Genomic DNA, 113,944 nt, shown 5'->3' with positions numbered 1-113,944 from the left:
CAGGACGATGCACGCCCCGGCGCCGCGAAGAAAGACGGCGAGCGCGAGTCATCGGAGAAGAACGACCAGGCCGGGAAGGACGATAAAGGCAAGAACGGCGAGAAGAAGAACGGCAATGGCAAGGAAGAGCGCAAGAAGCCCGGCAAGAAGCCGTTGATCATTCTCGGCATCGTCGTGGTGGTGCTCACGATAGGCGCGATCGTCTGGTGGTTCATGACGCGCAATCAGGAAAGTACTGACGACGCGTATACCGATGGCGACGCCGTTACCATCGCGCCGAAGGTATCGGGCTATGTCGTCACGATGAACATCGACGACAACCGCTTCGTGCACAAGGGCGATCTGCTGATCCGGATCGATCCGCGCGACTATCGGGCGCAACTCGATCAGGCGAACGCGCAACTCGGCCTCGCGCAGGCCCAGCTTCATGCCGCCGAAGTGCAGTTGCAGGTCGCGCGCGTTCAATATCCCGCGCAACTCGCGCAGGCGCAGGCGCAGGAAGCCAGCGCGCGCGCCAATCTCGCGCAGGCAAGCGCGGCCTACCAACGCCAGCAGTCCGTCGACGTTCGCGCGACGTCGCAACAGAACATCGACGCCGCGACCGCGCAGCAGAAGAGCGCGCAAGCGAACGTCGCGGAGGCGCGCGCGCAGGTCCGCACGGCGAGCCTCGTGCCGCAGCAGATCGCGCAGGTCGTCGCGTCCGTCGAAGAGCGGCGCCAGCAAGTGCGGCAGGCACAGGCGCAAGTGGAGACCGCGCAGTTGAATCTCTCGTACACCGAACTGCGCGCGCCCTCCGACGGCTGGGTCACCAAACGCAACGTGCAGTTCGGCACGTTCCTGCAGGCGGGCACGTCCATTCTCACGCTCGTCACGACGCGCATGTGGGTGACGGCGAACTTCAAGGAGTCGCAGCTTTCGCGCATGCATCCGGGCGACAAGGTGGATATCGACGTCGACGCGTATCCCGGCCTCTCGCTGCACGGCCATGTGGACAGCATCCAATTAGGCAGCGGCTCGCGCTTCTCCGCGTTCCCCGCCGAAAACGCGACCGGCAACTTCGTGAAGATCGTGCAGCGCGTGCCGGTGAAGATCGTCATCGATAGCGGCATGAAGCCGGACACTTCCCTGCCGCTCGGGCTTTCCGTGGTGCCGACCGTCATGCTGCGCCACTGAACCATGAGCGAACCCACAGAACAGGATCACAGCGGCTGGAAGCCGAGCGCGAATCCGTGGCTCATCGCCGTGGTCGTCACGCTCGCGGCGTTCATGGAAGTGCTCGACACGACTATCGTGAACGTGGCGCTGCCGCACATATCCGGCACCATGTCCGCGAGCTACGACGAGGCGACGTGGACGCTCACGTCCTATCTCGTCGCGAACGGCATCGTGCTGCCGCTTTCCGCGTATTTCTCGAAGATTCTCGGGCGGAAGCGCTACTTCCTGATCTGCATCGCGGCGTTCACGGTGTGCTCGTTTCTCTGCGGCATCGCGACGAATCTCGGACAACTCATCGTCTTTCGCATTCTGCAAGGCTTCTTCGGCGGCGGTTTGCAGCCGAGCCAGCAGTCGATCATTCTCGACACGTTTCCGCCGGAGCAGCGCGGCCGCGCGTTTTCGATCTCGGCGGTGGCGATCGTCGTGGCGCCCGTGCTCGGGCCGACGCTCGGCGGCTGGATCACCGACAACTTCACGTGGCGCTGGGTGTTTCTGCTGAACGTGCCGGTCGGCGTGCTGACGACCATCGCGGTGATGCAGTTCGTCGAAGATCCGCCGTGGGAGAAGCGGCAGAGTCATAAGGACGTAGGCATCGACGTGGTAGGCATCGGGCTGATCGCGCTCGGGCTCGGTTGCCTGCAAGTGTTCCTGGATCGCGGCGAGGACGACGACTGGTTCGCGTCCAACTTCATCGTGACCTTCGCGGTACTCGCGGCGATCGGCATCGTCGGCGCGACGTTCTGGCTCGTGTACGCGAAAAAGCCCGTGGTCGATCTGCGCGTGATGAAGGACCGCAACTTCGCGCTCGGCTCGCTCTCGATTGTCGGCTTCGCTTCCGTGCTCTACGGCAGCGCGGTGCTCATTCCGCAGCTTGCGCAGCAGCAACTTGGCTATACCGCGACGCTCGCGGGCCTCGTGCTGTCGCCCGGCGCGTTGCTCATCGTGTTTCTCATTCCGGTGGTCAGCAAGCTGATGCTATGGGTGCAGACGCGCTATCTCGTCGCGTTCGGCTTCTTTCTGATGGGCTGCGCATTGATCTATTCGCATCACCTCGTGCCGAACGTCGACTATCGAACGCTCACGATGATGCGCAGCGCGCAGTCCGCGGCCATCGGTTTTCTGTTCGTGCCGGTGACGACGCTCGCGTATCTCTCGCTGCCCAAGTCGATGAACAACGACGCCTCCGCGCTGTTCACCATGTTCCGAAACGTGGCGGGGTCCGTCGGCATTTCGCTCGCCACCGCGATGATCCGCGAGCGCACGCAGGCGAACATGGCGCATATGGTCGAGCATCTGACGCCGCTGAACCAGCCGTACAACGACACGGTGCAGCGCATCGCGCGAACGCTGATGGACACGGGCCACACCATGTCGCAGGCGATGAGCGCGGCGACCGGCCAGATGTACACGACGCTCGTCTCGCAGGCGACGATTCTCGCGTACCTCGATGTGTTCGCCGCGTGCGCGATCTTCTCGTTCCTTTTCATTCCGATCACGTTCTTCTTCTCGCCGGTGAAGGCGTCCGGTCAGGCGGGAGGACATTGACATGACGCAGCGACTTTCCGCTCGACTTTGCATTCCGATGCTCGCGCTCGCGATGAGCGCCTGCACGGTCGGCCCCGACTTCAAGCCGCCCGCCGCCGATGCGCCCGGCAACTGGAACGACATGCAGCGCGCGCAGAACGCAACGCCGGATGCGCGCGCGCCGCACGCCGACGCGCCCTCGGTGGCGAGCACATCGGCCGATCCCGACCCGCGCTGGTGGAAGCAGTTCGACGATCCGACGCTTGATTCGCTGATCGACCGCGCAGTCGCCGGCAATCTCGATCTGCAAAGCGCGGTGCTGCGCATTGCGCAGGCGCGCGAGCAGAGCGTGTCGGCGGCGGCGCAAGGCTTGCCGCAGATCAGCGCGAACGCGAGCGTCATGCGCGAGCAACTGGGGCTGAAGGGCTTGCTCGAATCGCAAGGACTGTACAGCCGCATCGACTCGCTGGGCGCGAACGGCGCGCCGATCCGGCAAGGCCTCGACTCCGCGACTGGGCCCGTCACGCTGTTTCAGGACGGCTTCGATGCGTCGTGGGAACTGGACCTCTTCGGGCGCGTGCGGCGCTCGGTCGAATCGGCGGATGCCGAGACGCAGGCGGAAATCGAAAGCCGCAACGATGCGCTCGTTTCGCTGGAAGCCGAAGTCGCGCGTACGTATGCGCAGTTACGCGGCGCGCAGTCCATCCGCCAGATCACGCTCGACGAGATCGACGCCGAACAGCAGATTCTCGACCTCACGCGCGAGCAGGCGCGCGTCGGCCTGACGAGCCAGCAGGACGTGCAGAGCGCGAGCGCGCAAGTCGGCGCGCTGCAGGCGCAGGTGCCGTCGCTGGAGGCGCAGATCGCGCAGGCGATGAACGGGCTCGCCGTGCTCACGGGCAGCACGCCCGGCACGCTCGACGCCGAACTGTCCGATGCCCGCGCGGTGCCGCCCGTGCCGCCGACGGTGCCGGTCGGCGTGCCGTCGACGCTCGCGCGCCGCCGTCCCGACATCCGCCGCGCCGAAGCGCAACTGCATGCGGCCACCGCCGAAGTGGGCGTGGCCGTCGCGCAACTGTATCCGGACATCTCGCTGACGGGCCAGGTCGGCACGCGAGCGACCAAAGCGAAGTACCTCGCGCGCTGGTCGAGTCTCTTCTGGTCGGTCGGGCCGAGCATTTCGCTGCCGATCTTCGAAGGCGGCGCGCTGCGCTCCAACGTTCGCGTGGCGAAGGCGCAGGCCGCGCAGGCCGCGCTGCAATATCGGCAGACGGTGCTCACGGCGCTTCAGGATGTGGACAACGCGCTCGTCGCGTATCGCACGGAGCAGGACCGGCGCGCGGCGCTGGTGCGCACCGTGGAGGCGAATCGCGTGAGCCTGCAACTCGCGACGGACAGCTATCGCAAGGGACTGACGGCGTTCGTCACGGTGCTCGATGCCGAGCGCCAGCTTGCGCAAACGCGCGAGCAGCTCGCGCAATCGACGGTGAACGTGACGACGGATCTCATCGCCGTGTACAAGTCGCTCGGCGGCGGATGGCAGGACGATGCGCAAGACGGTGGCAGCAAGAACGCCGATGCAGGCAACGGCTAGCGGCGGCGCTTCTTCCAGTCGTAGTCGGCGGGCGGATCGGCGACGCCTGGTTTGCCGACCGATTGGGGATTCTCGCTGCACAGCGTGACGAAGCCGACCGGTTCGCCTTGCGCCTGGCGCTTGCGCAATGCTTCGGCGAAGCGAAGCGCCTCGGCGAGCGCGGCGGCGTCGAACTGCCGGTGACGCGCGTGGCTTTCGGCCTCCGCGTCGCCTTCGAGCCAGTAGACGACGAACATCATGTGCCTCCGTAGGGAGCGAGCGTGTCGCTCGCTGGTGAACTGGGTTCTTCGTGGTGCAAGCGTCCGGCCCGCGCGGCGTCCGGGTAATCCCGAGGTCCAACGTTGGCGCGCGCCGCATTGTCGGGGCAAACCCCTGCATGCTGCGTCGCGGAACGCGCGTTGCTGAAACAGTCGGTCAATCCGAGGCCAAAAAATGCAATCAACGCAACGACAAGCACGCGTACCGGAAGAGGCGGTGTGGCAGATTCCCGTTCGCGCCGCGCATCACGACGAACCGCGCGTGCTCATCGCCGACGACGACCTCAACGCCACGCGCGCCATCTGTCTCGCGTTCGAGGACGCCGACTTCAACGTGCGCGCGGTGCACACGGGGCTCGACGCCGTGGCGCTCACGCGCAAGTGGCGACCCGGCGTCGTGCTGCTCGATCTGATGATGCCGCTCGGCGACGGCTGGGAAGCGGCGGAGGCGATTCGCGCGCTCGATACGTCGATGATGCTGCTCGCGCACACCAGCCGCACGTGCCCCGACGATTGCGCGCGGGCGCGCCGCACCGGGTTCAACGGCTATTTCGTGAAGCCGAGTCCGCTGGAACGCATGATCGACGTGATGCGCGCCTATTATTCGACGCACGAACCGCGGCGCGAGCGCGAGTGCTGAAGGCGCGCCGCAGCGGATGACTAGACTTGCTTGAGACGGCGCAGCGCGTCGTTGCGCGAAGTGCCGGCGGCGGCTGGCGGTCTCAGCAGCGCGCTGTCGTTCCGGTCGACCGGCCGCGCGGGCAGCGTGCGTTGCAATCCGGCGCTGAAGCCCTTCCTGAACGCGCGGCGGTAGGTTCGGCGGTACGCTTCTTCCGTCGACACTTCGCCGGTGTAGTCGGACAGCGCCTCGGTCAGCGCGCGTTGCTCGTGCGCGAGGGTGCGCAGCAAGTCGATCAACACAGGCTGACCGACGCCCGCGCCGTCCCCGCTCGCGAGCGCATCCGACAGCGCGGCGACCGCGCGCGCGACATCGTTGCTGCGCTTTTCGATCGCCACCGGATGCGCGATGACAGGATGCCCTTCAGGGTTGGTCGTGATCTTGACTTGGTCCATCTGCTCTTCCTCGTTGCTCGGTACACGGCGCAACGCGCCACCTCCTTCGCGAGAAAGCATTTCTGTGCATCCGGACGAACGGCTGCGCGCGGCCGCGCGAAGTGTGCCCGAGTCGATCGCCGGCGGCAACTGCCGCGGCTCGGAGATGCAGCGTTTCAGGCGTTGACGCGCCGTGCCGGAACTTCGTCCACCGCCACCGCGGGCGCGTCCATCTCACGATCGACATGCTGCTTCAACACGTCTTCCCAATATTGGCAGTAGCCGGCCCAGAACGGGACTTGCGTTCGCGCGCAGGCATCGGCCGGCAGCGGATGCGGCAGCATGCGAGCGAGCCGCGCGATCTCCCTGCGCTTCCACTGCAGCAGCGTGCGGCGCGGGCCGCGCACGGCCGGGCACAGTTCGTTCATGCGCGTGATGGCCAGCCACAGACCTTCGGCCGGATGCGAAGCCATGGTCGTGAGAATCGCGGTGTTCGGGCGCGGCCCGCGCTCGTGACAGACGATCGCGCCGATCTGCCCGAGGATATACATGCTTCGTTCGATACTCTCACCGGCCGGCTGCTGCATGGCGCGTCCTTTTTCTGATGGTTGTTTCATGGCGCTCTCGATTGCCTCACGTGCAGCAGGAAGCCGTCGCCACACGGATTCCGGCATCGCGATATTGATACGTTATAGCGTGAGCGTATTACGATACCGTAACGAAAATAATCGGGATCGCATATCGACAAAAATCTACATTGACGAAGGGCGCTTTTTGCTGCCGCCGGTCACGAATCACCGCTGCGTGTAATCCATCGGCTCGGGCGGCGCGTTGGCCGCCAGTTCCTGGCGCCGCTGCTCGGTGGCAGCGTGGACGCCCTTGTCGTAGAAGGCTTGGGCGGTGTGTTGTTCGAGCGCGGCGAGCAGCGGAACGCTTTCTTCGGCGAGAGAATGCATGAGATGCAGGATGTCGCGCTTCATTGGCTCGGGAAACGCGCAGAAGTGCTCGAATGCGCCGGGCGCGGCGATCATGCCGACCAGCGACGAAAGCAGTCGCGCGCGGCTTTTGCAATGCTCGCCGATGGGCTCGGCATGCGAAACGACGACGCGCCCCTGCGCATCCACCGTAATGTCGAAGGACTTCATGCGATACCTCGCTTGCCTCGAAAGTCCGCCATGACGACGGACGCAAAGCGAGATTACCTGCACGCGAGGCTTTGATCTGCGCTCAGTTCGGAAACGAAGCCGCGAGCAATCCGAAACAACGCCGGCGAGGATCAGCGCGCATCGAGGCCGAGCACGTGTTCTTCGAAGAGCGCGCGGACGTCTTTGTTAGCGGCCGTGTTGTCGCATGTCGCGGCTGCGACGATCCGCGCCTCCCGCGCAACGAAGATAAACTGTTCGCCGAAGCCCGCCGCGAACGCATAGCGCGGCGCGATCCACCACAGGTAGCCGTACTGCGCGTCCTGCATCGGCGGGCCGCCCTCGCTGTGCACGGACATGGCGTCGTCGATGAAAGACGCATCCACGAGTTGCGTGCCTTGCCATGTGCCGCGATCCATCATCAGCGTGCCGAGCTTGGTCATGTCTCGGGCGCGCAGCATGAGTCCGCGCCCTGCGAATGTATGGCCGGCTTCGTCGGCGATCCATTCGCTGGTTTGGATGCCGAGCGGCGCGAAGAGCTTGTCGCGCACATAGGCTTCGACGGTCGCGCCCGTCACCGCTTCGATGGCGAGCGAGAGTAACTGCACCGCATGGGAGTCATAGCGAAAACGCGTGCCGGGCGCGTCGGCCATCGGACGCGAAAGCACGAAATTGAGGCGGTCGTCCTCGCCGGCGAGCCGCTCGCACGCGCCGAGCAGACACTTGTCCACTGCGCCCGGTTCGCAGTCGAAGCCCGAAGTCATCGTGAGCAGATGGCGCAGCGTGATGCGTCGCACGCGCTCATCCAGCGCGGGATCGCGCGCCTTTTCGATGATGTCGCCGATTGGCGTGTCGAGATCCGCGAGCAGCCGCTCGGTCAGCGCGATGCCCACGGCCAGCCCCACGACGCTCTTCGTGACCGAATTGACGTTTTCGAGCGTATCGGGCGCGGCGTCGCTGCGGTAATGTTCGAATTCGATGCGGCCGTCCCGCACGACGACGAAGGTTCGCACGCCGCTGTCCTCGCTTTGCAGCGCATCGCGCAAGGCGCTCGGGCCTTGTTCGTCGACGGAACCGCGCGCCGAAGCGCCTTCCGTATTCATGTGCATGATGGTTCGAGGCAGAGCGCAGAAAAAAGCGCGGGTTCGAATCGTGCTGCGAAGTGCTGCAAGATGCTGCACTCGAGCAAGCCGAATGCCACGGCACACTCAAGCCAAAAGGACCTCATTTGCCCGTCCGACGACTCGCAACGCTCTGGCGTCTTGGCCGGGCGTTCGTCCGCGAAAGCCATTCAGATAGGGACGGCGCGTCGATGCAACGCATCGCGCGCTTCTTCGCCATGCATGGCGCGCGCGCCGCGCCGCTCGCGGGCGGCGTGCCGGCGTTGAGCCACTTGCCGCGCGTGTTTTCGCTGGCATCCGACGCGCTCACGCGGCATCCCGCGCTCGCGGAAGCCGCGGTGCGCGTGGCGCTGTCCGAGATGGAAGGTCTTTTCACGCCATACGATGCCGCGCGCTTTCGCAGCGCGTGCGCGCTCGCGCTCGCAGCCGCGCCGCGCGCCGAAATCACCGAGATCAGCGCCGCGCCGCTGCGCTCGGGCATCGCGGAGCAGACGCATACGGCATGCATCGACGGCCTGCCCGTCCGCATCACGCTGCTTCGCGCGGACGCGCGCCAGGAACTCGCCGACGATCTCGATCTGGCGCTCGCCGCTGCGCGCTTCGCCGAGCGGCGTTCGGCGACGGCCCGCGAGCTGCAGGCGGTGCAGTGGTTGAGCCGCGTGCGCGAGAGCGTGCATTCGATGATCGACCTGCGCCAGCGCGCCGCCGATCAGAGCTATCTGCGCTACCGCCTGCGCGACGACGACCGGCTCGCAGTGCCCGAAGTGCTCTGGGACTTTTGCAACGACGCCGTGTTGACGACGCGGGCGATCGACACCGTGCCGCTATCGGACGGCCACGCGCTCGCATCGCACGGTCTCAAACAGGCAGACCTCATCGCGACGCTCATCGAAGCGTTCTTCGAAATGGCGCTCGGGCAGGGCGTTTATCACGCGGGGCTGGACGCGGCGGGCGCGCGCGTCAGCATCGATCCGGGCACGCGCGGCAAGATCGTGCTGGAAGCCGACAACGCGATTTCGTTCTTCGCTGCGCATGAGCGCGATTTCATCGTCGGTGTATCAAATTCGCTGCTCGAAGGCGACCACAAGGCGGCGGCACGCACGCACCTTGAACACGGGCGGCCGGAGGAACACGCGGCGCATCACGAAGTGCGCGTCGAGTCGACGTATCGCAGGGAAGCGGAGCGGTTTTCGTCGCCGGATGCGCGGCGGGGCGCGCACGTCTCGCATTTGTTCGATGCGATCGGCAAGGCGCCCGCCGAGCACATGTTCAGCGCGGCGCACGGGCGCATCGCGTCGCGGGCGGTGCTGCTGTCGCGTTCGATGGAAACAATCGAGCGCATGGCGCACACGGTCGCGCCGGATGTCGATGTGTGGAAGATCGCGCGGCGCGTGATCGCGCGGCTCGCGGCGGACCAGTTCGGCTGCCACGGTCTGCTCGCGCATCTGGCGCAGGAAGCGACGCACTGGCCGCAATTATTGCCGCGCCTGCCGACGCTCATCGCGAAGCGCGCGGGCGCCTCGCAAGGCAACGCGTTCTGACGCTCAGCGCGTGCCGGGGCTCATGCGCTCGGCGATCGCGCGGCACGCGGCTTTCAGCGGCGCGACATAGGTTTCCATCGGCGTTCCGCTTTTTCGGAAGAGCGGAATGCTCACGCTGACGCAACCGAGCGGCGCGCCGTTCGCGCCGACGATCGCGCTGCCGTAGCAGAAAATCTGCGCTTCGTTCTCCTCGCGGTCTTCGGCGTAGCCGCGCGTCCGGCACGCGTCCAGTTCGGCATCGAGCGCGCTTCGGTCGACGATGGTGTTCTGCGTGAATCGCTGAAACAGGATGCCTTGGAGAAGCGTGTCGCGTTCGTCGCGCGAAAGCGTCGACAGATACGCCTTGCCGACCGAGCTCGAATACAACGTGACGCGCGTGCCGATGCGCGACGCCATGCGCACCGCGTGCGGGCTTTCGAGCTTCTCGACGTACACCATTTCCGCGCCGCTTCTCACCGCCAGATGCACGGTTTCCTGCGTGGCATCGCGCAACGCCTGCAACGCGTCGGCGGCGGCGATGCGCAAGTCGGACCGCTCCCAGCTTCGGCTCGCGAGCGACATCAGGCGCGGGCCGAGCGTATAACAGCCGCCGCGCGCGCTTTCGACGACGAGCCGTTCGGCCATCAACGCGCCGACGATGCGGTACACCGTCGGGCGCGGATAGCCGCTTTGCGTCGTCAGACGCGCGATGGTCGGCGGCTCGGCGGCGTCGGCGATCAGTTGCAGCACCGCCATGAACTTGGAGAACGCGGCGGTGCCGGTTGCCTTTGCGGCGTCGAGAGAGGCGGGATCAGCGGACATAGCGATGGATAGCGGCTAGAAAGCGCGGCGCGGCGATTATATCGACGCCCGCTCACGCCACGAGATAGCCGCCGTCCACCGGCACGATCGCGCCGGTCATGAACGCCGCCGCTGGCGACGCCAGAAACGCGACGACGCGCGCCACGTCCTCCGGCAAGCCCCAGCGTTTCATCGGCGTGCGGTCGAGAATGGCTTGCGAGCGGCCGCCGTCGTCCTGAAGCGCCTGCGTGAGCGGCGTGGCGATCCAGCCGGGCGCAACCGCGTTCACGCGAATGCCGTCTGCCGCATACGCGATGGCGAGCGACTTGGTCAACTGCGCGACGCCGCCCTTGCTCGCGCTGTACGCGGGCACGAGGCCGCCGCCGAAAAACGTCAGCATCGACGCCGTGTTGACGATGCTGCCGCCGCTTTTCGCGAGCAGCGGCCGCGCGGCAGCGCACAGGCGCATGGTGCCGTTCAGGTTCACGGCGATCACGCGCTCGAACGTTTCGATGTCGTGCTCGTCGCCGCGCTTGATCATGCCTGCGCAGTTCACGAGCACGTCGAGCGCGTCGATGCGGCTCATGAGATCGGCCGTGCTCGCGGCGTCCGCTACATCGAGCGCCGCGACTTCGATGCCGCCGCCCAGCGCGTCGCGTTGTGCGTCCGTCGGCGCGATGCCCGCGGCAATCACGCGCGCGCCGAGCGCGGCGAACTGCTGCGCGATGCCCGCGCCGATGCCTTGCGTGCCGCCCGTGACGACGACGGTCTTGCCCTTGAAGAGATCAGTCTGGAAAGTCATATAGGTCACGCTTAAACGACAGGGACGGCGGAGGCCGGCTGCTCGGAATCCTGAATCGGCACGCGGACGACGAACATATAGACGAGCGCCGCGGCAAACGCGACGCCCGCGCTGATCAGAAATGCGTTGACGAACGAATGCGTCTTGTCGACCACGAGCCCCGTGATGAAGGGCGCAAACGACCCGCCGAAATAGCCGCCGAAGTTCTGAATGCTGCCGAGCGACGCCACCATGTGACGGGGTGCCGCCACCGAGACGAGCGCCCACGCGGCGCCGCTCGCCATGTTGACGAAGAACATTGCCGCCGAGAGATACGTGATCGCGAGCGCGAGGTTCGGCGTGAACGCGGCGGGCACCGTGAAGAGCGCCGCGCCGATCAGACCCGTGCAGATCGGCCACTTGCGGCTGCGGATCGGCGCGACGCCGCGCGCCATGAGTCCATCGGCGATGAAGCCCGACGACAGCATGCCGAGCGTGCCCGCGAGATACGGGATCGACACGATCCAGCCGGTCTTAGCAATGGTCAGATGCCGCTCGTGTTCGAGATACGCGGGCAGCCACGTCAGATACAGCCACACCATGTAGATGACGCCCATGAAGCCGAAAATCATGCCCCACGTCGTCGCCTTGCCGAACAGCCCGCGCCATTCCGCGAAGCTCATGCTGCGTTCCTTGCGCTGCGCGGGCTCGCCTTCGGTCAGATGCGCGATTTCCTGCGGCTCCAGCGCAATGTCCTTCCGGTTGCGATACACGATGTACCAGCCGATCGCCACCGCAATGCCCAGCACGCCCATGATGACGAACATGTTGCGCCAGCCGAAGCTCAACAGCAGCACGGTCAAAATCGGCGGCGCAAGCGCGGGGCCGATCGTCGAGGACGTGACGAAGATGCCGGTCGGCTTGCCGCGTTCGTGCTGCGCGAACCATTCCGAGACGACCTTCGCGCCGGCCGGAAACTGCGGCGCCTCGCCGATGCCGAGTGCGATGCGCGCGGCGAGGAACTGATGCAGATTCGTGACGAGACCGCCGAACAACTGCGCGACCGACCAGACGAACATGCCGAGACCGAGCATGATGCGCGCGCCGAAGCGGTCGAGCATCACGCCGATGGGCAATTGCGAGAACGCATACGCGAACGAGAACGCGGAGAGCAGCAGGCCCATCTGCGATGCGGAGAGCCCGAGTTCCTGCGTGACCGAATGATTGGCGATGGACAGCGTGCTGCGGTCCAGATAATTCACGATTCCGGCGAGCGTGAGGAACGTGAGCGCGACCCATTGAATGCGCTTGATGCGTGGCGATTTGCTCTGCATGGTGTCTCCCCGAATGCGTTTCGTTGACGCTTCGGCTGCTTATGATGGTTTGGCTATCGGATGGAAGAACTAGCGAATGAACTGATCGACGAAATCCGCGCCCAGCCCGACGGATTCATAGTGCTTGCGGCACATGTCGACCTTGGTGAACACATCTTCGTAGCCGGTGTAATTGCCGTACGGATCGCAATAGAACATCACGCCGTTCACCTGAAAGTAGGTGATCATCTCTTCGACGTCTTCCGGCACGTAGAGCGTATGCGTTTCGCCGGGCGGCTCGAAAACATAGCTGCCTTCGGTGGCGACCCAGTCGTGCTCCAGATACCGCCAGCGGCCCTTCAGCACCATGCCGTGAACGGCCTGCGGATGACGATGCCGCGAAAGCACGCCGGACTTGCGCACGCGCAGCAGGTTCATCCAATAGCCGGTGGACACGTTCAGACAGAGCGGGCGGAACCAGACGTTCTCGGCTTGCGGAACCCATTCGCGCTCGTCGGTCGGAATCGCATGACCGATCACGATTTCTTTCTGCGCTTCCTTGGGATTGGGAAATTGGTACGGCGTCATTGCGTCCGCCGACGGTTTTGGCGCGGGCATCGTGTCTCCTGTGTCCATAATGTGGATCGTGAAATCAAATTATGGACAAATGGTCGCGCCGCTTCGGCGAATTGTCAAGATTTGTCAGCGACCGCAGAAATCGGCGGACGAAAAAAAACGGGCCCGGAAACCGGACCCGCTTCTCTCGCCGATGCGTTCAGCGTTAGCGCGCCATCATCAGCATGTGGACGTTATGCATGACCCACACCGTGCCGACGATGATCACGAGCGACATCAGGATCGTGTAGGCAAACGACAGGGCATGCCAGCGTTGTCCTTTCGACGTGTTCACGTGCAGGAAGAACACCACATGGACGACCATCTGGACGGCGGCCAGCACGGCGAGCCACACGATGCCTTGTTCGCCCGACACCTTGCCCGCGGTCACGAGCCAGAACGAAGCCACCGTGAGTACCACGGCCAGCACGAAGCCGGCGAGATATCCGCCCACGGTGACGTGCGGAATATCGCTATGCGTTGTATGCGTATGAGCCATTAGACGACGCTCGCAAGGTAGACGAAGGAAAACACGCAAATCCAGACGATGTCGAGGAAGTGCCAGAAAAGGCTGAGGCAGGCGAGCCGGCGGATCTGGCGTTCGTTCAGTTCCGGCTTCTGCATGATTTGCAGCGCCAGCACGACGAGCCACACGAGGCCGAGCGTGACGTGCAGACCGTGCGTGCCGACGAGCGTGAAGAACGACGACCAGAACGCGCTGCGCTGCGGACCCGCGCCCTCAGCGATGAGATGGGCGAACTCGTGCACTTCGAGCCACAGGAAGCCCGCGCCCAGCACGAACGTGACGAAGAGCCATGCGAGCACGCCGCCCGTCTGCTTGCGAAGCGCCGAGATCATCGCGAAGCCGAACGTCAGGCTGCTCGTGAGCAGCAGGCCGGTTTCAATCGCGACATCGCGCAGGTTGAAGAGATCCTTGGCCGTGGGGCCGCCCGCGAACTGGTTCGCCATCATCGCGAAGGTCGCGAAGAGCGACGCGAACAGCACGCAGTCGGTCATCAGGTAGGACCAGAAGCCGAACACCGAATGAGACGGCTGGTGTTCGTGCTCGTGCGCGTCATGCGCGGAAAGCGTCGATTGCGACATTTACAGCACCTCCAGTTCCAGTTCGCGCCCCGCGCCGGTCTTGGCAGGCGACTTCGGCGGACGGTTCCGCTCTTCGGTCGCCTTCACGGTGGCGGCGGGGATGATGTAGCCGGCGTTCTCGCCGAAGCTGTAGCCGATCACGACCGCAGCGACGCCGATCAGGCCGACGATAGCCAGCCACCAGATATGCCAGATCGCCGCGAAGCCGAACGCTAGCGCGAACACGCCAACGAAGAATCCGGCGCTCGTGTTCGACGGCATGTGAATGTCGCGGAACGGACGCGTTTCGACGCGGTTCGTTTCCTTCGCGTGGGCGAAGTCGTCGAGTTCGCGGACAGCCGGCACATGCGCGAAGTTGTAGACCGGCGGCGGCGAGCTGATCGACCATTCGAGCGTGCGGCCGCCCCACGGGTCGCCCGTGACATCGCGATAAGCCGGCTGATTGCGGCGAATCACGCTCACGACGATCTGCGCGACCTGGAACGCGACACCCAGCGCGATGATGCCGACGCCGCACGCCGCGACCACCAGATACGGCTGCCATGCCGGGTTGTCGTAATGATTCAGGCGGCGCGTCATGCCCATGAAGCCGAGAATGTAGATCGGCACGAACGCGACGAAGAAGCCGACGAACCAGCAGACGAACGCGTTGCGGCCGAGCTTTTCGTCGAGCTTGAAGCCGAACACCTTCGGCCACCAGAACTGCACGCCCGCGAAGTAGCCGAACACCACGCCGCCGATGATGGCGTTGTGGAAGTGCGCGATCAGGAACAGGCTGTTATGCAACACGAAGTCCGCGCCCGGGATCGCCAGCATCACGCCCGTCATGCCGCCGAGCGTGAACGTGATGATGAAGCCGATGGTCCACAGAACCGGCGTGGTGAATTGCACGCGGCCGCGGTACATCGTGAAGAGCCAGTTGAAGATCTTCACGCCCGTCGGGATCGAGATGATCATCGTCATAATGCCGAAGAAGGCATTGACGTTCGCGCCCGAGCCCATCGTGAAGAAGTGGTGCAGCCACACGAGGAACGACAGCACCATGATGCAGCACGTCGCCCAAACCATCGTCTTGTAGCCGAAAAGCGGCTTCTTCGAGAACGTGGAAACGACTTCCGAGTAGATGCCGAACGCGGGCAGAACCAGGATGTAGACCTCGGGGTGACCCCAGGCCCAGATCAGGTTCAGATACACCATTGGGTTGCCGCCGGCATCGTTCGTGAAGAAGTGCATGCCGAGATAGCGGTCGAGGCCGAGCAGCGCGAGCGCGACGGTCAGGATCGGGAACGTCGCCATGATGAGCACGTTCGAGCAGAAGGCCGTCCACGTGAACACCGGCAGCTTCATCCACGTCATGCCGGGCGCGCGCATCTTCACGATGGTCACGAAGAAGTTCACGCCGGTGAGCAGCGTGCCGACACCGGACAACTGCAGCGCCCAGATGTAATAGTCGACGCCGACGCCCGGGCTGAACTGCGTTTCCGACAGCGGCGGATACGCGAGCCAGCCGGTCGCCGAGAACTCGCCGATGAAGAGCGACAGGTTGATCAGCACCGCGGCCATCGCCGTCATCCAGAACGACAGCGAGTTGATGAACGGAAACGCCACGTCGCGCGCGCCGATCTGCAGCGGCACCACGAGGTTGAAGAACGCTACGAGCAGGGCCATCGCCATGAAAAAGATCATGATGGTGCCGTGCGCCGAGAAGATCTGGTCGTAGTGATGCGGCGGCAGAAAGCCCGGCGAATCGAGCGCGATGGCCTGCTGCGCGCGCATCATGACCGCATCGACAAAGCCGCGTACGAGCATCAGGCCGGCGACGACCAGATACATGATGCCGATGCGCTTGTGGTCGGTCGAAGTCAGGTACTCGCGCCATAGCCAGCCCCATTTTCCGAACTTGGTGAGAAGGGCGGCCGTACCGAGCGCCAGGACCGCCATGAGGACGGTCGCCCCCATGATGATCGGCTCGTGGTACGGGATCGCCTCAAGCGTTAATTTGCCGAACATGGCTTACCCCTTGGTTACGCAATTCGTGCCAACGGTGACATTCCCGTTGTTGTACTTGCCGACGATGTTATTGAAGAGCTTCGGATCGACGGTCGAGAAATAGCGGACGGCGACCTTTTGGCTCGGACGCGCGACGCCCGCATAGACATCCATGTTTAGCGCCTCGGGCGCGGTCTTGACCTTCTTGACCCACGAATCGAAGTCGGCCTGCGACAGCGCGAGCGCGCGGAATTTCATGTCGGAGAAGCCCGCGCCGCTGTAGTTCGCCGAAATGCCCGCGTAGTCGCCCGCGTGGTCGGCTTGCAGGTTCAGACGCGTCTGCATGCCCGCCATCGCGTAGATCTGGCTGCCGAGCTGCGGGATGAAGAACGAGTTCATCACGGAGTCCGACGTAATGCGGAAGTTGACCGGCGTGCCGACCGGGAACGCGACCTGATTGACGGACGCGATGCCGAGATCCGGATAGACGAAGAGCCATTTCCAGTCGAGCGCGACGACTTCCACGTCGATCGGCTTGACATTCGACTGTATGGGCTTGTACGGGTCGAGTTCGTGAGTGCTCTTCCACGTCAGCGTGCCGAGAAACAGGATGATGGCCGCAGGAATCGCCCATACGACAACCTCTATGGCCGTGGAGTGCGTCCATTTCGGCGCGTACGTGGCGTTCGTATTGGATGCGCGATAGCGCCAGGCGAAGATCAGGGTGAGCAGAATCACCGGAACGACGACGAGGAGCATTGCGAAAGTCGCGGTGGCGATGAGCGAGCTTTCCGCCGCGCCGATGACGCCTTTCGAATCGAGCACCTCGAGATTGCATCCCGATAAACAGACACTGGCCAACAAACCCGATAACAATGGCGCTGCTAAACGGTGAGTATTTTCATTCATTGCATTCGCTGGTTTTCTGGATCGAAGCGTCCTGGGAAGAACGCCGTTTCACGGCGTTGCGCCGCGACGCGATCATGCCACGCGAGATTTATCGCGATGTTGCGAATTTATGGAATTTGGTCGTAAAACGCAGCGTTGCGACGCTGTGTCGCGCGAGTTGCGCGCTTCGAAAAAAGCGACGCTCAGAGCGTCTCTTAGCAGAGCTTGGGGAGAGCGGAACTCGCCATTGTGCCCGCACCGCGCAACACATGCGAGCGTTGTCAGCTTGCTATGTCGAATGCATCAAAATTTTGCATGGCGAAGGACTTTTCTTGTCAAATGGTGTTGCGCATGGCGTGAGCGGAAACGCAAGCCGTCAAAATGCGAGGCTCGAATCGCAGGCGGACCTACGCCCATGAGCCGATACCACAACATGAACAAGAAACTTATCCTCCTTGCCGCCAGTCTGCTCGCGCCGATGCTCGCACACGCCGGTTGCGAGGACATGATGCAGACGTGGGCGAATACGCTGCACCCCGAGAAGACGCTCGATAGCGCGTTAAGCGTATGCGCAACGTGGCCCGCGAGCCCGGCGTTGACGCTGGCGGCGCTTGCGTTCTCTGGCGACGACACGCAAGCGAAGGAGAACGCTGACAACCTCGAAGTGCTCATCGCCGATACCGCGACCGGCGCAATCGTCGCGCACGTGTATCAGCCGGGGGCGATAAGACGAGACGCAGGCGCGTTGGCCGATATCGCGCTCGACACCGCGCCGTACCAATTGGCGCCGACGCAGCGCGCGTTCGGCGTGCGCACGAGTCTCGACGGAGCGTCGGGGCCTAAGCCACGTGGCGAGACATCGCTGAGTCTCTATGCATTCGACGGCCAGGCGCTGCGCCCCGTGCTCGATCGACTCATGACTGCGCAGGCGCGCGGCGAATGGGACACGCATTGCGACGGCTGGTACGACTCGACCACGCGGACGCTTTCGATGGGCGCGCCTGGCGTGGAAGGCTATGCGTCGTTGCATATCGCCGAGAAGACGGTGCATAGCACGTCGCGCATTGCCAAGGGCGTGTGCGTGAACAGAAACGGCGCGCAGAAGCAAAAGAGCTTGACGCTCGCCTATCGCGACGGGCGCTACGTTGTGCCGAAGGAATCGCAACGAAACGGCTGATGCAAGAGTGCAGCGCCTCATCGTTTTGCATGCGGTGTGTGCTGAGGTCAATTCTTGATCTACGCGCGACGCAATGCCTCGGTGCCGTGCTGACGCCTGAGGCTCATGCAATTTCTTTTCAGGGCGATCGCGGACGAGGACCGCATATAAGGAACTGAGTTTCCTGTGACGATCGTCAATGAAAGCAAATTCGGGCGGCTTGTCGACGCTAATGGTCAGGGCTACGATCTTGATGACATGAGCAGATTCGTGGTGCGCCGCTGTCGTCGTGCTTACGGTATCGGATGACGTCGACGAGTTGACGGTCGCGCTGCGCGAAGGCGCGTGCGGCTATCTGCTGAAGAACATCGAAGCGAAAGCACTCTGCTTGGTCATTGGCGCCGGCGTCCGATCCGCTCACGTCGCGCGGGCAGGGCATCATTCGCAACTTTCGCGCGGGGCGAGCAACAAGAGATCGCGCGCACGCTCTCGCTGGCCCAGAGCACCGTGAAGATTCACGTGCGAAACATCTTGCGCAAGCTCGACTTCACGAGTCGCGTCCAAGTCGCGCTGTATGCTGCGGAACCTGACGCCGACCGTTCGGAGGCGGCCACTGCGCCGATCTCCTACGAAACATCATGAACGCCGCGAGAACCTAGCGGCGTATCGACGGCTCTTGCCGATCACATCAGGCAGTCAGATCATGAATCGAAATCAAGCTGGAATCGATACTTCTCCGAGCGCGGGAAAGCACGCATTCGCGCCGCTCGTCATTCGCGGGCGCAGCATGCTGCCGATCGTGCAGGGCGGCATGGGCGTCGGCATTTCGGCGCACCGGCTCGCTGGCAGCGTGGCGCGAGAAGGCGCCGTGGGCACCATCGCGAGTATCGATCTGCGCCATCATCACGCCGATCTGCTCGACATGTGCCGCGCCGATCCGTCGCGCGAGACGCTGGAGCGAGCGAATCTCACCGCACTTCGACGCGAGATTCGCGGCGCGCGTGAACTGTCGGAAGGTCGCGGCATGGTCGCCGTGAATGTGATGAAAGCGGTCAGCGCCCACGCCGACTACGTGCGCGTGGCCTGCGAAGAGCGCGCCGATGCAATCGTGATGGGCGCAGGCTTGCCGCTCGACTTGCCCGATCTCACGCAAGGCTGCGATATCGCGCTGATCCCGATTCTCTCCGACAGCCGCGGCGTGGCGCTCGTGCTGAAGAAGTGGATGAAGAAGGGACGCCTGCCGGATGCCATCGTGATCGAACATCCGGCGCATGCCGGCGGACACCTCGGCGTGAACGACGTCTCCGACATGGACAACGAGCGTTTTGAGTTTGCGCGCGTGCTCGCAGATCTGGAGGCAGTATTCGCGTCGCTCGGACTGGCGCGTGCGGACGTGCCTTTGATCGTCGCGGGCGGCATCAACAGCCACGAAGCCGTGCGCACGTGGCTCGCGGCCGGCGCGAACGGCGTCCAGGTCGGCACGCCGTTCGCGGTGACGGAGGAGGGCGACGCGCATCCCGAATTCAAGCGCGTGCTCGCGCAGGCGACGCCGGAGGATATCGTCGAGTTCGTCAGCGTGACTGGCTTGCCCGCGAGAGCCGTGAAGACGCCGTGGCTCATGCGCTACTTGCGCAACGAAGAGCGCATTCGCACGAAGATCGGCGCGCGCAAGCAGACCTGCCCGACGGCGCTCGAATGCCTGAGCGCGTGCGGACTGCGCGACGGCATCGAAAAGTTTGGGCACTTCTGCATCGACACGCGGCTTGCGGCGGCGCTGCGCGGCGACGTGGGCAACGGCTTGTTCTTCCGTGGACGCGAGAAGTTGCCTTTTGGCGCCGCCATTCGCAGCGTGCGGGAGCTGATCGAACTGCTGCTCACCGGCAACACACAAGCGGCGGTCGCGGCCTGTTGACTAACGAACGGCAGGGCTTCGTGAGGAAGTTGACTAAGCCGCCGTCCGCGAACGTTCGAACTCGTCCTATTGGCCGGCTGTCGAGCGCGTCGTAGCCTCTTTCGAAGCTACGAGCCGCATCGGACCGAGGAGCAAGAAGACATGGCAAAGCGATTTCCCCTTCATCCCAAGCACCCGGAACGCAATTGCTGGGGCTGCGACCATTACTGCGGAGCGGAGGCGCTGCGTTGCGGAAACGGATCGAGCCGCACGCAGCATCCGGCAGAACTGTTGGGCGGGACTGGTACACGTTCGGTGATTGGGGGCTCGACATTGTGGAGGATGCGACGTCCATCAAACCTGCCGTGGCGAATTCGCGCTGACGCCTGCATCGACGCGGAAACGGAAACGCAGCGATCGCCAACTCGCGCGTCGAATTCGGCCTTCTCCTAAGTGCCGGGCGTCGCCGCGTGCCTAGAATTTGGGCAACTCACATCACGCGTTGCCACCATCATGCGCACGAAGCTCGAATTCGAAACCCCGGAAGGCCGTCTGTCACTGTCGATCGACGATGTTCAGTTCATGGCCTACGACGCCGGCGAAGCCACATTGCGCTCGATGCGTGATTTCATCGAGCGCATGCGGTCGATGGGGCTCGGCGAACTCGCCGAAGCGCACGCGCGGTTGATCGCGCAGAACAAGCTTCATGTGATCGAGCTTCGCGAAGCACGTCATGACGCCGAGGCGCTCCTCGCGTGCGGCGCAATCGGCGAGGCTATCGAAGACAGAATCACGCCTCGAATCGAGATGCTTCGCGAGGACATTGCCCGGACGCATGCGCAACTGCGCGCGAGCGTCGAACGGCTGGCCGCGCTCTCGGCGGCTTGTCATGAGGCGTTGCGGCAGATTCCGGGCTACCGGCCGCCCAGCCGCCTGAGCGACTGATCGGCGACGCCACGCCGAGCGCAAACGGAACGCACAACGAGCGCACATCTACCCGCCCGAATACTTGCGCAACAGCGCGCTCACATCGATGCGCTGCCCTTGCAGCAACAGCAGCCGCGCGTGCAAAACGAGGTTCTCGATTACGAGCAGCGCCGTGGTGAGCATGTAGGTGAGGTTCACATCGCCGGGATTGAGCCCGCTCGCCTGCAGGCTGCGATGCCTCTCCAGAAGCGAAGTCAACACAAGACCGCGCAGTTCCGGCTCGCCGAACGGCAGGTCGCCGTAATCGACGGGATCTTCACGTTCCAGTTCCTCGAGCAGCCCTGTCAATTCGCTGATGGTCACTTCCATGGCGTCTCCGGCGAGCGGTTGCGTGGATGGCGGACAGCGACTTCATGATGCCACGTCGCAACGGAGCGTGTGTTGCGGTGGCGGGCGCGCCGGTTCCCGCGCAAAAGCTGATCAAAGCGGACAACGCGAGTTGCATCGGGCGCCGCCTCAACGTGCGGCCGTCTCCATCCACCATTTCGCATGCAGGCCCAGTCGGCGCCAGCCCTTCAATGCGCCACCGCCATCGCCTTCTCCAACGCCGCCATGCCGAACCGCTGCATGATGAAGCTTTGCAGCACCAGGTACAGATCCGACTCGCGCGGTCGCGTGCCCCATCGGCTATTGCCCGCCACCGATGCAACCGTAAACCACGAGTGCGGCGGAAAGAGCTCGACGCGCAACACGTCGCGCTCCAGAATCCGCAGCCGTCCCGTGTCCGGGTGAAACTCGGCGCTGACCGCGCCGGTCGGCAAATCGATGCTCACCGTCATTGCATTCGCTTTCATCGTCGTGGCCCCCCTCGTGTTGCTTGCGTTGCGCGTGTTGCGCCGGCCGCGTGCATGGCGTCCGGCTCTCTCTCGATCGTAGGACGCAGAGGACGAGCGCCACTGTCTTGCGCCGCTCGCAACGCGCCGTATCGGCTTCCGCACGACGACGAAACGCGACGCCTCCGCGCCGCGAAACGCCCCGACTACCGCGGATTTCACCGTCTCAGCAAAGATATTCCGATAGGCATACAGTAACGAGGCTGCGCGCCGCCGCCGAAGTATCGGCGGGATCGGCAAGAACGGAGCAGCAGCTCGGGAGCGCGGTGGCGAGCGTTCGCTGCCGCACATAAAAATGCCCGCGCGACCCGAGCGCACACGTCTTTTCAGCCGCGCCTTCCCACCGCGTGAAGGCGCCGGCACCCTGTCCACGCATCAAGATCAAGAGGAAGCGACCATGTTCAAAGCCTATTCCTATGCAGCGTCCGCAGCCGACAAGCCGCTCGGCCCGCTCGAAATTCAACGCCGCGATGTCGGCCCGAACGACGTGCGTATCGACATTCTCTTTTGCGGGGTTTGCCACTCCGATCTGCACATGGCGCGCAACGAATGGGGCGGCACCAACTATCCGGTCGTGCCGGGGCACGAGATCGTCGGGCGCGTGACGGAAGTCGGCTCGGACGTGACGAAGTTCAAGGCGGGCGACCTGGCGGGCGTCGGCTGCATGGTGGACTCGTGTCGCGTCTGCGAGGCGTGCAAGGAAGGACTGGAGCAGTATTGCGAAAGCCCGGAGAGTTTCGTCCAGACCTACAACTCGCCGGACAAGAAGTCGGGCGGCGTGACGTACGGCGGCTATTCGACGTCCATCGTCGTCGATGAGGCCTTCACGCTGCGCGTTCCCGAGAATCTCGAACTGGCCGCGGTCGCGCCGCTGCTGTGCGCGGGCATCACCACGTACTCGCCGCTGCGTCACTGGGGCGTGAAGCAGGGCGACAAGGTCGGCATCGTCGGTCTGGGCGGCCTCGGCCACATGGGCGTGAAGCTGGCTGCCGCGATGGGCGCGCATGTCGTGCTCTTCACGACGTCGCCGAGCAAGATCGAGGATGCCAAGCGTCTGGGCGCGCATGATGTCGTCGTGTCGAAGGACCCGGACCAGATGGCCGCGCACGCGAACAGCTTCGATTTCATCTTGAACACGGTGGCCGCTTCGCACGATCTCGACCAGTTCATCACGCTGCTCAAGCGCGACGGCACCATGACGCTCGTGGGCGTGCCGGAGCACCCGCATCCGTCGCCGTCGGTGGTCAACATGATCTTCAAGCGCCGGTCGCTGGCGGGCTCGCTCATCGGCGGCATCGCGGAGACGCAGGAAATGCTCGACTTCTGCGGCAAGCACGGCATCACGTCCGATATCGAGATGATCCGGATGGACGAGATCAACACCGCTTACGAGCGCATGTTGAAGAGCGACGTGAAGTACCGCTTCGTGATCGACATGTCGACGATCGAGCGGTAACGCAGCGCAGGCGAAGATCCATGAACCCCCGTCCCACGTCCGACATCCGCATCTGGCGCGCGCCCGATCTCGGCGCGGAACTGCTGCGCGGGCGCTTCGCGGACTTCGCCTACGACGTCCACGCGCACGAGACCGCCTGCTTCGCGCTGCTCACGGGCGGCGCGATTCGCATCCGCATGCGCGGCACCGAGTTCGTCGCGCGGCGCGGCGATCTGTACGCCATCGATGCCGACGAGCCGCACGCCGGCTGGCCCGTCGACGGCGCCGGCTGGACGCAGCGCACGCTGTATGTGGACGTCGCGCATCTGCTGGAGTTGACCGGCGAAAAGCGCGCGGGCGGGCTCATCGGTCCGATCATCCGCGATCCGGTGTTGAGCATGGCGCTTCAGGACGTGCATCGGTCGTCGGAAGTGCGCGGGTCGTCGCTGTATCGCGACGAGCGGTATCTGTCGTTCGCGGCGCGGCTCGCTGAACGTCACATGAAGCAGAGCACGGCGCCGCGCGAGACGAGCGAGCCGCGCGCCATTGTCACGGCGCGGCGCTTTCTCGAAGATCGTCTCGCCGAGCCACTGCGTCTGCATGAAATCGCGGCGGCGGCCGACTTGCCGCCGTATCGCCTGTTTCGCGCGTTCAGTCGTGAAACCGGCATGACGCCGCACGAATACCAGCGGCAGGCGCGCGTGCGTCGCGCGATGGCGCTCATCCGGCGCGGCAATGCGCTCTCCGATATCGCCGCCGAAACCGGCTTCGCGGATCAGGCGCATCTCACGCGCACGTTCCGCCGCATGCTCGGCGTGACGCCCGGCGCGTACAAGGCGGCGACGCGCGGCTGACGCGCATCACTTCAAGAGGCCGAGATTCGCGACGGCCTTGCTCACCGGCTTTCTGTCGCCGATCAGCGCGACGCCCACATAACGCAGCGCATCGGTGGCGACCGTCGCGACGGCGTCGCGGAAGGCGGCGTAGTCCGTCGTCTGCTGGCCTTGCTCGGGGAACGCGACGACATCGCAAGCGGCCGCGAGCGCCTTGCCGCGAATGGTCGCGAGTTCGTCCTGACTGGCCGCGAGCACGGCGATGCCGACCGGAATCAGCCCAGGATGCGCCACGCCGGACGCATCGACGAGCGGTTCGCCGACGAGCGCCGGGTGCCGCTGCCCGATAGTCAACGCGAGCACCGCCGCCGCGTTCGCGGCTTTGCCCGCGGGCAGCGCGCGATCCACCACGATCACGCAGCGTTGCGCTCGCGCGCTGGTTTCTGTCGTCTCGTTTGTCATAGATTCCCCGTTCGGTTGGCAGAAAGCGCAATTGTCGAGGCGCGCCCGCGCGGCGTCTTGAATCCTGTTGCACGCGCGGACGATACGAGTCGGCGCCACGTCACGCAGCATGAAACAAAGTGTCCAGCCGCTTGCCCACGCCCCGAATGCGAACGCAGAATCGGTGATTGCCTGCATCTCTCATCGAGCATTCCATGACGACCCGAGTCATCAGTTTCTTCGCGAGCCGGGACGCGCACGCGTCGTTCGAGAACCATCGGCGCTATTGCGCGCATCGCGGTTACGCCCATGAGTTTGTCGATGCGAGCGGCATCGGCTGGACGCATCTGCGCATGCTGCTGAAGTTTCAGACGCTGTTGCGCGCGCTGCGCGCCGCTGCCGACGGCGACTTCGTGCTGCTGCTCACGCAGGACTGCCTGATTTTGAGCGATATCGCCTGCGAATCGCTGATGGCGGATGCTGAACGCGACGCGTTGATCGTCTCGATGGGCGACGCCGAAAGCGATACGGTGATCGGCGCGTTCCAGCTCTGGCGCAATACGCCTGCGTCGCGTGCGATGGCGGAACGCCTGTGCGCGGGCGCGCGCTTCGGCGGCGCGCTCGCGAGCGAGTCGGCCCTTCTGCGCATGACGGCGCCGCTCGGTTACATGACGCAGATCGACGGCGTGCATGCCGTCGTGCCCGCGGCGTGGCATATCGATCCGCTGTGGGCGCGGCTGCGCGTTTTCGCCATCGCGCTCGCCGACATTCCCGACGGGCCGCCGAACGAACCGGTTCACGCCGACCTGCGCGATCTGATCGCGTCGCACGTCAACGCGTGTCAGGCGAAGGGCGAGGCGTATCTGACGCTGCCTGCTTCAGATATCGCGGAGGACGCGTACGAGGCGCTGCGCCCGGATGCGCGCATCGCCATTGCCATGCTCTACACGCCGAACATTCGCGCATACGGCGCCATCGCGGAGCGCAATCTGCGGCGCTACTGCGCGCGCCACGGCTATGCGCTGCATCTTTATCGCGATATCCCGCGGGAATCGCCGCACGGCGCGAGCGGCAACTGGCTGAAGCCGTGGGTGCTGCGTCGCCATTTGCCTCAGCACGAATGGGTGTTCTGGATCGACGCGGACGTGCTCGTGATCGACCAGTGGGTGCCGCTCGAACGGCTGCTCGACAATCGCGACCGCCTGATCGCGATGGACATGAGCTGGCAGTTCAACTCCGGCATCATGGGCTTTCGGCGCACGCAGGCGAACTTCGACGTGCTGGGCGAAGTGGAGCATGCAATCGGCGGCGTGGCGGACAAGTCGTCGACGTACGCGAGCGGCGGCGATCAGGACACGTTCATCAGGGTGCTCGCGCGTCACGGCATGGCAGGCGCTGCGGAACTCGTCGACTGCATCACGCTGAACACGCCTTATCAGCTTCAGCGCGCGGACAGTTTCATGGTTCACCACATGCATATGTGGCCGTCGCTGCGCGCGCTCGCCATGCATCATGGCGATCTGGCGAGTCAAATGCTCACCGAGCGCCGCGCATAGCAGGAAATCGGCATTTGCCGCGACGCAATAGGCTGAAATGCCACGAGAACCTAGTCGTTACCGGCGTCGTCGGCCGCGAGACGCCGGGCGTGCGGCCGCATCCCGTGAAGTAAAATGCCAGCCTCCTTTCTTTATACGGCGACGCATGTTGCGCAAGGCCTGGCGCGGAGAAGAACGTTTCTGGAAAGTCTGGTGGCTGCTCGGCCTGCCAATGCATCTCGCATGGTGGGCGGTCTACCTGTACCTCTGGGGCAGCGGCGTTGCTCCCGAAGCGTTTCTGCTGATTACCATCTGGTTCTGGCCCGGCACGCTGGGCCTGTTCGCCGCGTGCGGCGCGCTCTATCTCGCGTGGTGCACGGCGGCGTGGCGCTGCTCGGGCAACGTCGACCGGCGCATGTGGACGTACGTAGCGCGCGTGCTGATCGGCGTGGGGCTCGGCTCGTTTCTGACGGAGTGCGCGCTGATTCTGACTGCGCCGCTCGTGTCGGGCTGAGGACTAGTCACCGAATCGACATCCCAAACCTATCGAGCATGTTCAACGAATTCGTCAAGACCGTGCTCGTGATCGTCGCCGGGCTGTTTCCCATCATCAATCCGCCCGCGGTCGCGCTCGTCGTGCTGAGCATGCTGCCGCACATCAGCGATGCCGAGCGGCAGGAGCTCGCCCGGCGCATCTCGTTGAACAGCTTCGTCATTCTTCTCGTGTCGCTGTCGGTGGGCGCGTACGTGCTCAACTTCTTCGGTATTTCGATTCCGGTGCTGCGCGTGGCGGGCGGCATCGTGGTTTCGATGGCGGGCTGGAGCCTCCTTCAGGCACCCGACGAAGACGCTTCCACCGAGCCCGCGCCCACGCCCACGCCGCGTAGCGGCGCAACGCTGCGCGCGAAGGCGTTCTACCCGCTGACGCTGCCGATCACCGTCGGACCGGGCTCGATTGCGGTGGCCATCGCGCTCGGGACCGGCTCGCCGCGCCACGGCTTGCAGCCGGTTCATATCGTCGGCGTGACGGTCGGCCTCGTGCTGCTGTGCGCGAGCATCTACGTCTGCGTGCGCTTCGCCGGGTATCTCGAACGGTTGCTCGGCACCGTCGGCACGCAGGTCGCCATGCGGCTGTTCGCGTTCGTCATATTCTGCATCGGCGTGCAGATTCTCTGGCTCGGACTCTCGGAGCTGCTCGGCTCCGTCCATTCCATCGTCAAATAGCGTCTGCTGCTCGTAGAAACCCCAAGCGACGCTCGCCGATGATAACGCTACCATCGCGTGCATCGACATGGTAACGCTACCATCAAGGAGACATCGCTTGGCCTACGACCCCACGAAACGCAAGACGCCCGAAGAACTGCGCAGCCATCGCTGGTATGGCGTGAACGATCTGCGCTCGTTCGGGCACCGCTCGCGCACCGCGCAGATGGGCTATCACTCGTCCGATTACATGGGCAAGCCGGTCATCGCCGTGGTGAACACGTGGAGCGAGATCAATTCGTGCCACACGCACTTCAAGCAGCGCGTCGAGGAAGTGAAGCGCGGCATCTGGCAGGCGGGCGGCTTCCCGGTAGAAATGCCCGTGATGACGCTCGCCGAGCCGTTTCAGAAGCCGACGACCATGCTTTATCGCAACTTTCTCGCGATGGAAGTGGAAGAACTGCTGCGCTCATATCCGTTCGACGGCTGCGTGCTGATGGGCGGCTGCGACAAGACCACGCCCGGCCTCTTGATGGGCGCGATCAGCATGGACCTGCCCGCCATTTATCTGCCCGCCGGCCCCATGCTTCGCGGCAACTGGAACGGCCGCACGCTCGGCAGCGGGTCCGACACGTGGAAGTACTGGGCGGAACTGCGCGCGGGCAAGATCACCGAGGACGAGTGGAAGGGCGTCGAAAGCGGCATCGCGCGCTCGCCGGGCCATTGCATGACGATGGGCACGGCATCCACGATGACGAGCGCCACCGAAGCGCTCGGCCTCACGTTGCCCGGCTTCGCGTCGATTCCGGCGGTGGACTCGCGGCATGCCCAGTATGCGTCGCTCACGGGACAGCGCATCGTCGAGATGGTGTGGACCGATCTGAAGCCGTCCGACATTCTCACGCCGAAGTCATTCGACAACGCCGTCACCACGGTGCTCGCGATGTCGGGCTCGACCAACGCTATCGTGCATCTGGTGGCGGTCGCGCGGCGCGCGGGCGTGCCGCTCACGACCGCTCGCTTCGACGAACTGTCGCGCGTGACGCCGGTCATCGCCAACTTGCGGCCGGCCGGCCAGTATCTGATGGAAGACTTCTTCTACGCCGGAGGCCTGCGCGCGCTCCTCGCCGAACTCGGCGACCTGATCGATGGTTCGCAACTAACGGTCAATGGCGCGACGCTCGGCGAGAACATCGCGGGCGCCGAAATTTTCAATGACGACGTGATTCGCCGGTTCGGCAATCCGCTCGTGCCGAACGATGGCCTCGCCGTGCTCACCGGCAATCTCGCGCCTGACGGCGCCGTCATCAAGCCGGCGGCGATGGAAGCGCATCTGCTGAAGCATCGCGGGCCGGCGGTCGTGTTCAAGGACTACGCCGACATGGCGGCGCGCATCGACGACGAAACCCTCGATATCACCGCCGATTCCGTGATCGTCCTTCAGCACGCGGGACCGGTCGGCGCCCCGGGCATGCCGGAGTGGGGCCAGTTGCCGATTCCGCAGAAGCTCCTGAAAGAGGGCGTGCGCGACATGGTGCGCATCTCGGACGCGCGCATGAGCGGCACGAGCTACGGCGCGTGCGTGCTGCACGTCGCGCCGGAATCGTTCGTCGGCGGGCCGCTCGCGCTGGTGAGAGACGGCGACATCGTAGAACTTGACGTGCCCGCGCGCCGCCTGCATCTCGAAGTCAGCGACGAAGAACTCGCCGCGCGCAAAGCCGCCTGGACGCCGCCGAAGCGCCCGTTCGAACGCGGCTTCGGCGTGATGCATCAACTGCATGTGACGCAAGCGAACAAGGGCTGCGACTTCGATTTCCTCGAAGAAAAGTCGGCCGCGCACGGCGGCGAGCCGGAAATCCACTGAACACGATAACGACACCATGACGACACAAGACATCGCCATTTCCGACGAAACGCTCGACCTGCTGCGCCACGTCAGCACCGCGACGCTCACGACGCAACTCTTCAAGCGCGGCTTGCGCAACGTGTTCCTGCAAGGCGTCGCGCCGCTCGTAAAGCCCGCGAAGGGCGCGCCGAATCTCGTCGGTCCGGCCTTCACGCTGCGCAACATTCCGGCGCGCGAAGATATCGATCACGTGGGCGTGTTTCAGGACCCGGACCATCCGCAGCGCAAGGCGGTCGAGAGCGCGCCGCCGGGCAGCGTGCTCGTGCAGGATTGCCGCGGCGATCGCACGGTGGCATCGACCGGATCCATTCTCACCACGCGCCTGAAAGTGCGCGGCGTCGCGGGCATGGTCTCGGACGGCTGCGTGCGCGACAGCGGCACCATCGGCGAGATCGGGCTGCCGCTTTTCTGCGCGGGCGCGAGCGCGCCGCTCAATCTGGCGAAGCATCACGCGGTGGACATGAACGTGCCGATCGCGTGCGGCGGCGTGGCCGTGTATCCGGGCGATATTGTCGTCGGCGATGTCGATGGCGTCGTGATCGTGCCGCGTCACATGGCCGAGCAGGTCGCGAAGGATGCCGCCGAGCAGGAACTGCTCGAAGAGTTCGTGACGACGCGCGTGGAAGCGGGCGCGCTCTTGCGCGGCACGTATCCGCCGAATGAGGAAACGCTCGCGGCGTATGCCGAATGGCGCAAGCAGCGCGGTTGAGTTCTTAGGCGGGCCAGCAGGAAACGCATACGACAAGGCGCGCTGCCGACCGCAGCCGACCGCCTCGCACTGGAGACACCGTGAACACCCGATCGCCGCTTTCCCGCAACGCGCCGCTGACCGTCGACGAGCCGCGTCTCATCAACCGCCTCGCATGGCGGTTGATGCCGCTCGTCGGCCTGCTGTATCTCGTCGCGTATATCGACCGCTCGAACATCGGCTTCGCCAAGCTGCAGATGCTCGGCAGCCTCGGCATTTCCGAAGTGGCGTACGGGCTCGGTGCGTCGCTGTTTTTCATCGGCTATCTGATCTTCGAGATTCCGAGCAACGTGCTGCTGCACAAGTACGGCGCGCCGCGCTGGATCGCGCGGATCATGCTGACGTGGGGCGTCGTCACGATCCTGCTCGCGTTCACCACGAACGCGACCATGTTCTACATCTTGCGGTTCCTGCTCGGTGCGTCGGAGGCGGGGTTGTATCCCGGCGTCATCTATTACCTCACGCTGTGGTTTCCGCAGCGGCATCGTGTGCGGATGCTCGGGTACTTCACGCTCGGCAGCAGCATCGGCAACATGGTCGGCGCGCCGATCTGCGGCTATCTGCTCGACAAGGCGTGGTTCGGCCTGCAAGGCTGGCAGCTGGTGTTCATCGTGACGGGCGTGCCGTCGGTGCTGCTCACGGTGGTCGTGCTCCTGTGGCTGCCGGCATCGCCGAAAAAAGCGCGTTTTCTTTCCGACGGTGAAAAGAGCTGGCTCGACGCCACGCTCGAAACCGAACGCCAGCAGGCGAAAAAAGCCGAGACGAGCCACGCGAACGTCATGCGCGTGCTGACCGAGCCGCGCGTGATCGGCATGGCGCTCTACTACATGATGCTGTCGATGTCCGTCTATGGCGTCAGCTACTGGCTGCCGACGCTGGTGAAGGGCTTCGGCGTGTCGAACACGACCAACGGCCTGCTCAACATCGTGCCGTGGCTCGCGGCGACCGTCGTGCTGGCGTGGCTGCCCGCGAAGCTGCGCGCGGCGAACGGCTCCGACCGCCGGACGACCGTGGCGATGTTGACTGCCGCGCTGCTCGGCGTCGTCTTCTTCCTGGCGAGCGTTTTCCTGCCGACCAACACGCTGCGCTTCATCGCGCTCTGCCTCGGCGCGCCATGCATGTATCTGCTGCTGCCATGCTTCTGGACGATTCCGCCGAAGTTCCTGACCGGCGCGCGCGCGGCGGCGGGCATTGCGGCGATCAATTCGCTCGGCAATGTCGGCGGGTTTATCGCGCAGAATCTGGTGCCGTGGGTGCGGCAGACGAGCGGCAGCGTGAAGGCGCCGATGCTGATTCCGGCTGCGTGCCTGCTGATTTTCGCCGTCGTGACGATGCTGCTGATGCGGCGCGGGAACACGCGCGGCGACGCCGCCGTCGATGCCCCCGTGAAGGCCTAAAATGGCGCGCTTTCTCCGATCCGGCTCTGACGCGCCAATCCATGCATGACCAAGCTCGCCGACATCTCTGACGACGCCGCAAAGGCGAGCCCCGCGCCGCGCCGCACGCGCGGCACATCGAAGGGCGTGCGCATCACGGACGTGGCGGCGTCTGCGGGCGTCTCTCCGATTACCGTCTCACGCGTGTTCAACGCGCCGGATACGGTCGCGCCCGAGACGCTCGCCCGCGTGCGCCGCGCGGTGAGCGAGCTCGGCTACGTGCCCAACCGGCTGGCGGGCGGCTTGTCGTCGGCGAAATCGCGGCTGATTGCCGCCATCGTGCCGACCGTCGCGCATTCGCTCTTCTCGGAAACGGTGCAGGTGTTCAGCGATACCATGTCGCGCGCCGGCTATCAGGTGCTGCTCGGCCTGTCGGGGTATAGCGACGAAAACGAAGATCAGCTGCTCGACGCCGTGCTGAGCCGCCGTCCGGAAGGCGTGTTGCTGACGGGCGTGGCGCATACGCCGACGCTGCGCGAACGGCTGCGCAAGATCGGCATTCCGATTGTCGAGACGTGGGACATGACCGACGACCCGATCGACATGCTCGTCGGGTTTTCGCACTATCGGATCGGCGCGGCGGTGGCGGAGCGCTTCGTCGCGCGTGGCGCGGCGCATCCGGCGCTCGTCTGCGCGACGGATCAGCGCGCGCTCGCGCGGCGGCGCGGTTTCATCGACACGCTCGCTTTGCGCGGCCTGCGCGACGTCGCCGATGTGCTGATGCCGCCGCCTTCGTCGGTGGCGCTCGGGAAAGACGCGCTGCGGCGCATTCAGGAGTCGACGCCTGAGGTCGACGCGATATTTTGCAGTTCGGATCTGCTCGCGCTCGGCGTGGTCTCGGAGGCGCGGCGGCTCGGTCTCGACGTACCGGCGCGGCTCGCCGTGTGCGGCTTCGGCGACCTCGACTTCGCCGCCGACACGACGCCCGCGCTCACTACGGTGCGCGTCGATGGCAAGCGCATCGGCGCCACCGCGGCGCGCTGCCTGATCGACCGGCTCGGCGGCGCCGCGCCGGTTGCGCCGGTCGATGTCGGCTTCGAGATCATCGAGCGCGAGACGCTCTGAGGCTTTAGTCGCCTTCGACGAACGCCTTCAGCAAGTGATGCGCGATGGCGAAGGCTTTCGGCGCGTTCAATCCTTGCGGGTGCGTGCCGTCTAGCATGGCGCGGACTTCATCGCGACTGAACCAGCGGGCGTCTTCGAGCTCTTTTTCGTCGACGGTGATTTCCGTGTCCGTCGCGCGGGCGAAGCAGCCGATCATCAGCGAGGACGGAAACGGCCACGGCTGCGACGCGAAGTAACGCACGTCGGCGCAGCGAATGCCGGCTTCCTCCAGCACTTCCCGATACACCGCATGCTCGAACGTCTCGCCCGGCTCGATGAAGCCGGCGAGCGCGGAGTACATGCCCGTTGCGAATTGCGGCTGACGGCCGAGCAGGCAGCGCTCGCCATCGGTGACGAGCATGATGACGACCGGATCGACGCGCGGAAAGTGCTGCGCGCCGCACTGGCCGCAAATCCGCCGCCAGCCGGCGCCCGCGCTGTCGGTCGGATTCCCGCAGTTCGCGCAGAAGCGGTGCCGCCGATGCCAGTCGAGCATCGAACGCGCCTCGCCGAGCGCGCTTACGAGCGGCGGCGCGACGAGCCCTTGCATGGCGACCGGACGCAGTTCGATCGCTTCGACGCTTGCGCCCGGAAGCGCATCGGCGGCGGCCTCGGCGGTCGTATCGACGGAGCAGGCGAAGAGCGCGCGCCGGTCGGCGTCGCGCCCGAGCAGCACGGTCTGCAGCGGCGTGCCGAACTGCGCGGCTTCGTGCGCGAGAAAGAGCGGATCGTGGCCGTCCGCGCGCTTGAAAAGCGGCACGTTGTTGTTCGCGAAGAGCAGAAAGCGCGTCGCGGCGTCTTCGCTGAGGCTTGCGAGAAACGTTTCGTCGTCGCGCTTCTCGGACATGCGGTCGAGCGGATCTTGCGTGAAACCGATGGCGTCTGGCGGCGTGGGCATGGTGTGGTCGAAGGTCGGCGGCGCGCGCCGGGGAAGGGTCAAGCGAGCATCGTAGCGAAGTTGGCGCATCCTTGCTGACGGGACGCGGTCATGGCGACGCGGCTTTCATCGCCGATAGGAACGTGCGATGGAAGAGAGCGCGGCGTTTAGGATTCGTCCGCTGGCGCGCGCCGACGCGCGGCTTCTAGAGTTTCAGTCCCTCAAGATTCGGAAAGGAGACGCTCGTGGAGTCGAACGTGACGGTGTCGGTTAACGAAAACGGCCATGCGGTCATCACGCACGCGATGCCGCTGGTGGACTACTGCGTGAAGCGCGCGCAGACGTTGCGCGCGATGGTCGAAGTCGTAAGCAGCGCGCAAGGCCATATCGACGGCGCGAGCGAGTGCTCGCCCGCGCTCGCCAAACCGCTGATGGAACTGATCCGCGCTCAAGTCGAAGAACTTGCGCCGCTTTTCCGCGCGCTCGATCAACGCGCGTACGAGAAAGGGTTCGACGACGGCAAGGACGTCAGCTACCCCAACAAGAAGGCACGCGAGGTCCCGTGCGACGCTTCGCCGTCCGCGTGAGCCGGGAGTCACGCGGGCGAAGTCACATGCGCGCGGCGAGCGTCGTCGCGCTCAGGCGGACTTCGCGATAAATCGTGTCCGGATGGAACGCCTGCGCGTTGCGGCGCTCGCTTTCGAGGCCAGCAGCGATGCGCGGCGAAATCACGCCTTTCACGCCCGACAGCACGCGCTCACACACGCGCCCGAGGTCCTTCAAGTCGTCGCGCGTACTCGCTATGCCGTCTGCGCCCGCGCGCTGCATCGCACGCACCGCGAGCGTACGGCTGTCGGTAGTCAACGCGACGAGCGGCGTGTGCGGCACGCATTCGCGGAGCTTGCGCAGGATGCCGAACTGGTCGGCCGCCGGGCGCGCATGCGCACCGAGCGCGCAGCCGACGATCACCAGTTCGCCGTCCGCGTCGCGCAGCTTCGACAGCAACTGCTCTTCGCACGTTGCGCTGGCGACCACGCGATAACGTTCGCGCGTCTCGAACCACGTCTGTAATCCCAGCACGGTAACCGGTTGCCCGTCTGCGACCACGACCCTTATCTTGTCTTTGCGTAACATTTTTTGCCTCGACCCATTGATTGTTTCGTCATTTCCGGACGAGCGGTTCTCGTGACAGCTTCGCGGCGGAACCCCGCACGGTAGCAAAGGCCCGGTCCGGCGACAATGCGGCGCGCGCCGACGCTGCATCGCACAACAAAATTTTCTCGTTCGCGTGCGCGAAGTTGTCGATTCGCTGCCACGCCGCTCGTCGTTCAGGTAGCCGGCCATGCAACGAGCCGTCCATTCGTCCAGCGGAGTCTGCCGATGAGTCTGATCCTATATGCCCACCCTTTTTCGTCGTACTGTCAGAAAGCGCTGATTGCGCTCTACGAGAACGAGACGCCGTTTGCCTGGCGGCCGCTCACGCCCGACGCGCCGCAATCCATGCGCGAACTCGCCGAAATCTGGCCCGTCAGAAAATTCCCCGTGCTGGTGGACGGCGGCAAGCCGGTGATCGAAGCGACGATCATCATCGAATATCTGGACGTGTTCTATCCCGGCCCCGTGCGCCTGATTCCGGACGATCCGCGCGCGGCGCTCGAAGTGCGCTGGATGGACCGCTTCTTCGACAATTATGTGTCCACGCCGCAGCAAAAGATCGTGTTCGACTGCATGCGCGCCGAGAATGAACGCGATACCCGAGGCGTCGCGGACGCCCGCGCGATGCTCGACACGTCGTACGCCTATCTGGACCGCGTGATGGCAAACCGCGAATGGGCCGCGGGCGATGCGTTCAGCCTCGCCGACTGCGCCGCCGCGCCGTTCCTCTTCTATGCGGACTGGACGCATCGGATCGGCGACGCTTATCCGAACGTGATCGCGTATCGCAAACGGCTGCTCGCGCGGCCGTCGTTCGCGCGGGCGGTAGACGAGGCGCGGCCGTATCGGCCGCTCTTTCCGCTCGGCGCGCCGGATCGCGATTAAGCCGAGTTCAACTCAGGAGAGCCAGCATGACATCACCGACGACGACACCTGTTCCGGCCGCCGAGTTGGCGAACCGCGCCAGCATGCGGTTTCCGAACGAAAGCGCCGAATATCGCCGGGCGCGCACCGCGTTGCTCGCGGAGGAGATCGAATTGCGGCGGCATGTCGAACGCGTCGCGCAGATGCGGCGCGCGCTGCCGCCCGGCGGCGAGGTGACAGGCGACTTCCGCTTCGAAGGGGAAAACGGTGTCGTCGATATGGCCGGCCTTTTCGGCGACAAGCAAACGCTCGTGACGTACAGCTACATGTTCGGACCGCAACGCGAGCGCCCGTGTCCTATGTGCACGTCGCTGCTCTCGGCGTGGGAAGGCGAAGCGCGCGATATCGAACAGCGCGTCGCGCTGGCGGTGATTGCGCGCTCGCCGTTGCCACGGCTTCTTGCCTTCAAGCGGGAACGCGGCTGGCGCGATCTCAAGCTGTACTCCGATCTGAACGGTAATTTCAGCCGCGATTACCACGCCGTTTCGAAAGAAGGCGGCGACGAGCCGGCGATCAACGTGTTCACGCGGCGCGACGGCGTGATCCGCCATTTCTGGAGCGGCGAAATGGACTTCGCGACGGCCGATCCGGGCGAAGATCCGCGCGGCGCGCCCGATCCGATGCCGCTCTGGACCGTGCTCGACATGACGCCGGAAGGACGCGGCACGGACTGGTATCCGAAGCTCGAATACGTCTGAGGCTCCCGCGGCGTATCTGTCAACTTGAGTCATATCTGAGCGACGCGGGTCAACTGCCGCAGCGACTTTGCGTTATGGGCGAGCCGGTTCCGGGGAATCGGCGTTACATGGAGAAGCTCGCTCATGGTCGCAAAGGCATGGATTCGCCGTTCGCGCGCGGCCGGTGTCGCATCGGTCGGCGCATGGATGCTGCTGAGCGGCTGCGCGGCACATCGGCCCGCGGTCGCAACGCCGCCGCCGCAGAAAAAACCGCAAGAGGAAAGCGCGCCCGCAGCGGCGTCGGCGGTGGATGCGGTGATGGCGTCGGCGCCTGAAGGCGCATCGGCGGCGGCGCCCGTGCCGTCGTCGTCGCCGTCGTCATTGCCTGACACGGCATTCGACGACGCATCGCCTGGGTTCCGGCAAGTCGGCGAGGCGTCGTATTACAGCCGCAAGTTTCAGGGCCGTCGCACGGCGAGCGGCGAGCGGTACGACTTGCATGCGCTCACGGCGGCGCATCGCACGCTGCCGCTCGGGACGTATGTGCGCGTCAGCAATCTGTCGAGAACGAAGTCGGTCGTCGTGCGAATCAACGATCGCGGGCCGTTCGTGAAGACGCGCGTGATCGATCTGTCGTTCGCCGCCGCGAGCGTGCTTGGCCTGCAGCAGGCCGGACGCGCGCGCGTCGTCCTCGAACCGGTGACGCCGGTCGCGCTGGAGCTCGCGCCGGCGCCTCCTTCCGCCGCCCACGCCGCGCCGGGCCGCTCGCGCGGTCGCCACGCGAGAGCGGCCGTCAAGCCGGTGATGCTGCATATCTCACATGTCCGGCATCGCGTGCCGGCGCACAAGCACTAGCCCACGGCCCAGCGAATGCGCTAGCAAAACCGCACGGACGGATACAATGCGGCGGCGCGCACGGCCGCGCGCCTCGCCGAGTCTTCGATCCGACACATGAACCCATCACGCCGCGCGTTTTTGCTTGGCCCATTGCTGAAGCGCGTTTCCCGGTCTTTCTATCTGACGCTGCGCATCCTGCCGCCCGGCATGCGCGATCCCATCGGGCTCGCGTATCTGCTCGCGCGGGCTGCCGATACCATCGCGGATACGTCGCTCGTTGCGCCGGAGCGGCGTCTTGCGTTGCTGCTGTCGCTGCGCGCGCAGGTCAACGGCGAGCCGGACGACGGCGCGCTCTCGCGCATCGAAAGCGAAGTGGCGGGGCAGCAGGCGCAGCCCGACGAACGCACGCTGCTCGAATCGCTCGGCGCGGCGCTCGCGATCCTGCGCGAGACGAACGCCGCCGACGGCGCCGCCGTGCGCGACATCGTCACGACGTTGACCACCGGCATGGAATTCGATCTGCGCACGTTTCCCGACGAGACGTCCGGGCAAGTCATCGCCCTGCAACGCTTCGACGAACTCGACCGCTATACGTATCTCGTCGCGGGATGCGTCGGCGAGTTCTGGACGAAGATGACCTACGCGCACAGCCCCGCCACGCTCAAGGCCGCGCCCGACGCGATGCTCGCCCGAGGCGTGCGCTTCGGCAGGGCGTTGCAGATGACGAACGTGCTGCGCGATTGCGCGCGCGATCTGCGCATCGGCCGATGCTATCTGCCCGGCGACATGCTCGCGCGTCATGGCCTGACGCCGACCGATCTGCTCGATTCGAGCGCGTCGGCGCGTGCGCGGCCGGTGCTCGCGGACCTTCTGCGCACGACACTCGCGCTGTATCGCGACGCGCTCGACTACACGTTCGCCATTCCCGCGAGCGCCGTGCGGCTGCGGCTTGCGTGCCTGTGGCCGATCATGATCGGCCTGGAGACGCTGGTGCTGCTCGCGCGCAACGACGCGTGGCTCGACCCCGCGCGCGTTTCGAAGGTTCGCCGCAACGACGTCTATCGCATCATGGCTGCGTCGCTGCCGCTGGTGGCATCGAACGGATTGCTGCGCGCATGGGCATTGCGTCGCATAGGCGCGATCGAAGCGGAACTCAACGCCGCAACTCCGCGATGATGCGCTCCGCCAGAAAATCGCACGGCGGACGCTTCGAGGCCGCGCTGCGCGCGAGCACCACTTCCAGCGCCGCGATTTCCGGCAGCCCGTGCGCCTGCCCGAGCAGCGTGAACCGCGACGGCACCGCGCATTTGGCGAGCGGCGCGACGGCGAGACCGGCCTCCACCATTGTCAAGAGTCCGAGCAGGCTAGGGCTTTCGTAAGACGTGCGATAGCCGATGCGCGCCCGCTCCAGACTGCGAATGGCGTTTTCGCGCGCGACGCTGCCGGGCAGGAACACCGCGATCGGCAGCGGCCGCTCGCGCCATATCTCATTGGCGCTCGGCGCGGCGGCCCAGACCATCGGCTCGTGCCGCAGGAATTCGCCCGTGATGCCCTTAATGCGCGTCGCGCAGACGAGATCGACGGCGCCGTCTTTCAGCATGGGCGCGAGCGCGGCGCTCGGCAGGCCGACGACCTGAATCTCGACCTTCGGATACGTCGCGGAGAATTTCTTGAGGATCGGCGGAAAGAGCGACGACGCGTAGTCGTCCGGCACGCCAATCACCACGCGCCCGGTCACGTCGGGCCGCACGACCGCCGCCCACGCTTCGTCGCGCAGTGCAATCATGCGTCGCGCGTAGGCGAGCAGCACTTCGCCGTCTTGCGTGGGCACCACGCTGCGCGGCTTGCGCACGAACAGTGCCTTGCCGAGCGCGGTTTCGAGCGTCTTGATCTGCATGCTCACGGCCGACTGCGAGCGATGCACCAGTTCCGCCGCGCGGCTGATGTTTCCGGTGTCGGCGACGGCGACGATCATCGAAAGAACGTCGAGGTCGAGGGCTTTTACGTTCGTGGTCAAAAAGGGCGCGCCATCAGAAAAGCTGAACGGTTCTATCAATATTATGCGATTTTCTTTTGCATCGGGGCGCGGCATAGTGCAGGAAAGGAGCGAACCGATGAACGCGCGTACCGATCCCGCCGTGCTGGCCGCAGTGCAAACCCTGCCCGAACCGTCGTTTGCGACGGTGGCGTCGGGCATCTCCGTGCCTTACGTCGAATGCGGCGAAGGCGAGCCGTTGCTGTTCATTCACGGTTCGCTGTGCGATTTCCGCTGGTGGAGCGCGCAACTTGCGCCGCTCGGCGAAGACTTTCGCTGCATCGCGCCGAGCCTGAGCCACTACTGGCCCGCCGTCGACGCCTACGTGCAGGGCGACTTCGGCTGGGAAGCGCACGTCGCGGAAATGGCGGACTTCATCGCCGCGCTCGACCTCGCGCCCGTGCATCTCGTCGGGCATTCGCGCGGCGGCTGCATCGCGTTTCATCTGGCGCGTGAGTATCCGCGGCTCGTCAAGACGCTGACGCTCGCCGACCCCGGCGGGCCGCTGCAAACGTCCGCGCAGGCTGCGCCCGCCGCGCTGCCGCCTGCGACGAACGCGCTGCGCACGCGCGTCGCGGAACTGATCGAAGCCGGCGAGTTCGACGCGGGCCTCGAAATGTTCGTCGATTCGGTCAGCATGCCCGGCTTCTGGCGCAAGAGCACGGAGAGCTTCCGGCGCATGTCGCTCGATAACGCGCTCACGCTGCCGAAGCAGTTCCGCGATCCGCTGCCCGCCTACACCCGCGAGGCGGCGCGCGACATCAAGTGCCGCACGCTCCTGATCGACGGGCAGAAGAGTCCGCGCATGTTCCGCAACAACGTCGACAAGCTCGGAGAGTGGATCGAATTCGCCGAGCGCGAGACGATTGCCGGGGCATCGCACGGAATGAATGTCGCGAGTCCCGGCGCGTTCAACCGCGCGGTGCGGGCGTTCGCGGCGGCCTGGTAATCCGCTGCATCGAACGATCGTGCGGCGCGCGTCGCCGCTTCTCGTCGTACTTTTTGTTTGAATGTTGTGACATGACAACGGAGAACGGGCGGCGCTCGGGCTAACATCGTCCGCACCTCATTGCCGACAAGAGGCATGTGTGAGCACGGGCCACGACGATCTCGCCGCATGGAACCGCCAGCGCACCGTCACGCTGGCGCTGGAACTGGCCGATAGCGGCCGCTACGAGAATTTCGCCGACATCGCCTACGCGCTGCAGTTCGAGCACGGAATGGCGTCCGCGCAGGCGCTCATCGACCATCCGGAAATGCGCCGCCAACTAAACGGGCGATGCGCCGATGCCCGCGAGGCGCGCTTTCCCGAAGCGCCGGAACGATCGCAGGCGCCGGAACTGCCGGAATCTCGTCCGGCGCAATCCGCCACGCCGTCATTCTTACGCCGCGCCGCCAGCGCGCTCCGGCGAGCGGGCGCGAGCACGGCCGAGCCTGTCGCGCCCGGCGACCTGAATTCCGCTGCTTCCTGAGCTTTTCGGCGCGAAAACGCCTGCTGAATGGCCGCAACGCCGGGGAATTGGCGGATTTGCACGAGAAAGCCACGCCTCAAAACCATTAAACTTGAAGGAGTTGAACCAAAAGCCCGGACCGTGCTTGCGCGCTCCGGTGTTTGAACTTTGAGGAGGAAAGCTCGTGGCTAACGAGAAGATGCTGGCGCAGATGGCGGAAAAGCAGGGTTTCATCGCCGCTCTGGATCAAAGCGGTGGTTCGACGCCCGGCGCGCTGCGTCAATACGGCATTCCGGACGACGCCTACAACGGCGACGCCGAAATGTTCAAGCTGATGCATGACATGCGCGTGCGCATCATGACCGCGCCCGCCTTTACGGGCGACAAGGTGATCGGCGCAATTCTGTTCGAACGCACGATGGACGGCGAAGCCGAAGGCAAGCCGGTGCCCACGTTCCTGTGGGAAGACCGTGGCGTCGTGCCGTTTCTCAAGGTCGACAAGGGCCTCGAAGCTGAAGCTGACGGCGTTCAGGTGATGAAGCCGATTCCGGGTCTCGACGAGCTGCTCCAGCGCGCGGCGAAGCTCGGCGTGTTCGGCACGAAGATGCGCTCGGTCATCCATCAGGCGAACGAGAAGGGCATCGCGGCGGTCGCGCAGCAGCAGTTCGAAGTAGGCGCGCAGATCATCGCGCAGGGTCTCGTGCCGATTCTCGAGCCGGAAGTCTCGATCAAGAGCCCGGACAAGAAGGGCGCGGAGAAGATTCTGCGCGACGAACTGCTCAAGGGCCTGAACGCGCTGCCGGAATCGAGCAATGTGATGATCAAGCTCACCATTCCGGACGAAGCGGACTTCTATCGGCCGCTGATCGAGCATCCGCGCGTCGTGCGCGTGGTCGCGCTGTCGGGCGGCTACTCGCGCACCGACGCATGCAAGCGCCTCGCCGAGAACCACGGCATGATCGCGAGCTTCTCGCGCGCGCTCATCAACGAGCTCCAGAAGTCGATGAGCGACAGCGAATTCAACGCGACGCTCGCCAAGTCTATCGACGAAATCTACGAGGCGTCGGTCGAGAAGGTCTAAGCATCGACTGACTGCTTCCAGTGAACGCGCCCGCCCTGGGCGCGTTTTTCATGGCAGCCGCCGTGCGCAATCCATCCAATTATTAACTGGGGTTTGCCGTCGTTGTGGCGCGTATGCTCGGTCCCTATACTTCAACATATGGGACACGAACCGCGAGACGCAACGCGTTTCGTCAGCTTGCGGTCGTCATTCGTCACGGCACCGCGTGCCGAAACATAGCCGACGCCCTCACTATGAACGATCTCGCCTGGGGCCTGTTCTTTTTGGTCTCCTCACTATCGGCGGTTGCGCTGCTTTCCTGCACGATCGCGACCTATCTCGACCTCTGGCATCTCCCCGACGACCGGCCCGACGAAGACCGCGCGCGCTTTCGCGTTTTGCGCTCGACGTGGTTCTTTTACGCGAGCGCGTGCGCCTGCCTCACCTCGGTGGGATGCCTGCTCTATGTGACGTGACCACCAAAGGACGCAGCGACCGCCTCAAAGCGGAAAGCCGCCCGCGAACGCCTCGCGCAGATAGCCGATGAACAGCGCGACTGCGCGCGGCACATGCGTCGCATAGGGCCGCACCACGTAGAGTTGATCCGCGAACGCGCCCACGGGCCGCCAGTCCGGCAGCAGCACGACGAGCTTGCCCGCCTGCACCGCTGCCTGCGCCGTGAAGTCCGGCAATAGCGCGATGCCGAGATCGTCGAGCGCCGCATCGCGCAGCAATTCGCTGTTGTTCGCGGAGAACGCGCCGTTGATCGCGAGCGTGAACGGTCCCGCCGTGGACTTGCGCGCGCCCTTGCGCACGAACGACCAGATGCTCGCGGCTTGCGTGCGCGGATAGTACAGGCAGTCGTGCACGGCGAGATCGGCGGGCGTGGCGGGCGTGCCGCGCCGCCGCAAATAGGCGCGCGTCGCGACGATCACCGAATGCGTATCGCACAGCTTCCACGCGACATGCGTTTCCGGCGCCTGCGCGCTATGACGGATGGCCAGATCGAAGCCTTCCGTCGCAATCGACGTCAGCCGGTCCGACGCCTCCAGTTGCACGCGCACTTCCGGATGCGCGTGCAGAAAGCCCGCGAGCTTCGGCACGATCTGCTGCCGCGCCAAAGCCACCGGCGCCGTCATACGAATCAGGCCGCGCGCCACGCCCGCCATCTCCCGCACGCTCGAAAAGCTCGTCGCGATGTGGGCGTAATGCGCGCGGGTGTCGTCGACGAGCCGGCGGCCCGCTTCCGTGAAGCGCACGCTGCGCGTCGTGCGCGTGACGAGCGGCACGCCCGCCGCGCGCTCCAGTTCCGCGATGCGCTGGCTCATCGCCGCCTTGCTCACCCCGAGCCGCGCCGCCGCCGCCGTATAGCTGCCTTGTTCGGCGAGCACCGTGAGCCAGTGCAGATGCGTCCAGAGCGCTTCGATCTTTTGCTCGTCCATGCGCGGATTGTTTGCCATAGTGAACAACGAGTTCAATCATAGCGCCTTTGCACGGCTCGATTCGCTTCCTACACTTGTCGTATTGCCGAAACGTTCGAGACAGGAGACGAAATGCAAGCCTTCAACGATACCGCCGATGTGGTCCACTTCATCCACGGCGAGCGGGTGAGCGGATCGGGCGCGCGCTCGCAGCCCATCTTCAACCCCGCGACCGGCGAGCGTCCGCGCAAGCTCGTGCTGGGCGAAGCGGCGGACGTCGAAGCAGCGGTGCAAAGCGCGAAGGCGGCGTTTCCCGCGTGGCGCGACACGCCGCCCATCCGCCGTGCGCGAATCATGCAGCGCTTTCTCGAACTGATGAATCAGCACCGCGACGAACTCGCCGCGATCATCACGGCCGAGCACGGCAAAGTGTTTTCTGACGCGCAGGGCGAAGTGACGCGCGGCATCGAAGTGATCGAATTCGCGTGCGGCATTCCGCAATTGCTGAAAGGCGACTTCACGGAACAAGTCTCTACGGGCATGGACAACTGGACGCTGCGCCAGCCGCTCGGCATCGTCGCGGGCATCACGCCGTTCAATTTCCCGTGCATGGTGCCGTGCTGGATGTTCCCGGTCGCCATTGCAACCGGCAACGCATTCATCTTGAAGCCGAGCGAGCGCGATCCGTCCGCGTCGCTCTTCATGGCGAATCTGCTGAAGAAAGCCGGCTTGCCCGACGGTATCTTCAACGTCGTTCAGGGCGACAAGGTCGTCGTCGATGCGCTGCTCGAACATCCGGACGTTCGCGCGATCAGCTTCGTCGGCTCGACGCCTATCGCGAACTACATCTACGAAACGGGCGCGAAGCACGGCAAGCGCGTGCAGGCGCTCGGCGGCGCGAAGAATCACATGGTCGTGATGCCGGATGCGGATATCGATCAGGCCGTCGATGCGCTGATCGGCGCGGCGTACGGCTCGGCGGGCGAACGCTGCATGGCGATCTCGGTCGCCGTGCTGGTGGGCGATGTCGCCGACAAGATCGTGCCGCGCCTCGCCGAACGCGCCCGCCAGCTCGTCGTAAAGAACGGCATGGAGCCGGACGCCGAAATGGGCCCGATCGTCACGCGCGCCGCGCTCGAACGCATCGAGGGCTATATTGCGATGGGCGTGGACGAAGGCGCGCAACTCGTCGTCGACGGCCGCGGCCTGAAAGTGCCGGGCCACGAAGACGGCTTCTTCACGGGCGGCACGCTGTTCGACCACGTTGAGCCGGAGATGCGCATCTACAAGGAAGAGATCTTCGGGCCGGTGCTCGCGTGCGTGCGCGCGAAGGACTTCAGCGAAGCGGTTGATCTCGTCAACGCGCACGAGTTCGGCAACGGTGTCGCATGCTACACGCGCGATGGGCACATCGCCCGCGAATTCGGCCGACGCATCGAAGTGGGCATGGTGGGCATCAACGTGCCGATTCCGGTGCCGATGGCATGGCACGGCTTCGGCGGCTGGAAGCGTTCGCTCTTCGGCGACACGCATGCTTACGGCGAAGAGGGCGTGCGATTCTACACGAAGCAGAAGTCGATCATGCAGCGTTGGCCCGAAAGCACCGAGAAGGGCGCGGAATTCGTGATGCCCACCGCGAAGTAATACGTGAGTGTTTGAAATCAGCGCCCGCTTGTTCCATTGGAATGAGCGGGCGTTGCTGCTTTCGGATGCGGTTGACCGCGTATTGATGCCCCAGCCGTCGAGAGGACCCTTCCATGAACCAGCACATGAAGCGCAACACGCTGATGCCGCTCCTCGGCATCACCAAGCCGATCATTCAGGCGCCGATGGCGGGCGTCAGCACGCCCGCGCTCGCGGCGGCCGTATCGAATGCGGGCGGGCTCGGGTCGCTCGGCGTCGGCGCGATGAACGCGGAAGGCGCGCGCAACGTGATCCGCGAAACGCGCGCGCTGACAGACAAGCCGTTCAACATCAACGTGTTCTGCCATCGTCCGGCGCAGGCGAACGAGGCCGTCGAGCAGGCATGGATCGACTGGCTCGCGCCGCTTTTCGCGCAGTACGACGCCCAACCGCCGCAAAAGCTCGCCGAAATCTATACGAGCTTCGTCGTCGACGATGCCATGCTGAACGTGTTCGTCGAAGAGAAGCCCGCCATCGTGAGCTTTCATTTCGGACTACCATCTAACGACGCCATAGACGCATTGCGACAGGCCGGCATTACGCTGATGGCCGCTGCCACCAACCTGCGCGAAGCGGAACAGGTGGCCGCCGCGGGCATGGATGCGATCATCGCGCAGGGTATCGAAGCGGGCGGGCATCGCGGCGTCTTCGACACCGAAGCCGACGACGACCGTATCGGGACGTTCGCGCTCACGCGCCTGATCGCGCGCAAGTTCGACGTGCCCGTGATCGCGGCGGGCGGCATCATGGATGGCGCGGGCATCGCGGCGGCGCTCGCGCTCGGCGCGCAGGCGGCGCAAATGGGCACGGCCTTCGTGCCTTGCACGGAGACGTCGATCGACGCGGGTTTTCGCCGTGCCATCCTGAGCGATGCCGCGAACCGCACGACGTTCACAGCGGCGATCTCGGGACGCGTCGCGCGTGGCCTCGTCAACAAGTTCACGGAGCTGGGCCGCAGCGCGGGCGCGCCGGCAAATCCGGATTATCCGATCACCTACGACGCCGGCAAGGCATTGCACGCGGCGGCCAAGGCGAAGGGCGAGTTCGGCTACGGCGCGCAGTGGGCGGGGCAGGCGGCCGCGCTCGCGCGCGAGATGCCGGCTGCGGAATTGATGGAGCGCTTAAGCGCGGAACTGGAGGAGAACATCGGCGGGCTTCAGCAATACGCACATGCTTTGCGCATGACATCGACGCTGTAAAGCTAAGTCGAAACGCTTCGTTGGTCAGGCGGTTGCGGGATGCTTCAATGTTTTCTCCCAGCCGACACCAGGATCAACGGAGCCCACGATGTCCGATACCGTTTCGCTCGCCAACGAATCTTCCAACGACACCGCACGCCAGCCCGCCACGTCACACGAGCCGTTTCAGGTCCGCCCGATAGGCGGGCGCATCGGTGCCGAAGTGCGTGGCGTGACGCTCTCGGCGGATCTCGACGATGCCGCCATCGGCGTCATCAACGCGGCGCTGCTTCGGCATAAGGTGCTCTTCTTCCGCGGCCAGTCGCATCTGGATGACGCCGCGCAGGAAGCCTTCGCCGCGCGCTTCGGCGAGACGGTCGCGCATCCGACCGTGCCCTCGCTCGCGAGCGGCAGCCGCCTGCTCGAACTCGACTCCAAGCACGGCGCGCGCGCGAACTCGTGGCATACCGACGTCACCTTCGTCGATGCCTACCCCAAGATTTCGATTCTTCGCGGCGTGGTGATCCCGCCCGCGGGCGGCGACACGGTCTGGGCCAACACGGCCGCCGCATACGAGCACTTGCCGCAAGCGTTGCGCGAACTCGCCGACGGCTTGTGGGCGCTGCATACGAACGCCTACGACTACGCCGCCGCGCGCAATACGCCGGACACCGAGGCGGACCGCGAGTACCGCCAGCAGTTCACCTCCACGCTGTACGAGACCGAGCATCCGGTGGTGCGCGTGCATCCGGAGACGGGCGAGCGCACGCTCGTCCTCGGCCACTTCGTGCAGCGTTTCATCGGCTTGTCGCAGCGGGATTCCGACCGGCTGCTCGGGATCTTCCACGATCACGTCACGCGACTGGAGAACACGGTGCGCTGGCGCTGGACGCAGGGCGACGTCGCGATCTGGGACAACCGCGCGACGCAGCATTACGCGGTGAACGATTACGGCGACGCGCATCGCGTGGTGCGGCGGGCGACCGTGCATGGCGATGTGCCCGTGGGCATCGACGGACGCACGAGCCGCATTGTGAAGCGCGAGACGCGCACGCATTGATTTTTGCCGACGCCCTCCACTTTAGCGATCAAGCGATGAAATCGAGCAGACGTTCTGGCCTCATCACACGCAGTCTGGCCGCGTGGTTCGGCGCGGCCTTGTTATGCGCCGCGCATGCGGCGCAGCCCGACGTGGTGCGAATCGGCGTCGCGCAGCAGGGCATGGGCGATCCCCCGACGTTCGGCGGATCGCCCGCCGCGACCGCGCAATTGCAGCATCGCGTGGAAGACGCGCTCAAGCCCGAGCACATCAATGTGCAATGGCTCTTCTTCAAAGGCGCGGGACCTGCCGTGAACGAGGCGCTCGCGAACAAGCAGGTTGACTTCGCGTATCAGGGCGACCTGCCCTCGGTGCTCGGACGCGCCAACGGACTCAAGACGCATTTGTTGCTCGCGTCAAACGTTCGCACCGGCGTTTATCTCGCGGTGCCGCCGGACTCCGACATCAAAGGCGTGAAGGACCTGAAGGGAAAGCGCGTCGGAATATTTCGGGGTACGAACCTACAGCTCGTGACGGACAACGTGCTCAAGGAGAACGGACTGAGCGAGCGCGACTTGCGCGTCATCAACCTCGATACGGCGGCGGCGCAGGCGGCGCTCGCCTCGAAGGGCGTGGATGCCGTGTTCCTCGACTATTCGCTGTTCAAATTGCAGCGTCAGGGTCTGGCGAAGATCGTCTACGCGTCGCGCAATGACGGCTTGCAGCTGACGCGCCAGGCGCACCTGCTCGTGCTGGAAGACTTCGAGCACGCGCATGCCGATACGGTGCAGAAAGTGGTGACGGCGGTGGTGCAGGCGGCGCAATGGTCGTCGGACGAAGCGAACCGCAACGCGCTCTTCGCGCTGTGGGCGAAAAGCGGCGTGCCGGTCGAATCGTGGCAGGCCGAATACGCGAACCAGCCGATGAAGGAACGCATGTCGCCGCTCATCGATCCGTTTCTGGTCGCGCGCTATCAGGCCGTCGCCGACGACGCGCTGCGCCTCAATCTGATCCGTCAGCCCGTCAGCGTCAATGGCTGGTTCGAGCCGAAGTATCTCGACGAGGCCATCAAGTCGCTGAAGCTCGATGGCTACTGGCCGCGCTTCGAAGCGTCCGGCAAGCCGCAGGCGTGACGCGCTCAACCTTCACGGAGAACAGGCTCATGGTGAACACACTGTCCCGCGCGTTGCCCACGGCCGAGCGCGCCCGCTCTCGCGTGTTCAGCGCGCAGACGCTGCGCGCGGCCGGATGGACCGCGCTTCCCTGGCTCTTGCCCGTGCTGTGCGCGGTTCTGTGGGTGCTCGGCGCGCGCTTCGGATGGATTTCCGCGCAGGTCTTGCCGGCGCCAGCGCTCGTCTTCGAAACGCTCGGCGCGCTCGCGAGAAGCGGAGAGCTATGGACGCATCTGGCCGCGAGCCTCTCGCGCGTGGCGGTCGGCTTCATCGGCGGCGTGGCGCTCGGCGTCGCGCTCGGTGCGGCGCTCGGTCTGTCGCGCTCGCTCGAAGCGTATGTCCTTCCGACCTTCAATGCGATCGTGCAGGTGCCCGTGCTCGGATGGCTTCCGTTTCTGATGATCGTCGTCGGCATCGGCGAGCCGTTGAAGTATCTGCTGATCGGCCACGCAGCGCTCGTGCCGGTCACGCTGAGCACGCTTCAGGGGTTCCGCAATACGCCGCCCGCGCTGCGCGAAGTCGCGTCCGTGTATCGCTATTCGCGCTGGCAGACCATTCTTCACGTCACGCTGCCCGCCGCTATTCCGATGATCGGCACCGGCGTGCGCCTCGCGTTCACGAAGGCGTGGCTCACGCTCGTCGTTGTCGAACTCGTCGCGTCGTCGGAAGGGCTCGGGTATCTGATCGTCTACGGCCGCCAGCTCTTCCAGCTCGATCTCGTTCTGGCGTCGGTGCTGATCGTGGGCGCGATCGGTTTCATCGCGGATCGCTCGCTCGGCGCAGTGGAACGCAGGCTGAATCGCGCGAACGCGGGCTAAGGAGCCGACATGTCCACACTCGAACTCGAAGCCGGAACGCCCGACAAGCCACGTACCGCCGGTCCGCAGCGCTGGCGCGGCGTCGTGCTGCCGCTCGCGGCGCTCGCGCTCTGGTGGCTCGTGTCGCGTCACGCGCAGCCCGGCCACGGCGTGATGGTCTCGCCCGCGCAAGTGCTTCATGTCGCGCTGGAACAGGCCCGAAGCGGCGCGCTCGCACGTGCGTTGTCGGCATCGCTCGCGCGGGAATTGACGGGCTTCGTGATCGGTACCACGCTCGGCCTCGCCTTGGGCGCGCTCCTCGGCATCTCGCGGCTCGCGCATCGCGCCATTGCGCCGAGCTTCGACACGTTCAAGCAGGTGTCGCTGTTCGCGTGGATTCCGCTCATCTCCGTGTGGTTCGGACTCGGCGATGTCGCGAAGGTCGTCTTCCTCTCGCTCGCCGCGCTGGTGCCGGTCGTCGTGCATACGAGCGACGGCATTCGCGCCGTGCCGCCGCAATGGACCGAGGTCGCGCGCACGTTCGGCTACGGCAAGCTGCAAATGCTCGCGCATGTGGTCTTGCCCGCCGCGTTGCCGTCCATCTTCACGGGTATTTACCTCGCGCTCATCTATTCGTGGCTCGCCACGCTCGGCGCGGAGTATCTGCTGGTCGCGGGCAGCGGCATCGGCAATACGCTCGTGGACGGCAGCGAGGAGTTTCGGATGGACCTCGTTCTGTTCGGCGTGGTCGTCGTCGGAATAACGGGCTGGGCGCTCAATGCGCTCGCCCGCGCGATACAGCGGCGATGGTTCGATGCATCGCGCTATGTTTGAGGAGAAGAACGAATGGAAGCGATAGCAGCGCAGGACGGCAGCCTCGCCTTGCGGCACGTGAGCAAGCGTTTCGCGGGCGACGACAGCCCGCCAGTGCTCGAGCGCATCGATCTGAACGTGCGAAGCGGCGAGTTCGTGAGCATCGTAGGCGCGAGCGGATGCGGGAAGTCGACGCTTTTGCGGCTCGTCGCGGGGCTCGACGACGGTTTCGAAGGCGAGATCGACTTCGACGGCGCGCGCGTCGTTTCGACAGATTTATCACGCGGCATCGTGTTTCAGGATCACCGCCTGTTTCCGTGGCTCGATGTCGAACAGAACGTGGCGGTGGCGCTGCGCAATGCGCGCTTGTCGAAGGGCGACAAGGCGAGGGCAGTGGCCGAGCACATCGCGCTCGTCGGGCTGCGCGGGTATGAGCGGCACTATCCGCATCAACTGTCGGGCGGCATGGCGCAGCGCGTGGCGATTGCGCGCGGTCTCGTCAATCGGCCGCGCCTGTTGCTGCTCGATGAGCCGTTCGGCGCGCTCGATGCGCTCACGCGTGCCCGCATGCAGGACGAACTTCAACGCATCTGGGCCGCCGAGCGGATCACGATGGTCCTCGTCACGCACGATGTCGAGGAAGCGGTGCTGCTCGCGGATCGCGTCGTGGTCATGCAGGCGCGGCCGGGACGCATCGCCGACATCGTCGATGTCGACGTGCCGCGTCCGCGCCAGCGCACCGATGCGCGACTCGCGCGCCTGAAAGACGATATCGTCGCCGGGTTCTTCTCCGAAGCCTGAGCTTACGGCTCCGTGGCGGATGCCGCCGCGGGCGCGTCGCTCGCGGCAACCGCCGTCGAAGCGGTCGAAGCAGGAAGCAGCGGCGGTTCGGCAGGCAGAATCGGCGGCTGCGGCGGCTCTTCCGTCACTTCCGCCACCGGTTCGGCGGGCGCCCGCTTCACGCGCGCGGGCTTTTGCACCGCCGTCTGCGCGGGCTTCGCCGCGCCCGGCGCAGGTTTCTTCGCGAACGTCTCGTCCATCCATCCGCGCAGCCGCGTGACGAAGGTCTGCCACGCGCTCGGCGGCGCCTGCATGTCGAAGCGCGCGCGCGAGTCGATCAGATGCGAGCGCAACGCGCGTTGCACGAAGTCGCCGACCATCGGCAACGCGCTATGCGCGCCTTGCCCCCAGTAGTCGCTGCGCAGCGTCACGCGGCTGTCGTTGAAGCCGACCCACGCGCCCGCCACCAGTTGCGGATGCATCAGAATGAACCAGCCGTCCGCGTTGTCCTGTGTCGTGCCCGTCTTGCCCGCCACATCTCCGCGAATGCCAAAGCGCGTGCGAATGGCCGTGCCCGTGCCGCGATTCACGACATCGCGCATCACGTCGACGAGCTTGTGCGTCGCATCGATCGACAGCGCCCGCTCCGGCGTGCTCTCGAACTGCGCGAGCACGTCGCCCTTGCGGTTCTCGATGCGCGTGACGAGTAGCGGCTCCATGTAATTGCCGTTGTCGGCGATGGTGCCGTATGCCGAGACCATCTCTTTCAGCGTCACCGGACTCGTGCCGAGCGCAAGCGACGGCACCACGTCGAGATGACTCTCGCGCACGCCCATGTCCCGCGCGAGGCGTGCGACGCGCGCCGGGCCGACCGACTGCATCAGTTGCGCGGTGATGCGGTTCTTCGAGAACGCGATGCCGTCGCGAAGGCTCACCGGACGGCCGCTCGGCGGCGCTTCGTCCGTGGGATGCCAGGTCTCGTTGCCCTTCACGGGAATGGTCACGTCCTGATCGATGAAGGTGTCAGTCGGCAGCGCGCCGCGCTCGAACGCCGCGCCATAGACGAAGGGCTTGAAGGTGGAGCCCGGCTGACGCCGCGCCTGTTGAACATGGTCGAACGGGTCCTGCGTGAAGTCGCGGCTGCCGACCCACGCCTTGATCTGCCCGTTGCGCGGGTCGAGCGCGAGAAACGCGGCCTGCACGCGCGTCTTGTTCTCGCAGACGTTGCGCATGAACGCGCGGTCCGCCATGAGATGCTTGACGGCGTCAGCGTCGGTCGCGCCGGCATCGCGGGCGGCGCGGTATTCGCTCGTCTCGCGCACGAACGCGCGCGCCAGATCGGCGTCCGCGTTCGCGCAGCCGCCGTGTCCGTTCCAAGCGGCGTTGGCGATCGACTGCAACTGATTGCCCTGCAACGCGAGCGCCTGCGTGGCCATCGCCTGAAGGCGCGAGTCGATGGTCGTACGTACGACGAGGCCATCCGAATAGATATTGAAGTCGTTGTCGTCGGCCCACGCGATCAGCCACTTGCGCAACTGCTGCGCGAAGTGCGGCGCGCGTCCCGGCTCTTCGGTCTGCCGCTCGAAGTCGATGCGCAGCGGCCGCTTCGCGAGCGCGTCGAGCCTGGCGGGCGGAAGATGCCCGAAGCGCACCATCTGCCCGAGCACGATATTGCGCCGGTCCAGCGCGCGCTCGGGGTTGATCACCGGGTTGTAATAGCTGTTGCCCTTAAGCATGCCGATGAGCGTCGCGCTTTCGAGCACGTCGAGCTGGCCCGCGGACTTGCCGAAGTACGTGCGCGCGGCCATTTCGATGCCGTACGCGTTGTACAGGAACGGCACCGTGTTCAGATACGTTTCGAGAATCTCGTCTTTCGAATAAACGGCTTCGATCTTGAACGCGGTAATCGCTTCCTTGAGCTTGCGCGTGAGCGTCTGCGAGCGGCCGATTTCATCGGGATACAGATTGCGCGCGAGTTGCTGCGTGAGCGTCGATCCGCCCTGGCGATCGCCCGAGAACGTGTGCAGCGCCGCCGACGCCGTGCGCCGCCAGTCGATGCCGTGATGCGAGTAGAAGCGCCGGTCTTCGGTGGAGATGAGCGCGTCGATGACGTAAGGCGAGACCTGCTTCACGCTCACCCATTCGCGATGCGTCGGCTTGAACTCGGCGAGCAGCTTGCCATCGGCGGAAAGGATCTGCGCGGGCTGATCGACCTTGGCCTTGCGGATATCGCTGATGCCGGGCGTGAACGGAATCAGCACGAGCACGTACAGGACGAAGAGCGCCGGCAGCAGAAGAAGCGTGCGCGGCCGGACGTGCGGACGCAGCCGGGCCGCGAGACGGGCGAGCATCGCGCGGGCGATGACTTTGATTTCAGGCGCAGTCAAGACGAAACGACGGGGCGGGGCGTGGAAAACACGCATCGTAACGCATCTTTACAATGCGCTTGCCGGCCGCGCGGCTCGAATCGTCAGGCCTTGCGCACGAACTCCGATTTGAGGCTCATTGCGCCAAAGCCGTCGATCTTGCAGTCGATATCGTGGTCGCTATCCACGAGGCGGATATTCTTGACCTTCGTGCCCATCTTGATGACGCCGCCCGAGCCCTTCAGCTTCAGGTCCTTGATGACCGTGACGGTGTCGCCGTCGTTGAGCACGTTGCCCGCCGCATCGCGATAAACCTTCGCGGATGCTTCGGCAGCGGTATCCGCGTTTGCGGTCCATTCGTGCGCGCACTCCGGGCAGACGTATGCGCCGCCGTCTTCGTACGTGAATGCGGAATGGCAGTGCGGGCAAGGGGGAAGTGCGTTCATCGGTTGTCCTTCGGGCCGTGCGTGGCGCAAAAGCGCGTGAGTATAGCGCCGCGCACGGTCCCGATTTCCGACGATCCTAAATCGCTTATTCCCCGCTCGGCGTGGGAACCAGCCGATGCGTATTCTTCGACGCCTTGGCCGCCGAAGCCGCCGCGTCCGCGACGCCGGCCGCGCCCGAAGGGACATCGACCGGACGCGTGGTCGCGCCCGCCGCCGACGGATACATGACCATCAACGTGCGCAGCACGCCGTTGGTCCAGCCGAAGCCGTCCTGCAACGGATACTCGCCGCCGCCCGCCGCGGTCGAACCCGCTTTCGCGTCCACATCGTATTTCTCGACGAGCTTGCCGGTGTGCTGGTAATACGCGACGTTCGTCTGAATCCAGCGTTCCGCGATTTGCCGCGCGAGCGCGGACTCGCCATAGCGGCGCAAGCCCATGACCGCGAGATATTGCAGCGGCGCCCAGCCGTTCGGCTCGTCCCATTGCTGGCCGGAGCGCACCGTCGTGGTCGCGAGCCCGCCCGCGCGCAGGAGCTTGCCGCGAATCGTCGATGCCACCGCACCCGCCTGCGCTTTCGTCGCGATGCCCGCGTACAGCGGATACACCGTCGCGGCGCTCAGGCGATGCGTGAGCGCGTGCGCGACGAAATCGTAATCGCCGAACGCATGCAGTTGCGGGTCCCAGAGATGGCTGCGGATCGCCTGCGCCCGCGCGTGCGCGCGCTGTTCCAAGTCTTCGGCTTGCGCCGCATCGCCCTTCACGCGATACGCCCGCGCCAGCGTGCGTTCGAGATCGTAGAGCAGCGCGTTCAGATCGACCGGCGCGAGCGACGTGACTTCGATCGTCGCGAGCGACTTGCCGTCCGAGAACCAGCGCGAACTGAAGTCCCAGCCGGTTTCGCCGCCTGCGCGCAGATTGCGCCACAAGTCTTCGGAATTGCGTTGCGGCATCTGCCTGGCCGTCTCCACGTCTTCACGGTACGACTCGTCGCGCGGCGTGGCACGGTCGTCCCAATAGCGGTTCAGGAGCGTGCCGTCGGACAGGCGCACGACATGCCGATACGCCTCGCCGGGCGCGACCTTGTTCTCGCCGTCCATCCAGTACGCGTATTCGCGCGCGAGTTCGGGCAGATAGCGCAGATACGCGCTGTCGCCGTCGGTTTCCGCCGCGAGCTGAACCATTTGCGCGAAGAAGGGCGGCTGCGAGCGGCTCAGATAGTAGCTGCGGTTGCCGTTCGGAATATGCCCGTATCGGTCGATGAGCGTCGCGAAGTTATCCAGCTCGTTTTTCATCAACTCACGCTGCCCGCTTTGCCGCAGTCCGAGCATGATGAAGTACGAATCCCAGTAGTAGATCTCGTCGAAGCGGTCGCCCGGCACGACGTACGCGTACGGCAGCGGCAACAGCGATGACCACGGGCTCGCGTTCGCATCCCGATTGCGGCGCAAAACGTTCCAGAGCGTGTCGATATGCTGCGTCACGCTCTCGTTCGGGTCGGACGTGTAGCCCTTGGTTTCCCGCTGCGGCAGCGTGAAGTGCGAGCCGACGAAGCGCGCGAGATCGAACGGCTGCGTCCTGTTCGCATAGTCGATCATGACCTGCTGCGGCGACACGTTCGGCGTCATGTCGGCGAAGGTCTTGCTATCGGGATAGACGTGCGCGAGTTGCACCTCGCGATACAGCTCGCCGTAAAGCTCGGACGGCGGCAGCGGCGACGAGGCGGGCGCGCTCGCCGCCACGGCTGCCGGCGCCGCCTGCGTGTTGATCGGCGTTGCCGTTTGCGCCTGCGTGGCGGTGCTGAAGGCCGCGGCGCTCGCCGCGATCAGCAATGCGCGTGTAAGAGTGTTAAGTCGTGTGTCAGGGTGTTTCGCTCGATGCATTCGATTCTCCGCGTGATGCCGGAAGCACAGGGTCCAAGGCTGAACGCTGTTGCAAGATGCATTCCGCAGAGCAATCGAATGTTTTTGTCAGGAAGTCGAATCTGACGCTTGTTGCCAACCGAGGCCGAGACTCTTTTGCAGCGACACGAAATCTTTCAGCAACTCAGCGCGCGCCGCGACCACGTCCTGTTGCGCGGCGAATTCGGTGCGCTGTGCGTCGAGCAAGTCGATGAGCGTGGAAACGCCCGCCGTGTACCGTTGACGCACGAGCGTAGCCGACCGCTCCGAGGACGCCTGCACTTCCTGAAGCCGCACGACGTGCTCGCGCTGGTTGCCATAACGTGAAAGCGCCGAATTCGCGTCCTTCAGCGCGGCGAGCACGGTTTTGCCGTAACGCGCCTCGGCTTCGTCACGCGATGCCTTCGCTGCATCGACGCTCGCCGCCGTGCGGCCGAAATCGAGCACGTTCCATTGCAGATACGGCACGCCGAGCCACGAGAAGTTCTCCTTGCGGATCAGATGCCCCGGCTCCGACGCCGAGAATCCGATATCGCCGAGCAGCGAGACCTTCGGAAAGTAATCCGCGATATGCTCGCCGATTTGCGCGTTGCTCGATGCAAGACGCCGCTCCGCCGCGCGAATGTCCGGGCGCTGCTGCAACATCGTCGCGGGATCGCCGATCGGAACCGACGCGGGCAGCGCCGGCAGCGGAGCGGGCTGCGCGAGCTCGGCATCGAGCGCGCCGGGCGCGCGGCCCGTCAGCACCGCGAGTTGATCCAGCGAATCGGTAATCTGCACTTGCAGCGGCACGAGCGTCGCGCGCGTCGCGTTGACCTGCGTGTTCAGCCGCTCGACATCCACTTCGGCCGCTGTGCCGCGTGCGCGGCGCTGCTCGGTCAACGTGAGCATCTGCTGCTGATAGTCGGCGGTGCGCTGCGCGAGCGCGAGCCGTTCTTGCTCGTCGCGCAAGTCGATATAGGCGGACGCGACCTCGGCGGCCAGCGACACTTGCGTATCGGCGAGATCGGCCTGCACGGCTTGCGCTTCGCCCGATGCCGCTTCGATCGCGCGGCGCGTGCCGCCGAAGAGGTCGATCTCCCACGATGCATCGAAGCCGACGGTGTAGAAGTCCAGCGGGCCACGGCCGCCGGAGCCTTCCGATTCCCCGAGAATCGCCGTGTCAGGCGAGCGCATGCGCAACGCCGCCGCGGACGCCGAAGCCTTCGGCAACGCGTTCGCGCGTTCCCCGCGCAATTGCGAGCGCGCCTGGCGCAAGCGTGCCTGCGCCATCTTCACGTCGAGATTGCCGTCGAGCGCGGCGTCGATCAGCGCGTCGAGTTGCGGATCGTTCAGCGAGCGCCACCATGCGGCCGGCGCGCGCGTGGCGAGCACGCCCTGCGACGGCGCGCGCACGAACGTGCCGCTTTGCGCCGATTGCGCGGCGACCTCGGGCGCGCCGTGATAGTCGGGTCCGACGGTGCATGCCGCGAGTGCGAGCGCCGCGAGCGGCAGCAGGCGCGTGAAACCAGAATGAGAACGGGACATCGTGTGGGGATTCATTGCTTCAGTGTCCGGCGGACGGCGCTTCGCCGGGTTTGAACGACGGCGTTTTCAGCAACATCGCAAGCGGCAGGCAGGCGAGCAGCGCGATGGCGAGCACGTAAAACGTTTCGGAGTACGTCATGACGACGGCTTGCTGGCCGATCTGCATCGAGAGTTGCCCAAGCGCCTGCAACTTTGCGTGCGCCATGTCGCCGGTCTGCGCGAAGAAACTCGCGGCGCTGCCGGCCATGCGCTCCTGGCCGATGACCGAATTCGCCGTCACCGATTCGCGGATGGCCGCGCTATGAAAGTCGTTGCGCCGGTCGATCACCGTGCCGAGAATCGCGAGCCCGACCGAGCCGCCGAGATTGCGCGCCATGTTGTAGAGCCCGGCCGCATCGCCCGATTCTTCGCGCGACACCGCGGCCATCGACGCCTGATTCAGCGGCATCATCGCGAGCATCTGGCCGATGCCGCGCAGAATCTGCGACCAGAAGAAGTCGTGGCCGACACTCTGCGCGGTCAGCGAAATGTCCAGCAGGCAGCTTCCCGCGAAGCAGAGGAGGCCCGCGATCACGAGCGCGCGCGAGTCCACCTTGCCGAGCAGGCGCGGCAGCACGGGCATGATGAGAAACGCGGGCACGCCGGAAATCAGCATGATGGAGCCGGATTGCAGCGCGTTATAGCCCGCGACGATGCTCAGGAACTGCGGCAGCAGAAACGACACGCAATAGAGTCCTGCGCCAACGGCGAAGACGATGAGAATGACGCTCGCGTAGCGCGGATTGCGCAAGAGCGAGAGCCGCACGATCGGGCGCTTCGCCACCACTTGCGACACCGCGATCAACACCATGCCGAACGCGGCCACGCACGAGAGCAGCACGATCTCGCTCGATTCGAACCACTGATTGCGCTGGCCTTCTTCGAGCACGACCGTGAGCGAACTGAGCCCGATAGCGAGACCTGCAATGCCGATCCAGTCGGCCTTGAAGAACGCGTCCCACTGGGACTTCTCGGACGGCAGACCGGAAAGCAGGAGCGCCACCAGCGCGACGCCCACCGGCAAGTTGAGAAAGAAGCACCACGACCACGAGATGTTTTCCGCGAGCCAGCCGCCGACCACCGGCCCCATGAGCGGCCCGAGCAGCACGATCAGGCCGAAGATGGTCATGCCTACCGGCATCTGCTCGCGTGGCAGCCGTGTGCGGATGATGGTCTGCGCCGTGGGAATCATCGCGCCGCCGGTGAAGCCCTGGCCGATGCGGCCGGCCACCATCATCGGCAGCGAATGCGAAAGGCCGCACATGGCGGAGAAGAGCGTGAACAGCACCGCGTTGCCAAGCAGGAAATTGCGCAAGCCGAAGACGCGCGTGAGCCAGGCGGCGAGCGGGATCATCACGATTTCCGACATCAGATAGCCGGTGGAGGTCCACGTGCCTTCGGTGCCGGTCGCGCCGATTTCGCCCTGGATTTGCGGCAGCGCCGAGTTCGTGATGGAGATGTCGAGCGTGGCCATCAGCGCGCCGAGCGCGCCGGCGGTCACGGCGATCCAGTCCGTCGCGGTGGCGCGTGCCGGCGCGTTCGCGCTTGCCTCAGTCATGGCGATTCTCGGCTGCGATGCGCTTGCTGTCATCGGTGGCCGACTTCGTCTCCACGTCGACGGTCACGGAGAGCCCCGGCAGCAGGACCTGACGCGTTTGCGGCCCGGTGTCGATGCGAATGCGCACCGGCACGCGCTGCACGATCTTCGTGAAGTTGCCGGTGGCGTTTTCCGGCGGCAACAGCGCGAACTGCGCGCCGGTGCCGGGCGAGAAGCTCTCGACGACGCCGTGCAGGTCGGTGCCCTTCAGCGCATCGACATGCAGCGTCGCCGGCTGGCCGACGCGCATGCGGCCCACCTGCGTTTCCTTGAAGTTCGCTTCGAGATACACGCTCTGCACCGGCACCACCGTCATCAGACGCGTGCCCGGCTGCACGTATTGGCCGACGCGCGCGGTGCGGTCGCCGACGCGCCCGGCGAGCGGGCTATACAGCGTGGTGTCGTTGAGATCGAGCTTCGACTGGTTCATCTGCGCCTGTGCGGCTTCCATCTGCGCGCGGGCCTGCACGATCTGCGCGTCTGTCGCGCCGATTTGCGTGGCCGCCGAGCGCGCCGCAGCCAGATTCGCGGCGAGCGTGGCGCGGGCCTGATCGCGCGTGCTCACCAGGCTCGCGAGCCGCTCCTCGGTTTCCGCCCCGGTGGCGACGAGCGGCCGATAACGGCGCACGTCGTCTTCCGCGTGCGCGAGGCTCACGCGCGATACCTCGGCTTGCGCTTTGGCCTGGTCGGCATTGGCGTGCTGCTGCCTGAGCTCCGCCTCGGCACGCTGGATGTCGGCGGCGCGCGCATCGAGCGTGGCCTTGGCCTGATCGAGCGACGCCTGATACTGGCGCGTATCGAGCCGCGCGAGCGGTGCGCCCGCCGCCACCGCCTGATTGTCGGCGACGAGCACTTCGGTCACGTAACCGGCTACCTTCGGCGCGATGGTCACGCTGTCTGCCTGAAGATACGCGTCGTCCGTGCTCTCGATGAAGCGGCCGACCGTCCACCAGCGCAGCCCCCAGATCAGGCCTGCGACAATGGCGATGATGCCGACGGTGAGCAACAGCACGCGTCGCCGCGACGATTTGCGTTGGGTCGACTCGTTCGATTCGCCGCCCTGTGCAGGCGCTGTAACTGCCATGATTTCTCCAACCTCGATATGACTGCGCTGCAAGCGCAGCCGTGATGTATCTGCATCCGATGGGGCGGCCGCGACACTTGACCGGCACGCTCGCCAAACTAGACGGCATCGTCTAGTATGCACGATTGTAGACGCATGCGTCTAGTTTCGTTCGACGAATTGGAGACCCGATGACGAAGCCACACGATCACGACCCGCATGCACCTGAACGCGCCGGCAGCGCCCGTTCGCCATTGCAGGCGCGCGGGCGCGCGCGCATCGAATCGGTGCTCGACGCGACGGCCGATCTGATTGTGGAAAAAGGTCTCGCCGGCGTGACCATGCATGGCGTGGCACGCAGCGCGCAGACGCCGATCGGCTCGATGTATCACTTCTTCCCGGACCGAGAGAGTCTGTTGAGCGCGCTCTGGGACCGTCACAAGGCAGCGATGGGCGAGATCGACGGCGCGCTTGGCCAGATCGATGCCGAGACGTGGCGCGCGTTGTCGTCGGAGGCGGTGATCGACCGCATCATGACCCCTTACATCACGTATCTGGAGCAGCACCCGGACTGCCTCATCCTGATGTCCGCCATGCCGCACGACGACAAGACCAAGCGCGAGTCCGGCACGCTCCGGAAGGTGATCGACGTGCGCATGGCGAGCGTAAAGCCCGCCGAGCGCGCGCTTTACGTCGACATGTTGCGCGCGCTCGCGAGCGGCGCGCTCGCCATCAAGCTGCGTCCCGCGATGGGCGATGTGCAACTCGCGAAGCGTTATCTGCGCGAGGTCAAGCGGGCGCTGGCGGCCTATCTGGCCGTGGTGGAAGCGTCGGTGTCGGGCTGACTTTCTTCCGATTACAGCGCGCTTTCTACGAGCTTTGCGCCGGCAGCGCGCTCTTCTTCGTTCAGGGTTTACGACGAAGAGACAACGTTCGTTCTATTCACTAAGGCATCCTATCTTGTTAGGCAGCGATCGGTTTAGTGCTTCACTCGTGTCGTTAAATCGTGAATACGTCGGGAGAATCGCCATGCGCATGATCGCGTCTTACTCGTTGGCCGCCGCAATGTCCGTTGCACTCGTGTCGCCGCTCGCTCACGCGTACGGCTACGACGACTATCCGCAGGGACGCTGCATGCTTCCCCAAGGAACCGTCTCGCTGGTAGAAAATCAACTGGCGAAAGTCGTCAATCTGAGCGACGGCAACGGCGGTATCTTCAAGCCCAACCGGATGTGGGCCGCGGTCGTGGATCGCGAAGGACACTTGTGCTCGGTCATCAAGACGGGCGACGCGTGGCCCGGCAGCCGGGCCATCGCCATTGCGAAGGCCTACACCGCGAACGGCTTCTCCAACGATGCGCTCGCGCTTTCCACTGCGAATCTTTACGCGGCCACGCAGCCGGGCGGCTCGCTGTACGGTCTGAACAACTCGAATCCGTTCGATGCGCGCTTTCTGGAACAGGGCAGCGGCATCGGGCGCACCCTCGGCGGCGTGATCACCTTCGGCGGCGGCGTGGCGCTTTATGCGGGCGGAAAGGTGATCGGCGGTCTGGGTGTGAGCGGCGACAGCGCCTGCGCGGATCATGCGATTGCATACCGCATGCGCAAGCTCGCGGGGCTCGGCAACGTGCCGCGCGGGCAGGGCCCGAACAACACCGACAACATCATCTATTCGACGGGCGCCTCGCCGATGGGATTCGAACATCCCCACTGCTTTCCGACCGATCTGAGCCCCGCAGCCATCGAGTCGGCGCGCTGAAGCGACACCGCCTGTCAGGGCGGTGCGCGAACTCCGGGCGGGCGCCGGTAAAATACGAGTCTTGCCCGCCAACTGGCCGCGTCGCGCGTGACCCGCGCGGCGCGGCATCGTCAACGGGCATTCGCCCCACGAAGGCAAGCATTTCGTCCCACACGCGGCCCGCGACCCATGCCGCGCGCTTTGCCATCCGACGCCAGCAGACCGTATCGCCGTGACGCCTTCGGGCATCACGCGCCGGCTACTGCGCTCGACGTTCGCTCAGAACACACACGCCACGACATTCGAGGACCGCATCACATGCTTGCCCGCATTACCCGTCTTTTTCCGCTTTGGGCCGTACTTGCTTCGGTTGCCGCGTACTTCTCGCCGTCATCGGTCACCGGCATTGCGCCGCACGTGACGACGCTGCTCACCATCATCATGCTGTCGATGGGCGTGACGCTTTCCATCGACGATTTCCGGCGCGTCTTCACGCGTCCCGCGCCGGTCGTCGCCGGCATCGTCCTGCACTATCTCGTGATGCCGCTCGCCGCCTGGGTCATCGCCAAGGCGCTGCGCATGCCGCCCGATCTCACCGCGGGCATGGTGCTCGTCGGCAGCGTCGCGAGCGGCACGGCGTCGAACGTGATGATCTATTTGGCGCGCGGCGACGTCGCGCTTTCGGTGACGATCAGCGCGCTGTCCACGCTCGTCGGCGTGTTCGCGACGCCGCTGCTCACGCGCCTTTATGTCGATGCGTCCATCGCCGTGGATGTCCACGGCATGCTCATGAGCATTCTGCAGATCGTCGCGCTGCCGATCATCGTCGGGCTGATCGTGAATCATCTCTTCGGCAAGCTGGTGCGCAAGATCGAGCCGGTGCTGCCGCTCGTGTCGATGGTGTCCATCCTGCTGATCATCGCGGCGGTCGTCGGCGGAACGCAGAAGAGCATTGCGTCGGTCGGCGTCGTCGTGGCGCTGGGCGTGGTGCTGCACAACGGCATCGGATTGCTCGGCGGCTACTGGGGCGGGCGTCTGCTCGGTTTCGACGAAGCCGTCTGCCGCACGCTGGCGATCGAAGTCGGCATGCAGAACTCGGGTCTCGCCGCGACGCTCGGCAAGCTCTATTTCACGCCGATTGCCGCGCTGCCCGGCGCGCTCTTTTCCGTGTGGCACAACCTGTCGGGCTCCATGCTCGCCGGCCACTGGGCGGGGCGTCCGGCGAAAGGATCGACCCGCGAGGCCGACGCGCAACGCGTCGCCGCGAACCGCAGCGGCGCATAGCCGATGAGGCGCGTTCGGCGGCATCGCGCGATGACAGGCAGAATACGCGCTGACGCCGCTTCGAAGCCTCATTCCATCTGAACCGGCGGATGCCTCGTCACGGCATCCGCTCTTTCGTTGCTTTCATGAACCCTGCTCATCCGGACGGCACATTCGTCGCCGCGCGCCCGGCGAACTCGCCGCGCTTTCTGCTGTTCCTCGTGTGTCTGTTCGCATCGGCAGGGCAACTTGCCATCGACATTTACGTGCCCGCGCTGCCCGCGATGGCGCGCTATTTCGCGACCTCGCCGCAAGCGATCCAGTCGAGCGTCTCGGGCTACATGGCGGCCTACGCGCTCGGCCAACTGACGCTCGGGCCCGTGGCGGACGCGTACGGCCGCAAGCGCGTGCTCGCGTTCGGGCTCGTCGTCTTCACGCTCGGCTGCCTGCTGTCGCTCGCCGCGACGAACCTCGAAACGTTTCTCATCGCGCGCTGCCTGCAAGGCTTCGGCATTGCGGCGACGAACCTGCTCGCCAAGGCCATCATCACCGATTCGTTCTCGGGCCATGCGTTGATGCACGCGTTCACGTACATGTCGATCGCGTGGGGGCTCGCGCCGATTGTCGCGCCCGTGATAGGCGCGCATCTGCAAACCTTGTTCGGCTGGAAGGCGTGCCTCGTCTTCCTGCTCATCTATTCGATTGTGATGTGGGCGCTCGTGTGGCGTTATCGCGAGACTTTGCGGCGGCCGGTGCGGCTCGAGCCGCGCACGCTGATGGCGAACGCGGGCAAGGTGCTCGCGAGTCCGGTGTTTCAGAACTGCTTTCTCGCGCAGGGCCTGTGCTACAGCATTCTGCTCGTGTTCAATATCGTCGGACCGTTCATGGTCCAGAACACGCTGCACAAGCCGCCGACGTACTTCGGTTATCTCGCGCTCGGCATCGGCATGATGTACTTCTTCGGCGGTCTGTCGAACCGCGTGCATGGTCCGCGTCTGCCGAGCGCCGAAGCGCGCTTGCGCATCGGCTCATGGACGATGGCGGCTGCGTCTGCCGTCATGCTGCTTCTCGCGTTGACCGTCGGCCTTCGCGTATGGACGCTCGCTCTGCCCGTGCTCGTGATGGGCTTTTGCGCCGGCGCGATGTATCCGACGCTCATGGCGAAAGGCAATTCGCTGTTCCCGCACATCGCGGGGCTCACGAGCGCGATTCTGGGTTGCGCGCTCCTGCTGGTGTCGTCGGCCATGATGGGACTCGCGGGCTTCGTCTCGGTGCAGGTGTTGACGCCGCTCGCCGCGTTTTTCGTACTGGTCGGGATCACCGTCGTATGGATGGTGGGCAAGCTGCTGCGGCATCTGGAAGCGCAGGGGAACGCTTAGTTTCGCGCGACTATCGCCGCGCATCGCGGCATCAGAAGTGATATGAAACAGACGCCATGCCGTTGAGATCGAGACGGCGCTCGGTGATCGGACTGCCGCCGGCATACTTTTCGAGCCGTCCGATTTCCGCCGTCACATCGGCGGACCAGTGGGCGTTCATCGTGTACGTGGCGTTCAGGCCGAGGTGGATATCGCGCAAGCCGGAACCCGTCGCGTACTGAGGCAAGCCCGACGCGGCGCTTTCCTGCGCGCTGACGCCGAAAAAGGTCCTCGTATAAGCTGCGTTCGCCCACGTCAGACCCGGCCCGACGGAGAGCAAGAGCTTGCCTAACGGAGCCGAGACGAAGAGGTCCGTCATCGCGGTGAGACCTTGCCCCGTTCCGGCGATGTCCTGATAGACCGAAGCCGCGCCGGTGAACGCCCACCACGTGTAGTCAGCAAAAAGCCGCAGCTTGGGGCCGTAGTGAACATCAGGCAAGCCCTTCAAACGGGAGTTGTCGGAAGCGGAGCGCGATTGGAAATCGAAACTCAGCGATGCACCGACGTGATAGTTCTCGCCCTTCAACGCATTCACGCCGAGCACGTCCGGGCCTTGCGAGAAGATCCGCTCCTTCCACGATATGTCCTGGACCGGGAACGGCAGCACCTGCAATCTGGACGAGCCGGGATACTTCGGAAAGACGTAGAGGCCGGGCCCGATCGACACCTTCCAGTCACTGGCGGGCGGCGGCTCGTCAGCGTGCGCCGCGTACGCAGTACCTGTTAGCATGAGGGCGAGTGCCGCCGCGAGCGCGCACGTGCGATTCATGCTTTCCTCGCAACGGTCGCCAGTTGCCGCAAACGGCGCGCGAGTGCGCGCGACACGACCGGCGTCGGCGCATTGTTCGATTCCGACGCTGCCGCGCTTTCGCGCAAAAAGAGCGCGCATTCACGCGCGACGACTTCGCGCTCGTTATCCGACGTAATCATGTGATATGAATCGTCGAGCCAGATCGTGCGGAGGAACGACGCCCCGACGTTCTTGCCGACGAAGCGGGCGTTATGCGGGCTCGACGTCTCGTCGTCGATGGCGTGAATGATGAGGCAGTCCGTCGTGATGCCCTTGAGCTCCCTGCGTACGGCGTGAGCGAGGCGGCTTGCTTCGTGCAGCGCCGGCATGGCGATGGACGCGGGACCGACTTCGCTGATTTCGTTCTTCTGCATCGCGCGCGCGATCTTCGAGCGCAACGCCTCGTTGCGCAAGCCGTACGGCTCCTCTTCGCGATAGCGGTAGCGCGAGCGCAACGGCGTGTAGTAGAGGTAGTCGAGCAGGAAGCGGTACCACGGTATCGCCCAGCCGTCATAGTCGAGCGTGACCGACAGCAGCAACAAGGCGCGCGCGTCCGGGCGTCGTTGCGCGACGGCGGCTGCGAGCGTCGCGCCCATCGAAAGCCCGCATACGGAGACGTGGCGATAGCGGGCGGCGAGCGCGTCGAATTCCTTGACGGCCGCATCGATCCATCCTTCCATCGTTTCGTGTCCGGTGCCCGCGCTGTATCCGCGCAATTCCGGCGTATGCGTGGCGAAACCTTCGTCGGCAAGAAAGCGCGCGAGGAAACGCAGTTCGAGCGGCGAACTGGAAAGGCCGTGCAGAAGCAGGACGGCGTGATCGTGGCTGTGTGCCGACGAAAACTCGGGCGCGTTCATAGTCAGTCTTCTGCTCGCAGGATCAGGAAGTCGCCCGACGGCGTGACGAAGCGCTCACACACGCACTCGACGGGTTGCCAGTCGTCGCGGCCGCCGGACCGGAAACGGATTCGGTGATGCCCCGGCGTCAGGCGAACGCTTACCCGGGCAAGATCTTCTTCGTGCGCCTCGGCATGCTTCGTACCGTACGCGATGCCTGAGCCGAACGATGTGTCGTCGAAGACGCCGTTGCGCGCGGCAGTCGCCGCCGCCACGACACTGCCGGGCGACACGCCGTTCGCCAGGTCGAGCGCCTTGATGACGATGAGCGAGCGATTGTATTGCGCGATGTGATGGAGCATGCGATGCATTTCGTCCGTGGCGCGACGCGCGATGAGCCGCTCGTTGTCATGACGCAGCAGCATTTCATATCGCGACTGCGCGACCGCCGCGAGCAACTCGGCGCGATACTGCGCGCGTCGCAAGCGCTCGATCAGCGTGATGACGACGATCGTGATGAGCGGATAGGAGATGAGCAGCCGGAAGTCGGATGCGTCGATAACGTCGATGCGTCCGTACGGGGGGACGAACAGATAGTCGGCGATCACTAGTCCCGCCAACATCACGAACGAGGCGGGCGCGAGGCCGCAATAGTACTGGACGAGCGCCGCAGCGATGAGGAAAGCCGCGCCGGGCATGACGGGGCCGAGCAACGGGTGCAGCATCGTTCTGATGATGCCGGCGGCAAAAAGTGCTGCTCCGGCGATGAGCCACCTCTTTGCTCCGCGCGGCGCCCACCGTTTGGAGTTTTTGATTTGCATGCGTTCGACGCGAGATTTGAGTTCTTAGCCTGACCCGGTCGATAGAGCGGGACGCTTTCCGCGCAGACAGGTCGAGAGCGGTGCGTATTATCGTGCGATTAGATGTTTCTTGTGATCGCCGAATTCCCAGAACTGGCGGCCGATCTCACCGCTAATCGTCGATTAGGAAGATGCCGATGCAAAGGCATGAAGGCGCCGCCCCGTCGGCGCGCCTCCGGCGGTCAAGCCATCGCGTCCTCGGTCATCGCTATGGCGTGACGCTTCGCCACAACAGAAAGCTGAAGCGGCCAGTCTGCGACGTCTCCTGCATCATGCAGATCTTCGAGGTCGTGAAGTAGCGCTAACGTTTCCGCGCGATAGACGTCGACACCGGACATCGCCAGCGCGCGCAGTAGCGGACCGTCTTGCCCCGGCTTGTAATAGCTGATGCCGAGGCCTTCCAGCGGATGGCCATAGTGCGCGTCATCGATCAGGATGCCGATCGCGCATCGGCGGCCGTCTTGCCCGCGCAGACGACAGGTTCCGTCGTCATCCACGGATAAGGCTTGCTGCGCAAGCAGATGCGACCGCACTTTTGCGAAGATTTCCGTCAGGTCTTTCATGATGCGTTGCCTTGATTCACTAGGCCGCGCGCTGCAACCGCTCGGCCGACAGGCCGAATTGGCGCGCGATGGAGCGCAAGCGGTCCTCCCACTCCCAGATGCCGAAAACGTCGTGTACGTTCTGCAGGCAGCTCAGCAGTTCGACGGTTTCTTGCGAGAACACGTTGATCCTTGCCCGCAGCAGCGCCTTTCTGAGCGCGGCGACGCCGACATCCATGTACGCCGGAACCCGCGTCGGGTCGGCGAGGATGAAGCGAACGGGCACGCCTTCCATGGCAGTGCGATAGTCACCGGGCCGCACCAGCGCGCCAACGGGGCAGCCGCCGCACCGTCCCCGGTAAGCACCGCCTCCGCGCGGCAGCAGCGAAGCCGACCCCTGCGTGAGAAGGTGCTCGATGCTTCGTTCAAAGATTTCCTGATGCGAGAGAAACGACTGGGACATGCTCTGCTCCGACGAAAGGGTGTGACTGAGTATCGTCGTAAGGAACAGCTCCGCGCATTGATGAAAACCCTGTTTTACCGATGATTGCGCACGTGACCGGCACGATTTACTTGTTAGCCCCTCGCGGGCTCGCGAAACGGACAACTCCTGACTTAACTAAGCAGATAGGCAGCCGATAAGAGTGTTCGGAGATAGGCCGTTTTCCATAAGTGGTCATCGGCAGTCGGGCGAGTCACGTGCGTATTCGATACGCCAGTCGCATTGAGGGCATCGCATCGCGCACCACTACAAAAGATCTGGCGTTCGGCAAGTGGCAATGAAAAAAGACGTGCGGCGGTTCGTGCGGGGCCTTCGAGGCTCCAAAAGAGGCCGGCTCTTCGGAGCGGCCATCTTTCTGTTTGCAGTGGCATCGTTCGCTGCGCTGACGTGCTATTTCGCAGCGAGATCGCGGTCGCAACAGGAGGACGCGCTGCGACAAGCGCTCACGGTCAGTTCGCAACTGGAATTGATCGCCAATCTGCATATCGACGCGAACGCGGACTTTCTTACCGGCGTCGGCAGCGCGCGGTTTCGATCGCTCGCCTGGCCGGTGTCGCGTGCCGTCGAAGCCATGCGCTCATACGACCTGCTTCAGCGCTTCCTGAGCGACGACGAGGCATCGCTCTATCAACTATCCACGCTGCGAAGCGACACCAGCCTTTGGGCATCGCAACTCGACTTGGCCGCAACGAGCGCGCGCGGCCCTGGCGCAAGCCGAAGCGTCGATTCGACGCAACTGGAAAAGGCCAACAAGACGCTTCAGTCGATCATGCATGGGCTCTCCGAACTGCAACTCGCGCAGAGGTCGAAGCTCGCAACGATGCAGCTTACGGCGGAAGCGCAACTGGTTCGGCAGAAGGTCACGTTTGCCGTCGCGCTCGCCACGGGTTTGATCTTGCTCGCTTACGCGCTGGTGATCGCGCACCGCGCGTCGCTCGCCAGCAGCGCGGCCCGGATCGTTGCGCGCGAAGCACATGACCGCTTTATCGAATACTTCGCCCAGCATCCGCTGGCAATGCTCATCTTCGACATTCACACGGGGCGCGTGCTCACCGCCAACGCAGCGGCGCAGCGTCAGTACGGAGGCAGTCTCAGCGAGCTGATGCAAATCACCGCCGACGACCTGCGTCCGCCGGAGGATAGACAGCAATTCCGACAAGACCTGGAGATGTATATCGCGGCAAGCGCCCCGGCAGGGTCGGGCGGCGTACGCAGGCATACGCGCCTCGACGGTCACATCATTCATGTCGATGTCTCCTACCATCTTCTGAACTATGCCGGCCATGAAGCGTGTTTCGTGACGGCAGCCGACGTCAGCGCGCACGAACTGGCAAGACAGGAGTTGCGAATCCGTAGTCGGGCGCTCGACGCGTCGGACAATGCCGTCGTCCTTCTGCAAACCACGGCCGAAGACGCTCCGCAGGTGATCTACGCGAACCCTGCGTTTCAACGGCTCACGGGGCTGCCTGTTGCGGACGTTCTCGGCAAAGAAGCGGCCGACATCCTTCCCGGAAGAATGAATGACGCTGCTTCGCTCGATGGCACGTCATCGACCGCAGATCGCCTGAAAGCGGCCAGGGTCGTCGAGGGCCGTCGTCGAGACGGATCGCGTTTCTGGGCGCAGCGTCAGATCTCGCCCGTACTCGACGAGCATGGCAGAACGACGCACACGGTCGCAGTGTTCAGCGATATCACGGACCGGATCAGGGATCAGGAGCAATTGCAGTTGCAGGCAAGCCTCGATCCATTGACCGGTTTGCTCAACCGATCGGCGTTATATGCACGGTTGTCAGACCTGCTCTGCACGGCCTCGACATCTGCCGGCCAAATCGCGATCCTCTTTATCGACCTCGATAACTTCAAGGAGATCAACGATTCTCTTGGCCATGTATGCGGCGACGAGGTCATCAAGGAGGTCGCGCGGCGACTATCGCGCAGCGTCGGCGAGTACGACGTCGTGGCGCGTTTCGCCGGCGACGAGTTCGTCGCGCTGGTTGTCGGGCGCTCGGGCGTCGAAGAACTGATCGGCAGGGCGAAGGCGTTGCATGCGTCGGTGAATGCGAATCTGCGCGTGGGCGGTGAGTTCGTCGCTTCGAATGCGAGCGCCGGAGTAGCGATATTTCCCGATCATGCGATCGACGCGAGCACGCTGATTCGCTACGCCGATGCGGCGATGTATCACGCGAAGCGTTCCCGGCAGAGCGCGCTCGTGGTCTACGACGAGTCGATTGCGACTGCCGACGCCGAGCGTGTCGAGCTTGCGAAGCATCTCAGCCGTGCCGCTCAGACCGACGCGCTGCGACTGGTTTTTCAACCACGTGTCGCGTTGGGGAGTGGCCGACCGGTCGCGTTCGAAGCGCTGTTGCGGTGGTTCGATGGTGAGCACGGACTCATCAGCCCTGCTGTCTTCATACCGCTCGCCGAGGAGAAAGGGCTGATCGTGCCGATCGGCGAGTGGGTGTTCGAACAGGCATGCCTTCAGGCAAAAGACTGGGCGCGAGACTATCCGGACATCGTCGTTTCGATCAATGTGTCCGCCATGCAGTTTCTGCATTCCGACTTCGCAAGCACCGTAGAAAGGACGCTTGCGAGAATCGGCGTCAGTCCGCGCAACATCGAACTCGAAGTGACCGAGAGCGTGTTAATGACGCCGGCAGCGCTTGTCGCGCTCAACGCGATCAGGCGAATGGGCGTATCGATTGCAATCGACGACTTCGGCACGGGCTTCTCGAGCCTCAACTACATTCGGGAGTTCAAGCCCGACTGCATCAAGCTCGACCTGTCGTTCGTTCAGGGCATCGGTAAGTCGACGATCGATGAGGTCATCGTCAAAGCGGTGCTGGCGATGGCCCATACGTTGGGGATGCACGTCGTTGCCGAGGGTGTCGAGACCATCGAGCAATTTGCTTTCCTCGCCGACAACGAATGCGATGAAGTACAGGGCTTTCTCACCGGACGACCGATGCCTGCGTCGCAGGCGCGCGAGGCTCTAAGCAGGTCCAGCAATGAGTCGATCGACGCAAACGAACTCCGGCTGACGAGTGCGACTGCTTAGCATTGCATGCGACCGCTACCGATAGCGGTCAGTCGCGCGGCGGGACGTTTGCCTTGTTGCCGGCGAGCGGCGCGCCATATCCGCCGTCGTTCGCATTGTTGGGCAGGCCGTTGACCATCTGGGCGCGGGGATCGGCCGGGTTGAGGTTCAACTCGCCCGCTTGCACATTGCCGTGCGAGGGATATTCGCTGCCGAGCGGCGCGTTTGGCATCAGCTTCGGGTTGTTGTGGGGCGCGCGCATATCCGTCTCCGCGCTCGGATGCGACTGCGCAAAAGCGAACGGCGTTGCAACGCACAATGCGGCGAAAACAAGCACTGGCTGTTTCATGACTGGCTCCCGTTGCGTAGTCCAGTATAGTGCTCCGTTGCCGGCATTCACGGATACCCCTACGGACGAGCAGACCAGCGTTTGTCGAAACCGTTCGAGTCGGTAGCGACGCTCGGACGAGCCACGCGGCGAAACCTCATACTTCAGGCATCACAGAACGTCGTGGTTTGTCGTGCGGCGCAGCAGTATCGAATGTTCTACCCTTCGGTCATCTAACCGCGCATTCACCGTCTCACATCGGCTAGCGATAGTCGAATAGTTCGACCGTGCCGAAAGAAGACTCTCAGCTCGACGAAGCGTCAGCCTGCTCGTGCGTTCTGACTCTTTTACTTTGCAATATGTCGCAGTCGTTCTATCCTAACGCATACGGTTGCCAGATCGTTTGCTCATTCGGCAATGCCCGCAACTGACATAAGGGGTGGAGACATGCGTGCTTTCGTCGTTTCGGTGCTCTTGCTGCTGCAATTGACGGCTTCGTTCGCGGGCGAGACGCCCTTGGTGTTCGACGCGCAAGGCAAGTTCGTCGGACCACTGGACGATTACGGCGGCCCCGGCGTTTATCTAACCGTCAATGGCGCGATCGCATTCGTGCCCATCGAGCGCGTGATCGTGTCGGGCGACGGCGGTCCTCAGACCGTTTATTCCGCGACGCAATTCAGATGGTCGGGTATGAACGTAGCCGACTTCACGTCGACGGACTGTAGCGGCACCCCGGTCATCACCTTGACGACAGGCGTGCGGCCGTCGACCACCATACGGCTAGGCCATGACGTCACGTTGTACGTCGCGCCTGCCACTAACTCCGCACCGATTGTGATCGGGTCCGTGCGGTCGGGTCCGACCTTTACGTGCGCCGCATCGAGCACGCCAGTCACGGAATACGGCTGGCCGACTGAGAGCACCTTCTCGCTGACCGGCGCGTATCCCGAGCCGCTCACCGTACGTATTCCGACCGGGAACACGCCCGCGCGGTGACGTTAGCCGAGGGACTTCGTAAGCGCGTCCCACTGAACCATGACTATGGGCTTGAGGTGCATGCCATGCGCAGAATGATTCTGTTGACGCTGCTGTGCTCGGGCGCTATGACGTCGTATGCCGATGAAGTCGAACACCACCATCATCATCGGCACGTACTCCGTGTCTTCGATGCAAACGGGAAGGAAGTCGGCCCATTGAAGTACGCAGGAGGCAGCGCAGGTGTCTTCCAGTCGGTGAACGGGGCGCCGGTCTTCGTGCCGATCATGCGGCGGCAAGTCTCCGGCACCGGCAACAAGATCGTCTATTCGGCGACCGAGTTCACATGGGGATGGTATTTCATGAACCAGTTCTATTCGAGCGATTGCAGCGGCGCGCCGCTCATCCCCAGCACGACTGCATCGCGGCCCGCATTCACAGTGAGGAAAGGCTCCGACGTCACGGTGTATGTCGCGCCGGAAACGAACTCGCAATTCCTGACCGTCTCGTCTTACACCTTGGGCACCAACGGACAATGCCAGCGCTATAACCCGCCGCTCACGGCGGCGGGCTGGCCGGTCGACTCCAGTTGCGTGATTACACAGGAACATCCCGAGCCGTTGACCATTCACTACTAATGCACTCGTGACACGGTCGGCGCGGACGAGAAGTCGCGCGTTTCGCGACGACAAGGGACCGCTCGACATCGGCTTCCCGCGGTCAGTACAAGGCCATTACTGGTGAAGGTCCGGTTCTCGAACAACCGGCTGTTCCCCGTCCCCTTGCGTCCTTTTTGTCTGGCCATCGGTTTTATTTATCGCGCCGCGTGATCCGTAGCGTCGAAACCCCGCCCGCAAGCCCGCGCCGGCCGGTCGTCCATCATCTTCGCTGCGTCCCATCTCTCCCCGACTCATGGTTTACGCGCAGTACCGCGCGTGCCGTCCGGCCCGTATCGTCGGCTCACGTTCTCGCAACACACCGGGCCGCGTGCATTCCACGAGCGCCTGACTGCCCGGCACCTCACGGAGCACCTTCGACATGGCCCGCATCATCGGTGGCATTGCCGCCTCGCACACGCCCACCATCGGCTTCGCATTCGACAAGAACAAGCGCGACGACCCGGTCTGGGCGCCGATCTTCGAAAACTTCGCGCCGCTCGCGAAGTGGCTGGAAGAGAAGCGCCCCGATGTGATCCTGACCATCTATAACGATCACGTCACGTCTTTCTTCTTCGATCATTATTCGGCGTTCGCATTGGGCGTAGGTCCTGAATGGCGCGTCGCGGACGAGGGCGGCGGCGCGCGCGATCTTCCGCCGATCAAGGGACATCCTGCGCTTGCCGCGCACATCGGCAGCTCGCTGATGACCGACGAGTTCGACATGTCCTTCTTCCAGAACAAGGCGCTCGATCACGGCTGCTTCTCTCCCCTTTCGATGCTGTGCCCGCACAAGCCCGAGTGGCCCGTGAAGATCGTCCCGCTGCAAATGGGCGTGCTGCAATTGCCGATACCGAGCGCGCGACGCTTCTACAAGCTCGGACAGGCGCTGCGCCGCGCCATCGAGAGCTATCCGGAGGACATCAAGGTCGCCATTCTCGCGACGGGCGGTCTTTCGCATCAGGTGCATGGCGAGCGCGCGGGCTTCAACAACACCGAGTGGGACCAGCGTTTCCTCGATCTCTTCGAACGTGATCCCGAACAACTCGCCGAGATGACGATTGCCGAGTACGCGGAACTGGGCGGCTACGAGGGCGCGGAAGTCATCATGTGGCTCACCATGCGCGGCGCGCTGTCGTCCAGCGTGGTGTGCAAGCATCGCAGCTACTACCTGCCGTCGATGGCCGGCATCGCGACTGCCATTTACGAAGGCGAGGACAGCGAGACGAAGCCCGCGATCATCGAGCGGCATCGTCAGCGCATGGCAATCGAATTGACCGATGTGGAGAAGCTGCAAGGCACGTATCCGTTCAGCATCGAAACGGCGGTGCGCGCGTATCGCATCAACGATTATCTGCATCGCATGGTCGAGCCCGCGCATCGCGAAGCCTTTCAGCAAGACCCGGAAGCGAGCTTCGAGGCCGCCGGCCTCAGCGAAGCAGAACGCGACATGATCCGCCGCCGCGACTGGCGCGCGCTGCTGCATTACGGCGTGATCTTCTTCATGCTCGAAAAGCTCGGCGCGGTAACGGGCGTGTCGAACCTGCACATCTATGCCGCGATGCGCGGCCAGACGCTCGAAGAATTCCAGAAGACGCGCAATGCGCCGGGCGCGCTGTATTCGGTCGCGGGCAAGGGCGGCGGCAAGCTCGACTGGGACAAGGCCGAGCAGGGCAAGCAATAAAACTATAGACGCACGGAGACATCACATGACTAGCGGTAGAACCATCGACATCAAGGCGTTTATCGACGAGCGGCCCATTTCCGCCTACCAGTGGCTGCTGGTGGCGCTGTGCTTTCTCGTCGTGACGGCCGACGGCATGGACGTGGCCATCATGGGCTTCGTCGCGCCGTCGATCATCGCGGACTGGCACATCTCGCGCCCCGCGTTCGGACTCGTGATGAGCGCCGCGCCCATCGGACTCGTGATCGGCGCGCTGGCCGCCGGCCCGGCGTCGGACCGCATCGGGAGAAAAGGAGTCCTGATTACCTCGGTGTTTCTGTTCGGCGTGTTCACCATCGCCACGGCGTTCACCACTACGCCGACGAGCATGGCGTTGCTGCGCGTGCTGACGGGCATCGGCCTCGGCGCCGCGATGCCCAACACCACGACGCTGCTCTCCGAGTACGCGCCGCAACGCAAGCGCGCGCTGCTCATCACCATCATGTTCACGGGCTTCAATCTCGGCTCGGCGTTGATCGGCTTCGTCGCGGGCTGGCTCATTCCGACGCACGGCTGGCGTTCGGTGCTGATCTTCGGCGGCGGCCTGCCACTCGTGCTGATTCCGCTGCAAATCTGGCTGCTGCCCGAATCGGCGCGTCTGCTCGCGGTGCGCGGCGCGACCTCGCAAAAGATCGGCAAGGTGCTGGGCCGTGTGTGCGGCGCGCGCTTCGTGGGCGATGAAACCTTCGTCTCGACCGAGCCGCCGCTGCCGACCAAGCGCCCCATCGGCGTGCTGTTCTCCCACGGCTATGGCCTTCTGACGGCGGCGCTGTGGGTGACGTACTTCATGGGCCTGCTCGTGATCTATCTGCTCACCGGCTGGCTGCCGACGCTGATGAAAGACGCCGGCCTCACGGTAACGGCCGCTGCGAACATCACGGCCATGTTCCAGATCGGCGGCACTATCGGCGCGATCATCGTCGGCTGGATCATGGACCGCGTGCGCCCCGCGCCGGTCATCAGCGCGGCGTATCTGGGCGGCGCGGTGTGCGTGCTCGGGCTCGCGTGGATCGGCGCGCTGTCGTCGTCGCTCGCCGTTCTCGTGTTTGCCGCCGGCTTTTGCATGAGCGGCGCGCAAACGGGCCTCAACGCCTTCGCGCCGGGCCGCTATCCGACGGTCGCGCGCGCCACCGGCGTGAGCTGGATGCTCGGCATGGGCCGCTTCGGCAGCATCTTCGGTTCCGCGTTCGGCGGCGCCTTGCTCGGCCTCGGCTGGCAGTTCGGCGCCATCCTCGCGATGCTCGCCATTCCCGCGACGCTCGCCGCCATCGCCATTCTCGTCGCGCAGCGCAGCCGCACGGTCGACGCCGCGCCGCAGACGACAGCCGCACATTAGTCCTGGAGTTGAAGTCACGATGATCATCGACATACACGGCCATTACACGACCGCGCCGAAGGCGCTGGAGGCATGGCGCAACCGGCAGATCGCCGGCATCAAGAATCCGTCGGAGATGCCGCGCCCGTCGGAGTTGCATATCAGCGACGACGAACTGCGCGAATCCATCGAAAGCAATCAGTTGCGGCTGATGCGCGAGCGCGGGCTCGATCTCACCATCTTCAGTCCGCGCGCGAGCTTCATGGCGCACCATATCGGCGACTTCGAAGTGTCGAGCACGTGGGCCGCCATCTGCAATGAACTGTGCTATCGCGTGAGCCAGCTCTTTCCGGACAGTTTCATTCCGGCGGCGATGCTCCCGCAAAGCCCCGGTGTCGATGTCGCGACGTGCATTCCCGAACTCGTCAAGTGCGTGGAGCAGTATGGCAACGTGGCGATCAATCTGAACCCGGACCCGTCCGGCGGTCACTGGACGAGCCCGCCGCTTTCCGACCGTTATTGGTACCCGATCTACGAGAAGATGGTCGAGTACGACATCCCCGCGATGATTCATGTCAGCACGAGTTGCAACGCGTGCTTTCACACGACGGGCGCGCACTATCTGAACGCGGACACGACCGCGTTCATGCAGTGCCTCACGTCCGACCTGTTCCGCGATTTTCCGACGCTGCGCTTTGTGATCCCGCACGGCGGCGGCGCGGTGCCTTATCACTGGGGACGCTTCCGCGGGCTCGCGCAGGAACTGAAGAAGCCCTTGCTGAAGGATCATTTGTTGAACAACGTGTTCTTCGACACATGCGTTTATCACCAGCCGGGCATCGATCTGCTTACGCGCGTGATACCCGTCGACAACATTCTCTTCGCCAGTGAAATGATCGGCGCGGTGCGTGGCATCGATCCGGAAACCGGACACTATTTCGACGATACGAAACGCTATATTGAAGCGGCGTCGATGCAGCCGGAAGCGCGCTACAAGATCTACGAAGGCAACGCGCGCCGCGTGTATCCGCGCCTCGATGCGGCGCTCAAGGCAAAGGGACAATGAACATGTATGAACTCGGAGTGGTGTATCGAAACATCGATCGCGCCGATGGCGACGCAGCGGCGAAGCTCGGCGCGCTCGGCTCGGCCACGGTTCACGAAGCAATGGGCCGCGTCGGCCTGATGAAGCCGTATATGCGCCCGATATACCTCGGCGCGCAAGCGAGCGGCACGGCCGTGACGGTGCTCTTGCAACCGGGCGACAATTGGATGCTGCATGTCGCAGCCGAACAGATACAGCCGGGCGATATCGTCGTGGCCGCGTGCACGACCGACAATACCGATGGCTTCTTCGGCGATCTGCTCGCGACGAGCTTCAAGGCGCGTGGCGCGCGGGCGCTCATCATCGACGGGGGCGTACGCGACGTGCGCGTGCTGACCGAGATGGGCTTTCCCGTCTGGAGCAAGGCCATTTCGGCGAAGGGCACCGTCAAGGCGACGCTCGGCTCCGTCAACATTCCGGTCGTGTGCGCGGGCGCGTGGGTCACGCCGGGCGATGTGATCGTCGCGGACGATGACGGCGTGGTCGTGGTGCCGTCGGCATCGGCGCAAAAGGTGCTCGAAAAGGCCACGGCGCGCGAGGCGCTCGAAGAAGAGAAGCGCGCGAAGCTGGCGAGCGGCGTGCTCGGTCTCGACATGTACAGCATGCGCGAGCCGCTGCAACGCGCGGGCCTGCGCTATATCGACTAATGCAAGGATTCGCGATGCACGACACCGCCGCGCCGATCACGGTCATTTCCTCGATGGCGACGCGCCAGGTCCTGAACGATCTCGCCGACGTCTACATGCAGCAAGCCGGGCAGCGCGTGACGGTCGAATCGGTCGGCGGAGTCGCGGCGGCACGCCGTATTGAGGCCAACGAAGCATTCGACATCGTGGTGCTCGCGTCCGACGTGATTGCGCGGCTTGCCGAGGCGGGGCTCGCGGATGCGACAAGCCGCGTGGGCATCGCGCGTTCGGGCATTGCGGTGGCGGTGGCGGCGGGCGCGCCGCGTCCTTCGATCGACGGCGGCGCCGCCGTGCGGGAGGCCGTGCTTGGCGCGCGAAGTATCGGCTATTCGACGGGCCCGAGCGGCGCGCACCTCTTGCGCTTGTTCGACCGCTGGGGCATTGCGGACGTGATCGGTTCGCGCATCGTGCAGGCGCCGCCGGGCGTCGCGGTCGGCACGCTCATCGCGCGCGGGGAAGTCGAGCTGGGCTTTCAGCAGATGAGCGAGCTGATCGGCGTCGCTGGTGTGGACGTCGTCGGTCCGTTGCCGGACGACGTGCAGGCGCTGACGGTGTTCGAAGGCGCCGTGTGCGCGACAGCGCGTGCGCCGGTCGAATCGAGAGCCTTGCTGGCGTTCATGGCCGCGCCCGGCAACGATGAAATCAGGCGGCGCTATGGAATGGAGCCTGCGCGGTAGGAGTGCCGAGATAATCGCGCGACGCCCTATTGTTGGCGTCGGCGCTCGCGCAGGTGCGCGTAAAGGCGCATGAAAACTTCGTTGACCCTTACGCCTTCAGTAAAAGGGCTTTCGAACCGATTGACTCGCGACAAATATAAACAAAATACGCAGTCGACGATCTCTGTGCAGTTTGCAGCATTCCAGAATTAATCTTGGAAATGGTTGATATTAGGCAGAAGTCGGATTCAGGCCGCTCATGGACTGAAGCCTGATATAGGTGATGTCCTATTTACAACGCGACTAATGTTTGAACGGGCAGAATCTGTCGCTGCCATTACTGTTTCTAATGGGCGCCTTTTAAGGCCCCTTTCGAGCTTACGATCGCCCATTCGTAAAACAGTGTTATCTGAAACATTGTTTCGAAGTCCTTCTATATCCCTTGCGCCGTCTTTATCACCTCTATAGGATTCGTTCCCAATTCGCTGGACCTGGATATTTTTAGCGAAAAGAAACCCGGACGAATAACAGGGTTCGAGGCAGTTGGCTGCCAACGGTGAGGTAGCAACACGCTATTCAATGCAGGCAGTCAGCGTCGAATAGCCGGGCGTCAAGGATAATTCTGTGGCAATCAAGAAAATTGCAGTGTGTGGTCTGGGCTATGTGGGCCTGCCTGTCGCGGTCGCGTTCGCACGCCGCTACGACGTCATCGGTTTCGACGTAGATCGTCGCCGTATCGAGCATCTGAACAAGGGCGAGGATTGGACGGGCGAAATCGAGAGCGAAGTGTTGCGCGCGTCGACCATGCGCTTCACCGACAACGCAGCGGACCTCGCTGACTGCAACTTCTTCGTGGTCGCCGTGCCGACGCCCGTCGATGAGAAGTGCATCCCCGATTTCTCGCTGCTCGTGAGCGCCTGCCGCACCATCGGCCCCGTGCTGCGCCCGGGCAGTATCGTCGTGTTCGAGTCCACGGTTCACCCCGGCGCGACCGAAGAAATCTGCGGGCCGGAACTCGAAAAGGCGTCGGGCTTGCGCTGCGGCGTGGACTTCAAGCTCGGCTACAGTCCCGAGCGCATCAATCCGGGCGATCGCGAGCATCCGCTGGAGCGGATCGTCAAGATCGTGTCCGGACAGGACGACGAAAGCGCGGACATCATCGCCGAAGTCTACGGCGGCATCATCGACGCGGGCGTGCACCGCGCGTCGTCCATCAAGGTGGCGGAAGCCGCGAAGGTGCTCGAAAACACGCAGCGGGATATCAACATCGCGCTGATGAACGAGATGTCCAAGATCTGCGATCTCGCCGGCATCTCGACGACCGAGGTGCTGGAAGCCGCAGGCACGAAGTGGAACTTCCTGCGCTTCACGCCGGGGCTCGTGGGTGGCCACTGCATCGGCGTGGACCCGTATTACCTGACGTCGAAAGCGCAGGAGATGGGTTATCACCCGGAAGTCATTCTGGCGGGGCGCCGCATCAACGACGGCATGGCGCAGCATGTCGCCGCGAAGATCGTGCAAATGCTCGCGCGCAAGCACCGTCTGGCCGGGTCCACGCGTGTCGGCATTCTGGGCATGACGTTCAAGGAGAACGTCCCTGATATCCGTAACTCGAAGGTGGTCGATCTGTACCGTGCGTTGCAGCAATACGGCATTGCGCCGCTTGCTTTCGACCCGATGGCGGACAAGAGCCAGATGGAGCACGAGTACGGCATCTCGCTCGTCGACAAGTCTCACCTCGACAATCTCGATGTCGTCGTTCTCGCCGTGCCTCATCGCGACATCATGGCCACGATCTGGCAGGACCTGCCGCACATGCTGACGGAAGACGCATTGCTGTGTGACCTCAAGTCGTCGCTGGACAAGACGCGCTTGCCCGCGAGCGTGCAGTACTGGGCGCTGTAAGCGGCTTGGTCCACGTCACTCAAGACCCGGTATGAGCCAATCGAAGCTGCTGGTCAGTCCCATCGGGACGTGCCGCATTCATACGCCGCTGCGCAAAGGCGCTGCGCGGTATCCGATTCGGGCGCAGAGCGCGCGCAACTATGGATTCGTCCACACGAGCGCGGAAGCGCTTCAGCAATTGCGCTTCATGCTCGGTCAGCAGTCGATTCCGGCCGCGATCGAAGCGCTGCTGTTCCGGCCCGGCGTCGCGGCGGCGAGCTATGCGAAGCCTTGCGCGCACGCTGACCTGACCATCGTGGAGGTGTCTTCGCGCAAGCTGTTGACGGTCGACGGCTACCCCATCCAGATCAACTACATGGGCCGGTACTTCGCGGATTTCTTCGCGGACCGGGCGCGCTCGCGGACCTTCTGGTCGATGGCATCGGTCAGGAAGATGGCCGAGCGGCGCGCATGGCTCGAACAGGAGCCGAACTTCCGGCGCCTCGCGACGGCGGATCAGGCGCTGCTCGCGCGCATCGTGCGAAGGGAACAGACGGACGACGAGATCGAGCGCGACATGCGGGAGATTGCCGCGCTCGTCGGAAGCGAGAAGCTGGTATTCGTCACGCACGTTGACGCCGCGCCGCCCGACAGTCCGGTGATCGAGCAGCGGCACCGCCTGATCGAGACGGTGAGCGACATCGCGCGGCGCATGCAGGTGCCTTGCTACGATCCCACGCCGCTGATGCATGAGGTCGGCCAGGCAGACGCGATGGAGCAGGGCGGACTCGATCTCACGCATTTCACCGATGCATTCGCCGATCGTCTGGTGGACGATTGGCACCGCTGCTTTCTCTCGGCGCATATCGCCGCATCGGGCGTGCGCGACAGCGGCGCGCGCTTGCAGAAAGAAGCGCGGCCGGTGGACGAAGCCGCGATCATCGAACTGGCATGGAACGAAGGACGCCTGTGCGAGGCGTCGCGGCGAGTGCGCGCCGTGTTGCGCGCGGACCCGACGCACGCGGAGCACGGCCTGCTGCTCGCGCGCATGCAATTCGAACTGGGCGATTACGAAGGCGCGATCAGCGTGCTCAAGCGGCGAGAGGCCGACGACGGCTCAGACGACAACGCGAACCGCGTGTTGATGCGCTGCTACTTCGAACTCGGCGATTTCACGAACGCGTTGGCGCTCGCGACTGCAATGCTTGGAGATGAAGTGGAAACGCCCGAGTTGTTGCGCATCAGCGCCGTTGCCGCCACGCGCCTGGGCGACGCCAGGACCGCGCTTGCAAGCTGGAAGCGCCTGTTCCGCCTGACGAACGGCGACGCCGAAGCCGCCAGCGCGGCGCTGTCCCTGTTGCAATCGGCTGGCGAAGCGGAAAGCGCGGAAAGCGCGGAAAGCTGGGCCGAAGAAGTGCGCGCCACGCTGCCGGCGCACGCTCCGAGCTATGCATTGCTGTGGAACCGGAAGCTCGACACGAAGAACCGCGCGGCGCTGATGCGGCTTGCCGGTGAGTCGCCGCGGCTGCCCGCGCGTGAAGCGCTGGCGCTCGCGCAGCGCGCGGTCGGCGAGGGCTTCGCGGCGCCCGCGGCCGCGTTGGCCGTATCGCCGGCATTCGACGACAACGATGCGGCCGATGTGGCGGGCTGGCTGACCCGCCAGATCGCGCGGTGGCTCGCCGAGGGCGAAGCGGCAGTGGCCGCGGGCGATCTGCGCGTGGCGGCCGACCGGATTCAGGCGGCGTGCGTCGCACAGCCCGCGAACGCCGACGCATTGCGCGCGCGCCGGGCGCTCCAGCGGCACATGCGTCAAGCGGCTCGCGCGGCCATCGTCGAGCAGGACTTTCACGCGGCAGTCAGCCTGATCGACCTCGCCTTGCAGACGAGCCTCACGTTTCCCGACCTCCACAGTCTGCGTGGGCGGGCAGCGGAAGCGCTCGGCGATACGCCGACGGCGCTTCGTCATCTGCGACTGGCTGCGGACGAGCCCGGCGCGCCGCTCCCAGCGCGTCTTCATCTCGCGCGCGTGGCCGTTCGGGCCGGACGTTACGCCGAAGCGATCGAGGCTTTCTCGCAGATCGCTGCGAAGCCCGAAGCGGACCGCGCCATGCGCGACGACGCAGCACGCCAGATCTCGACGTTGCGAGGGCGCTCGATTCGCGCCGCCCGCGACATGCTGGCTCGCCAGGAATACGACGCGGCGTGGGCCCTGCTCGATCTGATCGAAAGAGCCGACGCCTCGGGCGCCGATGTCGCTGTCGAGAAAAGGCGCGTCGTCGCGGCGTTGCGTGCGCAGTTGCGCGGCCTCGATTCGGCGAGCGGCGAGGAACGCCAGGCGCTCGGCGAAGTGATTCTAAAACTCGTGCCGAACGATCCGGTCGGCCTGAAGGCGGCAGCGTCGGGCGCCATGCGTCTGCATCGCTTCGCGCAGGCGCTGCCGTACTGGAAGGCGCTTCGCCAGCAGTCCGGCGATGTCGAGCAGATCGACGCCAACATCCGCAAGTGCCTGCTGTGGGCCGAACGCGACAGGCGGAAGACGATTTCCCTGCCGGAGCCTGAGAAGGCCGCTTGACGGTATCGCGGCGTTTGCCTCGCGCTGTACGGCTCCCGTCCGTGCGTCTGAAAGATAGCTGTAGTCCTAAATAATGACTCAAGTAACGAAAGCGGGTACCACAGCCGCGGACTCGCCGGTGACAGGCATCGCTGCCGAATCAGCGGCGAACGAACAGGTTTCGGGCGCATCGCGGCAATCGAGCCGCGCAACCGACACCGACACCGAAACCGAAACCGACACCGTGCGCGCAGAACTTGCCCGGCTGGTGGCGCACGCCCGCACGGCACGTCTTGCGCAAGACGCGCTTGCCGAGGCGCGAAGCCTCGTTCGCGACCACGCGCAAGACGCCGACTCGCGCCTTTTGCTGTTGCAGTTGATGGAAATGGCCGGGGATGCCGAGGGCACGCTGGACGCCTGGCATGCGCTGTCGGCGGATTGCCCGGACCATGCGGGCATAACGCGCGGTTACGCTCTGCGGCTCGTCAAGGAAAAGAAGGCCGATGCGGCGCTGGAACACATCGACCGCTGCATGCCGGAATCGCTCGACGACGCGTCGGCGAGTCTCGCGCGCGCCGAGCTTCTCGCGGACGTGCGGGCGCACGAGGCGTCCGATGCGTTGTTCGAGCGCCTGATCGCGCGGCACGACCGACGCGATATTCGCATCGCCTTCGCCAAGCGACTCAGCAAGCGCGGACGGCTGGCGCAGGCGGTCGCCGTGCTGGAACCGATCGCCGCGTCGCTCGCGCCCGACAGCAAGGCCGCGCGACTGGCGGCTGCGCTGGCAAGCGATTACGCGTTCTATCGACAGTATGAATCGGACGACGTGCTCGCGAGCGCCGACATCAAGATCGTCGCGATGAAGCACGCGATCCTGTCCTTCCGCCAGCGCGTTGTGCGCTGCGCGGACGGCGAACGCGCGAAAGCCATCGCGCTCGTGACCGGCAGCCTCGGACCGGGCGGCGCGGAACGTCAGTTGACGCGGCTCGCGTGTCTCCTGCAAAAGCAAGCGCTGCATGGCGGCGCGTCGGCGGCCGCGAGCCGCGTCGAAGTACTCGTCAGGCAGCATACGGAAGCCACGCGTCAGCCGAACGGCCAGCGGCTCGACTTCTTTCTCGGCACGTTGAGCGATGCGGGCGTGCCCGTCACGCAGATCAACGACCTGCCCGTTGTCGCGGCCGGCGATCAATCCGTGACTGACGCCACCCTGCTGCGCATGCTCGCTCACCTGCCGCCGCCGGTGCACTACGGCGTGGGGCGCCTGGCACCGTACTTTGGCGAGCGCCGCTTCGATGTGGCCAGCCTTTGGCAGGACGGCACGTGCCTGTTCGGCGCGCTCGCCGCCTTGCTGGCAGGCGTGCCGGTCATCCATCTCGTGTTTCGCGGATTGCCGCCGAACATCCGCCGGGAGCGCGACCGCCCCGAATACGCGGTGCTGTACCGCGCTCTGGCCGAAGTGCCCGGCATCCACTTCGTCTGTAACAGCCGCGCGGGCGCGCAGGCGTATGCCGCATGGCTCGATCTGCCGCTCGCGCGGTTCCATGTGCTCTATAACGGCGTGCCGGAGCTCGAAACCACCGGTTCGATCGAGGACGTGCAGCGCTGGGAGGCGTTCGCGAAGCAGACCGCGGACGCATCCGAGACGATCGGCGGCGTCTTTCGCTTCGAGCCGGACAAGCGGCCGTCGTCATGGATCAGGCTCGCGGCGCGGTATCTGAAGAAGCGGCCGCGCGCGCGTTTCGTGATCGTCGGCGACGGGCGGTTGCAGCAGAAGGCCGTCGAACTCGCGAACGAACTGGGCATTTCCGGCCGGCTTCTGTTCGCGGGCTTGTCGTCGCATGTGGGCTACTGGTATTCGAAGATGGACGCCAAAGTCTTGCTGTCGCGCTTCGAAGGGCTGCCCAACGTGCTCATCGAAGCGCAGATGCTCGGCGTCGCCACGCTTTCGACTCCGGCAGGCGGCGCGGGCGAGTGTTTCGTGGATGGCGTGACCGGGCACTTGCTCGAATGCGCCGATCAGCCTGACTTGCAGGCCGCCTGCGACACGCTCGCCGCGCTCGTCGATCGCTGCAAGGCGCACAGCGCGACGCGTGAGCATGCGCGTCAGCGGGCGCGCATGCTCTTCTCGGTCAACGCAATGCTCAGCAAGTTCACCGAACTCTGCGCGTCGACGGCACAAGGCGCTGAGTCGGTCGCGCCGACCGACAAGCAGGAGAGTCCGCTTGTCGCGTGATGTATGCACGAAGCGGACGCATTTCGTTTGATGGTCGAAAGAAGGAAGCGATGAAATCGTTGGCTCGTGAAATCTTCCCGGCGAAAGTCACCCGCGCGCGACCGTGCGCGGCGTTGCTGCTCGGCCTCGCCAGCGCGTGCTTCCTTCAGGGATGCGGCTTGCCGCGCAGCGGGCCTATGATGAGCGAGATCAACGCATCGGACGCACGGGGCGACGTCGTGCTCGTTCCCGCGACACCGAAGACGGTCCTCGCCGGACCAAGCGTGCGCCCTTCGACGTTTCCGCCCGCGTTCACGCACGCCGCCGCGTTCGACTACGAACGTCTTGCGCCAGGCGATGGCATCGACGTCACCGTCTTCGAGCGCGACGGTCTCGCCGTTTATCCGGCCGGGCCAAACGGCGCGTCTGACTTGGGCGAGATGATCGTCGACCGTGCAGGCGACATCTACTTGCCTTATGTGGGCAGCATCCGCGCAGAAGGGCTGACCGTCGCCGAGGTACGCACTGCGATCATGCGGCGCCTGAGCCGGCTCATGACGGCTTCGGACGTCGTCGTGCGGCCCACGACGCGGCGCGGTCAGACGGTCACGGTTCAGGGCGATCTTCAGAAGCCCGGCGTGTATCCGCTCGGCCGTGACATGTCCCGCCTGAGCGATGTGCTCGGCCTCGCCGCGCCCAGTCAGGTCAACCCCGAACAGTTGGCCATTTCCGTGCGACGTCGAGGCACGGAAGCCACCATCCGGCTTGCGGACGTGTATCGAACGAGCGCCAACGATATTCCGCTGCGACCGGGCGATTCGATCATCGCGCATGACGTGGTCGAACAGGTCGTGGTGCTCGGCGCGGCGGGCGTGCAAGGGCGCATCAAGGTGCCCAAGCGCGACTACACGCTTCTGGATGCGCTCGGCGATTCGCGCGGACTCAGCGACGCGCTCGCGAATCCGCGCGGCGTCTATCTGTTGCGCAGAGCCGGAACGAGCGAGCGCGAGCCGGGCGATGCGCGACCCACCGTCTATCAATTCGATTTCACGCGGCCGGAGCAGATCGCGCTCGCGGGCCAGTTCGTCGTGCATGACGGCGATGCCGTGCTGGTATCCGACGCCCCGTTCACGCAAGTGCAGAAGCTGCTGTCCACCTTCAGCGCGTCGCTCGGCACCGCGCGCTCGGTGAGCGCGCTGGCGGACTGACGCGGCATCATGAGCAATCAGAGGCGGATAGACGACTGGCGAGCGCGTCGGCGAACAAACGGCTACAGGATCGGCGCGGGCGCGCAGATCGAAGACGCCGGGCCGCACGCGCCCGCGACAACGCTTGCGCTTATCCTCGCGGCGCTGCGCCGGTCACCGCGCGAGACGCCCGTGCAACGCCGGCAGGTGTATGCGGCGCTAGAGGCGCGTCTTACGGATGGCGTGTCCAACGCGGACCAAGAAACGCTCGACCTGCGGCGACGGCAACTGCGCACCGCGATTCGTCTCGTCGAAAACGACATTCGCGCGGGCGTCGATGTGTTCGCTCCCGGCTACGCGCCGGCCACCCTCGCGCAAAACGAAGCGCATCTGGCGGATGCGCACGAGAAGCGCGTCCGCCGCCGTCGCGAAGAAGAAGCGCGCGAGGCTCGCCGCAGTGCGTCGCGCGAGGACCGCGCGCTGACGCCGGACTTCAGCGCCGGCGAGGCCAGCGACCTTGCGGCGCTGAAGTCTCGCATCGCCTCGCTTCATGCGAGACAACGGCCACGGGCGGTGCCAGCCGGCCGCTCCGACCTTCGCGCGTTGCTGCCGATGTTGATCTTCCAACTCCACACGATGCAGGGCGAAAGCCGCTTCGCGCTCGCGTGGGCGTTCTTCGGACCGGCGGTGCTGCTCACGCTCATTTCGTCGCTGTATTTCCTGACGGGGACCCAGTTCATCCTGGGAATGGACGTGCCGACCTTCTCGCTGCTGGGCGCGACGACGTGGATCATGTTCCGGCAGATCATCTTTCGAAGCAGCACGAGCTACATCTCCGCTCGCGGATGGCTGAACCTTCAGGGCGTCACGCCGCTCTTGTGCGCGTGCGTGCAGGCCGTGCTGTATCAGGCGATCTTTGCCCTCGTGTTCACGACGCTGATTCTCGTCGGCCACGCGTTCGATCTGATCAGCTTGCCGGCGAGTTGGCCCGCGTTCTTCGGCTATGTGGTAGCGATAGGCTTCGGCGGCGCGTCGACGGGCGTGCTCTTCGGCACTATCGCGAGCAAGTGGCGCTTCTTCTTGCGACTCGCCACGGCCATCGAACGACTGCTCGAGATCTTCAGCAGCGTGTTCTTCGTGTCGGAACAGTTGCCGGAGCAGTATCGCGGCTGGTTCTTGTGGTCGCCCTTTGCGCACGGCATGCAGCTATTGCGTTCGGCGTATTTCGAAAGCTATCGCTCGACGGATGCGCGTTTGTCCTACTTCGTCACGTCGCTCGTCTTTCTTGCGGCCGTGGCCCTTTGCGCCGAACGGTTCGCCCGATGCAACGTCCAGCCGATGTGACCGACATGATTCGCCTGCACGCCGTCACGTGTTCATCGACGATTTCGGGCTCGCTCACGCCGCTGCTCTCGAACGCCGATCTCGACATTGCGCAGGGACGCTATGCGTTGCTGTCGCGAACGCCCGAAGCCCATCGCGCGTTGATCGATGTGCTGGCCGGGCTGCGCAGGCCGCGCCACGGCTTCGTGGAGCATCGCGGTCGCGTGTCGTGGCCGCTCGGCCGGCAAGGATTCATTCGCGGCAAGGCGAACGGGCTGCGCATGATCGAGTTCGTGTGCGCGCTGCATGGTCTGCCTGCGAAGGCGGCCATCGAACTCGTGGCGGACCTGATTACATGCCCCGCGCATCTCGAACTGCCGATGGAACACTGGCCGCTTGCGACCCGTCAGGAAGTGTCGTTTGCGCTCGCGCTCGCGCCCGACTTCGATGTCTATGTGGTCGACGGCGCCCTGCCACTCGAAGCGAGCCGCTTTGCGCGTCTCTGGCGCGCGCTGTTCGACGAACGACTGGTCGGGCGCACGCTCATTCTCTCAACTTACCGTCGTCAGCAGATGGCGGATTATTGCGTCAAGGGTTTGGTCTATGAAGGAAGCAGCCTGCGAATCGACGCCGATCTCGACGAGTGCCTCCGTCGATTCCCTCCGCGCCGGGCGAACAGCGAGTCTTCCGCAAGCGCGGACGGCAACGGACTCGACGCCGCTCCCGGAGGAGCGTTCGATGTCTGAGTCCGCATCAGTCATCGAAGCGCGCCGCCGCGAACGAGACACAGCGAGGCTCGTGCGGCGAAGGGCTCGCTGGATCATGCTCGCGCTCGTTCTCGTGCCCGTCGCGCTGTGCGCGGCCTACGCGACGTTCGTTGCGAAACCGCGCTATTCCGCTGAAGCGCGATTCTCCGTGCGCGCGAGTTCGAGCGCTGCGCCTCTCGCGGGCGGCGCAGCGAATCTCTTCACGACTGGCGGCGGGGCTGGCGTGGCGGCCGGCTTCGTCGATGGCTGGGCCGTGAGCGACTTTCTCGCTTCGCGCGACTGCATGCGCCAGCTCGACGACAGGATCGGACTGCGCCGCCGCCTCACGCTGAACGGTCTCGACCTGCCTAACCGGCTGCCGTCGAACGCATCCGAAGACGATCTGTATCGCGCGTATCGATCGTCCGTGAAGGTCGCGTACAACATCATGGAACAAGTCGATGTCATGCAGGTGAGCGCGTACTCGCCGGCCGATGCCGCAGCAATCTCGGATGCGCTGCTCGACATCGCGGAAAAGTTCGTACAACGAATGGATGAAAAAGGCGTGGAGGATGCGCTCAAGGTCAGCCGGCAGGCCGTCGCGCTCGCGCAAAAAGAGGCGCAGTCCGCGCGCGCGGCCCTGACGAAATGGCGAATCGTGAACCAGAACCTCGATCCCGCCGCGAGCGCGGCCATGCTGCTCAATCTCTCGGCTCAACTGGAAACCGAACTCAACACGGCACAGATCAGCCTCGACAAGATCCGCGCGCTCGGCAATCCGCAGCACCCGATGCTGGCTCCGGCAACGGCACAGGTGCAGGCATTGACGGAGCGGCTCGCGCAGACGCGAGAGCGCATCAGCGGCAAGGGCAAGACTCAGGCGAGCCAGTTGGGCGACTATGAATCGTTGAGGAACGCCGAGGCGTTCGCGGATGCCAATCTCACCGCGACCCAGCAAAGCTATCAGCAGGCATTCACGGATACGCTCAAGCTCCAGCGATATCTAACGGTCATCACGCGCCCCTTGCCGACGGACCGGCCCACCAGCCCGAACATGCCGCTTCTCTTATTGGCGTCGCTGGCCGCGGGTCTTGCGCTCGCGCTTGTCGTACGCGTCGCCGTGATGCTCGGGCGCGAGTTCTTCAATGGATAAGCCGATGAACAAGCCGAACGGCCGCACTCTGTTCGATGCCTGCAAGTCGCTAGTCAAAAGAGGCGAGTGGACTGCCGGCCTTGCCGCCTATGCCGATGCGGTGCAAGCCGGCGCTGTGCCTGATGCAGCGGCGCGCCTGTATCGCGCCATTGCGCAGATTCGCGCCGCCGAGCGCCGAGCGGCCGCGATCGATGCACTGGATGCATCGCTCATCCGCGACGCCGATGCCCGCATCGACGTGAAGCGCTTCGTGGTGTCGCCGCTGATCCGGGACGGCGCGCTGAACGACGCAGCCGCCGTCCTCCACGCACTGGTGAACGCTTGGCCCGAGCTCGCCGATGAGCGACGGATGCTCGCGAGCGTCCTCGGCCGCTTGCAGCGCTGGGACGAAGCGGTGACGCATGCAGATGCCGCAGCGCGGATCGAACCTGATGCGCCGGCTGCGCGTGCGGCCTGCATCCAGTTGCGGCTCCAGGCGGGCCGCGTCGCAGAGGCGGCCGAACTGGCGCGCGCGAGCATCGACATGGCGGCGGCGTACGCCGCTCATGCGCACGCGTGGCTCACTGCACTTACGCGCGCGGGGCATACGGAACTCGCCGCGCGGCTCGCATCGCGGCTCGACGTGGCAAACATGCCGAACGATCGCGCTGCGGCGGCCGTCGTGCAGGCGCTCGCGAGCGACAACCGTATCCGACTTGCGATATCCGCAGGAGAGGCCGCGTTGCGCGCCGGACTCGACGGCGCCGCGCTGCGTTCGCAACTGGGGCAGGCGTATCTGGAAAGCGGCGTCTCGAACGGCGGCCATGCGCGAGCGCTCGAACATTTCGCGCGCGGCGTCGCGCTCGCGCCGAACGATGTGCGGCTCATGACGCTCTATGGCGAGACGCTGCTGCGCGCGGGCCGCTATGAAGATGCCGTCACGCATTTGCAAGACGCGTGCGAGCGTTGTCCCGATCTTGCGTACACGCGAACGTTACTCGGCCGGGCATTGCGCTACGGCGGCCGACACGCCGAATCGGCTGACCACATGCTCACGCTTGCTCGGCAGCGCCCGGACGACGAACGCGTGCAGCGTCTCGCGGTCGCGGCGCTGTCTCAGGCCGGGAGAAGGGATGAAGCGTCCGAGCTTTACCGCAGGCGTCTCGACGCGCGAGACCGCCTGCTGCCATCGAGCTTTGCGCTCGCCATGGCGCAGATTGACGAGCGCATCGATGAAATCAGTATTCCGAAGGAAAGACTCGACTGGGCGTGGTCACTGCGCAGCCATGCGGACGCGACGACGCGTGAAGCATGGGAGCGGGCGGCGCGCTGGGGACATCTCGTGGATCATCTGCTGCTCGAATGGCTCGAATGTCGCGATGATCTGATTGAAGATGCCATGACCTTGCTCGACGATCTCGGCGAAACGGAGCGGCGCTTCGCGCCGTTGCTTGCCGCCGGAAAGGGCGTCGTGGTCGCGACCGCGCATGTCGGCCCCATGTACGCGGGCCTGATGGTGCTCGAACTGCTCGGCATTCCGTCGCGCTGGGTGGCGAGCATGCCGGGCGTCGCCACGGCGCATTACGCGTCGGCGCTCATCTCCACGGCGGACCAGACCGAAGCGCAAGTGGCGCGGCAGTGTTTTCGCGCCCTGCAGTCGGGCTTCGCGGTATGTATCGCGGTCGATGGCGCGCCGAACCCCGCCGCGCCTCGCGTTCCGTTCGCCGGGCAAGAGATCACCTACTCGTCGTTCGCGGCGCGGGCCGCGCACCGGCTCGGCTCGCCTTCAGTCTTTTATGCGCCGCGATGGCGAAACGGCAAGATCGTGCAGACACTCGAACTGCTGCCCGCCGCCGAACCCGGTGAGGATGTCGAGCGCTATGCGCTTCGATGGCAGGAGGCTTATCTCGGCCATCTGCGCGAGCATCTCTCCGGAGCGCCGGAAGATCTGCGCCTGAGCGGCGGGCTGTGGCGTCATGTGCGTCCGGTCGATCCGTGTGCGCATGCAACGAGCGCCGCATGCGATCAAAACCTAACGTGTATCAACTGAGCAGAACCTTATGCAGAAAGAAACCCTGTTGAATGAGTCGCCGGTGCCGGCGTGGTTGCTGCACGAGTCGCAAGCCGGCTTGCGCGAGGCGCTCGCTGCGCAGCGCTTTCGATGGCTCGTGACGGGCGCGGCGGGCTTTATCGGATCGAATCTTGTCGAGACGCTTCTCGTGCTCGGGCAGGAAGTGCGCGGCATGGATAACTTCGCGACCGGACATCGGCGCAATCTCCATGAGATCAGGTCGCGCGTCGGCGACATGCGCTGGCGCAATTTCGGCTTTCAGGAAGCGGATATCCGTGACGCGCGCGCATGCGATGCGGCGGTAGACGGCGTGGATTTCGTGCTGCATCAGGCTGCGCTCGGGTCGGTGCCGCGTTCGGTGAAAGATCCGATTGCGTCGCACGATGTCAATGCAACGGGCTTTCTCAACATGCTCGATGCGTCGCGGCGGGCCGGCGTGCGCCGCTTCGTGTACGCGGCGTCGAGTTCCACGTATGGCGATGAACCCAATCTTCCGAAGCGCGAGGAGCGCATAGGCAATCCGTTGTCACCGTATGCCGTCACCAAGCTCGTGAACGAAATCTACGCGAGCGTATATGCGCGAACTTACGGATTCGCATCCATCGGCTTGCGGTACTTCAACGCGTTCGGGCCGCGGCAGGACCCGGACGGCGCCTACGCGGCGGTGATTCCGAAGTGGATTGCCGCGATGCTTTCGGGCGAAGACGTGCAGATCAACGGCGACGGCGAAACGAGCCGCGACTTCTGCTATGTCGGCAATGTCGTGCAGGCGAACTTGCGTGCGGCGCTTCGCGCGGAGCTCGCTTCGAGCGAGGTCTACAACGTCGCGGTGGGCGGACGCACGACGCTCAACGACCTTTTTCATGTAATCCGCGACGGACTCGCGGGGCTGGGCTACGCTTATCACAAGCAACCGGCTCACCGCGATTTCCGCGCGGGCGACGTGCGCCATTCGCAAGCGGACGTGTCGAAGGCGCAGCGGGAACTCGGCCACGTGCCGCTCGTCGATCTGCGCGCGGGAATGACGGAGGCGTTGCCGTGGTACGTCGATTTCCTGACGAACACGAAGCGCGTGCGTGCGTCATGAGGACCTACGCTTACAGCGAGCGCCTTCGCTGGGCGCTGCGGACGTGCGTCGTTCGCGTGATCGCGTGTGCGTCGATGGCTGCGTGCATAACGGCATCCGCCGCGCCGCGCGATTCATGCGAGCGTGCGACCGTGGACTGCGCAATGGTGTCCGAGCTTCTTCAACAGCGAGAAGGCTATGGCCGCGCGGCGACCGGCGGGCTGGACGGCAAAGTGGTGGTTGTGTCGTCGGCGGCGGACGGCGGGCCGGGAACGTTGCGCGATGCACTTGCGCATGCGCGCGGACCGACCTGGATTCGCTTCGCGTCCGATATGAAAATCGCGCTCGCGTCCATGCTTCGCGTGCCGTCCAACGTGACGATAGACGGGCGCGGACACATGGTGGAACTGCTGGACTACGGCTTCGGCATCTATGGCAGCGCGAACGTCATCGTGACGCATCTGACGATAGACGGTCGCTTGCGCACGTTCGCGCAGGCGATCGATATCGCCAATGGATCGCACGATGTCTGGATCGATCACCTCGATCTGTCGCGGTTCGCGGCCCGGCTCGTCAACGTGAAGAACGGCTCGACAGATGTGACGGTCTCGTGGGTGAGGTTCCACGATGATGACAAGGTCATGCTCGTCAATAACATCACCGAGGACAATCTCTTCGCCAACTACGAGCGTGATGCGATCGCTCGCGTGACGATTCACCATAGCTACTTTGTCGATACCATGCAGCGTAATCCGCGCGCGCAGTTCGGGACGATCCACCTCTATAACAATCTGATCGAGAACTGGGACTTCTACGGCATGAGCTTCAGCCTGGAGGCGAGGGCGCTCGTCGAAGGCAACATCTTCTCGAACGCCGCGCATCGCGCGTGCACGGAGCCGGCTTATTTCCCGACGGTCGAAGGCGTCAACGCGAACTATTGCCGCTATATTCCGCAGGCGCCCACACGTAGCGCGCTCGTCAATGGGGAAGCGGATCGCGAACACTATGAGCGCACGAAATCGCTCTACGGGTACACGCACGGCTATCAGGCGTTTCTTGCGGTACGCGACAACCTGTATCTCGGCGACGCGAAAGCAGTGCTGCAAGACGAGCAGCCCGGCAAGGTGCCGAAGCCGCCGTACTGCTACTCGTACGAAGCGCCATCAGTGAATCTCGCCGAGCGTATTCGGGTACATGCGGGCAACACGCGCGACGCTGCACCAGCGATCGGGCGGTGCGGTCCATAAGCGAAGTGCGCGCGTGCCCCTTACGCGTTCACGCAACCTCATGCAGCCGGAACGTCTCCACCGCCGCGCGCAGCGCCGCCGCCTGATCTTCCAGCGATTGCGCGGCGGCTGCCGCTTCCTCGACGAGCGCCGCGTTCTGCTGCGTCACTTCATCCATCTGCGTCACGGCGCGCGCCACCTGATCGATGCCGCTGCTCTGCTCTTCCGATGCCGCCGCGATCTCGCCCATGATGTCGGTCACGCGCTGCACTGCGCCGCTGATCTCGGTCATCGTGCGCCCGGCTTCGTCGACGAGCGCGCTGCCCGACTGCACGCGCTCGACCGATGTGTCGATGAGTTCCTTGATCTCCTTCGCAGCCGCCGACGAACGTTGCGCGAGCGAGCGCACTTCACCCGCCACGACAGCGAAGCCGCGTCCTTCTTCGCCTGCGCGCGCCGCTTCCACGGCTGCGTTCAACGCAAGAATGTTGGTCTGGAAAGCAATGCCTTCGATGATCGTGATGATGTCCGCGATCTTCGCCGAGCTTTGATTGATCTCGCCCATTGTCGTGACGACTTGCGACACGACATGGCTGCCCTTGCTCGCAATCTCCGACGCATTGGCGGCCAGCGTGCTCGCCTGCCGCGCGTTGTCGGCGTTCTGCTTGACGGTGCCCGTGAGTTCATCCATGCTCGACGCCGTTTCCTGCAACGCCGAAGCCTGCTGTTCCGTGCGCGACGATAAGTCGATATTGCCCGCTGCGATCTCTTTCGTTGCAGAGGCGATCGACTCGCTGCCCGAGCGTACCGAGCGCACGGTTTCGATGAGGCTCGCTTGCATCGTCGAAAGGCCGCGCAGAAGTTGGCCCATTTCATCGTTCGAGCTGACCGTTACTTCGCGGCGCAGATCGCCCGATGCAATCGCGCTGAACTGCGTGAGCGCGGCATCCAGCGGACGCGCGATGCGGCGGCGCAGCGACGCCCACGAATAAATCGCGGCAGCCACGCCAGCTAGGATCGCCGCGATGCTCAACAGGCGGAAGGTTTCGAACTGGGCTTGTCCCGCGTCGTAGGCGCGTTGCGCCGATTCGAACTGCAGCTTGCGCAGCGCGACGCCCGTCTTCGCAAATTCGTTGAACGCCGCCTGCATGGTGCTGGCGTCGGCGGTGATCTTCTCCTGATCCTTCGCGCGCACGTCCGCATAACCTTCGTCGATCAGCTTCTGCATTGCGAGACGCTGCTGATTGAACTTCTCGCCGAGCGCCTTTTCTTCCGGATCCTGAGGCAGCGATGCGTATTTGGCCCAGGCTTCGTCCGAGGTCTTGCGCATGATCGCGCCGCGCCCGATGGCGTCTTCGGCCGCGCTCGTGCCCACGTTCAAGGCGGCGCGGTCGAAGCTCAGACGCTCGCGAGCCATGAACATCTCGGCGTTGCCGACGGAAACCGCACTCGGCATTTCATTGGTGAACAGGTCATGCGTCACCGAGTTCGCGCGTGTCATGCCGATGATCCCGAGCACGCCGATACCGATCAGAAGCGCGCTCAGCAGCGTCATGGCCAGAGCCAGCCGCCCTTTGATAGTCGAAAACATGAATTCCCCGAAATGGCTGCATCGCGTCATTCACGCGGAGGCGGCGATGCTGCGCCCACTGCGCGGCCGAGGGAATCCATCGACCTTTGTATATCGACCGCATCGCGCCGCGCTTGAGTCCGGGAAAACATGGATGAGGAAAGCGTACGGCCGATCGTTTTATTTCATGCGACTGCGTGAAGCATCCACGCGGCGCCCGCTGCGATCATCAGTACACCCATGCCTTTGGCCACGCGATGCCCGAAAGGCAGCAGGCGTTCGGCGGCGACGGCGAACGTCACCGCAGCCATTGCTCGGGGGTCCGTCATGCCCGCGACGCATAAAGCCACCGTGAGCGCCGCGCACGATGCAATGCACTGCATGCCGTGCCGCATGCCGTGTCCATACGATGCAAGCAGCGTCGAGCGATGCTCTCTGGCGGCGCGGCAACGCGCGAGGCGGCGCGCCTTCCATCGGCTCGACTGCGCGATGCCTGCAAGCACAATCACCGCGCCGCCCGTGACGGGCTTCGCCATGAAAGGCACGCTCCACGTCGCGCAAATCGGATACATCGCGATGCCGGTTATCGACCATGCCGTGACATAACCCGCCGTCATGGAGACAAGCGCCGCCGCACCGCACCGGTGGTAGCGCCACAACGTCTGCGCGAAGGGCGGCAGCATCATCGCGTTCATCATGACGGCCCACGCCGCGACGAAGGCGACTGCCGCGCCGAGCGGCGTCTGGCCGCAAGGACGCGCCTAGTCCATCGAGGGCATGCACGCGTGACATGCGGCGAGCATCCCGGCACTGAGCGCGAACGCGAAGGCAAGCAGCGCGACGAGTCCGCGCCGCTCATCATCGCTCAGCATGCCGAAATCAGTCCGCGTACTCGTCATGGCGTTTCCACCAGGTGCCGTTCTCATTGCGTCCTTTCGGCGCGCGATCGAGCCATTGATACATGCCCCACAGCGCATCGAGCCCGCGCGCATACGCCGAATACGTGTGATAGACGACGCCGTCTTCCATCGCGAATGCGCTCATGCCGGGGCGATCGCGCGTGAAGGTCGGCGCGTCCGTCCCGCAAGCGGCGGCGAATGCCTTCACGGGTCCGGGCGCGTCCTTCATGTCCATCGCGTGGCCGCCGCGCGCGAAGTTGTATTCGATGTCGCCCGCGCGCTGCTGCGCCTCCGTGAACGACACGTTGAAGTCGTAGTTGAACTCGCCATTCTTCGCGGACGCCCACGGAAAGCGCCATCCCATGCGCTTTTTATAGGCCGTTACCTTGTCGATGGACGCGCGCGAGACCGCCCACAGCGCGACATCGTGATGCGCGAGATGAACTGCGAAGCCATCGAAGCCGTCCGCAATCGACGAGCACGACGGACAGCCCGCGCTCCAGTCCGGTCCGAACATGAAGTGATAGACGAGCAGTTGCGAGCGCCCGCCAAAGAGGTCGGCGAGCGTGGCATCGCCGGCTTCGGTATCGAAGCGATACGTCTTGTCGATGCGAACCCACGGCAAAGCCTGACGTTGCCGCGCGAGTTCGTCGCTTCGGCGCGTGAGTTCCTTTTCCGCTTTCAGCAGATCGAGCCGTGCGGCGAGCCAGTCATTGTGTGTCGCAGTGGTGTGAGTCGTCATTTGCGTTGCCTCCGTTGTGCGGCGGTGCGTGCGCACCGGTTTGGGATCATTGCAAGGCTCGCCATGCATGGTGTTAGATTAGTGCGGGGCATCGGACGCGGGGGAGTGACAAGCGTGTCGGGATTCGCATGGATTCGTTGATGACGGCGGCGGCGCGCGCGCTCGCGGCGGGCGATCCGCTCGGCGCGCTGAATCGCGTGGCGCTGCGCGACGATGCCCCCGCGCTCGCGCTGCGCGGCATCGCGATGGCGCAGCTCGGCGACTTCCCGCGGGCGAAGACGCTGCTCAGGCGCGCGTCTCGCGCGTTCGGCGTGAAGGAAGCGGTGGCGCGCGCCCGCTGCGTCGTGGCTGAAGCCGAGATTGCGCTCGCATCGCGGGAACTCGCGTGGCCCGCGAAGGCGCTGGACCGCGCGCGCGCGACGCTCGAAGCGCACGGCGATCGCATCAACGCGGCGCACGCGCGTTATCTCGACGCGCGACGCGCGCTCCTCATCGGGCGCATCGACGAAGCCGAAGAGACGCTTCGCGCGCTCGGTGCGTCCGCGCTGCCGCCCGCGTTGCTTGCCGCGCATGCGCTGATCGAAGCGGGCATCGCCATGCGCCGTCTTCAGGCGAAAAGAGCGCGCGCCGCGCTGCATCGTGCGAGACAAGCCGCGCGAGTCGCGGGCATTGCAGCGCTGTCCGCGGAAGTCGACCATGCGCGCGCGCTGCTCGATACGCCCGCTGCGCGGTTCATCGCACAGGGCGACACGCGTCATGTCCTGCTGGACGATGTGGAAGCATTGTTCGCATCGAACACGCTCGTCATCGACGCCTGCCGCCATGCCGTGCGCGATGCGCACACAGTCGTCTCGCTCGCGACGCGCCCGGTGCTCTTCACGCTCGCACGCTTGCTCGGCGAGGCATCGCCCGACGACGTGCCGCGCGATCGACTGATTGCATCGGCGTTTCGCATGCGTCACGCGGACGAGACGCATCGCGCGCGGTTGCGAGTCGAGATGGGACGCTTGCGCACGCTGCTGCGACCGCTCGCGCAGATTCGGGCGACGCGCGACGGGTACGCGCTCGCGCCGCACCGAGCGGCACATGTTGCCGTGCTCGCGCGGCCTCTGGACGACGCGCACGCGCCGCTGCTCGCCTTTCTGGCTGACGGCGAAGCGTGGTCGAGTTCCGCGTTGGCCCTTGCGCTCAACGCCAGCCAACGCACGGTGCAACGCGCGCTGGAAACATTGGCCGCGTCGGGCAAGGTGCAGTCGTTCGGGCGCGGCCGCGCGCGCCGGTGGCTCGCGCCGCCCACGCCGGGATTCACGCCGGCCTTGTTACTCCCCGCCGACCTCGCGAGCGGCTAGCATCATCGCAATGCATCGAACGATGCGCGACGAGAGGACCGAGCCATGAAACGCGCGAAAGCAGAAATCATCCGTGAATACGGGCCTTTCCCGGATGTGGAAGGCGTGCACGGCGTGACGTTCGACGGTCATGCCGTGTGGTTCGCGGCAGGCGATACGCTCAACGCTTTCGATCCCGCGACGGGCGAGCCGCAACGCACGCTTCATGTCGCGGCTCATGCGGGAACGGCTTTCGATGGCGAGCATCTCTATCAGATTGCGGAAGACCGCATTCACAAGATCGATCCGCGAACGGGCCGCGTCGTCTCGACGATTCCGGCGCCCGGCGGCGGTGCGGACTCGGGCCTTGCGTGGGGCGAAGGCACGCTCTGGGTCGGCCAGTACCGTGACCGCAAGATCCATCAGATCGATGCGACGAGCGGCGAGGTTCTGCGCACCATCGAATCGAACCGGTTCGTGACGGGCGTTACGTGGGTCGAAGGCGAGTTGTGGCACGCCACATGGGAAGGCGATGAAAGCGAATTGCGGCACGTCGATCCGGCTACGGGCCATGTGCTCGAACGGCTCGACATGCCCGAGGGGGCGAGCATCTCGGGGCTGGAATCGGACGGGCATGACCGCTTCTTTTGCGGAGGCGGACGCTCGGCCAAAGTGCGTGTCGTGCGTCGGCCGAAGACGCCTTAAGCCACGCAATTCTTCCTGACGGTCCAGCGCGGCGCGCATGACGACGAGCGTCTTTTTCGCGCGTGCGAGCGCAATAGCCCTTATGCTCTCGCATGAAGCGCGCGGCTCTTGAGTGAGGCTCCCTGCGCAAAAACTCGACAAAGGCCGGCCTTGACTTCCACCACCATCGATTCAATTCAACTCGATTCATGGGTCGGGGAGACAGCCCGCGCCATCCGCGATTTCGACTGGTCGGCCACGCCGCTTCGCAGCATCGGCGAATGGCCGCAGGCGCTGCGCTCCGTCGTGCAGGTGATGCTGCGCAATGCGTTGCCGATGGCCGTGCTATGGGGCGAAGAGGGTACCTTGCTCTACAACGACGCGTACGCGAAGTTCTCCGGCGCGCGGCATCCCGGCATTCTCGGCATGCCGATCGAAAAGGCCTGGCCGGAAGCGTCGGAGTTCAACCGCAATGTCGTGGACTCGTGCTTGAGCGGCGAATCGCTGTCGTACCACGACATCGGCTTCGTGCTCGCGACCCACGGCCGTCCGGCGCAAGTGTGGCTCGATCTGCACTACAGTCCCGTGGCCTCGGACGACGGCACGCCTGCGGGCGTGCTTGCCATCGTCGTCGATACGACCGAGCGCGTGCTGCTCGAACACAACCGCGCGGTCGCGGAGGCCGCCTTGCGCGAGGCCAACGACCGCCTGAATCTCGCGCTGAACTCGGGCGCCGTGCTCGGCGTGTTCGTGTGGGAGATCGGGTCCAACCGCGTTCTGGGCGACGAACGCTTCGCCCGCACGTTCTCGGTTCCCTTCGAACAGATGGCGGAGGGCTGGCCGTTGGAGGCCGCGCTCGACATCATGCATCCGGCGGATCGCGAGCATGTGCACGAGTCGATCGAGCGCACTGTGCGCGACGGCGTGCCGTATCGCGCGGAATACCGCATTCGCACGCCCGGCGGCGGATGGATGTGGATTCTCGCGAGCGGCCGCTGCGACTACGACGAACGCGGCCGGCCTTTGCGCTTTCCCGGCGTCCTCGTTGACATTCACGACCGCAAGATTGCGGAAGAGAGCCTGAAGGAACTCACGCGCGGCCTCGAAGACAAGATATCGGAGGCGGTCGCCGCGCGCATCGCGGTGGAAGCGCAACTGCGCCAGAGCCTGAAAATGGAGGCGCTCGGCGCGATGACAGGCGGCGTCGCGCACGACTTCAACAATACGCTGCAAGCCATCAGCGGCAATCTGCAATTGCTGCAGTATCTTCCGCCGACGGACCCGCGCGTGCCCGAGCGCGTGCATGCCGCCATGGAGGCCGTGGAGCGCGGCGCGAAACTCGCCTCGCAGCTGCTGTCGTTCGCGCGGCGGCAGCCGCAGTCGCCGGTGGTCATCAATCCGCGCCGCCTGCTCGGTGAAATCCGCGAACTGTTGCAGCATGCCGTTGGCGCGTCGGTGTCCATCGGCACGCACTGGCCGGACGATGCCTGGAACTTCTGCGTCGACCGCAATCAGCTGGAAAATGCGCTGCTCAATCTCGCGATCAACGCACGCGACGCGATTCGCGGCGACGGCAAGTTCACGCTGACATGCTCCAACGAAGTGCTCGGCGAAGCGGCGTGCGAAGGCAAGGACGTGCGCCCCGGCGAATACGTGCGGCTTTGCGCATCCGACACCGGCTCGGGCATGGCCCCTCACGTGCTCGAACACGCGTTCGAGCCGTTCTTCACGACCAAGCCCGAAGGGCACGGAACGGGCCTCGGCTTGAGCATGGTGTTCGGCTTCGTCAAGCAATCGGGCGGACATATCGACATATCGAGCACGGTAGGCTCGGGCACCACGGTCGAACTGTACTTTCCGCGCAGCTTCGAACCAGAATCCGTGGCCGTGCCCGGCGGCCCGCTCGCCACGCAGACGGGCGGCGCGACGCTGCTCGTGGTGGATGACGATGCCGCCGTGCTTTCGTCGACAGTCGCCATTCTCGAAGCCTTGCACTACACCGTACTCAAGGCCGCGAACGGCGATGCCGCGATGAGCGTGCTGCAAAGCGGCGTCGGCGTGGACCTCATCCTGACCGACGTGGTGATGCCCGGCAAGACGAAGTGCGCCGATCTCGCGGAATGGGCGTTCGCGCAGACACGGCCCGTGCCCGTCATCTACGTTTCGGGCTACACGCGCGACATCATCTTGCGCGACGGCGTGCTGCGTCCGAACGTGACGCTGTTGAGCAAACCGTATCGCGCGGAGACGCTGGCGAGGGAAATCGCGTCGGCCTTGAAAGGCGCGCCGCTCACGCATTGATTCACGCGCAGAGGCAGGTTTCGTCCGCATTTCTCCGGAGCATTGCCCGGCTCAAGACTTTCCGCATCGCGCCGTTAAGCAGCGAGTAACGCCGCACTCACGGCGGAAAGGGACCACAGCAGTGCAGGAAAGAGCGAGCGATTTTCTCGGAGCGATCGGCGATAGCGTCGCGCGGCGACTGCCGTACGTGGAACGCGCGCGCCGGTTCGACGCCTACGCGCTGGCGGTGCTGGGCGCGGCGCTCGTCGCGTGCCTGACGCCGTTCGTGCCGCATGCGTGCGCGCTTGTCCTGAGCGCCGCGTGCGCCGCAGCCGTGGCGGTCGTGCATTGCATGCTGCGGTCCAAACGCCAGCTCTTCGCCGCGCAGCAGTTCTCGAACGGGCTGCTTTCCATCGCCGAAGACTGCATCAAGCTGCTCGATCTCGATGGCCGCGTGACCTGCATCTCCGATGTCGGCACGCGGCTGCTGGAAGCGGCAGATGCGAAGGAAATTGTCGGCATCGACTGGCTCGCGCTGTGGGACGGCGCGGACGCGCGGGCGGCATTCGAACACGCGAAGGCGGGCCAGTCCGTTTCGTTCTCGGGCGCATGCCCGACGATGGCCGGCTCGCCGAAGTGGTGGACGTCCACGTTCGCGCCGGTCTATGGCGAAGAAGGCTGCGTCGTCGCGGTGCTCTGCAAATCGCGCGATATCACGGCGGAAGTCGATCTGATCGAGGAACTGCGCGGCAATGCCCGCGTGCAGAAGGACATGGAAGACCACGTCGATGCCGTCTTCTGGACCGCGAGCCATGACTTCAAGGAACTATTGCATGTGAGCTCGGCGTTCGAACGCATGTGGGAAATGCCCGTGGCCGCGCTCGAAACCGACAAGACGGCGTGGATGCAGCGCGTGCATTCCGAGGACATGCCCGGCCTGCGCGCCAAGATGCGCGATGCCGTGAATAGCGGCGCGCCGTCGCAGAGCTATTTCCGTTTGTGTCTTGCCGGCGACCGCACGCGCTGGGTGCGCGCGGACATCTATCCTGTCAGCGAAGACGGCGCGGTCTCGCGCGTAGTCAGCGTATGCGTCGACGCGACCGAAGAACGCATGAACTTGCAGGCGCTCAATCGCCTCGCGAACACCGACAGCCTCACCGGACTGCACAACCGCAACGCGATGATGCATGCGCTCGTCGAGCGATGCGCGTCGGGCGAGCCGTTCGCGTATCTGTTCATCGACATCGACCGCTTCAAGTCCATCAACGATACGGCGGGCCACAGCGCGGGCGATGCCGTGCTCAAGGCGATTGCCGAACGCATCGGCGAGGCTATGCCGCAAGGCGCAGTCGCGGCGCGTGCCGGTGGCGACGAATTCACCATTGTTCTTCCCGGCGCATTCGATCAGGAACGGATCGAGCGCGCGTGCAGACGGCTTGCGCTTGCCTGTAGCCGGCCGATCAAGACCGGCTGCAAGACCGTCAACATGACATGCTCGATCGGCGTTGCTCTGTACCCCGAACATGGCCGCACGCCCGAGACGCTGTTCATCAGCGCGGACATGGCCATGTATGCCGCAAAACGCGCCGGCCGCAACGCATTTCGCGTGTTCGGCGAGCGCGAGAAGGACGACCTCGCGCGCGCGCATCTCGAGACCGAATTGCACGGCGCCATTCGCGACAACCAGTTCGTTCTGCACTATCAGCCGCAATACTCCATCCACACGGACGGGCTTGTCGGTGTCGAGGCGCTGTTGCGCTGGCAGCATCCGCAGATCGGTCTCATTTCGCCGGCGGCGTTCGTGCCCGTGCTGGAAGAAAGCGGGCTGATCGTGGAGGCGGGGCACTGGATCATTCGCGAAGCCGTGCAGGCGGCAAGGCGCCTTGCCGCATCCGTGCCCGAGGTGCGGTCGGTCGCGGTGAACGTCTCGCCGAAGCAGTTGCGCGATCCACGGCTCGTTCCCGTCCTTCAGCATGTCATCAAGCGATCCGGCATCGACGCGAATTGCATTACGCTCGAAATTACCGAGTCCGCGCTGATCGAGAATGTCGACGACGCCCAGGGCGTCCTGTCGAAACTGCGCGCGCTTGGCGTGCGCATCGCCATCGACGATTTCGGTACCGGCTATTCGAGCCTGAGTTATCTGGCGCGCTTCAGGCCGGACGTGCTGAAGCTGGACAAGTCCTTCGTCGATAACATCGCCACCGACGCGATGACGCGCACGGTGGTCGAAGGCGTGATCGATCTCGCGCACAAGCTCGGCGTGATCGTGGTGGCCGAAGGTGTCGAGACGCAGGAGCAACTGGAACGCCTCAAAGAAGCCGGTTGCGACAAGATGCAGGGCTTTCTCCGCTCGCGGCCGGTTGCGCTCGAAGCATTGCTTGAGCAGGCCGCTTGCGTGGAAGCAGACGGCGTGCGTTAAGGCTGCGGGCAGCGCCGTTACATCATTTTGCTGAGCGCTTGCGACGCTTGTCACGTTGCGCGAACATCGGCATGGCGTCCAGCAGCCATGTGAGCAGCGCCTGGGGTCCGGCTGCGAGCGGCCTGCCCGCCTTCAACAACACGCGCGCCTGAATGTTCTCGAAGACGGGGTGCGCAATGGGCACCGTCTTCATCTCGCCGCTCGCAATCTCGCGATACGCAGCGAACGCACCGATCAACGTGATGAAGTCCCCCGCGCTCACGATGCGCTTCAATGCGGTGAGGGAGTTGGTCGTGAGTGTCGCGCGGATGGAGACGCCCTCCGCCAGTTCCACCATCTTCACGACGTGGCCGATGCCGAACGTGGGCGGCATGAGGGCGAGCGGATAATCGCGCAGGTCGTCGATGCGTGCCACGCCGCCGCGTTCGACGAGCGGATGATCGCGCCGTGCAAGCAGCACCACTGGCTGCGCCGAGCTTGCGCGGACCTCGATGCGCGGGTGCGGCGGCGGGTTGTACGCGAGCCCGATATGCGCGCGGCTTTGCGCGACTTCCTCGATGATCTCATCGACGGCCAGCATCTCCACCGTTACGTCGAGGCCCGCATAACGCGCGCAGAACCGCGCGAGAACGTCGTCCACCAGCATGTCGACGTAGCCCTCGCTCACGGCAAGCCTGATCTTGCCTTGCTGAAGCCCCTTCAACGCATGAAGCTGATCCTCCAGCTTCTCCTGCTGCGAACGATACCCGCGCCAGAATTCGAGCAGATGAAACGCAGCCTCCGTCGGACGAACGCCGCGCGCCTGACGTTCGAAGAGCAGCGTGTCGAGTTCGTCTTCGAGCAACTTGATCTGCCGCGCAATCACCGAAGGCGACGTGTTCAGACGATCCGCCGCGCCGCGAATAGTGCCGTGCGCCAGGACCTCATTGAAGTAGCGCAGACGCTGCTGATTGATCTCTCGCATGACCATGTCCCCGTCAGTGAGCGTTGTTCACTGAGCAACGATACGTGAACTTTGTTGCTCTTGCTCGGACGGCGCGACGCGTCCATCATGCGCTTCATCGACGACACCTTCGGGAGAGTGACATGACGGAGAACATCAACGGCTCGCGCCGCCGCTTGCTCGGTGCGACGATTGCAGGTATCGGCGCGATGCAGTTGGGCTTCAGCGGTCTCGTTCGCGCGCAGTCGGCGGGCACAGCGAGCGCGGCTTCTTTTGGCGATATCCGTCAGATCAATGCTGGCACGCTCAATATCGGCTATGCGCAGGCCGGCCCGGAAAACGGTCCGCCGGTCATCCTTCTGCACGGCTGGCCGTACGACATTCATAGCTTCGCCGAAGTCGCGCCGATGCTTGCGGCCGCGGGGTACCGGGTGATCGTGCCTTATTTGCGTGGCTACGGCTCGACGCGCTTCCTCTCGGCCGATACTCCGCGCAACGGACAGCAGGCGGTCGTCGCCGTGGATATCATCGCGCTCATGGATGCGCTGCGCATTCAAAAGGCGCTCGTCGCGGGCTTCGACTGGGGCGCGCGCACCGCAGATATCGTCGCGGCGTTGTGGCCCGAGCGTTGCAAGGCGCTCGTGTCCGTGAGCGGGTATCTCATCGGCAGTCAGGAAGCGAATCGCGCGCCGTTGCCGCCGAAAGCGGAGTACGCATGGTGGTATCAGTTTTACTTCGCGACCGAACGCGGCCGCGCGGGCTATGAAGCGAATCGCCGCGCGTTCTCGAAGCTGATATGGCAAACGGCATCGCCAGAGTGGCATTTCGACGACGCGACGTTCGAGCGCTCCGCGCAGGCGTTCGATAACCCGGATCACGTCGCGGTCGTCATTCACAACTATCGGTGGAGGCTGGGGCTTGCGGAAGGCGAGCCGCAATACGACGCGCTCGAGAAGCGCCTCGCGGCCGCGCCGCCGATCACGGTTCCGACCATCACGATGGAAGGCGATGCAAACGCCGCGCCGCATCCGAGCCCCTCGGCGTATGCGAAGAAGTTTACCGGCAAGTACCGGCATATCGACGTGGGGGGCGGCGTGGGACACAATCTGCCGCAGGAAGCGCCGAAGGCGTTCGCCGATGCGGTGATCGCGGTGGATCGCATGTGAGAGAAAGCGCCACGCCGGCCGCGTGGCTCAAAAGCACACGTAGGAATGCGAAACGAACTCGCATTGCACCGATCCGATCTGATGCAGCATTTTGACCGTATCGCCGATGGCCTCGTTGACGGTCTTCGCGCCGCCGCGCACGTTTTTCATAGCGTTGCGGTCGAGGTCTTCGGAGATCGGCAGGTCCTTGATGGTGAGCGTGTTCATGGCAGTGCCCCTTAAGTGTTTGGGTGTCGTGACGCGTGAGTGGTCACCCTGTTCATCATGCACCGCCTGTGCCAGCGCGCAGGTCGAAGACTTCGAAGCCGCGCCATGTAAGCCTCCTCGCGCATCGAAACGGCTTGAGCGATCACGCGCGCTAGCGCGAATGTCGCGCTGCAACCGACAGCTCCGCACCGAAAGCGTGGCTCTGTCCGACACTATCGTTTGCGCAAACGTTTCGTCGGCGATCGAACTCGCTTGCCTTCATTCAATCCCCGAGCGCATTACAGAAATCGAATATTTCCTCAGACTAATGTGGCGCATGCCACATATCGACTCGGCCCTTTTGCGCAAAATTCGTTCCGTCTAACGAATAACAACAAGCAACGTCTGAAGGCGGCACCATAGCGGCCAAGGACATACGGGGAAGTCATGCAGCGAGAGAGAAAGCAGCCTAGCCAAGGGCGTGCAATCGCAGTGTGCATCATCGCTTTATCGGTCGTGCCAAGCCGTGCATTTGCTCAGGATGCCGAATCGGTTCCCGCCGCGCACGCGGAGCCGTCCGTTGCCGCGCAGCCGCTCATTTCGCTTCCGACGACGCCGACGCCGAGCCCGGTCGGCAAGACGACGCCCCTGCCAGCCGCGAACGGTGCGCCGCTTTCGCCACGCGGCACGGTGAACGCATCGGAGTCGCTGGAAAAGAGCGCGACGCTCGCGGGAACGCCACGCGCCCGTACAGCCGATATTACCGGCCAGAAGCCGCTCGACGATGCGCTCGGCGGTGTCGTGACCACCGACACAGTGACGCTCGCAGGGCAGGACTTCTATAACTGGTTCGCGCAGGCATGGAGCGCGATTCCGTTGAGCGAGCGTTACGTCGTGTCGGTTCACGAGCGTCCTTCCGCGCGCTACGGCAGCCTCGTATGGGTCGAGTTCGGTCAGCGTCGCGTCTTTCAGGCGTTCTTGCCGATCGCGCGGGCCAACGTGCGGCCGGTCGCGGAAGGCGCGGCACAGGTGGCGTTCCAGAACGTCATGCAGGCAGACCTCACACGTCTGCTCTTTCGCGACGCCGACATGGCGAACGACGAACTCTGATAAAAGCAACACGGCCAACTACGGGGAACACGATGAAAACCAAGGCGCTTGTCCGCAGCGCGATGCTCGCCTGCGCGCTCTCGATGCCGCTTCTGACGCCGCTTGCCGCTCACGCGACGACGCTCGTCTATGAGCCGGTGAATCCCAACTTCGGCGGCAATCCGCTCAACGGCGTGAATCTGCTGAACGAAGCGAACGCGCAGAACAAATACAAAGATCCGTCGCTCGCGGATTACGGCACGAGCGGACAGTCCACGCTCGACCAGTTCAACACGCAACTGCAGCAGGCGATTCTGTCGCGCGTGGCGTCGTCGATTTCGAGCTCGATCGTCGGCACCGACGGCACGCTGCATCCGGGGACCATCAACACGGGCAACTTCTCGATTGCGATCACGCAAGTCACGGGCGGCAATCTGCAAGTGACGACGACCGACAAAACGACCGGCGCATCCACCACTTTCATCGTCGGCAACGGCCAGTAAGACGAGCGCACATAAGCCATGAACAACAAGACATTCCGGACCGCCGCGCTCGGCGCCACGCTTGCTGCCGCGATGCTGCTCACCGGCTGCGTGACCGCGCCGATGCCCTCGGCAGGCAATGCCACGCTGACGCCGCCGACACGCGTCACGCGCGATCTCACGCACCTGCCGCCGCCGAAGGGCAAGATCTACGCGGCCGTGTACGGTTTTCGCGACCTCACGGGTCAATACAAGCCGTCGCCGGACAGCTCGTTCTCGTCGCAAGTCACGCAAGGCGGCGCGTCGTTTCTCGTGAAGGCCATGCGCGATTCCGGCTGGTTTCAGCCCGTCGAACGCGAGAATCTTCAGGACCTGCTGACCGAACGCAAGATCATGCGTGCGCTCGAAACGCCCGACGACAAGAACCGTGCAGGCGCCAACATCACGCAGATCGGCGCGCTGGCGCCCGCGAACATCGTGCTGGAAGGCGGCATCGTCGGCTATGACTCGAACATTCGCACGGGCGGCGCGGGCGTCGCGTATCTCGGGATCTCGGCGTCGCAGCAGTATCGCGTCGATCAGGTGACCGTGAACCTACGCGCGGTGGATATTCGCAACGGCACCATTCTCAATAGCGTATCGACGACCAAGACCATCTACTCGATTCAGGTCGATACGGGCGTGTATCGCTTCATCGGCTTCAAGGATCTGTTGCAGGCCGAAATCGGCATGACGCGCAACGAGCCGCAACAGTTGTGCGTGAACGAGGCGATCGAATCGGCGCTCGTGCATCTGATCGTGCAGGGCGTGGCGAACCAGACGTGGGCGCTCAAGGACATGAAAGACTGGTACGACCCGACTATGCAGCGTTATCTCCAGGAAAACCAGGGTTACGTGCAGACGATGGAAGACGTGAACCCGCCGTATAGCGCGGTGAAGATCGATCCGCCGAAAACATTGGGAAGCTGATTCGATGAACAAGCCTAACCAAGTGATACCGCCGCGCGCGCCGTGGCGGGCGTCGAAAGTCGCGCTGTGCGCCGGCGTGTTCGCGGTCGTGAGCCTCTCGCTTGCCGTCTTCGCAGCGGACCTTTCGCCGGTGTCGGACTTCGGTCCCGCGGAGCCGGGCTTCGGCGGCGCGACGCAGGTTGCGCGCGTCGCGCAGCACGGCGCCAACAATCGCGTCACCGGGATTCAGGCGGGGCAGAACGGCCTCGTCGTGAATCAGGCGGGCATCGCGAACGCAGCCGTGACCGCGCAGGCCGGCAACGACAACTGGTCGGTCGTGCAACAAGGCGGCAACGCCAATCAGTACAACGGTTATCAGGCCGGGCAGTACAACCGGTCGATCTCAGTGCAAGGCGGTAGCGGCAATGCAGCAACGGTGACGCAGATCGGATCTTCGATGTCTTCGCAAGTGACGCAACTCGGCAACAACAACGAAGTGTCCATCCTGCAAAGCCGCAATGGAGCGGGGCTCCAGGTCATGCAGAACGGCAACGGCGCGCGGGCGTCGGTGCTGATGAAGTAACCCGTTTTTCGGCCTTGGCGACATGTCACGGCGCGAGGAGACCGTAGTAAGCAGTACGTAGGGTATAAGAGGGCGCAGTTCGGTCGCAACGGGGGCAGCAGGGGCTGCCAGCCGTCGGTAATAAAGAAGTTACTCAAAACTCAAACCACGAGGCTATAAAAATGAAAGTCAAGGCAATCATCATCGCTATGGGTCTGGCAACGCTGGCTTCCACGTCGGCTTTGGCAGCCGGCTCCTCGACGAGCGAATCGGCTACCGTTTCGCAATTCGGCAACGCGAATCAGGCGACGGTCGATCAACAATCGTCGATCGGCGACCGCGTGAACGTGCTGCAAACCGCGGATGGCGCCGCTGCCAGCGTCACCTCGAAGGATGGCGGCTACAACACCACGAACATCACGCAAAACGGCGTGTCGTCGCGCAGCGGCGGTTCGAACCTGAAGGCGACGGTCACGCAAGACCGCGCGTTTGCCGAGCGCACGAGCATCACCCAGACGGGTAGCAACTCGTCGGCGAACGTGGCTCAGACGACGTCGTCTTTCGATAACGACAGCATCCGCCAGAACGGCTCGAACAACGCCGCGAAGATCACGCAGACGAATGCGCAGGGCAACACGGTCAACATCGATCAAGGCCAGAACCTCGGCAAGCTCGACGGCGGCAGCGCGACCGTTACGCAGACGTCGACGTTCGGCAACAACGTGCAAGTGTCGCAAGACCGTGATCACGGTATCGCAAACGTCGAAACCACCGGCGGCGGTCTGAACAAGACGACGATCACGCAGACGGGCGGCGGCACCGACGCGTATGTCGGCCAGACGAACGAACTCGGCGATACGGTGTCGATCAAGCAAAACGGCTCGGAGATCGCGAAGGTCTTCTCGTCGAACGGCGGCGGCAACAAGACGAGCATCGACCAGAGCGGCGCGTTCGCACCGAACTTCGCGCAAGTGAATCAGGGCAATGCCGTCAATGAAACGACGACGATCGTCCAGAGCGGCGCGCTCTACAACAAGACGTACGTGAACCAGTACAACGAGTCGAACGACACCACGTCGGTGACGCAATACGGCAGCACCAACGAAGCGATCGCCACGCAACAGGGCGGCCGCAACAACGTTCTGGCCTCGGTGCAATCGGGCACGAACAACAACGCGACCCTGACGCAGCAAGCCGCTATCGAATCGACGCTGTTGTCGGCGCAATACGGCGACTTCAACGTGGCGACCGCCACGCAGTCGGGCAAGAACGAAGAGCTTCTGCTGTCGCAGAACGGCATCGGCAACAGCGCGACGGCTTCGCAAAGCGGCTCGGGCAACACGGGCGTGATCACGCAGATCGGCTATGCGAACACGGGCTCGGTCGCGCAAGCCGGCTCCGGCAACAGCGCGGTGCTGACGCAAGCCGGCTCGAAGAACACGGCGACCATCTCGCAGCGTTGAGCATCGGCTGATACTGTAGACGCGGCTTCATCTTGACGGGCGGTGCGCGGCTTTCGGGCCGCGCCCGCCCGTTTTTTTCTTTTTAATGCACGCACCGAAGTCGACGCGCATCGCACGGGCCGCTTCTGCGATGTTCACGAGATAGTGCTATGTTCGTGCCGAACGAAAATCAGCGTTGGCGAACGCCACGGACATGGAGCGGCACATGAGGAAAGACACGACAATCAGACTTTGCAAAGCGGCCGGCCTTCTTCTATTCACGTCCACCGCCTGCGCGCAATCCAGCGTCACCTTATACGGCCGGCTCGACGGCGGCATCGAATATTTGAATCACGTCGCGAACGGCGCGGGCGGCAATGCCACGCGATGGAGCGCGGAAGGCGGCGACTGGGGCACGAGCATGTTCGGTCTCAAAGGTGTCGAAGACCTGGGTGGCGGCATGAGCGCCGTCTTCGACCTGGAGACCGCGCTGCAGATCATGAACGGCAGAACGGGCGGCGACCGCATGTTCTCGCGGCGCGCCTATGTGGGCATCAATTCGAAAACCTGGGGCCAGATTCAGGCGGGCCGCAATCTTTTCATCGACAGCGACGGCGTCTGGGAATTCGATCCGATGGTGCAGGAAGCGGTGTCCTCGGCATCGCTCGTGCGCGGACGCAACTGGCAGCAGACAAGCAATAACGTCGAATACCATAGCCCCGTGTTTCATGGCTTCGATGTTCAGGGCCAGTATGCGTTCGGCAATCAACCCGGTGCATTCAACAGCGGCGCACCGGGTGAGTTCGGCCGTTCCGAAGGCATCATGCTCACCTATCATACGCCGCTTCTCGATGTGCGCGGCATCTACGACGAGTTGCGCGACCAGAACGGGCGCTTGAGCAATATCTTCGCGTCGTCGCGGGAATACTTCGTCGGCGCGAACCTGAAGGTCGACAAGTTCAAGATTCAGGCTGCCTATACGCACTACGCGGCGCCCGATACGCCAGCAGGTATCGCCGATAGCGCGGACCACTACTGGCTCGGCGCGACCTATCAGGCGACGCCGCAATGGGCCGTCACGGCAGCGGGTTTCTATGTTCATGTAGGCGAGGGCGCGGGCGACGCCTCGCACGATCCCGCGAGTCACGCCATGCTCTATTCGCTCGGCACCACCTACAACTTCACGAAGCGCACGTTCGTCTACGGCACCGTGGCTTATGTGCGCAACAGCGCGAACGGGACGTTCTCCGTATTCGCGACGCCCCGCAACTCGGACGCCAGCACGAGCACGAGCCCGCTCGCCGGAGAATCGCAGACCGGTGCATATGTCGGCCTCATGCACGTCTTCTGATGCGTGAATCGATTAAGATACTCCGCCTCATTCACCGACCATGACGGAGCCTCTTTCGTGATTCAGCCGAGCAGCGTATTCAAGGACAACCTGGCGCAACTGCCTTCGATCGAAGGCATCGAGCGCATCGATCTGATCGATGCGAAGGGCGATGTCGTCGCGAGCATCGAAAACAAGCCGGGTAAACAAGGCTCGCTTGCTGTCTATCACTACCTGAAACAGACATTCGGCACGCTGAACGCGCAAGCCGCCGAGCACGGGTTGCTCGTATTCGCGGAACATACGGCGGACGCGCGCAATCGTCCGGGGGCGCATCCCAATGTGGATCGCCTGCTCGAGATCGCTGCGGGCGGCGATGCAGTCGAGCTGCGCGTGGTCGCGGCTTCTTGAGCGCCAGTTGAAACGCCCCGAGCGCCGCATCAAGTCCGGCGCTCGGGGCGTGTTTTCGAGGCGAACGTGCGTTACTGCGCGCCGAGCTTCTTGATCAATGCATCGAGCTGGCTCATTTCTTCATCGGTCAGATCCGTGAGCGGCGCGCGCACCGGACCGGCATCGTGTCCGACGAGCTTCGCGCCAGCCTTCACGATACTCACGGCATAGCCCGGACGACGATTGCGAATGGCCAGATACGGCAGGAAGAATTCGTCGATCAGCTTACCGGTGGTCTCGTGGTCGTTGGCCGCGATGGCGCGGTAGAAGTCCATCGCCGTCTTCGGAATGAAGTTGAACACCGCCGACGAGTACACCGGCACGCCCAGCGCCTTGTACGCCGCCGCGTAGACTTCCGCGGTCGGCAGGCCGCCGAGGTACGAGAAGCGGTCGCCGAGACGGCGGCGAATCGTCACCATCGCTTCGATCTCGCCGACACCGTCCTTGAAGCCGATGAGGTTCGGGCAGCGGTCCGCGAGACGCTCCAGCATATCGGCGTTGAGCTTCGAATTCGCGCGGTTATAGATGATGACGCCCAGGTTCGGCACGGCCTTGCACACCTGTTCGGCGTGCGCCGCGATGCCTTCCTGCGAGGCTTCCGTCAGATAGTGCGGCATCAGCAGAATGCCTTGCGCGCCGTTCTTCTCCGCTTCCTGCGCGAAGGCGATGGCCGTGCGCGTCGGGCCGCCCGCGCCCGCGAGAATCGGCACCTTGCCTTTGCAGACCTCGGTGGCCGTGCGCACGATCTGCGAATATTCAGGCTGCGTCAGCGAGAAGAACTCGCCCGTGCCGCCCGCGACGAACAGCGCGGACGCACCGTACGGCGCGAGCCATTCGAGACGTTCCGCATACGTATCGGCGCGAAAGTTGCCTTGCGCGTCGAAGTCGGTCACGGGGAAAGAGAGCAGGCCCTCGGATACGATTTGCTTGAGTTCTTGCGGTGTCGTCATGATCTATGTCTCGTTTGGCAGCGTCCGGCGAATGCAGCGCTTATAGGTCATCGTACAACACGACCGTGCTTGCGGCAACTGATGCGCGGCATAGCGGCGAATTTTTCGGGTAAACACCGAGCCGGACACGATCGAGATGTTGTAGGATGACATAACTCCACGACGGCGCGGGCCGTCATGCACCAGGGATTGTCGAGAATGAATCAGCCGCCGCTTTATATTCGCGTGCACCCGGATGACAACGTCGCGATCGTCGTGAACGACGGAGGCCTCGGCGAAGGCGCGACGTTTGCCGATGGGCTCGTGCTGCGCGAACGGGTGCCGCAAGGTCACAAGGTGGCCCTCACCGATCTCGCGGAAGGCGATGCCGTGATCCGCTACAACGTGGTCATCGGCTATGCGCTGAAGGACCTGCCCAAAGGTAGTTGGATCAACGAGCACGTGTTGCGCATGCCGACGCCGCCCGAGCTCGACGATCTGCCCATCGCGACCATCAAGGCGCCCGATACCTCGCCGCTCGAAGGCTTCACGTTCGAGGGGTATCGCAATGCGGACGGCACCGTGGGCACGCGCAACATCCTCGCGATCACGACCACCGTGCAGTGCGTGGCGGATGTCGTGCAGCACGCGGTCGATCGCATCAAGGCGGAACTGCTGCCGCGCTACCCGAATGTCGATGATGTCGTGAGCCTCGGCCACTCGTACGGCTGCGGCGTCGCGATCGAAGCGCCGGACGCGATGGTGCCTATCCGCACCGTGCGCAACATCGCGCTGAACCCGAACTTCGGCGGCGAAGTGATGATGGTGAGCCTTGGCTGCGAAAAGCTCCAGCCCGAACGCCTGATGCCGCCCGGCACGATTCCGATCGCGGCCGCCGCGCTCGACGACGCCATTGCCGATATCGGCGACATGGAAAGCGAGGCGAACGGTGGCGCGGTCGTGCTGCAGGACGAGGGACACGTCGGCTTCCAGTCGATGATCGATTCCATCATGCTCATGGCCGAAACGCACCTGAAGCGGCTCAACAATCGCCGCCGCGAGACGTGTCAGGCATCCGATCTGGTCGTCGGCGTGCAATGCGGCGGCAGCGATGCGTTCTCCGGTCTCACGGCGAACCCGGCGGTCGGCTTCGCGACGGACCTGCTCGTGCGCGCGGGCGCGACCGTGATGTTCTCGGAAGTGACCGAAGTGCGCGACGGCGTCGCGCAACTCACGGCGCGCGCCGCGAACGGCGAAGTGGCCGCGGCCATCATCCGCGAGATGAAGTGGTACGACGATTATTTGAAGCGCGGCGGCGCGGACCGCAGCGCGAACACGACGCCCGGCAACAAGAAGGGCGGGCTGTCGAACATCGTCGAGAAGGCGATGGGGTCTATCGTCAAGTC

General features: G+C 64.5%; 106 protein-coding genes and 3 pseudogenes (2 of these 109 running past the window's edge). 71 read left to right on the top strand and 38 right to left on the bottom strand.

The window, feature by feature from the left end; genetic code table 11:
* The 3 genes in view from NCR37_RS20755 to NCR37_RS20745 are tightly spaced (at most 3 nt apart) and all read left to right on the top strand, a layout consistent with a single transcriptional unit that may run on beyond the window.
* A protein-coding gene (locus NCR37_RS20755; RefSeq protein WP_250474702.1) for an HlyD family secretion protein crosses the window boundary here: on the top strand, positions 1–1,173 show its 3' portion. It extends 21 nt beyond the left edge of the window; only the last 1,173 of its 1,194 coding nucleotides appear in the window; its start codon lies off the left edge, out of view; the stop codon is at positions 1,171–1,173.
* Between the two features lie 3 nt (positions 1,174–1,176).
* The gene (locus NCR37_RS20750) at positions 1,177–2,760 is read left to right on the top strand and encodes a DHA2 family efflux MFS transporter permease subunit (RefSeq protein ID WP_250474701.1); all 1,584 of its coding nucleotides are present in this window, start codon (positions 1,177–1,179) and stop codon (positions 2,758–2,760) included.
* Between the two features lies 1 nt (position 2,761).
* On the top strand, positions 2,762–4,333 hold the full coding sequence (locus NCR37_RS20745) for an efflux transporter outer membrane subunit (RefSeq protein WP_250474700.1): 1,572 nt from the start codon (positions 2,762–2,764) through the stop codon (positions 4,331–4,333).
* On the opposite strand, the gene NCR37_RS20740 is transcribed toward NCR37_RS20745, so the two are convergent.
* The gene (locus tag NCR37_RS20740; RefSeq protein WP_250474726.1) at positions 4,330–4,569 is read right to left on the bottom strand and encodes a hypothetical protein; all 240 of its coding nucleotides are present in this window, start codon (positions 4,567–4,569) and stop codon (positions 4,330–4,332) included. The genes NCR37_RS20745 and NCR37_RS20740 overlap by 4 nt on opposite strands.
* Before the next feature lie 196 nt (positions 4,570–4,765).
* On the opposite strand from NCR37_RS20740, the gene NCR37_RS20735 reads away from it, so the two are divergent.
* A complete protein-coding gene (locus NCR37_RS20735; RefSeq protein ID WP_250474699.1) occupies positions 4,766–5,230 on the top strand; it encodes a response regulator in 465 nt (154 codons plus the stop codon).
* 20 nt (positions 5,231–5,250) lie between these two features.
* On the opposite strand, the gene NCR37_RS20730 is transcribed toward NCR37_RS20735, so the two are convergent.
* From NCR37_RS20730 to NCR37_RS20715, 4 genes are all read right to left on the bottom strand, one after another.
* Positions 5,251–5,664, bottom strand: a complete 414-nt coding sequence (locus NCR37_RS20730; RefSeq protein WP_250474698.1) for a hypothetical protein — start codon at positions 5,662–5,664, stop codon at positions 5,251–5,253.
* 155 nt (positions 5,665–5,819) lie between these two features.
* Complete coding sequence (locus tag NCR37_RS20725; protein ID WP_250474697.1) at positions 5,820–6,260, bottom strand: hypothetical protein; 441 nt, start codon at positions 6,258–6,260, stop codon at positions 5,820–5,822.
* 177 nt (positions 6,261–6,437) lie between these two features.
* Complete coding sequence (locus tag NCR37_RS20720; protein WP_250474696.1) at positions 6,438–6,788, bottom strand: hypothetical protein; 351 nt, start codon at positions 6,786–6,788, stop codon at positions 6,438–6,440.
* Between the two features lie 131 nt (positions 6,789–6,919).
* Positions 6,920–7,894 (bottom strand): serine hydrolase domain-containing protein, encoded by a 975-nt coding sequence (locus NCR37_RS20715; protein ID WP_250474695.1) that lies wholly within the window; start codon positions 7,892–7,894, stop codon positions 6,920–6,922.
* Between the two features lie 203 nt (positions 7,895–8,097).
* Between NCR37_RS20715 and NCR37_RS20710 the strand changes: the two genes are divergently transcribed.
* Positions 8,098–9,447 carry an AarF/UbiB family protein gene (locus NCR37_RS20710; protein ID WP_250474694.1) on the top strand — a complete coding sequence of 450 codons (1,350 nt, stop codon included), beginning with the start codon at positions 8,098–8,100 and terminating at the stop codon, positions 9,445–9,447.
* Positions 9,448–9,450: 3 nt separating this feature from the next.
* Here NCR37_RS20710 and NCR37_RS20705 read toward each other — a convergent pair whose 3' ends face one another.
* From NCR37_RS20705 to cyoA, 8 genes are all read right to left on the bottom strand, one after another.
* Positions 9,451–10,248 (bottom strand): IclR family transcriptional regulator, encoded by a 798-nt coding sequence (locus NCR37_RS20705; RefSeq protein ID WP_250474693.1) that lies wholly within the window; start codon positions 10,246–10,248, stop codon positions 9,451–9,453.
* 52 nt (positions 10,249–10,300) lie between these two features.
* On the bottom strand, positions 10,301–11,029 hold the full coding sequence (locus NCR37_RS20700) for an SDR family NAD(P)-dependent oxidoreductase (protein WP_250474692.1): 729 nt from the start codon (positions 11,027–11,029) through the stop codon (positions 10,301–10,303).
* A gap of 11 nt (positions 11,030–11,040) precedes the next feature.
* Positions 11,041–12,342: an MFS transporter gene (locus NCR37_RS20695; protein WP_250474691.1), complete on the bottom strand. Its 1,302-nt coding sequence runs from the start codon at positions 12,340–12,342 to the stop codon at positions 11,041–11,043.
* A gap of 69 nt (positions 12,343–12,411) precedes the next feature.
* Entirely contained in the window at positions 12,412–12,939 is a 528-nt protein-coding gene (locus tag NCR37_RS20690) for a 2,4'-dihydroxyacetophenone dioxygenase family protein (RefSeq protein ID WP_250474690.1), read from the bottom strand.
* A 163-nt stretch (positions 12,940–13,102) separates the two neighbouring features.
* Positions 13,103–13,435, bottom strand: coding sequence for a cytochrome o ubiquinol oxidase subunit IV (cyoD, locus tag NCR37_RS20685; protein WP_250474689.1), 333 nt, complete (start codon positions 13,433–13,435; stop codon positions 13,103–13,105).
* A complete protein-coding gene (gene cyoC, locus NCR37_RS20680; protein ID WP_250474688.1) occupies positions 13,435–14,040 on the bottom strand; it encodes a cytochrome o ubiquinol oxidase subunit III in 606 nt (201 codons plus the stop codon). The genes cyoD and cyoC overlap by 1 nt, the downstream gene beginning before the upstream one ends.
* Positions 14,041–16,050, bottom strand: a complete 2,010-nt coding sequence (gene cyoB / locus NCR37_RS20675) for a cytochrome o ubiquinol oxidase subunit I (protein WP_250474687.1) — start codon at positions 16,048–16,050, stop codon at positions 14,041–14,043. It lies immediately after the preceding gene.
* Between the two features lie 3 nt (positions 16,051–16,053).
* A complete protein-coding gene (cyoA, locus tag NCR37_RS20670; RefSeq protein WP_250474686.1) occupies positions 16,054–16,938 on the bottom strand; it encodes a ubiquinol oxidase subunit II in 885 nt (294 codons plus the stop codon).
* Between cyoA and NCR37_RS20665 the strand changes: the two genes are divergently transcribed.
* The 6 genes and pseudogenes from NCR37_RS20665 to NCR37_RS20640 all read left to right on the top strand — a co-directional run bounded on the left by NCR37_RS20665 (position 16,905) and on the right by NCR37_RS20640 (position 20,909).
* Positions 16,905–17,336, top strand: coding sequence for a hypothetical protein (locus NCR37_RS20665; RefSeq protein WP_250474685.1), 432 nt, complete (start codon positions 16,905–16,907; stop codon positions 17,334–17,336). The genes cyoA and NCR37_RS20665 overlap by 34 nt on opposite strands.
* 14 nt (positions 17,337–17,350) lie before the next feature.
* On the top strand, positions 17,351–18,094 hold the full coding sequence (locus NCR37_RS20660) for a PA3715 family protein (RefSeq protein ID WP_250474684.1): 744 nt from the start codon (positions 17,351–17,353) through the stop codon (positions 18,092–18,094).
* A 256-nt stretch (positions 18,095–18,350) separates the two neighbouring features.
* A pseudogene (locus NCR37_RS20655) lies at positions 18,351–18,715 on the top strand (LuxR C-terminal-related transcriptional regulator); the annotation flags it as partial.
* A 61-nt stretch (positions 18,716–18,776) separates the two neighbouring features.
* Complete coding sequence (locus tag NCR37_RS20650) at positions 18,777–19,985, top strand: NAD(P)H-dependent flavin oxidoreductase (protein ID WP_250474683.1); 1,209 nt, start codon at positions 18,777–18,779, stop codon at positions 19,983–19,985.
* A 141-nt stretch (positions 19,986–20,126) separates the two neighbouring features.
* Positions 20,127–20,347 (top strand): annotated as a pseudogene (locus tag NCR37_RS20645) (DUF3079 domain-containing protein).
* A 130-nt stretch (positions 20,348–20,477) separates the two neighbouring features.
* Positions 20,478–20,909: a hypothetical protein gene (locus NCR37_RS20640; protein ID WP_250474682.1), complete on the top strand. Its 432-nt coding sequence runs from the start codon at positions 20,478–20,480 to the stop codon at positions 20,907–20,909.
* 48 nt (positions 20,910–20,957) lie between these two features.
* Here NCR37_RS20640 and NCR37_RS20635 read toward each other — a convergent pair whose 3' ends face one another.
* Together NCR37_RS20635 and NCR37_RS20630 are read right to left on the bottom strand one after the other, a co-directional pair.
* Positions 20,958–21,260 (bottom strand): hypothetical protein, encoded by a 303-nt coding sequence (locus NCR37_RS20635; RefSeq protein ID WP_244850751.1) that lies wholly within the window; start codon positions 21,258–21,260, stop codon positions 20,958–20,960.
* Positions 21,261–21,466: 206 nt separating this feature from the next.
* On the bottom strand, positions 21,467–21,745 hold the full coding sequence (locus tag NCR37_RS20630) for a hypothetical protein (protein WP_250474681.1): 279 nt from the start codon (positions 21,743–21,745) through the stop codon (positions 21,467–21,469).
* A gap of 436 nt (positions 21,746–22,181) precedes the next feature.
* Between NCR37_RS20630 and NCR37_RS20625 the strand changes: the two genes are divergently transcribed.
* A complete protein-coding gene (locus NCR37_RS20625) occupies positions 22,182–23,240 on the top strand; it encodes an NAD(P)-dependent alcohol dehydrogenase (protein WP_250474680.1) in 1,059 nt (352 codons plus the stop codon).
* Positions 23,241–23,260: 20 nt separating this feature from the next.
* Positions 23,261–24,073, top strand: coding sequence for a helix-turn-helix transcriptional regulator (locus tag NCR37_RS20620; RefSeq protein WP_250474679.1), 813 nt, complete (start codon positions 23,261–23,263; stop codon positions 24,071–24,073).
* Positions 24,074–24,079: 6 nt separating this feature from the next.
* On the opposite strand, the gene NCR37_RS20615 is transcribed toward NCR37_RS20620, so the two are convergent.
* Positions 24,080–24,514, bottom strand: a complete 435-nt coding sequence (locus NCR37_RS20615) for a DUF2000 domain-containing protein (RefSeq protein WP_250474678.1) — start codon at positions 24,512–24,514, stop codon at positions 24,080–24,082.
* A gap of 194 nt (positions 24,515–24,708) precedes the next feature.
* On the opposite strand from NCR37_RS20615, the gene NCR37_RS20610 reads away from it, so the two are divergent.
* The 7 genes from NCR37_RS20610 (at position 24,709) to NCR37_RS20580 (ending at position 32,386) form a co-directional block, all read left to right on the top strand.
* Entirely contained in the window at positions 24,709–26,049 is a 1,341-nt protein-coding gene (locus NCR37_RS20610) for a glycosyltransferase family protein (protein WP_250474677.1), read from the top strand.
* 145 nt (positions 26,050–26,194) lie between these two features.
* Positions 26,195–26,542, top strand: coding sequence for a hypothetical protein (locus NCR37_RS20605; protein WP_250474676.1), 348 nt, complete (start codon positions 26,195–26,197; stop codon positions 26,540–26,542).
* Between the two features lie 38 nt (positions 26,543–26,580).
* On the top strand, positions 26,581–27,252 hold the full coding sequence (locus NCR37_RS20600) for a MarC family protein (RefSeq protein WP_250474675.1): 672 nt from the start codon (positions 26,581–26,583) through the stop codon (positions 27,250–27,252).
* A 97-nt stretch (positions 27,253–27,349) separates the two neighbouring features.
* Positions 27,350–29,095 (top strand): L-arabinonate dehydratase, encoded by a 1,746-nt coding sequence (araD, locus tag NCR37_RS20595; RefSeq protein WP_250474674.1) that lies wholly within the window; start codon positions 27,350–27,352, stop codon positions 29,093–29,095.
* Between the two features lie 16 nt (positions 29,096–29,111).
* Positions 29,112–29,846, top strand: a complete 735-nt coding sequence (locus tag NCR37_RS20590) for a ribonuclease activity regulator RraA (protein WP_248324473.1) — start codon at positions 29,112–29,114, stop codon at positions 29,844–29,846.
* 164 nt (positions 29,847–30,010) lie between these two features.
* Positions 30,011–31,282, top strand: coding sequence for an MFS transporter (locus NCR37_RS20585; RefSeq protein ID WP_250474725.1), 1,272 nt, complete (start codon positions 30,011–30,013; stop codon positions 31,280–31,282).
* Between the two features lie 45 nt (positions 31,283–31,327).
* Positions 31,328–32,386 carry a LacI family DNA-binding transcriptional regulator gene (locus NCR37_RS20580; protein WP_250474673.1) on the top strand — a complete coding sequence of 353 codons (1,059 nt, stop codon included), beginning with the start codon at positions 31,328–31,330 and terminating at the stop codon, positions 32,384–32,386.
* Between the two features lie 4 nt (positions 32,387–32,390).
* Here the strand turns inward: NCR37_RS20580 and nudC are convergent, their stop codons facing one another.
* Positions 32,391–33,323: an NAD(+) diphosphatase gene (gene nudC / locus NCR37_RS20575; protein ID WP_250474672.1), complete on the bottom strand. Its 933-nt coding sequence runs from the start codon at positions 33,321–33,323 to the stop codon at positions 32,391–32,393.
* Positions 33,324–33,547: 224 nt separating this feature from the next.
* Here nudC and NCR37_RS20570 point away from each other — a divergent pair, with 224 nt between their 5' ends.
* Positions 33,548–33,889: a hypothetical protein gene (locus tag NCR37_RS20570; RefSeq protein ID WP_250474671.1), complete on the top strand. Its 342-nt coding sequence runs from the start codon at positions 33,548–33,550 to the stop codon at positions 33,887–33,889.
* Between the two features lie 22 nt (positions 33,890–33,911).
* Here the strand turns inward: NCR37_RS20570 and NCR37_RS20565 are convergent, their stop codons facing one another.
* The gene (locus tag NCR37_RS20565; RefSeq protein ID WP_250474670.1) at positions 33,912–34,436 is read right to left on the bottom strand and encodes a helix-turn-helix domain-containing protein; all 525 of its coding nucleotides are present in this window, start codon (positions 34,434–34,436) and stop codon (positions 33,912–33,914) included.
* Positions 34,437–34,682: 246 nt separating this feature from the next.
* On the opposite strand from NCR37_RS20565, the gene NCR37_RS20560 reads away from it, so the two are divergent.
* The 4 genes from NCR37_RS20560 (at position 34,683) to NCR37_RS20545 (ending at position 38,071) form a co-directional block, all read left to right on the top strand.
* Positions 34,683–35,342 carry a glutathione S-transferase family protein gene (locus NCR37_RS20560; protein WP_250474669.1) on the top strand — a complete coding sequence of 220 codons (660 nt, stop codon included), beginning with the start codon at positions 34,683–34,685 and terminating at the stop codon, positions 35,340–35,342.
* Between the two features lie 26 nt (positions 35,343–35,368).
* Positions 35,369–36,079: a DUF899 family protein gene (locus NCR37_RS20555; protein ID WP_250474668.1), complete on the top strand. Its 711-nt coding sequence runs from the start codon at positions 35,369–35,371 to the stop codon at positions 36,077–36,079.
* 123 nt (positions 36,080–36,202) lie between these two features.
* On the top strand, positions 36,203–36,913 hold the full coding sequence (locus tag NCR37_RS28415; RefSeq protein WP_284506951.1) for a septal ring lytic transglycosylase RlpA family protein: 711 nt from the start codon (positions 36,203–36,205) through the stop codon (positions 36,911–36,913).
* Between the two features lie 96 nt (positions 36,914–37,009).
* Positions 37,010–38,071, top strand: a complete 1,062-nt coding sequence (locus NCR37_RS20545) for a phytoene/squalene synthase family protein (RefSeq protein WP_250474667.1) — start codon at positions 37,010–37,012, stop codon at positions 38,069–38,071.
* Here NCR37_RS20545 and NCR37_RS20540 read toward each other — a convergent pair.
* Positions 38,049–38,870: a LysR substrate-binding domain-containing protein gene (locus NCR37_RS20540; protein ID WP_206470923.1), complete on the bottom strand. Its 822-nt coding sequence runs from the start codon at positions 38,868–38,870 to the stop codon at positions 38,049–38,051. The two genes, NCR37_RS20545 and NCR37_RS20540, sit on opposite strands and share 23 nt — an antisense overlap.
* Before the next feature lie 139 nt (positions 38,871–39,009).
* Here NCR37_RS20540 and NCR37_RS20535 point away from each other — a divergent pair, with 139 nt between their 5' ends.
* The 4 genes from NCR37_RS20535 (at position 39,010) to NCR37_RS20520 (ending at position 41,917) form a co-directional block, all read left to right on the top strand.
* Positions 39,010–39,879 (top strand): alpha/beta fold hydrolase, encoded by an 870-nt coding sequence (locus NCR37_RS20535; RefSeq protein WP_250474666.1) that lies wholly within the window; start codon positions 39,010–39,012, stop codon positions 39,877–39,879.
* Positions 39,880–40,018: 139 nt separating this feature from the next.
* Complete coding sequence (locus NCR37_RS20530; RefSeq protein WP_250474665.1) at positions 40,019–40,402, top strand: hypothetical protein; 384 nt, start codon at positions 40,019–40,021, stop codon at positions 40,400–40,402.
* 163 nt (positions 40,403–40,565) lie between these two features.
* Positions 40,566–41,462, top strand: coding sequence for a fructose bisphosphate aldolase (locus NCR37_RS20525; protein WP_250474664.1), 897 nt, complete (start codon positions 40,566–40,568; stop codon positions 41,460–41,462).
* Between the two features lie 233 nt (positions 41,463–41,695).
* Positions 41,696–41,917, top strand: a complete 222-nt coding sequence (locus NCR37_RS20520; protein WP_250474663.1) for a hypothetical protein — start codon at positions 41,696–41,698, stop codon at positions 41,915–41,917.
* 24 nt (positions 41,918–41,941) lie between these two features.
* On the opposite strand, the gene NCR37_RS20515 is transcribed toward NCR37_RS20520, so the two are convergent.
* On the bottom strand, positions 41,942–42,883 hold the full coding sequence (locus tag NCR37_RS20515) for a LysR family transcriptional regulator (protein WP_250474662.1): 942 nt from the start codon (positions 42,881–42,883) through the stop codon (positions 41,942–41,944).
* Between the two features lie 111 nt (positions 42,884–42,994).
* Here NCR37_RS20515 and NCR37_RS20510 point away from each other — a divergent pair, with 111 nt between their 5' ends.
* From NCR37_RS20510 to NCR37_RS20480, 7 genes are all read left to right on the top strand, one after another.
* Positions 42,995–44,506 (top strand): CoA-acylating methylmalonate-semialdehyde dehydrogenase, encoded by a 1,512-nt coding sequence (locus tag NCR37_RS20510; protein ID WP_250474661.1) that lies wholly within the window; start codon positions 42,995–42,997, stop codon positions 44,504–44,506.
* Positions 44,507–44,619: 113 nt separating this feature from the next.
* The gene (locus tag NCR37_RS20505; protein ID WP_250474660.1) at positions 44,620–45,744 is read left to right on the top strand and encodes an NAD(P)H-dependent flavin oxidoreductase; all 1,125 of its coding nucleotides are present in this window, start codon (positions 44,620–44,622) and stop codon (positions 45,742–45,744) included.
* Between the two features lie 88 nt (positions 45,745–45,832).
* The gene (locus NCR37_RS20500) at positions 45,833–46,783 is read left to right on the top strand and encodes a TauD/TfdA dioxygenase family protein (RefSeq protein ID WP_250474659.1); all 951 of its coding nucleotides are present in this window, start codon (positions 45,833–45,835) and stop codon (positions 46,781–46,783) included.
* 35 nt (positions 46,784–46,818) lie between these two features.
* Positions 46,819–47,895: an ABC transporter substrate-binding protein gene (locus NCR37_RS20495; protein ID WP_250474658.1), complete on the top strand. Its 1,077-nt coding sequence runs from the start codon at positions 46,819–46,821 to the stop codon at positions 47,893–47,895.
* 29 nt (positions 47,896–47,924) lie between these two features.
* On the top strand, positions 47,925–48,752 hold the full coding sequence (locus NCR37_RS20490; RefSeq protein WP_250474657.1) for an ABC transporter permease: 828 nt from the start codon (positions 47,925–47,927) through the stop codon (positions 48,750–48,752).
* Between the two features lie 9 nt (positions 48,753–48,761).
* A complete protein-coding gene (locus NCR37_RS20485) occupies positions 48,762–49,565 on the top strand; it encodes an ABC transporter permease (RefSeq protein WP_250474656.1) in 804 nt (267 codons plus the stop codon).
* A gap of 12 nt (positions 49,566–49,577) precedes the next feature.
* Positions 49,578–50,345, top strand: coding sequence for an ABC transporter ATP-binding protein (locus NCR37_RS20480; RefSeq protein WP_250474655.1), 768 nt, complete (start codon positions 49,578–49,580; stop codon positions 50,343–50,345).
* Between the two features lie 2 nt (positions 50,346–50,347).
* Here NCR37_RS20480 and NCR37_RS20475 read toward each other — a convergent pair whose 3' ends face one another.
* The 6 genes from NCR37_RS20475 to NCR37_RS20450 all read right to left on the bottom strand — a co-directional run bounded on the left by NCR37_RS20475 (position 50,348) and on the right by NCR37_RS20450 (position 59,283).
* Positions 50,348–52,675 carry a penicillin-binding protein 1A gene (locus NCR37_RS20475; protein ID WP_250474724.1) on the bottom strand — a complete coding sequence of 776 codons (2,328 nt, stop codon included), beginning with the start codon at positions 52,673–52,675 and terminating at the stop codon, positions 50,348–50,350.
* A 119-nt stretch (positions 52,676–52,794) separates the two neighbouring features.
* The gene (locus NCR37_RS20470; protein WP_250474654.1) at positions 52,795–53,136 is read right to left on the bottom strand and encodes a zinc ribbon domain-containing protein YjdM; all 342 of its coding nucleotides are present in this window, start codon (positions 53,134–53,136) and stop codon (positions 52,795–52,797) included.
* Positions 53,137–53,221: 85 nt separating this feature from the next.
* Positions 53,222–55,018, bottom strand: coding sequence for an alpha,alpha-trehalase TreF (gene treF / locus NCR37_RS20465; protein WP_250474653.1), 1,797 nt, complete (start codon positions 55,016–55,018; stop codon positions 53,222–53,224).
* Positions 55,019–55,105: 87 nt separating this feature from the next.
* The gene (locus tag NCR37_RS20460; protein WP_250474652.1) at positions 55,106–56,578 is read right to left on the bottom strand and encodes an efflux transporter outer membrane subunit; all 1,473 of its coding nucleotides are present in this window, start codon (positions 56,576–56,578) and stop codon (positions 55,106–55,108) included.
* 4 nt (positions 56,579–56,582) lie between these two features.
* Complete coding sequence (locus NCR37_RS20455; RefSeq protein ID WP_250474651.1) at positions 56,583–58,160, bottom strand: MDR family MFS transporter; 1,578 nt, start codon at positions 58,158–58,160, stop codon at positions 56,583–56,585.
* On the bottom strand, positions 58,153–59,283 hold the full coding sequence (locus NCR37_RS20450) for an HlyD family secretion protein (RefSeq protein ID WP_250474650.1): 1,131 nt from the start codon (positions 59,281–59,283) through the stop codon (positions 58,153–58,155). The genes NCR37_RS20455 and NCR37_RS20450 overlap by 8 nt, the downstream gene beginning before the upstream one ends.
* Positions 59,284–59,453: 170 nt before the next feature.
* Here NCR37_RS20450 and NCR37_RS20445 point away from each other — a divergent pair, with 170 nt between their 5' ends.
* The 4 genes from NCR37_RS20445 to NCR37_RS20430 all read left to right on the top strand — a co-directional run bounded on the left by NCR37_RS20445 (position 59,454) and on the right by NCR37_RS20430 (position 63,641).
* The gene (locus NCR37_RS20445; RefSeq protein ID WP_250474649.1) at positions 59,454–60,107 is read left to right on the top strand and encodes a TetR/AcrR family transcriptional regulator; all 654 of its coding nucleotides are present in this window, start codon (positions 59,454–59,456) and stop codon (positions 60,105–60,107) included.
* A 220-nt stretch (positions 60,108–60,327) separates the two neighbouring features.
* A complete protein-coding gene (locus tag NCR37_RS20440; protein ID WP_250474648.1) occupies positions 60,328–61,020 on the top strand; it encodes a GlcG/HbpS family heme-binding protein in 693 nt (230 codons plus the stop codon).
* Positions 61,021–61,317: 297 nt separating this feature from the next.
* Positions 61,318–62,283, top strand: coding sequence for a ketopantoate/pantoate/pantothenate transporter PanS (panS, locus tag NCR37_RS20435; protein ID WP_250474647.1), 966 nt, complete (start codon positions 61,318–61,320; stop codon positions 62,281–62,283).
* Positions 62,284–62,408: 125 nt separating this feature from the next.
* Positions 62,409–63,641, top strand: a complete 1,233-nt coding sequence (locus tag NCR37_RS20430; RefSeq protein WP_250474646.1) for a multidrug effflux MFS transporter — start codon at positions 62,409–62,411, stop codon at positions 63,639–63,641.
* Positions 63,642–63,672: 31 nt separating this feature from the next.
* Here NCR37_RS20430 and NCR37_RS20425 read toward each other — a convergent pair whose 3' ends face one another.
* The 5 genes from NCR37_RS20425 to NCR37_RS20405 form a co-directional block, all read right to left on the bottom strand.
* Positions 63,673–64,449 (bottom strand): MipA/OmpV family protein, encoded by a 777-nt coding sequence (locus NCR37_RS20425; protein ID WP_250474645.1) that lies wholly within the window; start codon positions 64,447–64,449, stop codon positions 63,673–63,675.
* Positions 64,446–65,327 carry an alpha/beta hydrolase gene (locus NCR37_RS20420; RefSeq protein ID WP_250474644.1) on the bottom strand — a complete coding sequence of 294 codons (882 nt, stop codon included), beginning with the start codon at positions 65,325–65,327 and terminating at the stop codon, positions 64,446–64,448. The genes NCR37_RS20425 and NCR37_RS20420 overlap by 4 nt, the downstream gene beginning before the upstream one ends.
* A 2-nt stretch (positions 65,328–65,329) precedes the next feature.
* Complete coding sequence (locus tag NCR37_RS20415) at positions 65,330–66,127, bottom strand: DUF4118 domain-containing protein (protein ID WP_250474643.1); 798 nt, start codon at positions 66,125–66,127, stop codon at positions 65,330–65,332.
* A 221-nt stretch (positions 66,128–66,348) separates the two neighbouring features.
* A complete protein-coding gene (locus NCR37_RS20410; RefSeq protein WP_250474642.1) occupies positions 66,349–66,729 on the bottom strand; it encodes a hypothetical protein in 381 nt (126 codons plus the stop codon).
* A 19-nt stretch (positions 66,730–66,748) separates the two neighbouring features.
* On the bottom strand, positions 66,749–67,171 hold the full coding sequence (locus NCR37_RS20405; RefSeq protein ID WP_250474641.1) for a hypothetical protein: 423 nt from the start codon (positions 67,169–67,171) through the stop codon (positions 66,749–66,751).
* 316 nt (positions 67,172–67,487) lie between these two features.
* Between NCR37_RS20405 and NCR37_RS20400 the strand changes: the two genes are divergently transcribed.
* Positions 67,488–70,265 (top strand): putative bifunctional diguanylate cyclase/phosphodiesterase, encoded by a 2,778-nt coding sequence (locus tag NCR37_RS20400; protein ID WP_250474640.1) that lies wholly within the window; start codon positions 67,488–67,490, stop codon positions 70,263–70,265.
* Between the two features lie 28 nt (positions 70,266–70,293).
* On the opposite strand, the gene NCR37_RS20395 is transcribed toward NCR37_RS20400, so the two are convergent.
* Positions 70,294–70,593 (bottom strand): hypothetical protein, encoded by a 300-nt coding sequence (locus tag NCR37_RS20395; protein WP_350029073.1) that lies wholly within the window; start codon positions 70,591–70,593, stop codon positions 70,294–70,296.
* A 426-nt stretch (positions 70,594–71,019) separates the two neighbouring features.
* On the opposite strand from NCR37_RS20395, the gene NCR37_RS20390 reads away from it, so the two are divergent.
* From NCR37_RS20390 to NCR37_RS20310, 17 genes are all read left to right on the top strand, one after another.
* On the top strand, positions 71,020–71,568 hold the full coding sequence (locus NCR37_RS20390; RefSeq protein ID WP_206470619.1) for a hypothetical protein: 549 nt from the start codon (positions 71,020–71,022) through the stop codon (positions 71,566–71,568).
* A 65-nt stretch (positions 71,569–71,633) separates the two neighbouring features.
* Positions 71,634–72,185, top strand: coding sequence for a hypothetical protein (locus NCR37_RS20385; RefSeq protein ID WP_250474639.1), 552 nt, complete (start codon positions 71,634–71,636; stop codon positions 72,183–72,185).
* Between the two features lie 400 nt (positions 72,186–72,585).
* Positions 72,586–73,887: a gallate dioxygenase gene (locus tag NCR37_RS20380; protein WP_250474638.1), complete on the top strand. Its 1,302-nt coding sequence runs from the start codon at positions 72,586–72,588 to the stop codon at positions 73,885–73,887.
* A 25-nt stretch (positions 73,888–73,912) separates the two neighbouring features.
* Positions 73,913–75,262 (top strand): MFS transporter, encoded by a 1,350-nt coding sequence (locus tag NCR37_RS20375; RefSeq protein ID WP_250474637.1) that lies wholly within the window; start codon positions 73,913–73,915, stop codon positions 75,260–75,262.
* Positions 75,263–75,281: 19 nt separating this feature from the next.
* Positions 75,282–76,307: an amidohydrolase family protein gene (locus NCR37_RS20370; RefSeq protein WP_250474636.1), complete on the top strand. Its 1,026-nt coding sequence runs from the start codon at positions 75,282–75,284 to the stop codon at positions 76,305–76,307.
* A gap of 2 nt (positions 76,308–76,309) precedes the next feature.
* Positions 76,310–76,993 carry a 4-carboxy-4-hydroxy-2-oxoadipate aldolase/oxaloacetate decarboxylase gene (gene ligK / locus NCR37_RS20365; RefSeq protein ID WP_284506950.1) on the top strand — a complete coding sequence of 228 codons (684 nt, stop codon included), beginning with the start codon at positions 76,310–76,312 and terminating at the stop codon, positions 76,991–76,993.
* A gap of 14 nt (positions 76,994–77,007) precedes the next feature.
* Complete coding sequence (locus NCR37_RS20360; RefSeq protein ID WP_250474634.1) at positions 77,008–77,709, top strand: substrate-binding domain-containing protein; 702 nt, start codon at positions 77,008–77,010, stop codon at positions 77,707–77,709.
* Positions 77,710–78,333: 624 nt separating this feature from the next.
* Positions 78,334–79,593, top strand: a complete 1,260-nt coding sequence (locus tag NCR37_RS20355) for a nucleotide sugar dehydrogenase (RefSeq protein ID WP_250474722.1) — start codon at positions 78,334–78,336, stop codon at positions 79,591–79,593.
* Between the two features lie 31 nt (positions 79,594–79,624).
* Positions 79,625–82,144 (top strand): hypothetical protein, encoded by a 2,520-nt coding sequence (locus NCR37_RS20350; protein WP_250474633.1) that lies wholly within the window; start codon positions 79,625–79,627, stop codon positions 82,142–82,144.
* Positions 82,145–82,262: 118 nt separating this feature from the next.
* Positions 82,263–84,356, top strand: a complete 2,094-nt coding sequence (locus NCR37_RS28540) for a glycosyltransferase (RefSeq protein ID WP_250474632.1) — start codon at positions 82,263–82,265, stop codon at positions 84,354–84,356.
* Between the two features lie 50 nt (positions 84,357–84,406).
* Positions 84,407–85,543: a polysaccharide biosynthesis/export family protein gene (locus NCR37_RS20340; RefSeq protein ID WP_250474631.1), complete on the top strand. Its 1,137-nt coding sequence runs from the start codon at positions 84,407–84,409 to the stop codon at positions 85,541–85,543.
* A gap of 9 nt (positions 85,544–85,552) precedes the next feature.
* Positions 85,553–86,866: an ABC transporter permease gene (locus NCR37_RS20335; RefSeq protein WP_250474630.1), complete on the top strand. Its 1,314-nt coding sequence runs from the start codon at positions 85,553–85,555 to the stop codon at positions 86,864–86,866.
* A complete protein-coding gene (locus tag NCR37_RS20330) occupies positions 86,845–87,591 on the top strand; it encodes a P-loop NTPase family protein (RefSeq protein ID WP_502800563.1) in 747 nt (248 codons plus the stop codon). Before NCR37_RS20335 ends, NCR37_RS20330 begins: the two co-directional genes overlap by 22 nt.
* Positions 87,584–88,744 carry a KpsE/RkpR family capsule polysaccharide export protein gene (locus NCR37_RS20325; protein ID WP_250474629.1) on the top strand — a complete coding sequence of 387 codons (1,161 nt, stop codon included), beginning with the start codon at positions 87,584–87,586 and terminating at the stop codon, positions 88,742–88,744. The genes NCR37_RS20330 and NCR37_RS20325 overlap by 8 nt, the downstream gene beginning before the upstream one ends.
* A 4-nt stretch (positions 88,745–88,748) precedes the next feature.
* Complete coding sequence (locus NCR37_RS20320) at positions 88,749–90,773, top strand: tetratricopeptide repeat protein (protein ID WP_250474628.1); 2,025 nt, start codon at positions 88,749–88,751, stop codon at positions 90,771–90,773.
* A gap of 10 nt (positions 90,774–90,783) precedes the next feature.
* Entirely contained in the window at positions 90,784–91,881 is a 1,098-nt protein-coding gene (locus NCR37_RS20315) for an SDR family oxidoreductase (RefSeq protein ID WP_250474627.1), read from the top strand.
* Between the two features lie 74 nt (positions 91,882–91,955).
* Positions 91,956–93,107: a pectate lyase family protein gene (locus NCR37_RS20310; protein ID WP_502800562.1), complete on the top strand. Its 1,152-nt coding sequence runs from the start codon at positions 91,956–91,958 to the stop codon at positions 93,105–93,107.
* Between the two features lie 28 nt (positions 93,108–93,135).
* On the opposite strand, the gene NCR37_RS20305 is transcribed toward NCR37_RS20310, so the two are convergent.
* The 3 genes and pseudogenes from NCR37_RS20305 to NCR37_RS20295 form a co-directional block, all read right to left on the bottom strand.
* Positions 93,136–94,677 carry a methyl-accepting chemotaxis protein gene (locus NCR37_RS20305; protein ID WP_250474625.1) on the bottom strand — a complete coding sequence of 514 codons (1,542 nt, stop codon included), beginning with the start codon at positions 94,675–94,677 and terminating at the stop codon, positions 93,136–93,138.
* 164 nt (positions 94,678–94,841) lie between these two features.
* Positions 94,842–95,360: pseudogene (locus NCR37_RS20300) on the bottom strand (copper chaperone); the annotation flags it as partial.
* Between the two features lie 175 nt (positions 95,361–95,535).
* Entirely contained in the window at positions 95,536–96,297 is a 762-nt protein-coding gene (locus tag NCR37_RS20295) for a DUF899 domain-containing protein (protein ID WP_250474623.1), read from the bottom strand.
* Between the two features lie 128 nt (positions 96,298–96,425).
* Here NCR37_RS20295 and NCR37_RS20290 point away from each other — a divergent pair, with 128 nt between their 5' ends.
* The 4 genes from NCR37_RS20290 (at position 96,426) to NCR37_RS20275 (ending at position 103,011) form a co-directional block, all read left to right on the top strand.
* The gene (locus tag NCR37_RS20290; protein ID WP_250474622.1) at positions 96,426–97,646 is read left to right on the top strand and encodes a helix-turn-helix domain-containing protein; all 1,221 of its coding nucleotides are present in this window, start codon (positions 96,426–96,428) and stop codon (positions 97,644–97,646) included.
* Between the two features lie 45 nt (positions 97,647–97,691).
* The gene (locus NCR37_RS20285; RefSeq protein ID WP_250474621.1) at positions 97,692–98,330 is read left to right on the top strand and encodes a Vgb family protein; all 639 of its coding nucleotides are present in this window, start codon (positions 97,692–97,694) and stop codon (positions 98,328–98,330) included.
* A 150-nt stretch (positions 98,331–98,480) separates the two neighbouring features.
* A complete protein-coding gene (locus NCR37_RS20280) occupies positions 98,481–100,610 on the top strand; it encodes a hybrid sensor histidine kinase/response regulator (RefSeq protein ID WP_250474620.1) in 2,130 nt (709 codons plus the stop codon).
* Between the two features lie 121 nt (positions 100,611–100,731).
* Positions 100,732–103,011 carry a putative bifunctional diguanylate cyclase/phosphodiesterase gene (locus tag NCR37_RS20275; RefSeq protein ID WP_250474619.1) on the top strand — a complete coding sequence of 760 codons (2,280 nt, stop codon included), beginning with the start codon at positions 100,732–100,734 and terminating at the stop codon, positions 103,009–103,011.
* A 22-nt stretch (positions 103,012–103,033) separates the two neighbouring features.
* On the opposite strand, the gene NCR37_RS20270 is transcribed toward NCR37_RS20275, so the two are convergent.
* Positions 103,034–103,975 carry a LysR family transcriptional regulator gene (locus NCR37_RS20270; RefSeq protein WP_250474618.1) on the bottom strand — a complete coding sequence of 314 codons (942 nt, stop codon included), beginning with the start codon at positions 103,973–103,975 and terminating at the stop codon, positions 103,034–103,036.
* Positions 103,976–104,097: 122 nt separating this feature from the next.
* Here NCR37_RS20270 and NCR37_RS20265 point away from each other — a divergent pair, with 122 nt between their 5' ends.
* Entirely contained in the window at positions 104,098–105,120 is a 1,023-nt protein-coding gene (locus NCR37_RS20265; protein ID WP_250474617.1) for an alpha/beta fold hydrolase, read from the top strand.
* 27 nt (positions 105,121–105,147) lie between these two features.
* Here NCR37_RS20265 and NCR37_RS20260 read toward each other — a convergent pair whose 3' ends face one another.
* Positions 105,148–105,327 (bottom strand): hypothetical protein, encoded by a 180-nt coding sequence (locus NCR37_RS20260; protein WP_250474616.1) that lies wholly within the window; start codon positions 105,325–105,327, stop codon positions 105,148–105,150.
* A 495-nt stretch (positions 105,328–105,822) separates the two neighbouring features.
* Between NCR37_RS20260 and NCR37_RS20255 the strand changes: the two genes are divergently transcribed.
* The 7 genes from NCR37_RS20255 to NCR37_RS20225 all read left to right on the top strand — a co-directional run bounded on the left by NCR37_RS20255 (position 105,823) and on the right by NCR37_RS20225 (position 111,570).
* The gene (locus tag NCR37_RS20255; protein WP_250474615.1) at positions 105,823–106,416 is read left to right on the top strand and encodes a CsgE family curli-type amyloid fiber assembly protein; all 594 of its coding nucleotides are present in this window, start codon (positions 105,823–105,825) and stop codon (positions 106,414–106,416) included.
* 32 nt (positions 106,417–106,448) lie between these two features.
* Positions 106,449–106,898 (top strand): curli assembly protein CsgF, encoded by a 450-nt coding sequence (locus tag NCR37_RS20250; RefSeq protein WP_250474614.1) that lies wholly within the window; start codon positions 106,449–106,451, stop codon positions 106,896–106,898.
* Positions 106,899–106,916: 18 nt separating this feature from the next.
* Positions 106,917–107,846: a CsgG/HfaB family protein gene (locus tag NCR37_RS20245; RefSeq protein WP_250474613.1), complete on the top strand. Its 930-nt coding sequence runs from the start codon at positions 106,917–106,919 to the stop codon at positions 107,844–107,846.
* Between the two features lie 4 nt (positions 107,847–107,850).
* The gene (locus NCR37_RS20240; protein ID WP_250474612.1) at positions 107,851–108,408 is read left to right on the top strand and encodes a hypothetical protein; all 558 of its coding nucleotides are present in this window, start codon (positions 107,851–107,853) and stop codon (positions 108,406–108,408) included.
* Positions 108,409–108,569: 161 nt separating this feature from the next.
* Entirely contained in the window at positions 108,570–109,850 is a 1,281-nt protein-coding gene (locus NCR37_RS20235) for a hypothetical protein (protein WP_250474611.1), read from the top strand.
* Between the two features lie 205 nt (positions 109,851–110,055).
* On the top strand, positions 110,056–111,180 hold the full coding sequence (locus NCR37_RS20230) for a porin (protein ID WP_250474610.1): 1,125 nt from the start codon (positions 110,056–110,058) through the stop codon (positions 111,178–111,180).
* Positions 111,181–111,237: 57 nt separating this feature from the next.
* On the top strand, positions 111,238–111,570 hold the full coding sequence (locus NCR37_RS20225; RefSeq protein WP_250474609.1) for a DUF2322 family protein: 333 nt from the start codon (positions 111,238–111,240) through the stop codon (positions 111,568–111,570).
* Positions 111,571–111,641: 71 nt separating this feature from the next.
* Here the strand turns inward: NCR37_RS20225 and kdgD are convergent, their stop codons facing one another.
* Positions 111,642–112,559 carry a 5-dehydro-4-deoxyglucarate dehydratase gene (gene kdgD / locus NCR37_RS20220; protein ID WP_250474608.1) on the bottom strand — a complete coding sequence of 306 codons (918 nt, stop codon included), beginning with the start codon at positions 112,557–112,559 and terminating at the stop codon, positions 111,642–111,644.
* A gap of 198 nt (positions 112,560–112,757) precedes the next feature.
* On the opposite strand from kdgD, the gene garD reads away from it, so the two are divergent.
* A protein-coding gene (gene garD, locus NCR37_RS20215) for a galactarate dehydratase (protein ID WP_250474607.1) crosses the window boundary here: on the top strand, positions 112,758–113,944 show its 5' portion. It continues 403 nt past the right edge of the window; 1,187 of the gene's 1,590 nt are visible here — the first part of the coding sequence; its start codon is at positions 112,758–112,760; its stop codon lies beyond the right edge, outside the window.

It is taken from the genome of Caballeronia sp. GAFFF1, assembly GCF_023630705.1.
In the GTDB taxonomy this organism is placed as follows: domain Bacteria; phylum Pseudomonadota; class Gammaproteobacteria; order Burkholderiales; family Burkholderiaceae; genus Caballeronia.
The sequence above is the reverse complement of the archived record's forward strand: the minus strand, read 5'-3'. Positions and strand labels throughout refer to the sequence as shown.

Bases quoted from the DNA above. Each gene is read 5' to 3' on its own strand.
- NCR37_RS20745 (WP_250474700.1), top strand. From the start codon at position 2,762: ATGACGCAGCGACTTTCCGCTCGACTTTGCATTCCGATGCTCGCGCTC.
- NCR37_RS20405 (WP_250474641.1), bottom strand. From the start codon at position 67,171: ATGTCCCAGTCGTTTCTCTCGCATCAGGAAATCTTTGAACGAAGCATC.
- cyoB (WP_250474687.1), bottom strand. From the start codon at position 16,050: ATGTTCGGCAAATTAACGCTTGAGGCGATCCCGTACCACGAGCCGATC.
- NCR37_RS20700 (WP_250474692.1), bottom strand. From the start codon at position 11,029: ATGACTTTCCAGACTGATCTCTTCAAGGGCAAGACCGTCGTCGTCACG.
- NCR37_RS20545 (WP_250474667.1), top strand. From the start codon at position 37,010: ATGAACCCATCACGCCGCGCGTTTTTGCTTGGCCCATTGCTGAAGCGC.
- NCR37_RS20240 (WP_250474612.1), top strand. From the start codon at position 107,851: ATGAACAAGCCTAACCAAGTGATACCGCCGCGCGCGCCGTGGCGGGCG.
- NCR37_RS20325 (WP_250474629.1), top strand. From the start codon at position 87,584: ATGTCTGAGTCCGCATCAGTCATCGAAGCGCGCCGCCGCGAACGAGAC.
- NCR37_RS20235 (WP_250474611.1), top strand. From the start codon at position 108,570: ATGAAAGTCAAGGCAATCATCATCGCTATGGGTCTGGCAACGCTGGCT.
- NCR37_RS20750 (WP_250474701.1), top strand. From the start codon at position 1,177: ATGAGCGAACCCACAGAACAGGATCACAGCGGCTGGAAGCCGAGCGCG.
- NCR37_RS20605 (WP_250474676.1), top strand. From the start codon at position 26,195: ATGTTGCGCAAGGCCTGGCGCGGAGAAGAACGTTTCTGGAAAGTCTGG.
- panS (WP_250474647.1), top strand. From the start codon at position 61,318: ATGCTTGCCCGCATTACCCGTCTTTTTCCGCTTTGGGCCGTACTTGCT.
- kdgD (WP_250474608.1), bottom strand. From the start codon at position 112,559: ATGACGACACCGCAAGAACTCAAGCAAATCGTATCCGAGGGCCTGCTC.
- NCR37_RS20475 (WP_250474724.1), bottom strand. From the start codon at position 52,675: ATGCTCGCCCGTCTCGCGGCCCGGCTGCGTCCGCACGTCCGGCCGCGC.
- NCR37_RS20540 (WP_206470923.1), bottom strand. From the start codon at position 38,870: ATGATCGTCGCCGTCGCCGACACCGGAAACATCAGCCGCGCGGCGGAA.
- NCR37_RS20390 (WP_206470619.1), top strand. From the start codon at position 71,020: ATGCGTGCTTTCGTCGTTTCGGTGCTCTTGCTGCTGCAATTGACGGCT.
- nudC (WP_250474672.1), bottom strand. From the start codon at position 33,323: ATGCCCACGCCGCCAGACGCCATCGGTTTCACGCAAGATCCGCTCGAC.
- NCR37_RS20690 (WP_250474690.1), bottom strand. From the start codon at position 12,939: ATGCCCGCGCCAAAACCGTCGGCGGACGCAATGACGCCGTACCAATTT.
- cyoC (WP_250474688.1), bottom strand. From the start codon at position 14,040: ATGTCGCAATCGACGCTTTCCGCGCATGACGCGCACGAGCACGAACAC.
- NCR37_RS20535 (WP_250474666.1), top strand. From the start codon at position 39,010: ATGAACGCGCGTACCGATCCCGCCGTGCTGGCCGCAGTGCAAACCCTG.
- NCR37_RS20505 (WP_250474660.1), top strand. From the start codon at position 44,620: ATGAACCAGCACATGAAGCGCAACACGCTGATGCCGCTCCTCGGCATC.
- NCR37_RS20320 (WP_250474628.1), top strand. From the start codon at position 88,749: ATGAACAAGCCGAACGGCCGCACTCTGTTCGATGCCTGCAAGTCGCTA.
- NCR37_RS20610 (WP_250474677.1), top strand. From the start codon at position 24,709: ATGACGACCCGAGTCATCAGTTTCTTCGCGAGCCGGGACGCGCACGCG.
- NCR37_RS20720 (WP_250474696.1), bottom strand. From the start codon at position 6,788: ATGAAGTCCTTCGACATTACGGTGGATGCGCAGGGGCGCGTCGTCGTT.
- ligK (WP_284506950.1), top strand. From the start codon at position 76,310: ATGTATGAACTCGGAGTGGTGTATCGAAACATCGATCGCGCCGATGGC.
- NCR37_RS20330 (WP_502800563.1), top strand. From the start codon at position 86,845: ATGCAACGTCCAGCCGATGTGACCGACATGATTCGCCTGCACGCCGTC.
- NCR37_RS20565 (WP_250474670.1), bottom strand. From the start codon at position 34,436: ATGTTACGCAAAGACAAGATAAGGGTCGTGGTCGCAGACGGGCAACCG.
- NCR37_RS20395 (WP_350029073.1), bottom strand. From the start codon at position 70,593: ATGAAACAGCCAGTGCTTGTTTTCGCCGCATTGTGCGTTGCAACGCCG.
- NCR37_RS20510 (WP_250474661.1), top strand. From the start codon at position 42,995: ATGCAAGCCTTCAACGATACCGCCGATGTGGTCCACTTCATCCACGGC.
- NCR37_RS20270 (WP_250474618.1), bottom strand. From the start codon at position 103,975: ATGCGAGAGATCAATCAGCAGCGTCTGCGCTACTTCAATGAGGTCCTG.
- NCR37_RS20625 (WP_250474680.1), top strand. From the start codon at position 22,182: ATGTTCAAAGCCTATTCCTATGCAGCGTCCGCAGCCGACAAGCCGCTC.
- NCR37_RS20660 (WP_250474684.1), top strand. From the start codon at position 17,351: ATGAACAAGAAACTTATCCTCCTTGCCGCCAGTCTGCTCGCGCCGATG.
- NCR37_RS20440 (WP_250474648.1), top strand. From the start codon at position 60,328: ATGTCCGTTGCACTCGTGTCGCCGCTCGCTCACGCGTACGGCTACGAC.
- NCR37_RS20600 (WP_250474675.1), top strand. From the start codon at position 26,581: ATGTTCAACGAATTCGTCAAGACCGTGCTCGTGATCGTCGCCGGGCTG.
- NCR37_RS20725 (WP_250474697.1), bottom strand. From the start codon at position 6,260: ATGAAACAACCATCAGAAAAAGGACGCGCCATGCAGCAGCCGGCCGGT.
- NCR37_RS20585 (WP_250474725.1), top strand. From the start codon at position 30,011: ATGCCGCTCGTCGGCCTGCTGTATCTCGTCGCGTATATCGACCGCTCG.
- NCR37_RS20260 (WP_250474616.1), bottom strand. From the start codon at position 105,327: ATGAACACGCTCACCATCAAGGACCTGCCGATCTCCGAAGACCTCGAC.
- NCR37_RS20385 (WP_250474639.1), top strand. From the start codon at position 71,634: ATGCGCAGAATGATTCTGTTGACGCTGCTGTGCTCGGGCGCTATGACG.
- NCR37_RS20495 (WP_250474658.1), top strand. From the start codon at position 46,819: ATGAAATCGAGCAGACGTTCTGGCCTCATCACACGCAGTCTGGCCGCG.
- NCR37_RS20370 (WP_250474636.1), top strand. From the start codon at position 75,282: ATGATCATCGACATACACGGCCATTACACGACCGCGCCGAAGGCGCTG.
- NCR37_RS20665 (WP_250474685.1), top strand. From the start codon at position 16,905: ATGGCGCTGCTAAACGGTGAGTATTTTCATTCATTGCATTCGCTGGTT.
- NCR37_RS20315 (WP_250474627.1), top strand. From the start codon at position 90,784: ATGCAGAAAGAAACCCTGTTGAATGAGTCGCCGGTGCCGGCGTGGTTG.
- NCR37_RS20515 (WP_250474662.1), bottom strand. From the start codon at position 42,883: ATGGACGAGCAAAAGATCGAAGCGCTCTGGACGCATCTGCACTGGCTC.
- NCR37_RS20380 (WP_250474638.1), top strand. From the start codon at position 72,586: ATGGCCCGCATCATCGGTGGCATTGCCGCCTCGCACACGCCCACCATC.
- NCR37_RS20420 (WP_250474644.1), bottom strand. From the start codon at position 65,327: ATGAACGCGCCCGAGTTTTCGTCGGCACACAGCCACGATCACGCCGTC.
- NCR37_RS20445 (WP_250474649.1), top strand. From the start codon at position 59,454: ATGACGAAGCCACACGATCACGACCCGCATGCACCTGAACGCGCCGGC.
- NCR37_RS20305 (WP_250474625.1), bottom strand. From the start codon at position 94,677: ATGTTTTCGACTATCAAAGGGCGGCTGGCTCTGGCCATGACGCTGCTG.
- NCR37_RS20340 (WP_250474631.1), top strand. From the start codon at position 84,407: ATGAAATCGTTGGCTCGTGAAATCTTCCCGGCGAAAGTCACCCGCGCG.
- NCR37_RS20455 (WP_250474651.1), bottom strand. From the start codon at position 58,160: ATGACTGAGGCAAGCGCGAACGCGCCGGCACGCGCCACCGCGACGGAC.
- NCR37_RS20460 (WP_250474652.1), bottom strand. From the start codon at position 56,578: ATGAATCCCCACACGATGTCCCGTTCTCATTCTGGTTTCACGCGCCTG.
- NCR37_RS20630 (WP_250474681.1), bottom strand. From the start codon at position 21,745: ATGAAAGCGAATGCAATGACGGTGAGCATCGATTTGCCGACCGGCGCG.
- NCR37_RS20500 (WP_250474659.1), top strand. From the start codon at position 45,833: ATGTCCGATACCGTTTCGCTCGCCAACGAATCTTCCAACGACACCGCA.
- NCR37_RS20450 (WP_250474650.1), bottom strand. From the start codon at position 59,283: ATGGCAGTTACAGCGCCTGCACAGGGCGGCGAATCGAACGAGTCGACC.
- NCR37_RS20285 (WP_250474621.1), top strand. From the start codon at position 97,692: ATGAAACGCGCGAAAGCAGAAATCATCCGTGAATACGGGCCTTTCCCG.
- NCR37_RS20415 (WP_250474643.1), bottom strand. From the start codon at position 66,127: ATGCAAATCAAAAACTCCAAACGGTGGGCGCCGCGCGGAGCAAAGAGG.
- NCR37_RS20265 (WP_250474617.1), top strand. From the start codon at position 104,098: ATGACGGAGAACATCAACGGCTCGCGCCGCCGCTTGCTCGGTGCGACG.
- NCR37_RS20640 (WP_250474682.1), top strand. From the start codon at position 20,478: ATGCGCACGAAGCTCGAATTCGAAACCCCGGAAGGCCGTCTGTCACTG.
- NCR37_RS20740 (WP_250474726.1), bottom strand. From the start codon at position 4,569: ATGTTCGTCGTCTACTGGCTCGAAGGCGACGCGGAGGCCGAAAGCCAC.
- NCR37_RS20375 (WP_250474637.1), top strand. From the start codon at position 73,913: ATGACTAGCGGTAGAACCATCGACATCAAGGCGTTTATCGACGAGCGG.
- NCR37_RS20730 (WP_250474698.1), bottom strand. From the start codon at position 5,664: ATGGACCAAGTCAAGATCACGACCAACCCTGAAGGGCATCCTGTCATC.
- NCR37_RS20555 (WP_250474668.1), top strand. From the start codon at position 35,369: ATGACATCACCGACGACGACACCTGTTCCGGCCGCCGAGTTGGCGAAC.
- NCR37_RS20710 (WP_250474694.1), top strand. From the start codon at position 8,098: ATGCAACGCATCGCGCGCTTCTTCGCCATGCATGGCGCGCGCGCCGCG.
- cyoD (WP_250474689.1), bottom strand. From the start codon at position 13,435: ATGGCTCATACGCATACAACGCATAGCGATATTCCGCACGTCACCGTG.
- NCR37_RS20490 (WP_250474657.1), top strand. From the start codon at position 47,925: ATGGTGAACACACTGTCCCGCGCGTTGCCCACGGCCGAGCGCGCCCGC.
- NCR37_RS20635 (WP_244850751.1), bottom strand. From the start codon at position 21,260: ATGGAAGTGACCATCAGCGAATTGACAGGGCTGCTCGAGGAACTGGAA.
- NCR37_RS20230 (WP_250474610.1), top strand. From the start codon at position 110,056: ATGAGGAAAGACACGACAATCAGACTTTGCAAAGCGGCCGGCCTTCTT.
- NCR37_RS20425 (WP_250474645.1), bottom strand. From the start codon at position 64,449: ATGAATCGCACGTGCGCGCTCGCGGCGGCACTCGCCCTCATGCTAACA.
- NCR37_RS20250 (WP_250474614.1), top strand. From the start codon at position 106,449: ATGAAAACCAAGGCGCTTGTCCGCAGCGCGATGCTCGCCTGCGCGCTC.
- NCR37_RS20360 (WP_250474634.1), top strand. From the start codon at position 77,008: ATGCACGACACCGCCGCGCCGATCACGGTCATTTCCTCGATGGCGACG.
- NCR37_RS20290 (WP_250474622.1), top strand. From the start codon at position 96,426: ATGGATTCGTTGATGACGGCGGCGGCGCGCGCGCTCGCGGCGGGCGAT.
- NCR37_RS20650 (WP_250474683.1), top strand. From the start codon at position 18,777: ATGAATCGAAATCAAGCTGGAATCGATACTTCTCCGAGCGCGGGAAAG.
- NCR37_RS20560 (WP_250474669.1), top strand. From the start codon at position 34,683: ATGAGTCTGATCCTATATGCCCACCCTTTTTCGTCGTACTGTCAGAAA.
- NCR37_RS20310 (WP_502800562.1), top strand. From the start codon at position 91,956: ATGGCTGCGTGCATAACGGCATCCGCCGCGCCGCGCGATTCATGCGAG.
- NCR37_RS20520 (WP_250474663.1), top strand. From the start codon at position 41,696: ATGAACGATCTCGCCTGGGGCCTGTTCTTTTTGGTCTCCTCACTATCG.
- NCR37_RS20430 (WP_250474646.1), top strand. From the start codon at position 62,409: ATGAACCCTGCTCATCCGGACGGCACATTCGTCGCCGCGCGCCCGGCG.
- NCR37_RS20400 (WP_250474640.1), top strand. From the start codon at position 67,488: ATGAAAAAAGACGTGCGGCGGTTCGTGCGGGGCCTTCGAGGCTCCAAA.
- NCR37_RS20695 (WP_250474691.1), bottom strand. From the start codon at position 12,342: ATGCAGAGCAAATCGCCACGCATCAAGCGCATTCAATGGGTCGCGCTC.
- NCR37_RS20295 (WP_250474623.1), bottom strand. From the start codon at position 96,297: ATGACGACTCACACCACTGCGACACACAATGACTGGCTCGCCGCACGG.
- NCR37_RS20705 (WP_250474693.1), bottom strand. From the start codon at position 10,248: ATGTCCGCTGATCCCGCCTCTCTCGACGCCGCAAAGGCAACCGGCACC.
- NCR37_RS20480 (WP_250474655.1), top strand. From the start codon at position 49,578: ATGGAAGCGATAGCAGCGCAGGACGGCAGCCTCGCCTTGCGGCACGTG.
- NCR37_RS20410 (WP_250474642.1), bottom strand. From the start codon at position 66,729: ATGAAAGACCTGACGGAAATCTTCGCAAAAGTGCGGTCGCATCTGCTT.
- NCR37_RS20620 (WP_250474679.1), top strand. From the start codon at position 23,261: ATGAACCCCCGTCCCACGTCCGACATCCGCATCTGGCGCGCGCCCGAT.
- treF (WP_250474653.1), bottom strand. From the start codon at position 55,018: ATGCATCGAGCGAAACACCCTGACACACGACTTAACACTCTTACACGC.
- NCR37_RS20715 (WP_250474695.1), bottom strand. From the start codon at position 7,894: ATGCACATGAATACGGAAGGCGCTTCGGCGCGCGGTTCCGTCGACGAA.
- NCR37_RS20590 (WP_248324473.1), top strand. From the start codon at position 29,112: ATGACGACACAAGACATCGCCATTTCCGACGAAACGCTCGACCTGCTG.
- NCR37_RS20615 (WP_250474678.1), bottom strand. From the start codon at position 24,514: ATGACAAACGAGACGACAGAAACCAGCGCGCGAGCGCAACGCTGCGTG.
- NCR37_RS20485 (WP_250474656.1), top strand. From the start codon at position 48,762: ATGTCCACACTCGAACTCGAAGCCGGAACGCCCGACAAGCCACGTACC.
- NCR37_RS20470 (WP_250474654.1), bottom strand. From the start codon at position 53,136: ATGAACGCACTTCCCCCTTGCCCGCACTGCCATTCCGCATTCACGTAC.
- NCR37_RS20335 (WP_250474630.1), top strand. From the start codon at position 85,553: ATGAGCAATCAGAGGCGGATAGACGACTGGCGAGCGCGTCGGCGAACA.
- NCR37_RS28415 (WP_284506951.1), top strand. From the start codon at position 36,203: ATGGTCGCAAAGGCATGGATTCGCCGTTCGCGCGCGGCCGGTGTCGCA.
- NCR37_RS20245 (WP_250474613.1), top strand. From the start codon at position 106,917: ATGAACAACAAGACATTCCGGACCGCCGCGCTCGGCGCCACGCTTGCT.
- NCR37_RS20735 (WP_250474699.1), top strand. From the start codon at position 4,766: ATGCAATCAACGCAACGACAAGCACGCGTACCGGAAGAGGCGGTGTGG.
- NCR37_RS20580 (WP_250474673.1), top strand. From the start codon at position 31,328: ATGACCAAGCTCGCCGACATCTCTGACGACGCCGCAAAGGCGAGCCCC.
- cyoA (WP_250474686.1), bottom strand. From the start codon at position 16,938: ATGAATGAAAATACTCACCGTTTAGCAGCGCCATTGTTATCGGGTTTG.
- NCR37_RS20350 (WP_250474633.1), top strand. From the start codon at position 79,625: ATGAGCCAATCGAAGCTGCTGGTCAGTCCCATCGGGACGTGCCGCATT.